We start from the raw sequence: 114,563 nt of genomic DNA, 5'->3' as shown, positions 1-114,563 counted from the left end.
TACGAGTACCAGACGTGCTCACCGACGGTCAGCATCGTGGCGGCCGCGAGTACCTCTCCCTCGTGGTGGGCGAGGTAGAGGCGCATGCGGTTGTCGTCCTCGGCCTGCAGCGCGGTCCACATGCGCTGGAAGTAGGCCAGGGGGCGCGGGATGAACTGGTCCCGTTCGGCGGTCTCGACGTAGATTGCGTGGAAGGCGGGCAGGTCGTCGTAGTCGCCCTGGACCACTTTGACACCGGCCTTCTCTGCCTTTTTGATGTTGCGTCGCCACTGCTGGTTGAGATCGCGCTGGATTTCTTCCAGCGGCCGTCCCTTGAAAGGAACTTGGAACACGTAGCGCGGCTGGCCTGCGGCGAAGCCGTCCTCACCGCCGGACTCCGTCTGCTGCCAGCCCATGCGGCGCAGCCGGTCGGCCAGCTCGAAGGCCTCCGGCTCGCGCATGGTGGCCTGCGCATCCCCCAACTTTGTGGCCTGCGGGTCAGCGATCGCAGCCTTGACCGCCTCGGCGCTCCAGCGGCGTTGCACCACGGGCGGCCCCATCTTCACGGAGAAGACGCCCTGTGCTTTCAAGTACGCGAGCATCGGCCGAAGCCACTGGTCCAGGCCCGTCGCCGTCCAGTCGATGACAGGGCCCTCAGGGAGATAGGCGAAGTACTTCTTCAACTTCGGCAACGGACGAAGCAGCGCCAGCCCGGCACCAACGAGATTGCCGCCTTCGTCGAACCAGCCCAGGCTCTCCCCCCGCCAGTCCGGCTTCACATCCGCCCAGGCCGGAACCTGCATGTGACTCACTGACGGCTGGGCTGCGACGAAAGCCAGATGTTCGTCGCGGGTGATCGACTTCAGGCGATAACTCATGCGCAGCGCTCCTCTGTTCGACGCGCCACCCTGCTGAGGCACGTTGCACGAACCCAGGCCTCACAGAATGTCACCAATCACGGGATATGGCACAGCCTCTCAACGTGCTGCCGGCGTACGGCCAAGAGGGCAGAGCGGCGTAGTCCAGGAAGTACGCAGTCGCTGTCGATATCTACGCGATCGACATCTAGAGGAGCGCAGGAGCGGCCATAAGGGTCCAGCGACTACGCGAAGTGACGGCAAGCTGCCGCGACAGCGTCCGGATTTGCCGGTGAGCGGGTATCTGATCATCCAGGGTCGGGGCCGCCCGATCCGGGGCGGCGATCTGAACAGTTGCGGGTGTCCGGAGAGGCCAGGGTTCGCGCGTTTCGGCCTCGATGGACTGCACAGGCGTTCTCAGTCTGCGGGTGCCGGTTCGGCGGGCCGGGCCGTGAAGAAGCGGGTGATGTCTTCCGCCGCGGTTGGGGACAGCATCATCGCCTGGACTCGTGCGGACATCTCGGCGATCGGGTGAATCCTGGTGAACATCACCTCCTCGTACGTCCGGATCGCCGAGTCCGGGTCGGCGGGGTCGGCGGCGAGTCGGCCGGCGAGTTCGGCGGCGTCGAGCATGGCCTGGTTGGCGCCCTCGCCGACCGGCGGCATGAGGTGCGCGGCGTCGCCGATGAGAGTGACGCCCGGCCGGCCGGACCAGCACGTACCGATGGGCATCGCTTCGATCAGGCGCGGCAGCGGCGCGCTGTCCCCGGACTCGATGAGAGCGGTGAGGCGTGGGTCCCAGCCACCGAACACGTCCAGCAGAGCGCGCTTACTGCGGTATGTGTCGATGGGGCGATCGTCTGCGCGCAGCGAGATCCCGACACGTAGGCTGCCGTCGCTGAGGCGCTGCGCTGCCAGGATCTGGTTCACGCCGACGCACCACAGGTTCCCGGGGCCGACCAGCTCGGCGAGATCCGGATGGCGCCGGTCGACGTCTTCGATGCTCAGCTCTACGAGGGTGGCCACATAGGACAATTGGACGTCGGTCAGCAGCGACCGGACGATCGAGCGCGCGCCGTCCGCGCCGATGAGGACGTCGCAGCCGGTTCGGTGGCCGCCATGGAACGTCAGTTCCCAGCCCCCGTCAGGTCGCGGGTTCGCCGCGACAAGCCGGTGCCGCCACACAACCGTGTCGGCGGGGAGGGAATCGAGCAGAAGATCACGCAGTACGCTCCGGTCGATCTCGGGACGTCCGGAGAATGAGCCAGGTTGCGGCTCATGGTGTACCAGGGTTCGTCCGGTCGGGTCGACGATGCGATGTTCCTCGCCCTCGGGCCGCGCCTCCGACCGGAACCGGCCGGCGAGACCCGCCTCGGCCAGGGCCTGTTGCCCGGACTCCGGGTGCAGGTCGAGCGAGCCGCCCTGCGGCCGCGCGGATCGGCTTGCCTCGCGCTCGTACACCACCGCATCGATGCCGTGCTGATGCAGGATCCGTGCCAGTGTCAGCCCGCCAAGGCCGCCTCCGGCGATCGCAATTCGCATGCTCACTCCATCATTACCGTACGCTGTCCGTATGGATACACCGTACGGTAGCGAAGCGTTGCCCATCTGGGAACGGCCCGAACCTCAGCCGCGGGCGGCGCCGGTGCCGTTGAGCCGCGAGAAGATCGCCACCGCGGCGATCCGGCTTGCCGACGCGCACGGCCTCGACGGCCTGTCGGTTCGCAAGATCGCCAAAGAACTCGGCGTCGGCCCGATGCGGCTCTACGACTACGTGATCAACAGATCCGAACTGCTCGATCTGATGGTCGACGTCGTCTATGCCCGGATCGCCGAGGTCATTCAGCAATCCGCGTGGCGCGCCACGGTACTGGCCGTCGCCCACGCGACCCGCGATGCCGCCCTTGATCATGAGTGGTTCTCCGACCTGCTCGGCGGAAGGCCGCACCTGGGACCTCACGCGCTCGCCGTGGGCGAAGCGACCGCGGCGGCGCTGAGCCAGGCCCCCGGCGTGCGCGGCATCGACGGGCTCCAGCGGGCTTTGGGCGCCCTCAACGCCTTCGTCATCGGAGCGGTCCGCAGAGAGGTCACCGAGCGGCGCACCGCGCGTTCCACCGGCACCGATGAAGCCACCTTTCAGGCCGGCCTCGGCCCCTACCTCACACGCATGTTGGAAACCGGCAGGTACCCCACCATCGCCCGGCTCGTCATCGACGGCGCCCACCTCAATGCCGAGGAAACCTTCCACCACAACCTGACCACCGTCTTGGACGGCATCACCGGCCGACCCCGCACGTGACCGACTGCTCTGCGGCCGACGGCCGACGGCCGACGGCCGACTGGAAGCCGATACCGCGTACTCGCGGCCCGTGGCGCCGGGTGAGATCACCGTGAGTGAGGCGGCAACGCTCGCCACAACCACGGCATGCGCGCTGTAAAGCCACACCCCGACCCCTGGGTCTCCCGATCGTACGAAGGACCGGAATCAACCCGCTGACACGGTAAGGAGCGCTGTACTTGGCCCGCATGCCCAAGTACAGCGCTCAGTTCGCGTGGCACCGAACGCGTCAGGCACCGACCAGATCGGCCTCATGGGCGAGGATTGCGGCCTGGGTCCGGTTTTCGAGGCCGAGCCGGGCGAGCATCCGGGAGACATGCGTCTTCACGCTGGCCAGGGACAGGTGAAGAGTCTCAGCGATGCTCTGGTTGGGGTGCCCTGCACCGATGAGGGCCAGGACATTGCGCTCGGAGTCGGTGAGGGTGCGGATCTTCTCCCCCAGGAAGCCGGAACCACGCGTCGGCGCCTGACTGACCAGCTTCTTCATGATCTCGGGCGAGAGAACGAGTCCGCCGGCCGCCAAGGTCCGCACCGCGGCAGCCAGCTCCCCGGCAATGTGGTCCTTCTCAAGGAAGCCCCCAGCTCCGGCGTTGAGCGCCTGGAGGACGATGTCGTCGATGCTGAAGCGGGTCAGTGCCAGTACCCGAGGAGACTCCTCCATCCGCACCAGCTGGACCGTGGCTTCCACCCCTCCGCCGTGGGGCAAGTACAGGTCCATGATGACGACATCGGGACGGTACTCCCTGGTGGCACTGACGGCCTGAAAACCGTCAGCGGCTTCACCAACGACCTCGATTCCGTCCGCAGCCTCCAGCGCCGAGCGCAGGCCGGAACGGATGAGGCTCTGGTCATCAACGATCAGAACGCGGATCACGCGCTTCCCTTTCAATCGGGGCGAGGGGCACCGCCCGCAGCTCACTGCCAGACGGCACCAAGATCACTACCCTGCTGGCCGCCTGGAGTGCTTGCCCAGGCCAAATGCAACGCTCACGGGCCAACTACAGCGCTCCTGCGGCTGAGCACCCGAGTTGGCACTGTTCGCCGACTCCGATGCTCAGCTCCGGATTGCCTTCACCGTGGTCACGTTGCGAGCCGGCCATCGGCCGAACGGGTCGGTTTCGGGTTCGGTGCGGCGGCTCCGAGCCTCCCCCGCTTCGCGTCAAGCGGATGCCAACGGGAGGGACGCGACGGCCTCGGTGGGCCGGCCTTGCCTGATCAGGCAACTCTGCCAGCGCGCGGCGCCCATCGGACGCGGCCGACGAGCCAAGTACAGCGCGCAACAGGTCCGGGTGCGCCTGGCGCCGGCCCGCACGTCTCCCTCAACGTGCGGGGCGGCGCGCGGCCAGAAGATCGGCGTGGGGGGCCTGCACGAGTTGAAGGCCCTGTGCCTCGAGTTCTGCGCCGATCTCCGCAGCGCTGGCCGGCCACACCTCGAATGTCTCCCGCTGCTGGCGCAACACCCGTCCGTCTCGTTCGACGTGATAGGTGAAGACCATCCGCACGAACCCCGCATCGGGTTCTCGGGTGATGTCCGCGCCGTAGATGTCCGGGCCTACCCGGACCGGCCCGAGCCGTCCCACCTTCTCGCGCCCGGTCGGCAGTTCGGTGGGCGGAGGGTCGAAGAGCAGTAGCCCGTCGGGCAGGAGCGCGCGGCTGACGGCCTCCCAGGTGGAGCGTCGGGTGGCGGGGTCGAGGCAGGCGATGATGTTGGAGGCGACGGCCAGGTCTGCAACATCCTCGAGTCCCGCTCTCTCGATGGACTCGGGATGAAGGGTGACGCGGGCACGCTGGTCAGCACCCAGACCAGCCAGGCGGGACAACAGGGCCGCGCGCATCGGGGCCGCCGGCTCGACAGCGTGGATCGGCGCGGCGGACGCGGTCAGCAAGGTCTCGGTGACGATCCCGGTACCCGCACCGACATCAAGGATCCCGTGCCGGGCGCGGCCGGCCGCCTGGGCGAAGCGCCGTTTTGCCAAGCGGCGGTCGGTTTCACCCTGGAGCAGATCGTAGAACTCGACAGAGACCGTGTAGCCGGCGCCGAACATCTCACCCACGGCAGTGCGGCCAAACGAATTCGGGTGCGTGGCGGGCAGGGTCCGCGAGCGCACCGCCGTAGACACAGTCGAGGTGTCCGGCAACACCGACGTGGCCTTCCAGGCGCCGGCCGCGCGCAGGGCCCGCTCGCCGAGTCCGCGGAACGGCACCACTACAAACGGCACCTTGGCCCGGGCCGCAGCCTGCACGCCCTGTGGGGTTGTAGCCGGCGGCCGGCGCTTGGGCCGGCCCCACGCCCGCCTTCTTCGGAGCAACAGGCCTGCGGTCGGGGGCGGGCTTTCCCGTGTCCACACCCTCCGCTCTGGTGCCGGCGTCGATCACGTCATCCGCGTCCAGGACACACCACCTCACCGCAAGGTCCCTCGCCGAGACCGAGAAAGCGAGGATGATCGTCCAGCCGCGCCTCTTCAGCGTCCGCAGCAGCCCGGCCGCACCGGCAAGGGCCCGCATGTGGAACCAGAGCGGGGAGAACAACGCCTGATTCGCCGTTCCGACCGCCCCGGCCCCGTCACAGTCCTCACTATGGACGGGCACGTGATCCAGCAGCTCGTCATCACACGTGCCGCTCACTCCGTCGATGCGCGCCATCGCCCGGCGGTGGCCGCGCTGGGCGAGCGCCGAGGTCCAGGCGATCGGGTGCCGGTAGCACATGACGAGCGGAGGCCCATCAGCATGGAACAGCGTCACGACCGGCATCAGCTGCCTCCCTCGCTCGAGCCTCGCCTGCCTGTTCTCGACCCTACGATCAGCTCACCCCCACGGCACGGTCCCCACGGCCGTTTGCCAGCGTTGATCAGGGAAACCCGCACCGTATGACACATCACGCAGGCGCTTGCCGCACGGTGGTGGTCACCGGCACCAGCGGTGGCATCGGGCGCGCGTGCGTTGCTGCGTTCGGCGCCCGAGGCGAGCGGCTCGCGCTGATCGCCCGCGGCCGGGTCGGCCTGGACGGAGCGTGCGCGAGGTCGCGCGAGCCGGCGCCGCGAGAGTGATCGTCATGGAAACTCGAACCCAGCCTCGGCCGGCAGGAGCCATGATCATGGGAACTGTGCCTGTACCAACCGACCCCGACGTCACCCCCGTGCCGCCGCCCGAACCCCCGCCACGCCCGAAGCCCCCAGACCCCGGCGAACCGCCCGATGGGCCGAAACCGGGCGAGCCGCCAAGTACACCGGATCCCCCGGCACCGCCCGGCTCACCCGTCCCGCCACCTGAGCCGCCCGCACCGCCCAGCCCGGATGAGCCCGGCCCTGAGGAGCCGAAGCCGGGTCAGCCTCCCCCAATGGAGCCGCCGGACTGACGGACCCTGCGGGTAACGACAAAGGGCACCAGCCAGCCGACCGCCCGGCACGTCCACCGAGCGGACACCAGCACGCGGCGCCCGGTCCACGGAGTTCCAAGCCCTGTTGGACCTCCAGGGAAGCTGTCGCACCGTGCGCGAGACCTCGATCTCGTCGCTGGGGATCACGGCGTCGACCGAGCGGAAGCCGGGCGGGATGTCACGGTCGGCGCGCTCGTCCTGCGGGAGCGCGTCGGCGTGGTGGACGGTGACGCGCAGGTCGCCTTTCGACCAGGTGGCGTCGCCCTTCTTGCGTCGGCGGCCCTGTCCGAGCCACGCGTCGATCTGCGTCAGGTGCGCCTCCGTCTCGGTGTCCGGGACGAGCACCGAGTGGTAGGCATACAGGTCCGCGAGGGTATGGCGCGGCACGGGGAACATGTAGTCCGGGCGTTGCTCGGCGAGGCCGTCAGCCGCTACGACGCGCCCGAGCTGGTCGCCGTCTCGTGCATCGCCTACTGCCCCGACACCTGGTTCACGGAAGACGTCCTCAAACGCGGCGGCCGCCTGGAAGTCGTCATCCCGGCCACCGCGTACCGGGCAGGCCCGCCCGAGAAGTGGCACCACGACGCGTACGACCGGCCGATGTCCCGCGCGGCCGAAGTCCATGAGACCGGCACGACCGAGTCGACCGGCGAACCCCACCGGGCGGGCGGCGAAATCCTTGTCGGGCTCGCTGACGAGCTGCTCGCGGTCTGGGACGGGAAGCCCGCGCGCGGGTTCGGCGGGACCGCGGATCTGATGGCGCACGCGGAGCGGACCGGAAGGCCGTTCTGGGCGCTGCGGCCCGAAGGCGCCGACCATTGACCCACACCGCGACCAGGGGCCCGCCCCAACCGGGGCGGGCCGCTCTCATGTCTGACGCGGCTACACGTGGCCGCGGCCATGCGACGCGTGCTGAGCCGCGATCCGCTGCACCGCGGGGCGACCGCACGCCGCGCTCCTCGCCGATGGGCTCGGAGCGACCCGCGTTCGGGCGACGCGGCGAGGGAGCAGGAGAAGTCCTCCCTCTTGGAGGAGTTCTCTCTCTTGGCGGCCAAGAGAGGGGTGTTGGCGTGGAGCACCTCGACCTGCCCCGGTCTGCAGAGACTCCCGCACGGTGCATCAGGCCGCCCTGGGGGTTTCAGCCGAACCGCTCCCGCAGAACCGGCACGCCCGCAAGAGGCCACGCAGGCAACGGCAAGAGCCCCTTCTCACACCCAACCAGTCGCGGGGAACGATGGATTGACGGAACGACACCGGAAAGGCAAAGATCGACAGGCACTGATTTGACAACGTTGTCGAAAGAGAGGATCACGATGCGAGCGCTGAGACGAGTGTTCACCGCCTTGTTGATCGGCACCACCATAGCCGCGGCTTCCGCCACCTCCGGCGTCGCGAACGCCGAGGAGCGGGGGCCGAAGTTCGCTGATGACCCCACCACGCTGGTCGACACGTCGATCGGCAACAACGGCGACGGGACCACCTTCCCGGGCGCGGCCGCTCCGTTCGGCATGGTGCAACTGAGTCCTGACACGCAGCTCAACAAGTACGCCTCCTACGACTACGCACAGGACACCATCCTCGGCTTCAGTCACACGCACCTCTCGGGCGTCGGCTGCCAGACGATGGGCAACTTCCGGTTCATGCCGACCACTGGTGCGGTCACCTCGTCCGACCCGGCGCAGTACGGTGCGAAGTTCAGCCATGACAACGAGACCCGCGCGCCCGGCTACTACGGCGTGAAGTTCGACAACGGCATCAAGGCCGAGCTCTCCGCCACGCAGCGGACCGGCCAGCACCGCTACACCTACCCCGCCGGATCAGGCTCCGAGAACGTACTCATCGAGGCCGGCCAGAGCAACGGCAGCACCTACGCCGGTGACGTCAAGGTGGTCGGCAACGACACCGTGGAAGGCTGGGTCCAGGGCGGCAACTTCTGTGGCGAGACCGGCAAGGAGCGCTACCGGGTCTACTTCAGCGCCAAGTTCGACCGGACGTTCTCGAAGTTCGGCACCTGGACCGACGGCACCCTCACGCCGGACCAGCGCGAGGCGTCGCGCGGCACCAAGCGCGCCGGTGCCTGGCTGTCGTTCGACCCGGCCCAGGGCCACCAGGTCGGTACGTCGGTGGGCCTGTCCTACACCTCGATCGACGGCGCGCGCCTCAACCGCACGGCCGAGCAGCCCAAGTCGTTCGACAAGGCCCGAGCCGGCGCGCACGACGCCTGGCGCGGCGAGCTGAACCGGATGCGCGTGGCCGGCGGCAGCACCGCCGACCAGCGCACGTACTACAGCGCGCTCTACCACTCGCTGCTGCACCCGTCGATCGGTTCCGACGTCGACAACCGCTACCGGGGCTTCGACGACAAGGTGCACCGAGCGGATTCCACGTACTACCAGATGTTCTCGCTCTGGGACACCTACCGCTCGCAGAACCAGCTGGTGGCCCTGCTGCATCCGGACAAGGCCGCGGACATGGCCAAGTCGGTGCTGCACATCTACCAGGACGGTGGCTGGCTGCCGCGCTGGGGGCTCGGCAACAGCGAGACCAACGTGATGAGCGGTGATCCCATCACCCCGTGGATCGTCGACATCTACAACCGCGGCCTGCTCGACAGCCGCACCTCGCACCAGCTCTTCGACGCACTCTGGAAGAACGTCAACGAGGTCCCCTCGGACCAGTCGGTCTTCCGTGGCCGTGACGGCAACCCTACGTACGTCAAGAACGGCTGGGTCGGCTATCAGAACCTGCCCGGCTACACGTACGGCGACAGCCGCCAGGCCGGCTCGGCCACACTCGAGTACGCACTCGGCGACTGCGCGCTGTCCACGATGGCGGGCGGCCTCGGCTACAAGGACAAGGCCGCGACGCTCGCCTCGCGCTGCGACAACTTCACGAACCTCTGGGACTCCGGCGTCACCTCACAGGGCTTCTCCGGCTTCCCGGTCACGAAGAACGCCGACGGCACGGTCGCCGGTGACCCCGACCCCACCCAGTCCGGGGCGTTCCACGAGGGCACCGCGTGGCAGTACCAGTGGCTCGCCCAGCAGGACCCGCAGACCCTCTTCGGTCTCATGGGCGGCCAGGCGGCTGCGGAGCAGCGGCTGGACAAGTTCTTCGACATGCCGACCGTCCTCAGTGACCCGGCCAAGGCGGCTTCGGAGTCGTGGGTGACCGGCGCGTACGACTACCACAACAACTTCGCCTTCAACCCCAACAACGAGCCCGACTTCCACACCCCGTGGATGTACGCGTGGACCGGTGCCCCGTGGAAGACCTCGGCGGTGCTGCGTGCGATGCGGACGCTCTTCACCGACGACGTGTACGGCATGCCCGGCAACGACGACCTCGGCGCCACCTCGTCGCTGCTCGTCTTCGCCATGGCCGGCGTCTTCGAGGCACAGCCGGGTTCCGCCAACTACATCGTCACCGCGCCCATGTTCGAGAAGGTCGAGATCCGGCCCGAACACGGACGCAGGATCAGCATCGAGGCGCCGGGCGCCGACGCTTCGAAGCTTCAGTACGTGTCCTCCGTGAACACGGGCAAGGGCACGTTGCACCAGAGCTGGCTTTCCCACAAGGATCTGCTCCGCTCCGGCACGATCAAGATCGACCTTTCCGACAAGCCCACGACCTGGGGTGTCAACGCCGCCCCGCCCGCCATCAGCCAGAACTGACGTTGTCGGCTGCGGCCCCTCCACACAGGGGCCGCACTGCGGCTGCCCGCGCGCCGGAGGGTGTGCGGGGCAGGAGGCGGGCGAGCGCAACGGCCCGCCGTCCATAGGCACGAGACAGATCTGCACGACTGCCTTGCCCATCAACGGACGTGCGGTGCGGCCAGGGCGGCTCACCGGTCGTGAACGAACCCGTCTCGCAGTCGGTTGACCGGCAACTACTTGCGCTCGTACCTGGCCTCAGGCTTGACGGGCACAGGACGCGAGGCGGTCGGCGAGGGCGATGACGAGGCTGCGAAGTTCATCCGGGCGCTCGATGACGAACGGCCGGTCAAGTGAGGCGAGTACCGGCGGCAACCAGTCGAGCGATTCCGCCCGGAGCTCGACTCGCAGCCAACGCTCGGTCCCCGGATCCACGCGTGCCGTGGGCGCGGTCTCCTCCACGTTCGCAACGCTGGCCGGAAGGCGGGCGCGGATCTGATCGACCGTCCCGTGGATCCGCAACGTCACCGCGTACCGGTACCCAGCCGTGGCGAACCCTGACAACACGCGCTGCGCCGGATCAAGTCCGGCGGGGGCCTCGAACAAGCCGGGAAGGGTCCTCGCGGCCGCGATGCGATCGAGCCGGAACGTCCGGTCCTCGCCGATCCCGGGGTCCGTGCCCGTGACGTACCACCGGCCCGAATGAGCGACGATCCCGTACGCGTGCAGCGGGCGTTCGCTGCGTCGGCCGTCGCGGTCCGTGTATCTGATCGAGAGCGGTCGTCGGTGGCGTACCGCATCGGCGACGGTGAGCAGGACCTCGGCGTCCGGGATTGCGCGCCGGCCGGGCGAAGCCGTGAATGCGAGGGATTCCAGGACCGTGTCGAGCCTGCGGGCCAAACGCTCGGGCAGGACCCTGCGGATCTTGGCCGCTGCCGTCTCGCTCGCCGTATCCGCCGTCAGCCCGCCTCGGCGGCCGGCGACCAGTCCGAGCAGGACGGCGAGTGCCTCGTCGTCGCTGAGCATGAGCGGAGGCAGGCGGTATCCGGGGGCGAGCCGATACCCGCCGTAGCGGCCCCGCACCGCCTCCACCGGCACGTCGAGGTCGTTCAACTGGTCCACATAGCGCCGCACGGTCCGCCCGTCGACGCCGAGCCGGTCGGCGAGTTCAGCCACCGTTCGGACGCCGCCCGACTGCAGAAGTTCCAGGAGAGTCAGCACGCGCACGGTAGGTCGGGACATGGTTCAGAACCTAGCGCGAATACCGGGCCGATTCTGTCCTCTATCAGCCCTAGCCTGCGAAGGACAGCGGCTCCGCCAACCTGGGAGAACACCATGGACTTCGTCTCGATCCGCATCATCACCGGCAACGTCGCGCGCCTCGTCGAGTTCTACGAGAAGGCCACAGGGGTGCCGGCGACCTGGGCCACCGAGGACTTCGCCGAACTCAAGACCCCCAGCGCCACCCTCGCGATCGCCGGCACCCGCACCGTCCCGCTGTTCGCTCCGGGTTCCGCCCGCCCGGCGGACAACCACAGCGTGATCATCGAGTTCCTCGTCGACGACGTGGACCGCGTGCACGGGAACCTGACCGGCCTTGTCTCCGACTTCGTCAACGAGCCCACCACGATGCCCTGGGGCAACCGCGCACTGCTCTTCCGCGACCCCGACGGCAACCTCGTCAACTTCTTCACCCCGGTCACCCCGGCCGCGATCGAGAAGTTCGCTCGTTGACGCCGGTCCCGCTCGTTCAGAAGGGAGTACAAGTCAATTCGGCCTGTGGCCCGTCACCTTGGCGATCCACGTGATGAAGTCGGCGGCGTCGATGTTCGCGCCGTGGCCCTCGTCCCAGTAGTACAGGTGGCTGACGTTGTCGCCCAGGTTGTCGAGCGCTGCGGCGAGGTTGGCGGAGATGTTGAGCGAGGTGTCGCTGTCCTTGGTGCCGAGGCGGATCCACCAGTGCTTGGCGCGGCCCGGGTTCTTCTTCGCGAGGTGGTACATCGGGTTCATCAGGTCGAGCTTCTGGGGGATGTCGCTCCCAAGTCGCTTGTTGGTGACACCTGTTGTGTCGTTCTTGAGACCGTACGCCGTGAAGTGGCGGGACTGGGTGGTGCCCGTGCCGAACTCGTTGTTCTCCCCGGCCGACAGGTCGAAGGCATCGAAGGCCGGGGCGGACTTCTTGCGTGCGCCGACGTGGGTGTTGACTATGGGCCGGATGCTAAGCAAACCCACAGCCGGCGAAGTACGGTCGGCGATGGCGACGGGCCGGACCTCTGCGAGGTCCGGCCCGTTCCTTATGCGGTTCTCAGGTCAGCTCGCCATGGACACCGGCGCGCCCGCGCCGCTCGTGTCGGCCATGGCCGGCTGCAGGCTGCGCAGTCCGGTCAGGCTGACGAAGACCAGCGCGAAGACGCCTGCGAGTGCGAACACGGTGAAGCCCGCCGTGTGCGAGCCGTTGTCGACCAGCCGGCCGCCGAGCCACGGTCCGAAGACGGCGCCGAAGCGGCCCATGCCGGAGACCCAGCCGACGGCGGTGCCACGGTTCTCGTCGGTCGAACGGTGCGCCACCGTGGCGTAGATCATTGCCTGACCGCTGAAGAGGAACAGGCCGGTCAGGAAGACCACGATGTACGTCAGCGCGAGCGGCATATGGACGCTGAGCACCCCGATGCCGACGGCGGTGCAGGCGAACCAGATGGCGGAGATGCGCGAGCCTCCGAACCTGTCGGTGAGCCGCCCGCCGACCAGCATGCCGACGATGCCACCGGCGTTGATGGCGATGACGAAACCGATCGCGGACCCGAGGTCGTAGCCGGCGGCACGCATCATCGACGGCAGCCACTGCGAGAAGCCGTACACCAGGAGGAGCCCGCCGAAGGAGGCCAGCCAGAAGAACAGGGTCTGGATCCACAGCTTGCCGCGGAACAGGGCGGCGAGCGCTCCCCAGCCCTCGCCCGCCGGACGGTTGATGCCCGGGGCGGCGAGCTCGACGCCGTAGCGGTCGGCGAGCGCCCCGGCCTCTGCCGTACGCCCCTTGGTCTGCAGGAAGTTCAGCGACTCGGGCAGGTACTTGACGGCCAGCGGGACGCCGATGAAGAGCGGGGTCACGCAGATCCAGAAACAGAGCCGCCAGTCGCTGTCGGTCCACAGCGCCACGAACCCGGCCAGGATGCCGCCGGCCTGGTGAGCGGTCATCAGGGAGCCGACGATCAAGGCGCGGCGGCCGCGCGGGGCGTACTCCGCGACCAAGGTGATCGCGCTCGGCAACAGCCCGCCGAGGCCGAGGCCCGCCACGAAGCGGCCGATGCTGAATACGCCGAGGCTGCTCGCCGTGGCGCAGAGGGCGGAGGCCAGGGAGAAGACCGCGGTGGAGGTGATGATGGTCTGCTTGCGGCCGACCCGGTCGCTGAGGGTGCCCGAGCACAGGGCGCCTATCAGCATGCCGAACGTGGCGTACGAGCCGACGTCGCCGGCCTTGCCGGGGCTGATGCCCAGCGCCTTGGTCTCGAGCATGTGCGGCAGTACGGAGCCGTAGACGAACATGTCCAGGCCGTCGAAGAAGACCAGCAGCCAGCACAGGCCGACGACCAGCAGGGCCAGCCGGTTGCCGCGCACGGCGCTGCCGGCGGCGGTTGAGGTGGAGGGCGACATCGGGGGTTCCTCTCGTTCGGGACAGCGGTGTCCCTGGAGGCGGCTTCGGGGAGGGGCGAGCCGACCGGCTCGATGGCGACGGACCCGGCGTGCGGATGACGTTAGAGACCCGGTCAATTGGCGTCAACGGTTTTGTTAACAATATTTCGAGCAATCAGGGAATGAGCAGTGGTGGGCTGCACACAGCTGTGTGCAGCCCACCACTGAGCTTGTCCTGCGGGTCGGTCAGTCCTCCGGCGGGGTGCCGTGGGTGTGGAAGGAGTCGATGGTCTTCAGGCCCCAGGCCTGCCCCTTCTTCCGCTCCGCCTCGGTCCAGGTGATGAGCGGCCAGTCGGGGGCCAGGACGAGGCGGGTGAGCGGGTTGCACAGCTCGATGCGGTTGCCGCCGGGCTCGTAGAGGTAGAGGAAGAACGTCTGTTGGATGGCGTGCTTGTGCGGGCCGGTCTCGATGAACACGCCGGTGTCGATGGCCAGATCGGCGGCTCGCAGGATGTCCTCGCGGGTGTCGGTGGCGAAGGCGATGTGGTGGAGGCGGCCGGTCGAGCCGGTCCAGTCGGAGGTGTAGACGACGTCGTACGACTTGTCGGTGAAGGTCAGCCACTTGGCGCCGATGGTGCCGTTGTCGAGCTGGATCTGCTCGGTGGGGCGGGCGCCCAGGACTTGCTGGTGGAAGTCGGCGTTGGCGGCGACGTCGGCTGCCAGGTAGTTGACGTGGTCGAGGCGGCGTACCCCGACTCCCTTGTTGGGCTTGGCCTGTGGCTGGTTCTTCAGCGCGGGCTTCAGCTCGTCGGGCGCCTCGTAGTGCTCGCTCTCCCAATAGAGGGCGATCTCGTGGCCGTCGGGGTCCTGGGCGACGTAGATCCTGCCGATGCCCGGCTCGTCCTCGGCCCACCGGCCCATGTGGCCCCCCGCCTCCAGCTCCTCGACCCGCCGCCGCAGTGCCTCCTCGCTGGAGGTGCGCAGGGCGGTGCGACGGATGCCGGGCTTGTCGTTCGCGGTGAGGACGAGGCTGTGATGCTCGTAGTCGTCGAAGGTCCGCAGACAGACGGAGCCGCCCGAGCGGCCGTTCACGGTGAGGCCCAGGTAGTCGGTGAAGAACCCGACGCTGGCGTCCAGGTCCGGAGTGAGCAGTTCGACGTGGCCGAGGTGGGCGATGTCGCCGAGAGGCGGATGCGTCATCCGTTGCCTCCTTGGGAGTCGGGGCGGGGGGAGGGATCTGGGGATCGTGGGAAGACCGTGCCGTCGAAGATCTTTCGTGCGGTACGCACCACAGCGGTGTGGCGCACCACGGCTGAGCCGGCGCCGAGCTCGACACGGGCCTCGATGTCGAGGAACCCGGTGGGGTGCTCGATGCGCAACCGGTCGCCGCGCGAGGGAAGCCGGGCGATCGGCTCGGCGACGGAACCGGGAATCCGCAGCCCGGCGGCGACGCTCGCCGCGCCCAGAACCCCGATCGAGGTGTGGGCGCGTACGGGGATGAAGGTGCGGGTCATCACCGTGCCGCCGTCCACGGGCGGGGCGAGGAGGGTGAGCTTGGGGACGGTTGTCCACGCAACATCGCCGAGCCCCATCAAGGGGCCTGCTTCCAGACGGATTTCACGCAGCCGCGCCCTGAGGGCCTGGTCCGCCTCCAGCTCCTCGGGGCTCTCGTAACCGGTGACCTCGAGGTCGCGGGCGGCGATCAGCACGGTCGGCATCCCGTTGTCCACGCAGGTCACCGGCGTACCGGCGACAATGCCCAGGGGATGGCCAGTGGGCAGCAACGAGCGGGCGCGCCGGGGGAACTCGATGACGACAGGTGCCGCGCTCCCCGGCACTCCGGAGATTGCCGCGTCGCCGGTGTAGTCGACGCGGCCGCCCGGGGTGGGGAAGGTGGCGGTGGCGAGGTCGCCGCTGTTGAGCATGCGGATCCGGACGGAGGTCTCGCCGTCCGAACCCGCCACGAGCCCGCGCTCGACGGCGAACGGCCCGACGCCGGCGAGAATGTTCCCGCAGTTCTGACGGTCACTCACCTCCGCTTTGTCGACGGCGACTTGAAGGAAGAGATAGTCGACGTCGGCGTCCGGGGATTCCGAGACGGAGACCACGCCCACTTTGCTGGTGAGTGGGTGCGCGCCGCCGAGCCCGTCGATCTGGCGGGGGTCGGGACTGCCCATGATCCGCCGGAGCAGCGCGTCGCGCTCCCCCGGATCTGCGGGCAGGTCGCGGGCCAGGAAGTAGGCGCCTTTGGAGGTGCCGCCGCGCATCAGCATGCAGTGCACCTCCTCGGGCCTGCTCACGACGCATCCCCGGTGCAGTAGTCCTCGTACGACTGGTACGTGACTCCGAGCCGCTCGAGCGTCTCCCGCAGCTCGTACCGGTCGAGTCCCAACTGCCCTTCCTGGAAGGCGGCCCGGGACCTGGCCTCCTTGGCCTCGCGGGCCATTGACGCCTCGGCGGTCTGCCGCGCCTTCCCACGCGGCACGACCACGACACCGTCGTCGTCGGCGACGATCACGTCACCGGCGCGGATCACCTGGCCGCCGATCACGACGGGTACGTTCACGGATCCGCCGGTGGCTTTGACGGTGCCCTGCGGGCTGAGCGCGGCCGCCCAGGCCGCGAACCCCATCTCGCGCAGCTCGACGGTGTCGCGGATGCCCGCGTCGGTGACGACGCCGCGCACCCCGCGCCGCTGCAGCGCGGTCGCGAACAGCTCGCCGAACATGCCGTCGGTGGACGGCGATGTGGTCGTCACGACCAGGATGTCGCCTTCGCCGCACTGCTCGACCGCCGCGTGGATCATGAGGTTGTCGCCGGGCCAGGACAGGACGGTCACCGCGGTGCCCGCGATCCGGGTGTCCTGCTGTACGGGGCTCAGGTGCGAGCCGAGAAACCCGGTGCGCCCCATCGCCTCGGAGATGGTGGCCGTGCCGTACCCGGCAAGTGCCTCGACATCCTGCGGGTCCGCCTTCGGGGGGTTGGTGACGATCACGCCGCCCATCAGCCGAGCTCCTTCGCGATCTGCGGGTAGGGACGCATGTATGCCTCGGCCATGGTCCGGTGAGCCAGACCCAGGTTCGGCCCTGCGTTACGCCTGAGCTGGACTCCTCGGCGTACGGCGAGGTCCGTGTAGTAGTCCCACAGGTGCTGCTGGGCGCCCAGGCACTCCATCGCCTGCCGCTTGGTGTCCCACACCTCTGTGATGTCGAGGAGGACCTCCGGTTTGAAGCCGCTCATCTCGGGCTGATGCGGCTCGAAGAAGAAGACCGGCGGGGCACCGATGATCTCGCCGGGGCCCGGGTAGCCGATGGCCTGGGCGAGGACGCGGGCGTCGAGGGCCATGCGGTGGGCGGCCGGGTGATCGCCGTTGTACGGGTCCTCGGCCGGGTGTGTGAGGACGACATCCGGCTGGGTCGCACGGTAGACCTCGACAAGGCGGTCGGTCAGCTCCGGGGTGGCCAGGAGCGGGTAGTCACCCGCGTCGAAGAAGCACACCTCGGCGCCGAGCACAGCGGCGGCCCGCTCTGCCTCGTCCCGGCGTATCGCCTTGATCTCCGCAAGCTTCCGGCCCTCGCGCCAGGCCTTGGCGGACTCGCCGCGCTCACCGAAGGTCAGGCACGCGATGGTGACCTTCTCATCCCGGGAGGCGGCCAGCGCGATGGCTCCGCCGGCCCGCCAGACGAAATCTCCGGCGTGTGCGGTGACGACCAGGGTGGATCGCGGGGTGGTGGGCGCCTTGCCGTGTGTCATGGGCTGAATCTCCTTGCTGGACAGGAAGGTCGGCCCACCCCCGTGGCGTCGGTCGTGCGGCGCCCGCTATTCGCGCAACGCGTCGATCACGCCCGTCAGATGGGCACGGACGGCCGCCTCTGCGGCCTTCGGATCCCTGGCCGCGATCGCCTCGATCATGGCCAGGTGTTCACCCAGGGACTGCTGGGGACGTCCCGGTCTCAGCGCGAGCTGGAACCGGTGGCGCACCAGCTGCCCGTTGAGCCGATCCAGGAGTTCCAGAGCCACCGGCTGACCGGAGAACTCCCGGATCAGGAAGTGAAGTTGCTGGTTGAGTTCGGAGTACGTCACCGGCTCGCCGTCGGCGACCGCCTTCGTCATCGCGGCGCCCACGTCGGCCAGCTGAGCCAGTTGCTCGTCGCTGGCCGCGACGGCCGCCTTGGCCGCGCACAGCCCTTCCAGGGCCATACGGCACTCAGTGATGGCCACCGCTTCCTCGACCGTCACCACCCGCACCCGCGAGCCGCGGTTTCGGATCCGCTCGACCAGCCCTTCCGCCGCCAGATCGATCAGTGCCGCTCTGACACTGGCCCGCGTCACACCGAACTCTTCGGCGAGCTCGTTCTCCACCAGCCGTTGGGCCGGTGCCATGTCGCCTTGCAGAATCGCCTGCCTGAGCTGCGTCAACGCCTGCTGCTTGGCCTGCTCTCCGGTGCCCGAACGGGGTTGGTCCGGCATCGCTTGCCCTCCCTGGGTGAGTGCTTGTCAAAGCTAAATCTAGGGCAACAGAATTGTCAACAATTTCGTTGAAGGTATTGCCGGGGTGTGGCGACGGGGTGCGTTCGTCCGCAGAGGCAGGACCCATGCCCCCTCGCAGGTATGCCGCGGCCCCAACTGTCAGCAGCCGGACGGGGATCCACATGGGGAGAATTCGCATGTCCTCCTTCCGATACCGCACCCGTGCCGCCACCACGGGGCTGCGGCGCGCCGGGCGGCCGTGAGAGTCTGCGGGCGGAACACCCGGTGCGGGCGCGCAAATGAGGACAGGACGGCATGGAACCAGTGGCAGGGCCGGACAGGCGGAGCGCGGTGCCCGAGGGGCTCGGTGCGGCGATACGGGATACGGCCGAGGAGATAGCCGGGCTCTTGCGCGCGGGCGCCGACATGGGGCTTCCGGTGCCGGGGTCGCAGTGGAGCGTCGGGGAGGCGGCCGCGCATCTGGCGCTGGCCAACGAACTGATGGCTGACATCGCGGCGGGACGTGCGCGCAGTTACGGAGACGGCACACCGCAGAGTCTTGCCGCGGCCAACGAACAGTCGCTCGCCATGTTCGGTGAGCGGGAGGCCGAGCCGCTGGCCGGGATGATCGTGGAGCAGGCCGCCGCGTGCCTGAGGGCGCTGGAGGAGCGGGGCACGGAAGGGACCGTGGTCAGTCCGCTGGGTCCGATGGGACTGGATGTGCTGGGCTCGTATCTGCTCACGCACATGCTGGGACACGGATACGATCTCGCCCGCGCGCTGGGACGTGCGCACATGATCGACCGAGAGCGGGTGCGGCTGACGCTGCCCTTCATGCTGACGGTGATGCCACGGGTGACCGACGCGTCCGGCACCGCCGGGCTGAACGTCCGCTACGCGATCCGCCTGTGGGGTGGCGGCCGGTTCGACGTGAGGGTGGACGCGGGCGCGGTGTCGGTCGGCGAGCGACTGCCGGGGCGCGCGGACTGCACCATCCTCATCGAGCCGGTCGCCTTTCTCCTGATGGCGCTCGGGCGCCGTGGCCAGTGGGGCGCCCTCGCTCAGGGCCGCATCCTGGTCGGGGGGCGCAAGCCCTGGCTCGCTCCGCGCTTCCCGGCCCTCTTCAAGGCACCCTGACCACGACGGACTGCGGGGTCGAAGCCTGGCTGCCACATGGAAGCCGCTGGTCACCGGCCACGCTGGAGGGTTTCCGACGCGGCCAGGGGCGCGGCGCAACCCGGTCACGTCGGCGCAGCAGTAGTAGGTGGTTCAAGGCGTCGCACAACGCGCTGTGCCCACGCCGGTGTTCGGCCGGCAACGCCGGAGCGACTGGCGAGTCCGGCCTCTCCTCACAGAGCATCGCTTCCGTGAGTGGGTGCGATGCGACGTTCGAGGCCAGAGGTCACAAGCCGAGCGAGTCCGCCTGGCGATCAGTCGTCGAAGTAGACCCTGGCAACGGCGTAGTTGACCTCGTCAAGGTGGTAGCGGGTGATCCGTCCGCCCCGGACCGTGGTGTGCGGGGCGAACCCGGTCAGGACGGCAGTTCGCGCATCCGGCGTAGCGGCGGCAGGGAGGCGGGCAGGACGGGGAGCGACTGGCCGACTGCCCCGGCCAGTCGCGTGCCGCGGACGCCGGTCGTCGAGCCGCGAGCAACGTCAGGCTGTCGCACGGACAACTCCGCCCTGCGGTCAACGGGCCCTGCCGGTTGAGCAACTGGCCGCCGAAGAATCCGACAGGGCGTTGCACTGCAGGCGTCCCGCGTGGCTCGGATGGCGGTCGCAGCCAAGGCTGGGCGCTCCGCCTTGGCGCCTGGTGACATGGGCATCGGGCGACAGGGCTCCCTAATGTTGCCGACGTCACACCCGATGGGCTTGAGAGAGCGAGAAGGCGGCCCACGCCGCCGAGGCAGCCGGCAATGCCTCCCGAGCTTCGAAAACAGCCACCCCGGGGCACTCGGACCCAAGGCTGTGTGCGCCTTGGTTGTCGTGCTGGCCCGACAGAGGAACCGAGGACCCGTGATGAAGGACAACACCACGTCGGCTCATGCCGAACCAGCGGACAGAGCGACTCTGACACTCGAGCGCCACGGCATCGCCTACGTCGCAGCGAGTCGCCGGTACGGTCGCCCCCGCAACCAGTTCACAGTGCGGTTCGCACCCGTCATCTACCTGGCAGGCATCTTCGTCGGCTCCAGCGGCGCGGTGCTCGGGATCGGCTTCTGGGGCAGCGTGACTGCCATCGTGATCGGGAACTTCCTGGGCTCGGTCGGTACCGGTCTGTGCGCCGCGATGGGCCCTCGCCTGGGCATGCCACAGCTGCCCATGGGACGCGCGGCGTTCGGCTACTTCGGCAACTTCCTTCCGGCACTGCTCTCCCTCCTGGTGTTCGTCGGGTACTACACCGTCGGGACCGTGCTCGGCGCGCAATCTCTGGCCGACCTGTTCAAAACGCCGTATGAGCCGACGGTCGTCGTTGTCGCAGCGCTGAACATCGTGATCGGCATCTACGGCTACCGCATCCTGCACATCCTCGGCGACTGGATCACGAAGCTCAGCTTCGTTCTGCTGTCGGTCGTCTCGATCGTGCTGATCGCGCACGGCGGCGGCCCGGGCGTCGAGCCGAGCGCCTCAGGCAGCGATTACTGGTTGGCGTGGCTCGTCATGTTCACGGTCGTGTTCGGCTACACCGCGAGCTGGGCACCGTACGCGTCGGACTACTCGCGCTACCTGCCTGAGGACAGCAAGCCGTCGTCGGTCGTCAAGGCGGCGACCGCGGGACTGTTCGCGTCGACGACCTGGATGATGGTGCTGGGTGCCGGGCTCATCACTCTCGCACCGGACGGGGACGTGCTCCGCGCTCTGGAGATCGCCCTGCCCGACTGGCTGCGCTACCTGGTGCTGCTGACGCTCGGTATCTCGGCGATCCCGCACAACGCAGTGAACCTCTACAGCGGTGCGATGGCGACGCTGACCTGCGACCTGCGTCTCCCGCAGTGGGTGACGGTGGTGATCGCCGGAGTCTTCGGTCTCTTCCTCGCCCTGGTGTTCGGAGGTGCCGAGTTCCAGGCGAACTTCCGCCTGTTCCTGCACGTCGTGTCGTACTACATCACGCCGTGGCTGGCGATCTTGTTGGTCGACTACTTCATCGTCCACCGCTCGGGGCGTGGCTATCCCGCGATCCGCAACTTCTATGAGCGTGACGGCGTGTTCGGGCGCTACGGAACCCCTGGACTCACCGCGCTGGTGGTCGGTACCGCCGTCGCGGTTCCGTTCATGGGCACCGAGTTCTACACGGGCCCGATTGCCGAGGCGCTGCACGGGGCGGACTTCAGCTACTTCGTCTCGGCCATCGTCGCCGCGGTGATCTTCGGTGTGTGGCGTCCTCGAGTTGCCTCGCCGGCCGGGATCGACGTACGCCGCGTGGCGGGCGACCGCGCCTGACCGCGCCGCCCCGCAGGCCCAACGACAGTCGAGTGTCCTGCCCGGCTCTGGCCGGGCAGGACACTCGCTGGGAAGGGGACTCGTGACCACCAACCTCGCAGCCGACGGCCCGCGAGGTTCAGCACGCGCTGGTACGAGCGGAGCGTGGCGCCGTGTTCGACCGAACCGAGTGCACGGCGCGCTCATCGCAGCACGGGGTGAGCAGCTCGACAGGCTGTGCGCCGGGGCCGCGCGGCGGATGCGCACGGCGGGCCCGGTCGACGGGCGTCGTCACATTCTCGCCGAAGGTCTTGATCCCAGTCACCCGGCTGCGCCGAGACCGATGCCACCACCGCACCTTCGTCCAGACGCCGGCCCAGGCCGCGCGGCTGGTCGCGGAGTTCGACCTGGCGCCGGCCGGCGAACACCAGGGAAGCGCCCGGGCAGAGCGATTCGTGGTGAACGGCGGCGCCGGGACGGTCGGCGTCATCGCCTCCGTGACGCGCCCGTTCTGCGGCGACTGCGACGGGGTGGGGCGACCGCGGACGGCCAGGCCCTCAACTGCCTGTTCGTAGTGGACGAGTCGGCCTCCGCAGCCTGCTCCGGTGCGGGGCATCGGACGCCGAGATCACCGACCACTGGCGGTCCTCCGGTGGGGCAAGCGCGCCGGCCGGTCCGGCCCTGCTGCCGGAGTTCCGCAGCGACCGCGCTGTCCGGCCACGGGGGCGACGACCCGGCCTTCCTGCAGCCCGACCGCCCGATGAGCCCGATCGGCGACTGATCAGTCCTCGCGATGGATCCGCCCGCCGACCGTGGCGAGCCGCCGGCCGCTGCCGCCCCAACGGCAGGCGACGATCTCGGCGGCGATGCTGACCGCGGTCTCCTCCGGCGTCCGCGCGCCGAGGTCGAGACCGAGGGGGCTCGACAGCCGCTCGATCTCCGCGGGAGTCAGGCCGGCGTCCTGCAGACGACGGAGGCGACCCTCATGAGTCCGCCGCGAACCCATCGCCCCGATGTAGGCGACCTCCGGGAGCCGCAACGCGACCTCGAGCAGCGGGATGTCGAACTTGGGGTCGTGCGTCAGCACACACATCACGGTGCGGCCGTCGATCGCCCCCGCGTCGGCCTGCGCCTGGAGATAACGGTGCGGCCAGTCGACGACGACCTCGTCGGCGTCGGGGAAGCGGACATGCGTCGCGAACACGGGCCGTGCGTCGCATACCGTCACCCGGTAGCCGAGGAAGGTCCCCACCCGGGCGACGGCAGCGGCGAAGTCGATGGCGCCGAACACCAGCATCCGCGGGCGCGGGGCGAAGCTGCGCACGAACACCCGCATCCCCTCGCCCCGGCGCTCACCGTCGGGTCCGTAGCCGAGCGTCTCGCTGGCGCCGAGCGCGAGCAGGCCCAGCGCGTCGTCGGCGACGGCGCCGTCCATCCGGTTGTTGCCGAGGCTTCCGGAGACCGCTGCGCCCGGCCGCACCAGGATCCGCCGGCCGAGGACGGCGGGATCGGGGTGGGCGACCACAGTCGCCACGGCCACGGGCCGCCCCGCCTCGACCTCGCCCGCCACGTCCTCGAGCTCGGGGAAGGTCACGCGGTCGACCTTCTCGACGTACACGTCGAGGATTCCGCCGCAGGTCAGGCCGACGGCGAAGGCGTCCTCGTCCGACACGCCGTAGCGCTCCAGCACCGGTACGCCGTCCTCAAGGACCTGATGGCCCAGCTCGACAACCGCGCCCTCGACGCAGCCGCCCGAGACCGAGCCCACGACACTCCCATCGGGGCCGACCAGCATCGATGCCCCCGGCGGCCGCGGCGCCGACCTGAAGGTCGCGACGACGGTCCCCATGGCGACCGACTCGCCGGCGCGCCACCAGGTGAGCAGCTCGCTGAGTACCTCACGCATGGGCGGCGACCTCGAGGTGGCAGATGATGTCCTCGACCCGGTCCTTCGCGTCACCGAACAGCATCCGGCTGTTCTCGCGGAAGAAGAGCGGGTTCTGGACGCCGGCGTGGCCAGCAGCCATGGACCACTTGAACACGATGATGTCCTCGGCGTTCCAGGCCTCGAGGTCTGGCATGCCGGCGATCGGCGAGGACGCGTCCCGCGACTCGGCCGGGTTGACGGCGCCGGCCAGCAGTTCGGCGGCGTGCGCGATACCCGCGAGCACCAGCGCCTTCGCACCCGGGCTCAGAGGCTTCGTCTCTTCCTCGACCGCGGCCTCCGCGACGGGGGCGGTCGGATGACCAGCCGGGGCTGCCGACACCTGCACGGTCGGTGGCGGCCAGGTCGACTCGCCGTCGCGGACGACGGTGATGCCTCTACTGCCCTCGGTGAACGCACTGTCGGGCTGGTCGCCGGCGCCCGACTCGACGATCAAGTCATGGCCGAGGTCGGCCAGTTGGACTACGGTCTTGGCGGTCGCCGCAACCAGGGATCCGCCCGGTTCCGACTCGCGCGGGATGCCGATCAGCACCGCACTCCTTCCTCCGCAGCCGCCAGGACGCGACCGCCGCGCAAGGCCGCGTGGGTACACGGACCGAGTCCAGGCCCGGACATCAGGTCCTCCTGGTAGTCGACGTCACGGCGCAGGCCGGACCGCGCCGGGAGGAGTACCTCCCGGGCGCCCGAGGCGCGGTGACGGGTCAGCGAGTCGGGACCGAAAGCCGGGAGCAGCTGCGCTCCGGCGCGTGCGGTGAGCAGCGCGGTGCCGACGCCCTCGCGGTCCGCCACCACGGCGCGCGGGTGACGGGCGACCCGGCCGAGGGCCACCGTCAGCTCGTCGCTGCGCAGGTACGGCAGGTCCGCGGGCAGCGCCGCGAGGTGCCGACGGGCGTTTTCGGCCCGCACCATGGCGGCGCCGGCACTGAGGGCGTCGTTTAGGTCGAGACCGGGCCGCACCTCGATGCGCACGCCCGGCACCATCAGGTCAGGTACGTCGTCCGGCTGATCGCAGACGAGGACGACGCCGTCGACACAGACCGCTCCGGCAGCGGCGCGGAGCGTGTCGCGCGCCATGGCGACCGCGAGCGCCCGCCGCCGGCCTGGGTCGCCGCCGAGCCGCGACTTGGCATGGCGGATGTCCTTCATCGGCACCACGACCCACCACCGCAGTTGCTCGGTCATGACCCGCTCACGCCGTGGATGGCCAGACCGGAGCGGACCTTGTACCGCTTGTTGATCGAGATGAGTACGGCGGTCAGCGGCTCGAGCTGCCGCGCCAGGCGCAGCGCTCCGGCGTCGATACCCGGCCTGCCTGTGATGGTCGCCGCGAGCCCCATCACCGTCTGCTTCGCCTCCGGGTCGTCCCCGCAGACCAGCACGTCCTCGTGGTGGAGCAGGTCGGCGTCCCCATTCAGCGAGACGGCCGAAAGGTGGTGGAAGGCGCCGACCACCACGCTGTCGGGCAGCAGGCCCTGCGCTGTCTCGGCGGCCGACGTGCCACCCAGGTCGAGACCATGGGGGCCGCGCTGGTCGAAGCCGAGCGGGTTGACGCAGCTGATGACGACCTTGCCGGCGAGCGCAGCGGCCAGCGATGTGACCAGGGCGTCGTGACCGGCGTACGGGACGGCGAGGAGGACGACTTCGGCCTTCGTCGCGGCCGCCGCGTTCTCCGCCCCGGCGACCGTGCCGCCGCGTCCCCCCAGCCGCGCGGCGAGCTCGTCGGCGGCCTGGGCGGCCCGCGCTCCGTCGCGTGACCCGAGGACGACGTCGTGCCCGCCGCGGGCGAAGCGACAGGCGAGCCCTTTCCCCTGTGGGCCGGTGCCTCCGACGACCGCGATCGTGCTCATCGTGCTACCTCCGTAGTCCCGACGACAGGGCCTCGGCGACAGGCGTCGAGCCCTCACCGGTCCACGGAGCCTATGAGTTCCCTCACCCGCAGAGAATGGCCATCATTACGAATATCTTGTGCATCTTTTGGCTCTTACCCCTAAACTCCGGCGCATGACCGGGAGCGCGCCATCGGGTGACTTCGGACAGGCCCTCACCGTGGGCGAGTTGTTGGGCCACGAGGTGATGGCAGGGGCCGAGTTGGTCGCCGGCCGTCAGGGCCTCGACCGCAGCATCTGCGCACTGAACGTCATGACCGTGCCCGACATCGGGCCGTGGGTGAAGTCCGATGAGTTTTTGCTGGCCACCGGGTATCCCCTGCCCCGCGACGACGCCGGTCAGGCGGAGCTGCTGCGCGGCCTGCATCGGCTCGGGCTCGCCGGCATCGGGGTCAAAATCGACCGATACCTGCCCGACCTCAGTACGACGGCCGTCGCCACCGCCGAGGAACTCGGGCTCCCCTTGGTCCTGATCCCGCAGCACATCAGGTTCGACGACATCCTCAGCCACGCCTTCTCAACGATCGTGAACCGACAGGCCGCGGCGCTGGAGCGCGCGCACGAACTCCACCAGTCGTTCCTCTCCGTGACGCTCTCCGGTGGCGGTCTGAACCAGCTCGCGCACAAGCTCTCCCACCTGCTCGGTGACGCGGGGGTGTTCATCAGCGACCAGCACGGCATCGTTCGGGCCCAGATCGGCGACGTCTCCCGAGCCGACGAGCTGGACCTGGTCCGCGACGGCCGCCTGATCGTCCAGCGGCTCCGCGGCGGCCCGGCCGGCGGGAACAAGGGCGAACAGGGCTGGCTGATACGGCCGATCCGCGCCGGCTCCCTCCAGCACGGCTTCGTCGTCGCCATCGAGACCAGCCGCGCCTTCGGCGAGTTCGACCAGGTGGCCGTCGACCAAGCTGCCGTCATCGCCGCGCTCGAGTTCACCCGCGACCTGGCCGTCAGCGCGATAGAGCGGCAGTTCTCCTCCAACGCGCTCTACGAGTTGATGACGGGCGCCGAGTCCGAGATCGCGGACTCGGCCGCGCGCGGCTTCGGATTCGGCTGGGACCTCGATCGCGAGGTCGTCGTCCTGGTCAGCAGCAAGGACGGCGCCGACGACCACGGCACCACCGCCCAGAAACGCCTCGCGAACGAGCGTGCCCTCGAGTTCTGGATCTCGGCCGTGCACAGCAAGGACCGCAAGGCGGCGGCCGCCGGCCTCGGCGCCGAACTCGTGGCTGTCATCGGTGCCGAGCATGGAGCTCCCACAGCGGTTCGCTCTATTCAGGCCGAGGTCGCCCAGTTCGTCCGCGGCGAATACGCCGTCGGCGTGAGCCGCGTGCACCGCGGACCGCTGGGTATTCCCGCTGCCTACCAGGAGGCGCGTTCCGCCCTACGCGTCGGTCGGAAAATCGGCGGCCCGGGCGCTGTCGCCGCGTACGACGATCTGGGGCTCTTCAAGCTGCTCGCCCAGGTCGAGGAGACCGAGTTGCAGACCTTCGTCGACGAGGTTCTGGGCCCTCTGACCAAGCTTCCTGAGCAGGAGCGAAACGAGCTCCTGAAAACCCTTGAGACGCTGGTCGAGTTCAACATGAACATGGCCGAGACCGCGCGGCACCTGCACTACCACTACAACACCCTGCGTTATCGGCTCGCCAAACTTGAGCGCCTCCTCGGCCCTTTCAGCAGCAGTACGGCGACCGCGGTGAAGGTGTTCGTCGCCCTCCAGATTCGCCAGATGCCGACGATCGCATCCACGAATCAGAGGTAGTTGGAACCGAGGATCGACGACAACTACCTTTCGGGGCAGGCCGAAGCCGGGTGGGAGCCGCTGCGGCAGCCTGCTGTGGCCCCCACCCGACGATCTGAGTCGCCTCCTTTACGGACGCAGTTTCTCGCTCCAGCGCGCGAACATGTCGGCGAGTCGCTGACGAGCCACACTCACGACCAGCTGCGTGAGCTTGATCTCGCTGGAGACCGAGGCCTGACGGTCTGCCTGCCGCGCGACCGGCGCCGTCCCACCCAGCTCGGGTCCCGAACCTGGTGAGGTAGCCGTCGCGGTGGCGGGGTGGACCGGCCCGACCTCGGCCGTTCCGGTGGCGATGCGGTCCGCGAGACGACGGGAGAAGTCGACGAACATCGTGTTGGAGACGTCCTGCACCCCGCGTCCGAGCGCGGCGATCCGTCCGGTCAGCTGCAGGTCGGTCACCGACTCCAGCCGGCTCGTCCCGTTCCCGGCGTTCGCGACCCCTACGCGCACGTCGGCCCGGACCGATCCTCCGCCGCGGCGGTCGCGTCCCGACGCCGCGAACTCCAGCTCGCGGGTCTGGGTATCGCGCCGGAGCACGTCGACCTCACCGTTGTAGTTCATCTTCAGCGGTCCGATGGCGATGCGGAGGACGCCGCCGTACCGGTCGTTCTCGAGCTCGTCGGTGAGCTCCGCGCCCGGCAGGCAGGCGACGACCGCTCGGGTGTCCTGGAGGAACTGCCAAACCTCTGTGGGGCTGGCCTGCACCGTCGTGGTGTGGTGAAGTTTCATCGTCCCAACGCCTCCTCAGCGTTCGAAGTCGATCCCTCGGCGTGCTTGTCGTCAAGCAGCGCGAGGACACGCTCGGGAGTGATCGGAAGGGTGGTCGGCCGGCGACCGATCGCGTTCTCGATCGCGCTCGCGATGGCCGCGGCCGGCGGCCCGATGGGCGGCTCGCCGATGCCCCGGGCGTTGAACGGCCCACGACCCTCACCGCTCTCGACCAGATCGACCTGCACGTCCGGCACGTCCATCGAGCAGGGGATCAGGTAGTTGGCGAACAGGTTCGAGAACGGGTTGCCGTCGACGAGCACGCACTCCTCGGTGAGTGCGTAGCCGATCCCCTGCATCGCGCCTCCTTGGATCTGCCCCGTCGCACGCACCGGATTGATCGCCCGGCCGACGTCGTGGCAGGCGGCGTACTTTGTGAGTCGCACCGCGCCGGTCTCCAGGTCGACCTCCACCTCGGCCGCGTGGGTGCCGAAGGTGTAGTCGGGGAAAGTTCCGCCTTGGCCGACCTCGGGATCGAACCGGCCAGCGGGCGCCCTCCAGGTGTAGAGCACGGAGGTGTCGACCGCGGCGTCCTGAGCGGCGCGGGCCACGTCGGCGAGAGTGACTTCGCTCGTGCCCGTAGGCGTGGTGACCTTGCCGTCCTTCCAGATCAGCATGTCCGGCTCCGCGCTGAGCAGGGTTGCCGCCACCGGCGCCAGCTGGTCGCGCAGCGCGCCACTGGCCCTCAGGATGGCGTTGCCGGACATGTACAGCTGTCGGGTCGCGAAGGTGCCGCCGGCCGGCGGGTTGAGCGCGGTGTCGCCGATGTAGACGCTGATGGCCTCCAGCGGCACGCCCAGCACTTCGGCCGCAATCTGGCACAGGCTCGCGGCCTGGCCGGCCCCGAGGTCGGTAACACCGCTGCGGATCAACAGCGTTCCGTCCGCCTGGAGCGTCACCCACGCCGAGGCGTGGTCGCGGAACCAGATGGTGCGGCCGTAAGGCTGCATGCTGTTGCCGAAGCCCTGGCCAACGACCTTGCCGGGCCCGGACGGTGGGCTCGGCGGGCCGAGTCGGGCCAGCGCCTTCTCGCGGGTCTCGGTCACCGCCACCGCCGTGGTGATCGGCTCGCCGGAGGTGATCACGTCACCCTTCTCGACATAGTTCAGGTCCCGGATCGCCGTGCGGCTCACGCCGACGGCGTCGGCCAGCTGGTCGAGCTGGGACTCGTAGCCGAGCACGACCTGCATCGCGCCGAAGCCGCGGAAGGCGCTCGTCGGCACGTTGTTGGTGAACACAGCTCGGGAGCGCGTCCGCAGCGCCGGGACCTTGTAGGGCCCGGTCGACAGCGCCGCACCGGCGAAGAGGATGCGCGCACTCAGGCAGGGGTAAGCGCCGGCGTCGCCGACGATGTCGGCCTCCATCGCCAGGATGCGGCCCTCCCGCGTCGCCGCCGTGCGGTAGTGCATCGTGAACGGGTGCCGCTTCGTGCTGGCCATCAGTGACTCCTGACGGGTCCACACCATGCGCACCGGCTTCCGCGTCTTCCATACCAGGAGGCCGAGGTAGGGCTCGACGGTCATGTCCTCCTTGCCGCCGAACCCGCCGCCCATGTACGACGCGATGACCCGCACCTTATTGTGCGGCAAACCGATGATCTGGGCGATCTCGGTGGCGTGCTCGATGACCTGCGTGGATACCCGGAGCGTGACGACGTCGTTCTCGATCCACCCGACGCCGGCCTCGGTCTCGAGGTACGCATGCTCGACGCGCTGGGTCTGGTAGGTGTTCTCGACGACGACGTCGGCGGCGGCGAAGGCCGCGGCGACGTCGCCGCGCTCCAGACGCCAGTTGACCAAGACGTTGCCGGCGTCGTGCACGAGCGGTGCGTCGTCGCGCAGCGCGTCGTGGGGCGAGAACACCCCGGGGAGCGGCTCGTACTCGATGTGGACGAGGTCGGCCGCCTCGTCGGCCGTCTCCTGGTCGACTGCGGCGATGATCACGATCGGCTCGCCGACGTAGCGCACCCGGTCGATCGCCAGCACCGGTTGGGCGACGATCAGCTCGCCGAGGCCGCCGCTGGCGTGCTCGACGATCTCGTTGTGCGGCACGTCCTCAGCGGTGAGCACGGCGACCACGCCGTCGAGCTTTCGCGCCGCGCTCACGTCGATCGCGGTGATCCGGGCCGAGGCCATCTCGGACCGTACGAGCTTCCCGTGGAGCATCCCGGGAAGCTTCCAGTCAGCCGCGTAGTGCAGCGTCCCGCGCACCTTGTCCACGAAGTCGTGGTGACCCGGCGAGGTGCCGACGATGTTGAAGGCGGGCTCCTCGGCCGCCTTCTCCTTCTCGCGGGTCGCGGTCTTGCGCCTGGTCGTCTCGGTCATTCCTGCTCCCCCGCGTCGCCGCAGTGTTCGCCGTGCATCCATGCCTCGACCGAGTCGACGATCGCCGTGTAGCCGGTGCAGCGGCACAGGTTGCCCACCAGCTCGTAGCGGATGTCGTCGCGGGAGGCGTCGGGTGTGCGCTCCTTCAGCGCCGCCGCGGTCAGCAGCATCCCGGGCGTGCAGAAGCCGCACTGGGCGCCGCCCCGCTCCAGGAAGCACTTCTGCAGGGGGTGCAGCTCGCCCGCGGGATCCGCCAGACCGTGCAGTGTGGTGATCTCGTGGCCCTCGGCCTGGACTGCGAACATCAGGCAAGCGCTCGTGGGCTGTCCGTCTACCAGCACCGTGCAGGTGCCGCAGACCCCTTCGTTGCAGCCGTAGCGGACGTCGGGCAGGCCGATGTCATCGTGCAGGGCGTTGAGCAGGGTGCGGTCACTGCGGATCCAGAGATCGTGCTCCTCACCGTTGACGAGAAGCCGGACCTGTGTGCGCATCATGCGCCTGCTCCCTTCGTGTCCTGGGGCGCGAGCGCCGTGGTGAGGGCCCGCCGGACGAGGACGCGTACAAGCCGGCGACGGTAGTCCGCACTGGCGTGGACATCGCCCTCAGGGTTCACGCTGTCGGCAACGGCGCCGGCCGCGCTGTCGAGCTCTGCCTCGTCGCGGACGTCGACGTCGCCGACGAGGTCATCGGCGACCCGGAGCGGCCGGTCAGCGACGCCCCCCAGTACGACGGTCGGCCGGCCGGCCCTGGCCTGCACCGCGACCGCGACGGTCGCGAAGTCGGAGAACCGTCGCGTCACCTCGTCGAACGCCCACGGCTCTCCCACGGAGCTCGGGATACGGATCTCGGTGACCACCTCGTCGTCCTCGGCAGCCGTCGTCAGGTAGGTGCGGAAGAACTCCGTGATCGGGACATCGCGCACGCCGCGCGGGCTCTGCATCCGCACGACGCCCCCGAGCGCCAGCACGCTGCAGGGGATCTCGCCGGTCGGGTCCGCGTGGGCCACGCTGCCGCCGATCGTGCCGCGATGGCGGACCCGCACGTTACCGACCAGGCGTACCGCGTGCTGCAGCAGGGGCGCGTGCTGCGCAACGACCGGAGAGGTCAGGACCGTGGCGTGACGGGTCAACGCGGGGATGACCAGCACCGGCGCCTCGGCCGAGTCCTCGATCCGCGGCCCTCCTTGGTCGCCGATGCCGTTGACGTCGATCAACGCGGCCGGCAGCGTCAGGCGCAGGTTCATCATCGGGACCAGGCTCTGGCCGCCGGCAATGATCTTCGCCTCGCCCTGCCAGATCTGCATCAACTCGACCGCCTCGTCCCAGGAGTCGGCGCGCTGGTACTCGAAGGACGTGGGCTGCACGCGGTCACCGTGAGCCTGCCAGAGACTGGATTGCGTGGTCACCGGAGAGCTCCGTTCTTGGTGGGCACGTCCAGCCGGGGGTCGGCCGCCAGGTCGCCGGTGAGCCGGCGCAGCACGGAGAGCTCGCCCTCGGTGACCGGCTCGAGCGTGGTGACCTCATCGGCGACGAGCAGCTCGAAACCGGTGGCTGCACGAACCTGAGCCAGCGTCACTCCGGGCTGCAGGTGGCGCACCCGCATCCGACGGCTTGCCTCGTCGAAGTCCATGCAGGCGAGGTCCGTGACGACCCAGCTCGGTCCCCCGTGCCTCAGGCCGGAAGATCGCCTGCTGTCCCCGCCGGTCAGGTGCCCGGGACTGGTGACGAAGTCGACCTTCTCCACGAAGCGCCGTAGCTCATGGTTGGTCACGATGACTGTCTGGTTGCACAGGGACGCGATGTCGTTGCCACCGCCCGGGCCGGGCAGGCGGGTGGACGGTCGGTCGTGGTCGCCGATCACGGAGGTGTTGACGTTGCCGTACATGTCGACCTGGGCGACACCCACGAAGCCGTAGTCGAAGAATCCGCGCTGAGCCAGGAGGAAGATGTCGGTCGCGGAGGTCACCATCTCGGCGCCGACCGCGGCCCGCATCTCGTTGGTCGAGTCAGGCAGTTCGCCCGGCATGAGGTGAATACCGATCATGCCGCCCTCGAGAACGACGGTCAGGTTGGGCGCGTGGCGCCGACGGGCCAGTGCCGCGGCGACCAGCGGCTGCCCGATCCCCGCGAACATCACCTTGTGGTCCTCGAGAAGCCTGCTCGCGGCGACCGTCATCACTTCGGACGGTGACGGCAGCAGCGGCTGCGCATCGTTGGCGACCTGGTCGTTCGTGGAGCTCATCGCGGCATCATTCCCTTCGCCCCCAGCACGAGGTTGTCGAGTCGCTCCGACGGCACCGAGCCGATGAAGCCGTCGTGGTGTGGGTGCTTGACGAGGCTCATGACGTACTCTCGCGCGCCCGCTGCGCCCTGTGCGCGGATCCGTTCGGCGTAGTCCCGGAATGCGTCCTCGTCTGCGAGATAGCGTCCGTAGCATTCGTGCGGGTAGGCGCCCATGGGCTGGTGCACCACGGCGTCGACGGCGAACGCCGGGATGACGGTGCGCGACGGGTCCCGCTGTATGACCTCCGTGCTGACGATCTCCTCGGTGGAGATGACGACACGTCGGGCGGCGCGTGCGATGTCGGCGTCCATGAGCTCGTAGCCGTCGATCTGCGCGTTGCCGTAGACGTCGCAGCGCTGGACGTGGATCAGCGCGACATCGGGGTTGAGGCTCGGTACCGCGTTGAGAGACTGCCCGGTGTACGGACAGGTGACCTCTTCGACATTGAGCCGGTGTCCGATGTCGGATCCCATCATCGAATACGACGGCAGGAACGGTATGCCCATGCCGCCGGCCTTGTAGCGAAGGCCGAGGCCGAGGTGGCTCCACTCCTCGTAGACGACCCGGCCGGACTCGGCGTACTCCCGGAGCACCTTGGCCAGGCCCCAGCCGTGGCCGATGCCCACCCAGCTGGTGATCAGACGGTCGGCCATCCCTGTGGCTATGAAGAGCTCCGCCTCGAAGCACGTCAGCGGCCGGGCAAGCGAGAGCCCGCGGCGCCCCTGGCGGAGCACCTCGATCAGCAGCGCCATCGGCGTGCGGGCGTGGTTGGTTCCCCCGACGGCGATCACGTCGCCGTCGGCGACGTGATCGCCGATGGCATCCCGCGCCGAAACGACCTTGTCGACCCGGGGCCGGGCGCGTCGCTCGAGCTCCTCCCGGGCCCCCACCGTGTCCGGGCCCGCGGCTGACAGCAGGGTCACGACTGCGCTCCTCGTGCCGCGGCCGCGAGCACCGGCGCTCCCGCGCCCAGCAACGGCATGACCTCGGCGGCGAACCGCTCGACCTGCTCCTGCTCGTAGCCCTGCGGGATCAGGCAGATCTCCTGCACCCCGGCTTCGATGTGCTGCTGGAGCTGCTCGGCGCACTGCTCCGGAGTGCCTACGATCGCGCTGTCGGGCGTGGCGTCGCTCCAGGCCGGGGTGTCGAAGTAGGACGCCAGCCATGGACCGGACCGCGCCAGCGCGGCCTCCTTGGACTCGCCGATGCACAGTGGCAGTTGGGAGACGTTGCGCAGCTCGTCGGGGTTGCGGCCGGCCTCCTCGGCGTACTGACGGATCTTGGCCCAGGACGCCGTGAACGCCTCCGGCGTGTAGAAGTAGGTCAGCCACCCGTCGCCCAGAGTCGCCACCCGGCGCAGCACCCGGTCGACGTAACCGCCGATGAGCAGACCGGGGCGAGGCTGCGGCTTCGGCAGCATGCGCACCCGGCGGAAGGACAGGTCGTCCCAGTCGCCGGTGACCTCGTCCTCGGTCCACAGCTGCTTGCAGATCTCCAGCGTCCGCTCGAAGATCTGGCCGCGACCCTTGAACTGCGTGCCCGTCGCGTCGAACTCCCGCTCGTACCAGCCTGCGGCGACGCCCAGGCACAGCCGCCCGTGCGAGAAGTCCTGGATGGTTGCGGCGGTCTTGGCCAGCAGCGCCGGGTCGCGGATCGGCAACACCAGGATGCCCGTGCCGAGCGTCACGGTGGTGGTGTTCGCGGCGAGAACTGCGAGGGTGGTCAGCGCCTCGAGCTGCGGGAAGGGCTGCTTACTGCCCAGGAAGAGATGGTCCCATGCCCACAGCGAGGTGTAGCCGAGCTCCTCAGCGCGTTTGCTGTACTCAACGAGGTGCTGGAGGTCGGGGGCCTTCTCCGCCGAGGTGAAGTTCTCGATCGCCAGTCCGAACCTGACGGACATGATGTGCTCCCTTGTCTTGGGCTGGTCATGAGCTGGGCATGGTGCGGCTGGGAGGCCCGCTCGGGCGACACGTTATGTGGCAGAGATCACCAGGGACATGACATCGAGTGACATGGGATCACCGCAATCCTTGTCACCGGATACGAACGCCGGGCGTCGGCCGGAACGTGCTTACGGAAGACCCACCCACTCCTCGCAGCCATCGCCGGCCATCCTCAGCCGCCCGCGAACTGGGCAAGGACCTCGACGGTCGCGCCGTTGCCGAGCACGACGCCCTCGGGATCACGCCGGCCGACGGCCCGCCGGCAGCGAGAAGGCGGCGACGGCCTCGGCGAACCCCCGGTCCTGGCCGTGCCGCGCAGCGGCCTGGCGGCGGACCACCAACCGTGTCGAGGCCTCATAGAGCACCTCGCCGATCCCGGCCGGCGCTCGTGCTCCGGCCGTAGCGGACGACGACGGCCGCGGCGGTTGCCGAACTCGCCCTCGCCCACCGGCCGGAGTCGGGCGCCGGCTCGACCGGATCGGTCACGTCAGCACGTCCTCATCCGCGTACGAACCGCACGCCCTGGCCGGGGCGCAACTGGGCGACAACGGGCATCGCCCGCTCCCGGACGACGGCGATCACGGGATAACCGCCGGTCACGGGGTGGTCGGGTCCGAAGAGAGTGAGCCGCCCACCGGGCGGCGCCTGCAGTGACCCCTCGACTACGCCCTCACTGGTGAGCTCGGAGAGGATCCGCCGCGGCAGTGCGGGCCCGGCGAGCCGGACGCCGACCCGGTCTGAATCCGGCGTGACCTCGAAGCGGGTCTTGAGCAGGGTCCCCAGTGCCTCCGGCTCGAACCAGTCCGCCCGCGGCCCCAGCCGGACCGGCAACCGGACGTCCTCGGCCGGGTCGGGAGGCGGTGGCGCGACCACGAGGTCGGCGACCGGCAGTCGGCCCCGGCCGGGCCCGATGCCGAGTGTGGCGCCGACCCGCAACCGCTCGGGCCCCAGGCCCGAGAGGCGGTCGGTCGAGCACGACCCGAGGACCGGTGGCACGCAGATGCCCCCACGCACGGCGACATAACTGCGCAGGCCGTGATGCGGCATGCCCAGCGCGACGACCTCGCCGGCGGCCACAGAGAGGACCTCGTGGGTCCACCGCCGCCGGGCGCCGACCTTGACCGGCAACGGGGCACCGGTGACAGCCACGAAGGACGGGACATCGCAGGTGAAGGCCAGCCCGCCATTGGTCACCTCGACGACGGGAGCCGACTCGTCGTTGCCGAGGACCCGGTTTGCCAGGACCATCGCCGCGAGGTCCGCGGCGCCGGCGCGCCCGACGCCGAGGTGGGCGTAGCCAGGGCGGCCGCGGTCCTGGACGAGCGACAGCATGCCGGGCTCGACCACCGTCAGCCGGCCGGGCGGGCGGAGCTGCGCGTGGCTGCTCACGGCGCGACCTCCCGGAAGACGACCTGGTCGCCGGGCAGCAGCAGTGACGGCTGTTCGGCGCTGGTGTCCCACATCTGGGCGTCGGTGTACCCCAGCAGCTGCCATCCGCCCGGAGAGCGCCGGGGGTAGACGGCCGAGAACTGGCCGCCCAACGCGACCGCGCCGGCGGGTACGGCAACCCGCGACTCCGCCCGACGCGGCACGTGCAGCCGCGGGTCCCCGCCGACGAGGTAGGCGAACCCCGGCGCGAAGCCGCAGAACCCGACCCGCCAGGGGGTCGAGGTGTGGGCCACGACTACTTCCCGCTCTTCCAGCCCGCAATGCTCGGCGACCCAGGCGAGGTCCTCGCCGTCGTACCGGACGGGCAGCTCGACCACGCGCGGCGAGTCGTCGGCGACGTCCGGGACGTCGATCTCACGCAGCCGGGCCTCGACGTCCGCCATCGAGCCCGACCGGGGGTCGATCAAGACGAGCAGGGTGTCGAGGGCCGGGACGATGTCGATCACACCCGTGACCTCCGCCGCCCGCACGGCGGCGGCATAGGCATGCACCAGGCGGTTGTCCGGCAGCTCGAGCAGAAGCCCCGTGTCTCCGCAGGGACGCAGGGTGGGCGTCATCGGCACTGCGGCAACCCGCATCAGCCGAGGCGAACCAGATCGACGCCTGCCGCCTCGAGGGCCTTGCGGGTCGCTCGGGCGATTTCGACGGAGCCGGCAGTGTCGCAGTGCACCAGGATCGCCTCGGCACGGATCGGGATCCGGCTGCCGTCGATCGCGGTGATCTCGCCCTGTGTGACCATCTCGACCGCGCGGGCCGATGCCTGGGCCGGGTCGGAAAGCATGGCGTCGGGCTCGGTGCGCGGAACCAGCAGTCCCTGCGGGGTGTAGGCGCGGTCGACAAACGCCTCCGCGACCATGTTGAGCCCGGCCTCCCGCCCCAGGCGCCAGGTCTCGGTGCCGACCTGGGCGAGCAGTGGCAGGTCCGCGTTGTACTCGCGCGTGGCGTCGACGATGGCCTGCGCGTGTTCGGTCACCGTGGCGGCCGCGTTGTAGAGGGCGCCGTGGGCGCGGACGTAGTTGATCTTGTCGCCGGCCGTGCGGGCGAAGCCCTCGAGGGCGCCTATCTGGTACAGCAGATCGTCGGTCAGCTCCTGCCGGCCGTAGGCGATGAACCGGCGCCCGAAGCCGTGGAGGTCGCGATAGCTGACCTGGGCCCCGATGGCGACGCCGTTGGCCACCGACAGCTTGCAGGTGCGGCGCATGGTGCCGGGGTCGCCGCCATGGAAACCGCACGCGATGTTGGCGGCCGTGACGACGTCGAGCAGCGCCTCGTCATCGGCCAGCTCCCATCGGCCGTAGCCTTCGCCGATGTCGGTCGTGAGCGCTACCTGAGCCATTGGTGATCTCCCATTTCGGTCCTGTGCTGCGGCCAACTGCGCTGCCTTACGAGGCCGAGTATGAACCGATGGGAGCGTCTGGGAACAGCATCAGGGAGTGCACTCAATCCAGCACTGGAACTGCCGAATGCAGCGCCCGGAAGGCCGACCGCAGCTCCCCCCGGACCAGCCGTAGCGAAGGGAGCCGCTCGGTTCCGATGCGAGTCAGAGTCAACAGGGTCCGCGCCGCACCGGTGGGCAGCCACCGCAGGTCGTCGCGGGCACGGGCGGCGACGATGGCCGGCAGCATGCCGGCGGCGAGCCCGCGTTGGATGAGCTCCAGGTGGACCAGAAGGTCGTCGCTCTCGTAACGCACGTCCGGCTCGAAGCCCATCCGGCGGCAGGTGAGCTCCGCCCACTCCCGCGACGCGCTCCCCCGTGCCTCCATCACCCACGGGATCCGTCCCCCCTCGACACTGAGCGCGCGACCTTCGAGGAGCGATTCGGCCACGACGGCGGACAGGGGATCGTGACCGAGCTCGTGCCGGTGGGTCTCGGCCGGGATCCACGGCTGCACTCCGGGGTACTCCTCGGCCACGACAAGGTCGAAGTCGCCGGCGAGCAGGGCGGGCACTGCACGCTCCGGCTCAGCCTGGACGAGTTCGATCCGCAGCCCCGCGTGGGACTCCTGGTTCGCCAGCACCTGCGGCAGCAGAAGCAGGGCTGCGCTCTGGAAGGAGGCCAGCCGCAGTGTGCCGGCGACCTGGCCGGAGAGCTCGCGCAGGTCGGCTTCCGCCTGCTCCATGTCCGCGAGGAGTCGTCGGCCGTGCTCGGCCAGCCGTGTGCCCGCCTCGGTCAGCCGCAGACCACGCCCCACCTGGGCGACCAGGGGCGTGCCGACCTCGCGCTCGAGCCGGCTGACATGCGCCGAGACCCCCGACGCACTCAGGTGCAGCGCCTCGCCCACCGCGGCGAGGCTGCCCCGCCGCTCCAGCTCCACCAACAGGCGGACCCGCCGCATCTCCAGCATCCGCCCACCCTAATCTCAATCGGCACCAATCATGCCGGGTCGACTCCACAATCCGATGCTTATCGTTTGGCTCCGGACTGCCTAACTTCGTTCCCGTGACCGATTCATCTGCATCCCTGTCATCCACTCCCGGCGCGGCATCCGGCGCCGTGCCCCCGGCCCCGGCCCCGGCCCGGTGGACACCGAACCGGCTTCGCAGCGACGGCGCTCCCCACCGGCCGGCCCCCGACCCATCCGGGCCTGCCCGGATGTCGTTCCACCGGCACCTGCCGTCCTACGCCGTCACGCCGCTCCATGACCTGCCGTCGGTGGCCGCCGACCTCGGCGTCGCCCGGGTCGCGGTCAAGGACGAGTCGTCGCGGCTGGGCCTGCCCGCCTTCAAGATGCTCGGCGCGTCCTGGGCGGCCTACCGCGCGCTGGCCGCGCGCTTCGGCGAGCCCGAGGAACCGACGCTCCAGGCGCTCCGCGCGCGGATCGAGGGCAACGCGCCAGTAACGCTGGTCACCGCCACCGACGGCAACCACGGTCGCGCCGTGGCACGAATGGCGTCGTACCTGGGGCTCGACGCGATTGTGCTGATCCCTGACGTCGTCTCGGAAGCCGCGATCCAGGCCATCCGCGACGAGGACGCCGACGTCCGCGTGCTCGCCGACGACTACGACGCCACGGTGCAGGCGGCCGCCGACCTCTGCGAGGACGCCACCGGCGACCTCCTCCTGGTGCAAGACACTTCCTGGCCCGGCTACGAGACGGTGCCTCAGTGGATCGTCGACGGCTACGCGACGCTCTTCGAGGAGGCCCTGGCGCAGCTCGGCGGCACCTCGGCGCTGCTGGTGGTCCCGGCCGGGGTGGGCTCGCTCGCCCACGCGGCGGCCCTGCACTGCCAGCGCAATCCCGGTTGGCGGGTGGTCACCGTCGAGCCGGAGGCGGCGCCCTGCATCGCGGCCAGCCTCGCCGCCGGCCGCTCGGTCACCCTCCGGACGAGCACAACGACGATGGCCGGCCTCAACTGCGGCACCCCCTCGTCGCTCGCGTTCCCCGATCTGCTCGCAACCCTGGACGGCGGCATCTGGGTGACCGACGCCGAGGCGGCCAAGGCCAGCGCGCGCCTGGCCGAGGCCGGCATCGACTCCGGCTCGTGCGGTGCGGCCTCGCTGGCCGCCTTGCAGCACCTGAAGGACGCCGAGGGCACCGAGCACCTGCTCACCCCCGACCGCACCGTCGTCCTGCTCAACACCGAAGCCACGCGCTGAGACAGCACGGAAAACCGAAGGCACCCGCGACAAGTTCGAGGAATACCCATGGTCAGGGCCGAGATCGATGCCGGATGCCACGTACTGGCCAAGGAGTTTCCCGACCTCGTCGAGCGGCATGGCCTCTGCGCACTGGGCGCGGTTGCGGGAACCGTGACCGTGAGTGGAGGCTGTCAGGGTGGAGCACCATGCGGCGCACCTCCCGGACCGGTTCGCCGGCACGGCGGCCATGAACCGCTGCGGCGTGATCACGGCCTGGGGCGGCTCGGCACCGGAACTGCTCGGGTACGACGCGGACGCGGTGATCGGGCTGCCTGCGGTCGAGCTGCTGGCGGCCGGCGCGGACCGCCCCAGGGCAGCCGCTGCAGTACGCAGCTGCAGGACCGGCGAGAGCGTACGCGGTGAGCTGACCGCCCGGCACCGCGACGGGCGCGACGTGGATCTTTTGGTACGGGCCTGGCCGATCGTCACCGAAAGCGGCGGCGACTGGTTCGCGATCTTCGTCCGGGCGGCAGAGATGCGTCGCTGGGACACCGACCGGGCCGTAGTGGGCGGGCTGTTCGAGCAGACACCGGTCGGCCTCGCGGTTTACGACCCCCAGTTGCGCTTCCTCCGGATCAACGACGCGCTCCAGGAGATCCATGGCATCCCGCGGGAGGATGCACTCGGGCGGCGCCTGAGTGAACTCTTCCCAGGGCCCGAGGCCGACCGCATGGAGGCGAGACTTCGCAGGGTGCTGGAGACCGGGGAGCCGGTCACCCAGGAGCACCGCGCTCCCATGCCCGCGCTACAGGGGTGGAAGAGGGAGTGGAGCAGCACCTCCTTCCGCCTGGTGAACCCAGGCGACACGGTTCTGGGCGTGGCCTCCGCCATCGTGGAGGTCACCGAGCGCAACCGGGCCCGCGACCGGCTGGTGCTGCTCAACGACGCCAGTACGGAAATCGGCACCACCCTCGACGTCACCCGTACCGCTGTCGAACTCGCCGCCGTGGCCGTCCCCCGGCTCGCCGACTTCATCGCCGTCGACCTGCTGCAGGGCATCGCACTCGGTGAGGAGTACGTCCCCGGCCCCGTCGGCGGCGGGGCCGTACTGCACCGCGCAGCCATCCGCTCGGTCCATGAGAATGCCCCGGAGGCGAGCTATCTGCCCGGCGCGCTGATCACCTTCCATCCGGCCACACCCCAGGCCCACGCCATGGCCACGGGCGAGGCCGTGCTCCTGCCGACCCTGGAAGGCTCGGAGGACTGGGTGGCCCACGACCGGCACCGTGCCGGGAAAATGGCCACCGCCGGAGTCCACTCGGTGATGGTCGTCCCGCTGCGCGCCCGGGATGTCACCCTCGGCGTCGCCCACTTCTACCGGTGGCAGCGCCCCGACCCCTTCGACGCCGACGATCTGACCGTGGCCGGGGAGGTCGTGGCCCGCGCGGCGGTGTGCGTGGACAACGCCCGCCGCTACACCCGCGAACGCGACGCCGCGCTTACCCTCCAGCGCCGCCTGCTCCAGGTCACCACGCCCCAGCTCAGCGCCGCGACCACCGCCCATCGCAACCTGCCCGCCGGCGGCCGCACCGGCGTCGCGGGCGACTGGTTCGACATCATCCCGCTCTCCGGGGCCCGTGTAGGCCTCATCGTCGGCGACGTGCCTGGCCGCGGCATCCACGCCGTGGCCGAGGCGGGGCGACTGCGCACCGCGGTCCGCGCCCTCGCCCAGCAGGACCTCTCACCCGATGAACTGCTCATCCAGCTCGACGGCATCGTCAGCCAGGCCGCCGAAGGCGAGGACACCCCCGGAGCCCCCACCGCGGGCATCGGCGGCAGCTGTCTGTACGCCGTCTACGATCCGGTCTCCCAGCGCTGCACCCTCGCCTGCGCCGCCCACCTTCCCCCGCTGATCGTCGAGCCGTCCGGCAGGGGACGCCTGCTCGACCTGCCGTCCGGCCCGCCCCTCGGCCTCGGCGGCATGCCCTTCCAGACCACGGATGTCGAACTGGCCGAGGGAAGCATTCTGGCCCTGTACACCGACGGGCTGCTGCGCGGCACGAGCGGCCGCGGCGACATCGACGCCGGACTGGACAGACTCCGCCGGGCCCTCACCCGCCCCGACAGCGACCTGTCGCACACGTGCGACACCGTCCTCCACACCATGTTGCCCGCCCACGGCGGCGCGGACGACGCCGTGCTCCTCCTCGCCCGCACCCACACCCTCGGGCCCGACCGCGTCGCCACCTGGGACCTGCCCCTCGACCCCGCCATCGTCGGCCAGGCACGCAGCCTGACCACCGGCCAGCTCACCGCCTGGGAGCTGGACGAACTCGCCTTCACCGCCGAACTCGTCGTCAGCGAACTGGTCACCAACGCCATCCGATACGCCCGCGCCCCCATCCAGCTCCGCCTCATCCGGTCGACCTCGCTCATCTGCGAGGTCTCGGACGCCAGCAGCACCTCACCCCACATGCGCCAGGCAGCCGACACCGACGAGAGTGGCCGCGGACTGTTCATGATCGCCCAGATGGCCGAACGGTGGGGCACGCGTCACACCTTCGCCGGCAAGACCATCTGGGCGGAGTGCGCCGCCCCGTGATCCTCGACTTGGCACGATGCACGATGCAGCGAAAAAGTGAATCACGGATATCCGACGAGGTGGCAGGACTACCGGCGGACCGACGGCACGGCCCGGGCCACACCGTGCCGCCCCCAGGGCTGGGCCGCGGTGTTCGTGCTCGATGAGCCGGACCGCCTTGGCCGGCTGCACCCGTGGCAGCCTCCGGATGCCGCCGTACCGCTCTCGCCACTGCCGGATGAAATCGAGGCGGGGCAGGTCGAGTCGGTACTGCCGTACCTCCGCTCGGTGCGCCGCCATACCGTCGGCTCGTACGCTGTCCCTCCCGCCGTGGCGGTTACCGCGTTGTCGGGTGCCGTACCGATGCATCCGGCCACGAAGGTTGCGTCGGCGGCAGGCGCTTGATCGAGGGCGGCCTCCGGGAGGCCGCCCCTGGCAAGCCAACAGCCCGAGGTCGATGCAGCCGCCGCGGCATCGACCCGAGGGCCGACACCGAAGCACCGCCCCTGGCGTGCTAACCCGCGCTACCGCGCGTCACGTGCACACCTGCGCCGACCGTGGTCACTTGGGTGCTGCCGTAGCCGGCGCACTCTCCGTACTCCTTGACCCATGTGGTTGAACCGGACAGGGATCCGGAGGACGGCGCGCCGAACGTGACGTCGTACCGCTGCTGCTGGTCGCAGCTGGGCACGTTGTAGTACTCGATGAAACCCGCCTGGGTGGCCTTCAGGTTGCCGGAGCCGGCGGGCAACTTGTAGGTGCCGACGGGGATCCGCTGTCCGTTGTTGGTGTCGACGACGGTGCCTGACCAGGTGTCCGTGCCGACCTGGGCGATCTCGACGCGGAAGGTATGGCCGTACACGGCGTCGAAGTCCACTCCGCAGCTGACGCCGGCGCCGCCGTCAGCCCCGTCCGAACAGTTGGCGTGGGTGCTTGTCGTGCCGCTGATGAAGGAGGAGAACACCCCACGCAGGCGCTGGTGCCCGTTCGCATCCGGCCGCGGCTGCAGTCCTGCGTACCCGATGTCGCTCTGCCCGGTGAACCCGTACTGCATCGCGAAGTAGGTCCCGGCCACATGGGCGGTGCCGGTGTTCACGGTGATCGGGAAGTTGAGGGATGTCAGCCCCTCACTGGGTGCCCCGCTGACCGTCCACGACAGCAGTTCGTTCCCGCCGAAGGTCTGTGCCTGTGCGCCAGGTGCCGCGACGAAAGGGACGAGTGCGGCGAGGGCTGCTACCGCAATGCGTGTCAACGCTCGTTTCATCTGATGCTCCTCAAGGGGGTGTTGAAGGTGAGCAGGGCCGTGAACGTCTGGGCACCGCCTTCTCGCATGAGTGCTGCAGGCGGTAACAACTGCGCCGCGGTGTCCGCGATACGACCGAGGTGGCTCTGTCGCCCCGACTCCTGGGCCGACGCCCGCCTCTCATCCCGCTTCTGCGCGCATTCCGGGCACAGGTACCTCAGTGCCGACTTCTCTCCAATCGACGTGGAGCGAGGGGAAGGCCACCGCCGCGCAGACATCAGCATGGACCTGACAACTGAACCCCCGCGCAGCGTGCTGTTACTTGCCCCGAAGGGGCACTGGTGCGGCAGCTGCCGCACCAGTAGTCACACTCGTCGTTCGTCAAAACTCTGCGGCCCAATTGCCTGCGGAAGACTATGGCGCCCCGCTCGAGGGGTGTCAATACATGCTTGCAAACGTGCGACTCCAAGCAGAATCAATCATCTAGGCCGCTGGCAGTCCACCGCCGGCCAGGCTGTCTAGGCTGTCCAGGCCGACGTAAGATCCGACCGCCTCGATCTGCAGGTCCGGGATGCGCCGCAGGCCCTCCGCCCAGTAGGCGCGCAGCGCGTCCTTACCGCGAATGACCCCGTCGTTGCCGAGCAGTTGAGCGGCCACCGGCGACCGGAACGTCACGTCGCCAGCGAAGTGCGACAGGCAACGATCACCTGACCCCAGTCCCGCGCAGCACAAGCAACGCCACACCCACCGCCGCCACGACCACGGCTGCACCGAACGCCGTCCGCTCCCGGCGGCGCCCCATTACCGTCCCTGTCGCCGCGACCAGGACGGCCAGCGCGAGGGCCGTCGCTCCCCATCTGTCGGGTGGTCCCGCGGGGCCCAGTGCCAGAACCGCCGTCGCGGTCACCAGCGGGACCGGGAGCAGCAGGCGCGCGCCGTCAGGGCCGAATCTGTGCGGCCATCCCCTTACGCCCAGCGCCAGATCCGAGCGGATGTCCGGCAGCACATCGCCCAGATGGGCTCCGACTCCCAGGAGCGCACCGGCGGTGACGACCCACCAGGGCGGCCAGGGTTGTCCCGGCAGTCCCAGCGCCACGAACGACGGGAGCGTGGCGAAACCCACCGCGTACGGCACCCAGGACCATGCTGTCGCCTTGAGCCGTAGGTCGTACGCCCACGCCGCCGCCACGCCCACGAGGTGAACCGTGCCCGCCCGCACACCACAGGCCAACGACAGCGGTACGCACAGCGCCAGCGCGACGTATGCGGCCACCCACACATGCCTCACCTCGATGGCGCCGTCGACGACGGGTTTGTCATGTCGGCCGGCGGCGATGTCCCGGCGTGCGTCGAAGGCGTCGTTGCACCATCCGATGGACAACTGACCTGCCAGAACGGCGGCCGTGGTGAGGACGCCACGTGCGGTGCTCTGGCCGGAGGTCACAACCATCACGGCCGTCATTGCGGTGACCACCACTACGGGTGCGGGGTGGCACGAACCGGCGAGGCCGACCGCCCGGCCCGCCCAAGTCGCGGTCGCGCCGTCGGCCGCCGCATGCTCGGGAGTGCCCACCCGGCCGATCGTAGACGCCCCGGCCCCGTCCGGCCTGAGCACGCGCCCGGGGCCGAACGGCCGGACGGGCGATCCCTGGTGGCGAGCTCTCGGCATGGGGAACACGTGGAGAGCAAGCCAGCCCAGTCGGTCATCGGACGGGAACCTATGACGCGGATCGCTGCCGTTCACGGCGCCCTCGCACCGCACCGTCACGCCCAATCCGAGATCACGGACATGGTGGCCCGCACGTGCCTGCCCGAGGGCACCGACCGCAGGGTTCTGGACCGGCTGCACCGCAGCGCCAGAGTCGACTCGCGCCACATGACACTGCCCCTCGACCAGTACGGGGAACTGGACGGGTTCGGCGCCGCCAACGATGTCTTCATCGCTTCCGCCACCGACCTGGGCGGCCGGGCTGTCCGGGACGCACTGCGCATGGCCGGGCTGTCGGCTGGGGACGTGGACCTGCTGATCTTCACCTCTGTCAGCGGCATCTCCACCCCGTCGATCGATGCCCGGCTCGCCGCGCGCCTCGGACTGCGGCGGGACGTCAAAAGACTGCCCATGTTCGGACTCGGCTGTGCCGGCGGAGCCGCCGGTCTGGCACGCATGCACGACTACCTCGTCGGCCGGCCCGACCACGTGGCGGTGCTCCTGTCGGTCGAACTGTGCTCGCTCACGTTCCAGCGCAATGACGCCACCACGGCCAACCTGGTCGCCACCGGGCTGTTCGGCGACGGGGCCGCCGCAGTCGTCGGGTTCGGGGCACACCGCCCGGCCGAGACCGCCGGCCCGACGATCGTGGACACCCGCAGCCACCTCTATCCGGACACCGGGCGCCTCCTGGGCTGGGACGTGGGGGACTCCGGCTTCCGGGTCGTCCTGGATCCTCGGGTCCCCGACGTCATACGCCGTCACCTCGCCGACGACGTCGAAGGGTTCCTCGCAGACCACGGACTGAAGACGAAGGACGTGGCTGCGTGGGTGTGCCACCCCGGCGGCCCCAAGGTGCTGGAGGCTGTCGCCGAGGCCCTCGACCTGCCCTGCGACGCACTCGATGTGACCTGGCGTCACTTGGCCGAGGTGGGCAACCTGTCCTCGTCGTCGGTACTCCACGTGCTGCGCGACACCCTGGCCGACCACCGTCCGCCGCCGGGCACGCCGGGTGTGCTGCTTGCGATGGGGCCCGGCTTCGCTTGCGAACTCGTACTGCTGCGCTGGTAGTTCGGATCCCGGAGGACAGAGGACACATGATCTGGTACGGACTGCTGGTGGCCGCCGTCGCAGGCGAGCGCGTCGCTGAACTCGTCGTCGCCCGTCGCAACGAACGGTGGAGCGCAGCCCGCGGGGCAACCGTCTCCGGGCAGGGCCACTACCCGGCGATGGTCGCCCTCCACACCGGGCTGCTGGGTGGCTGCCTCTGCGAGGTATGGCTGGCGGACCGTCCTTTCCTGCCCGCACTGGCCTGGCCGATGCTCGCCCTGTTCGCGGCTGCCCAGGCCCTGCGGTGGTGGTGTGTCAGCACGCTCGGGCCCCGCTGGAACACCCGGGTGATCGTCGTACCCGGACTGCCTCTGGTGACGGAAGGACCGTACCGCTGGCTGCGGCACCCCAACTATGTGGCCGTCGTCGCCGAGGGCGTCGCCCTTCCGCTGATCCACACCGCCTGGGTCACGGCGACCTTGTTCACCCTGCTCAACGCCGCTCTGCTCACCGTCCGCATTCGCTGCGAGAACCGGGCCCTGGCCGCCTCGACCACGCCCGCTGCGGCGTGATCGACGTACTGGTGGCGGGCGGCGGGCCGGCCGGTCTGGCCGCCGCCATCCACGCCGCGCTCGCCGGCCTGGACACAGTCGTCTTCGAACCCCGCACCGCGCCCGTGGACAAGGCCTGCGGAGAGGGCGTCATGCCGAGCGGTGTCGCCGCACTGCGAGGACTGGGCATCCAGGTCACCGGCCACGAACTGCGTGGCATCCGCTACGTGGACGGCACGGCACGCGCCGAAGCGTGCTTCCGCGACCGTAGCGGGCTGGGAATCCGCCGTACGACGCTGCATGCCGCGCTTCACCGGCGCGCTCTTGATCTCGGCGTGCGGATGGTGGCAGGCAAGGTCGGTGAAGTGCACCAGAGGTCTGGCTCTGTCACCGCGGCGGGCACGACAGCCCGCTGGCTGATCGCCGCTGACGGCCTGCACTCCCCCGTGCGGCGGACGATGGGACTGGAGATGCCCGGCGCCAAAGACGGCCGCTATGGACTTCGCCGGCACTTCCGCATCGAGCCATGGACCGACTTCGTGGAGGTCCACTGGTCCGGCGAGGGCGAGGCCTACGTGACACCGGTCGGCGAGGACCTGGTGGGCGTCGCGATCCTCAGCCGCTGCCGCCGCAGCTACGACCAGCACCTCGCCGGCTTCCCCACTCTCACGGCGTCGCTCCGCGGTGCGGCCGCGACCGACGTACGTGGCGCGGGACCGCTGCGGCAGCGCGCTCGACGCAGAGTCGCCGGCCGTGTCCTGCTCGTCGGCGACGCCGCGGGCTACCTGGATGCCCTCACCGGCGAGGGCATCGCTCTCGGCCTTGCGACGGCACGGGCAGCCGTCCGCTGCCTGGCCGCCGGACGACCGCAGGAGTACGAGCGCGCATGGTCGCGGCTGACCCGTCGCCACCGGCTGCTGACCGGCGCCCTCCTTGCCGCGGGCCGCCGTCCTGGCACCGCTCGCCTCATCGTCCCGGCGGCATCCCGGATGTCACCGGTATTCTCCGCGGCGGTTCACGCGTTGGAGTAGGAGAGCACCTGATCAATGCTCAGGTGGCTCCTCCCGTGTCATCCGTTTTGATTCGCCAGGATGGTGTGGATTCTCTGGTGAGTTCGCATCGCCACCTGGCCGGCGGAGGCGGGGAACTCCATGGGGTGGTGCGGGATCGCCACAGAGCCTGTCAAAGGCGCTCTCCGGAATCTTGAGATCGGGGCGAGCGTGCCATTCATCCGGGCATGGTTGAGAACCTCGCCGTCGGCACCCGTGATCTGTACCAGCAGGCCGCACAGCTCCTGCTCGGGATCAGCCGACCGCACGTGCAGACCACCAGGGCCATTCGGAGGCTCCGCTGTGGCGGCTGCCGCCGGCCGGGCCCCACGCCGGGCAAAGTGGACAAGTCGCCGCGCACCAGATGGCGACAGAGCTCCGGGAGGACCGTATGACCGCCTCGTCACCCGCCACCGACGCGCCTCCGGCCCGGTACGACGACCTGCGGGCGCTGGTCATCAACTGCACCCTCAAACGCTCGCCGGAGACGAGCAACACCCAGGGTCTGATCGACCGCAGCACCGCCATCATGGAAGCCCAAGGGGTGCACGTCGATGTCATCCGGGCCGTCGACCACGACATCGCCACGGGCGTGTGGCCCGACATGACGGAGCACGGCTGGGAGACGGACGCCTGGCCGGACCTCTACCGTCAGGTCATGGCCGCCGACATCCTCGTACTGGCCGGCCCGATCTGGCTGGGCGACAACAGCTCCGTGACGAAACAGGTGATCGAACGCCTCTATGCCTGTTCCAGTCTTCTCAACGACGCAGGACAGTACGCCTATTACGGCCGCGTCGGCGGCTGCCTGATCACCGGCAACGAGGACGGCGTCAAACACTGCGCAATGAATGTCCTCTACAGCCTGCAACACCTGGGGTACACCATCCCTCCCCAGGCCGACGCCGGATGGATCGGTGAGGCCGGCCCCGGCCCCTCCTACCTCGACCCGAGCTCCGGCGGCCCCGAGAACGACTTCACCAACCGCAACACCGCGTTCATGACCTGGAACCTGCTGCACCTGGCCCGGGCATTGAAAGATCTCGGTGGCATCCCCGCCTACGGCAACCAGCGCACCGCCTGGGACGCCGGCTGCCGCCACGACTACGAAAACCCGGAACACCGGTAGCGGTACCCGCAGGAAAGCGGGCCGCCTCGCCCCGGCGTCGGTCAGATGCCGTGCACGCCGCGAACGCCCGCCCACTCCGGCACCAGCCGCCCGCGTCCCGTCAGCTCCCCGCACAACCGGACCCGAGGCAGCGGCCCGGCCCACGACTCACCACAACGCGGCGGTGCCTGCCTCAAATCAGGAACACGCCGCTCCCATAAGCCCGTTCGCGCTCGCGTCCAGCACGCCTTCGCTCGAATTCAGGTCTCAAATATCCCGCGTGACTGGTGAATCGCCGTCATGTTTCATGCGCCCGAGTAACTTCCTCTATTACTGCGCTTCTTCGCGGCACACCTTCACTCGTCAGTCGGCAGAGATTTTCAGCAGGCTCCTCCGGATCCGAGCAGAGGCTTTCACTGACATACCGGTGACGATCCGCAACTGACTTCCCATCACATTCAGGCCTCTTCTGAACTCGCGCACATCCTGAGCCCCGCAAGATTTCCAGGTGCACCATCGGAGCCCTCGCCCACCCGGCCCTCGGGTATCCCGCGACCCCAACAGGTCGGCAGGAAGTGCACTCCGATGACGGAGCCCGTCGGCCTCACCTCGGTCGACCCTCAGCCGAACCGCACAAGGTCACGTTCAGGCACCATCCCGATCGAGGCTTGCTCATGAACCGTGCGGCGGGGACGCCCATCGGGCCGCGTGATCGGGTCGACATTGACGCCAATATGCCCCTTTAGGTAGCAAACTCAACGCGGCGCTATGTCCGTTTTCATAGTAAAAACCATCTTTTAAACATTATTGGCGCCGTAAGAGGAGTTACACCTATCTTGCAGGGGATTCAGGCGAAATACCGCACCCTCATACGTGATGGGGTGGCATTCCAACCTGCATCCCATTCAGTGAACCGCGTCACACGAACAGACGCGGGCCCCGAGCTCTGCTGATGCCCTGCTTCCCTTCTGCGCGAAGAAGATTGGGCTTTTCGATCAAAGATGGCGGCGTGTCCTGGTCGCCGCACACAGGGCTCTCACATTTCGCGATCACAATTCCGGTCTTGTTCCGTCCGCGCTTTCTCGCCTAATGTCACCGTCAATCCGGATGGAACGCCGAATCCTGCCGCTGTCCGGAATCCCTCCCACCCACTCGGTTACGTACGGCAGGAGCGGGGGACCCAGGTAAGCCGCCGATCCGGTTTGCGGAACGGCTCGGGGTGAAGTCGCACTCATAGTGCGACCGGACATCTCCTGTCCGAACCCGACAGCTCACCTCGCAGGCGACGGAGAGGAATTCGTCATGCCCTCAAAGGGAAAGCACCGCCGCCTCAAGTCCATCTCGCTCACCCGGGGACTCGCCGCCGCAGGCACGGGCGCGGCTGTGCTCGCTCTCCCGGTGCTCGGCGCGACCAACGCCAGCGCGGAGCAGGCCGCCCCGGCCGCAAAGAGCGCCGCGGCCCCCACGACGTATGTCGTCGCCGCGGGCGACACCCTCAGCAAGATCGCCCGAGAGCACTCTCTGAGCGGCGGCTGGAAGAAGCTGTACCAGGACAACCGAGCCGCCGTCGGTGACAACCCGGGGCTGATACACCCCGGCATCAAGCTCACGCTCGGCGAGAAGAGCCCCACCAAGCCCGTAGCCACCAGGGCATCCGCCGAGCGGGCCGACCGCTCCGAGGTCCGGACCACGCTCGCCGCTGCCCCGGCGAAGAAGTCCTACACCAACGACCTCGACGGCTGGATCAAGGAGTCGCTCGACATCATGGCCCAGCACAACATTCCCGGCTCCTACGAGGGCATCCACCGCAACATCATGCGTGAGTCCTCCGGCAACCCCCTGGCCATCAACAACTGGGACTCCAACGCTGTCGCAGGAACCCCGTCCAAGGGGCTCCTGCAGGTCATCGACCCCACGTTCAAGGCTTACCACGTGCCCGGCACCTCGATGAACAGCTACGACCCGGTCGCCAACATCACTGCCGCCTGCAACTACGCGGCCGACAAGTACGGCTCGATCGACAACGTGAACGGCGCGTACTGACAGTCGCTTTGGGTTCCGCACCGGCTCAGCGCGGAGGACACCGCAGTCCACTCGGCCTGAACGGAAGCCCAGCAACCGCCAGTTGAAGCGCATCGATGATGTGTGGCCCTGAAGTCCCGCGTGTACGAAGGGACTTCAGGGCCCAGTTGCGTCCTGCTCAACCCCTTGCGCGCCGTCACCCCCGTGCATATCCTCCCCGCGAATCGAAGCGCTTCGACACCGTGGAGAAACAGCATGGCAGACCCACACCCGGTCATCCCCGGGTTCCACCCGGACCCCAGCGTCTGCCGCGTCGGCGACGACTACTACCTCGCGTGCTCGAGCTTCGAGTACGTGCCCGGGGTGCCGCTCTTCCACAGTCGCGACCTGGTGCACTGGCGGCAGATCGGCAACGTCCTCGACCGGCCCGGCCAGCTGCGGCTGCCCTGGGACACACCCTCCTCGGCCGGGATCTACGCGCCGACGCTGCGCCACCACGACGGCCGCTTCTGGCTCATCACCACCAATGTGAGCGAGGGCGGCGGCAACCTGCTCGTCTCCGCCACTGACCCGGCGGGCCCCTGGTCCGACCCGGTCCCACTGCCCGGCGTCCCCGGCATCGACCCGGATCTCGCCTGGGACGAGGACGGCGCGTGCTGGGTCACGGTCGCCGGCATCTCCCAGGTCCGTATCGACCCGTACACCGGCGAGACGTTCGGCGAGCCGCGCCCGCTGTGGTCCGGAACACCGGGCGCCAAGGCCCCGGAGGCGCCGCACCTGTACCACGTGGGCGACCACTGGTACCTGCTGATCGCCGAGGGCGGCACCGAGCGCGGGCATGCCGTGTCCGTGGCCCGCGGCCCCGCGCCCACCGGCCCCTTCGAACCTTGTCCGGCCAATCCGGTCCTGACCCACCGCAGCACCGACGAACCCGTCCAGAACACCGGGCACGCCGATCTGGTGCAGGCACCCGACGGCACGTGGTGGATGGTGTTCCTCGGGGTGCGGCCGCGCGGCGGCACCCCAGGCTGGCACGTGCTCGGCCGCGAGACCTTCCTCGCGCCGGTCACCTGGGAGGACGGCTGGCCGGTCGTCGGCCCGCCGACGACGGACGACCCCGCGCCCGACTCCGCCGAATGCTTCACGGACGACTTCGACGACGCCGATCTGCGGCCCTCCTGGATCTCGCTCCGCCACCGCTCCCCGCGGCACTGCACCACGAAGGAACAGCCGGGCCGACTGACGCTGCACGCCCTCGGCGACGGCCCCGACGCCGCCGACGTCACCTTCGTCGGCCACCGGCAGCAGCACCATTCCTGCCGCGTCCGCGCCCACCTCGACCCGTCGGACGGCACCGGAGGCCTAGTGGTCCGGCTCGACGAGCAGCACCACTACGAGATCGAGGCCGACGCCGCCGAAGTACGAGTGATCGCCCGCGTCGGACCGCTGCGCACCGTGGTGGCCTCCACGTCCCGGGCGACGGACGGCGGACCGATCGTGCTCGGCGTCGACGTGACCCCCACGGACACCCCGCGCGACGCGCGCACCGGTCCCGACACGCTCGCGTTCGGGGTCGAGGAGCAGGACGGCACGTTCACCGCCCTCGCGACCCTCGACGGCCGCTATCTGTCGACCGAGGTGGCCGGCGGGTTCACCGGCCGCGTTATCGGCCTGTACGCAGGCTCCGGCACCGCACACTTCGACTGGTTCCGCTACGAGCCGCTCGAACAGTGAAAGGGACCTCGCAGGAGACAAGCACGGGCCGCAGACGCCGCGCCGGATGGGTGGCGGGCCTGATCCTGGCGTTAGCCACCGCTGTCGGCACCTCCCGGACCGAGGCCGTGGCGGCGCCCGCCGACACCGGCGCGCGCCGACAGCTTGGCTACTCCCGCCGTGAGTTGGGGGCGGGACCCTGCGTGCATGACCAGCGACAGCGCCGTCCGCCAGCTACTACAGGCGCCCGACCCCACCACGCTGTCCGAGCCGCATGTGCGGGCCCAGACGTGCGTGTGGTGCACCGTTGCCCTCTGCCGCGGAACATCCGTGGTCCTCGGCGAGCGCGCCGAGATCGAACGCCACTGGTTTCCGCGCGGCTGCCGCCCCTGCACCATCCACCACGCCCATCCCCCGCAACTCGACCACACAGAACTGCGAGCAGTGCACCGACGACCCGACGGTCTGCGCTCCGGGCACGCGGCTTCGGCTCGTGATGCGGCAGGCGCGGCGATGAGCGCCAAGCGGAAGACGCTGCAGGAGCTCTGCTTCGTCGAGCACATCCTCGGTGATCAGGGCGCCCAGCCCCGAAAACACCATACTCACGAGCTCGTTGACATTTCGCACGCGAGTGTCAACGACATCGACGACGCTCCGTCATCACCGAATGTGAGACAGGGCCGTTAAAATTGACGTACCCGGACCGCGGTGCCCCGCTTCTCCTACACGCTCTCCACCGCCCAGTGCGATACGCGGAGTTCGGAACGCTGGAACACCCCTGACTATCGACGCGGCGGAGTCCGCAATACCGCTCTCGAGAGCCGGGCCGCTGCACATCCGGTGACGGCAGCGACTGCAGCGAGACCGACGCCGGCCCAGCCAAGGGGCTCGGTTTCCAGCACCGATCGCAGGAACGGTATGTAGAGCGCGGCCCCGGCGAGCAGGACCGAAGCAAGTACCGACAGCGGCAGGAAGAGGTTCTGGCGAGTCAGCAGGCGCGTACGCAGACCCAGCACGACACCGAGCTGGGTCGCCAGGAGAGCGAGGAAGAGCACGCTCTGCCAGGGCAGGCCCCAGTGCCGGGCCACGACGCCGGCCCAGAGGCTCGACGCGGCGACCACTGTCGCGAGGAAGAGCATCCGATGCCAGGCTCCGCCGCCGAGGATCTGCTGACCGGGCGGCCGTGGGGGCCTGTGCATGGCACCGGGCACCACCGGTTCGGCTCCCATGGCCACACCGGTCAGTCCGTGGGTGAGGAGGTTGATCCACAAGATCTGCCCTGCCCGCAGTGGCAGGGTGAGTCCCAGCAGAGGGCCGGCCAGCATCACGAGAATTTCCGCTGTGCCGCCCGCCAGCCCGTAGACGAGGAATCGGCGGATGTTGTCGTAGACGCGCCTGCCTTCCTCCACAGCCGCGACGACGGTGGCGAGTTCGTCATCGGTGAGCACGAGGTCGGCGGCCTGTCGCGCGACCTCGGTACCGCGCCGGCCCATGGCAACGCCGATATCGGCCTGCCTGAGGGCTGGGCCGTCGTTGACTCCGTCACCGGTCATCGCGGTGATCTCGCCGCGCGATCGCCAGGCCTCGACGATGGCGAGCTTCTGCCGTGGGGTCGTACGCGCGAACACCCTGACCGCGGTGAGGTCGGCGACCCGGCCGGCGGCTACGTCCGGGCCGGTGACGACGTGCTCTTGCGCGTGGTCGCTGTGGAGCAGTCCGACACGCTTCGCGATCGCCCGGGCCGTGGCGGGGTGGTCTCCTGTGATGAGCACAGGTGTGACGCCTGCCGCACGGCAGGCGGCGAGGGTGGCGGTCGCGTGCGGCTTGGGCGGGTCGCTGATCGCTACGAGGCCGAGCAGACGCAGGCCTGATTCCGCTTCGGCCGGGTGTCGCGGTAGGTCGTCCCGTGTTCCCGAGGCTACCGCCAGCACTCTGTACCCCTGGGCGGCGAGCAATGTCGCTTCCTGCCGGGCGCCGCGGAGCAGATCTGTGGTGTCTGCGAGAACAGTCGTTTGCAGCACCGCTTCCGGCGCGCCTTTCAGGCACACGAGTACCTGGCCCGACGGTGTCGTGTGCAGGGTGCTCATCCGCTGACGCATGCTGTCGAAGGGCGATTCGTCCGTTCGCGGGCGCTCACGCACAAGACGGGCTCGGTCCGCACACCCCGCTTTGGCCGCCGCAGCCAGGAGCGCGGCTTCCATGGGGTCACCGACCGCGGTCCAGAGGTTCTTGTCCGCGGAATCCTGAGGTGGGCGCAGCCCGGCGTCATTACAGAGGGAAGTCACGGTCAACAGCTCACGCGCAAAGTCGAGTTCGTCGGAAGTCGGGCGCTTGCCTTCAATCCGGATGTCGCCTTCCGGCTCGTAGCCGACACCGTAGAAGTCGAACGTGCAGCGTGGCGTCCATACGTGCTGGACCACCATGCGCCCCTCGGTGAGGGTGCCGGTCTTGTCGGTGGCCAGCACCGTCACCGAACCCAATGTCTCCACGGCCGGAAGCCGTCTCACCAGGGCGTGCCGGTCCGCCATCCGCCGCGCTCCCAACGCGAGGGCCAGGGTGACCACCGCCGGAAGTGATTCCGGTACGGCCGCCACGGCGAGGCTGATCGCCGTTACCGCCATCGTGGCGACCGGCACTCCACGGACAAGGCCGAGCCCGAACACGACCAGGCAGAGACCCAGGGTGACGGCGGCGAGGACACGGCCGAGGGCACCGAGACGGCGCTGCAAGGGAGTCGGCTCCCGCTTGGCGTCGAGCTGCGCGGCGATGCGGCCAAGGGCGCTGGCCGCTCCCGTGGCCGTCACGGTGGCCACGCCTCGCCCCCGTGCGACGACGGTCCCGGCGCTGAGCCGGGCCCCGGGGACCTTGTCCACGGGCACCGACTCACCAGTCAGCATGGACTCGTCGACCAACAGGGCAGCGGCTTCGCCGAGTTCGGCGTCGGCGGCGACGATGTCACCTTCACCGAGGATCAATACGTCGCCGGGCACAACTTCTGCGGCGGGAACTTCCCCCGGGGCGAAGTCGCGAAGCACCCGGGCGTTGGGGGCGGACAGGGCCGACAGTGCGGCCACCGCGTTGTCGGCCCGGACCTCCTGCGCGACACCGACCGCGGTGTTCACGACAATCACCAGCGCGATGACCACCGCATCGGCGTGGTCGCCGATCGCGAGGGTCAGCACGACGGCGCCCAGCAGCACAAGGATCAGCGCATCCCGCAATTGCGTGAGCACTCTGGCATACAGCGGGACGGTCCTCGCGGCCGCCACCTCGTTGCGGCCGTACTCAGCCAGCTGGCGCACTGCCTCCGCGGCCGTCAGCCCCCTGCGAGATCTCGCGGGAGCGGGTGCCTGCTGAGTGGCGGGCGTCGTCACGGCGGTCCTCACACGACGGGAACCGTGATCACCGGACAGTGGGCCCGGTGCAGCAACCCGTGAACCACCGATCCGAGACGCATACCGGTGTAGCCACCCCTACCGCGTCGCCCCAGGACCAGGGCGAGTGCGTGCTCGGCGGCACCGGCGAGCACCTCGACCGGATGCCCGGCCAGCACCTCGTGCCGCAGCACGACGTCCGGGTACTTCTGCGACCATCCGGCTGTCGCCTCCGACAGCATCCGCCGTTGGGCCTGCTGGGCCGACTCCTCGTCGTGGGGAAGCAACACCGGCGGCTGCCACACGGATATGGCATGCAGCTCAGCTCCTCGGAGGGCTGCCTCTTCGAGCGCCAAACCCAGGGCCGCCTTCGACGATTCGCTCCCGTCGATACCTACCACCAGGTAGGGCGGCTGCTGTGTCACGTGCTCGGCGTCCCCCACGACGACGACGGGACAGTGCGCCTGCGCCGTGACGGGGACAACGAGAGAACCCGCACTGAAGAACTCCGCCGTACGGCCCAGGTGCCGCGAACCAAGGACGATCATGCGGGCCTGCCTGGACATCCGCCCCATCGCCGGAGCAGGAAACCCCTCGACCAGTTCCACGGCGGATTCGACCTCCGTGTGGCGCTCCCTGCTCCAGGCGACAGCAGCCCTGAGGGCATCCGAAGCGGCTTGGTTCAGGGCCATGCTGCCCGGAGTGTCGTCGACGTGGTGCGTGCTGTGCTGCGGGAGTACGGCAGCGACGAGTCGCAGCCCGTACCGGCGCCGTCGGGCCTCGTCCACCGCCCAGGACAGAGGCAGACGCCAGTCCCGGGCGGGGTCGATGCCGACGACGATCTCATCGCGTGCGCCCGTGTCCATCACGACCCGCTCCCGTGCTCGTGTTGGTGGCGTGCAATGAGCTGCACGGGGCAGTGCGCGTGGTGGAGCAGGCTGTGTGTCGCATGCCCGAGGGTGCGTCCGAGGTAGCTGGGTGACCGCCGACCACCCATGACCAGCAGGTCCGTCTGGTGCGAGGCCTCAACCAGGACCCCAGCGACGGACGTACTCTTCTCAGCCTGCACCTGGACGGTGAGGTCCGGGAACTCCTCGCGGATCTGGTCCGCCACCGCGTTCAGATGATGGACGTGCTCGCCCGCGATCTCCTTCACGTCGTCGAGAAAGCTCACGACACTCCCGGCGGACTGCAGGATGCTCCACACGTGCAACAGCCGCAGCGAGCCCTTGCGAAGCTCGGCCTCACGGGCGGCGTAGCGCGTGGTGTCCAGGTCGTGTTCATCGCGGACGGCAGCGAGCACCACCCCCGATTCGGCACCGTTGTCGATGCCTCTGACGACGATGACGGGCGTCTTCGCGCCCGCCGCAACCTTCAACCCGACCGAGCCGAGCATGAGGGTGCTGAATCCGCCGGCGCCACGGCTGCCCACCACGATCGTGCCGTGCAGTCCCGCGGACCGGTGGAGACTCGGGACCGGAGCGCTGCGGCTGAACTCTGTATTGACCGGCAGGCCGGGAAACTGTTCCGTTACCGCGGCAGCCGTGGAATCCAGCAGTTCACGGCCCGCCTGGCGGACGCGCTCAAGACTCTCCACCGAGAAGAAAAGGGCCCGGGTGTCCGTGTCAGCCCCGTACACGATGTGGAGCGGGCGTTTGCGGCGCGCAGCCTCGGCCGCTGCCCACAGCGTTGCCTGGCGGGCCGGCTTGGATCCGTCGACCCCGACTATGACAGAGCCGAGTTCCGGGTTGCTCGTGGCGCCATCCATGCTTCCTCCTAAGAGAACCGCCAAGCGGACCCCGACTCTCAGGCTGGCACTGCGGGCCTCCGCGACGAGAGGGCCGCTCTGGGGCCTGCTGGGGCCAAAGGTCCCGGGTTCTTGCCAGGCTGTGCCCCCACGCCTGGCGAAAGGTCCGACCGAGGACGCTTCCGGACAATCATCCTTCTCGCAAGCGATGACGGTCGTCGATCGCAAGTAGCTCGGTGCAGCGACGAGAGGTGCCCTGGTGAAGGACATCAAGCTGGGAGAACGCTGACCGGCCAAGTTGTCCCCTATCGCCACCTCCACCTATTCCAAGGATGGCGCGAAGCCGTTCACACGGCATGACATGCGACAGCCCCAGTGGTTGCTCGCAGCTGACGCACGACGAAAGGGGCCGCCACGCCGGCTTCATCCCCCACTGTGACCGCCGGGGCTCTGTCCACTCGGGACCGGTCAGCCCCCGGTGGACCCCGGACGGCCCTACCTCAGGAAGCCCTACGACACCCAGGCTCGACGTAGGGCCGATGTTCCAGGAGGAGCCATGGACCAGGTGCACGTCCACGCTTCGGAAGGGATCGTCCACCTGAAGGAGTCCGTTCCCGACGCGGCCCTGCCTGACGCGTGTCACACGCACGGTTCAGGGGACTTCGACGTCACCACACAGTCCGACGTCGAAGTCCCCTAGGAGGACGACGATGAGGCACCGCACCGTCGCCGACCTGATGGCCCCGACGGCTGTCAGTGTCCAGCGCGGCACCGCGTTCAAGGAGATCGCCCGGCTCCTCGACGAGTTCGAGATCACCGCCGTGCCCGTCGTGGACGAGTCCGAACGGCCCGTGGGTGTCGTCTCGGAGGCCGACCTGCTCCACCGATGTGTGGCCGGGAGCGGCGCGACCACCGCAGCAGACATCATGACCAGTCCGGCCATCACAGCCGCACCCGAATGGAGCGTCGTCCGTGCGGCACGTGTCATGCGCAGACACGCAGTCAAACGACTGCCCGTGGTGGACGCCGCCGGCCGGCTCATCGGGGTCCTGAGCCGTAGCGACCTGGTGCAACTCTTCCTGCGCCGTGACCAGTCGATCCGAGAAGAGATCGTCGAAGACGTACTGACCCGCACGCTCCAGCTCAGCCCTTCGGCGCTGTCCGTGGAGGTCAACGATGGCGTGGTGACCCTCAGTGGCACGGTGGAACGGCGCATGCTCATCCCTGTCGTCGTGCGGCTGTGCCACAGCGTCGACGGAGTGGTGGAAGTGATCAATCGGCTCGACTACGAGCGGGACGACATGCCGGTCGGCTCGCCGAAGGCCACCGAACGGTAGGAGAAGACCGTGAGGCATCGAAAAGTGAGCGAGCTGATGACCCGGGAGGTCATCACTGTCCTCCAGAACACCGCCTTCAAGGACACCGTGCGGACACTCACCGAACACCAGGTGTCAGCAGTCCCGGTCGTCGATTCCGCGGGGCATCCCCTCGGCCTGATCTCGGAAGGGGACCTCCTCCAGAAGTCCGCAGGGCAAGGCGACTACTTCCGGTCGCTGCCCGAACGGGAAGCATGGCGAGAGGACAAGGCAGCAGCGCAGCGTGCCGAGGAACTGATGTCTGCTCCCCCGGTATGCGCCGGACCGGACTGGACCGTCGCCGAAGCCGCCAGGCTGATGGAGGCGCAGGGCGTGAAACGCCTCCTCGTCGTCGACGAGATGGACACGCTGATCGGCATCGTCAGCCGACGCGACCTGTTGCGTATCTTCCTTCGTGACGACGACGCGATCCGCCACGAGATCACGGTGGACATCCTCGACCGCACCCTGCGCCAGGGCCCTGCCGCCATCGCCGTCGAGGTGGCCGACGGTCGCGTCGAACTCCGCGGGACAGTGCAGTTCAAGAGCCTCATCCCGGTCATCGAAAGGCTCTGCCGCACCGTGGACGGCGTGGTCTCGGTGGAGCAGCTGCTCGGCTACGCCGTAGACGACACCGTAGAGACCTGAGTAGCTGACCACCATGCTGCCGAGCCCTTCCCATCCCGTCATCGCCTCGGCCCGACTGGACGCTCCCCTCTCCCGGTGGCTGTGGCTGGTCAAATGGGTCCTCGCCGTCCCGCACTACATCGTGCTGTTCTTCCTTTGGACAGCCTTCGCCGTCGTACCGCGCGGGTCGTAGCGCCGGTAAGACCAGAACCCGTTCTGGCACAGCGCGAAGAGACAGGAAGCCACGGAATCCCCGCAGGAAGCCGTGCCGCGTAGCGGCACAGCAACCAGCGGGACGGCCAGAATCCCCCGGTTTCAGCCCGAGGATTCTGTCAACAGCATCCGCCGATGCCGGTGCAGCAGCGGCCACCGGGACTTCACGGCCCCGCCCCCGTGGTCCTGTCCCGGCACAGATACGGAAATGCGTATGGAAATGCCTCAACCGGCCCGGCCTCGTCGAGGATGATGTCGGCCCCTGCCCGCTTCAGCAACCCTCTCGTCGTGCCGACCACTCCGATCGACGGTACGAGCAGCGCATCCCGGCCACCTGCCCGCTGCGACAACCCCGCGCCGACCACAACCCCGTACCACCCGGTCAGCCCGCTCGGCTCGACGGCATGCGCGGCACCCGTGCAACCAGTCTGGCCCCACCCTCCTGTGTGTGCCGGATGGCCCAACTCATCGCGTCTCTCGTCGGTGGGTCGTGGATGTGCACCGGGGCCGAAAGACCCACCGTGGGACCCGTGCGGCCCGTGGTGCCGGGTGCCTGGCACGCCCACGCTGGGAGCAGGAGCGATGAAGGGAACCGGTGCGATGACTACCGCCACCACGACGACCGCGGCGTTGCCCGCCGGGCACCGCGAAAGGCTGATGCAATTCGCCCATGAGGCCTCCTTCGAGGCCGGGGCCCGCCTGTTCGAGGAGGGTCGGCGCGCCGACCGCTTCTGGATCGTGCGGACCGGCACCGTAGCCTTGGACCTGCGCGTACCCGATCGCCGGCCCGCCGTCATCGAGACGCTCGGGCACGGCGAACTGGTCGGCTGGTCCTGGCACTTCCCGCCGTACATCTGGCACTTGGGCGCCGAGGCGATGAGCCCGGTGCGGACCTGGGAGTTCGACGCCGAGGCCGTGCGGGCGGCGTGCTCCGAGGACCCCGAGTTCGGCCGGGTGATCGCCGTGTGGGTCGGGCTCGTTGTCGCCGACAGGCTGCACGCCTCCCGAATCCGGCTGCTCGACCTCTACGCCCCTCACGGCAGTGGCGTTCTGGAATGACTGCCGTGACCCGGCATCGCCGCCGTTCCGAGGAGGAGAACATGGACAGCAGCCCCCACCATGTGAGTGACGTGATGACACGCGCCGTCATCGCCGTGGGCCGCAAGGCCCAGTTCAAGGACCTCGTCGAACGCATGGAGCAGTGGAAGGTCAGTGCCGTTCCCGTGCTGGAGGGCGACGGCCGGGTGATCGGAGTGGTGTCCGAGGCCGATCTGCTGCCGAAGGAGGAGTTCCGGGACAGCGATCCGGACCGGGTCACCCAGCTGCACCGCTTGGCCGACATGGCCAAGGCCGGGGCGGTGTCCGCCGAGGAGCTGATGAGCACTCCGGCCGTCACCGTCCACGCCGACGCCACACTCGCCGAGGCGGCACGCATCATGGCGCTCCGGCACGTCAAGCGGTTGCCCGTCGTGAACGCCGAGGGTGTGCTCGAAGGCGTCGTCAGCCGAGGCGACCTGCTGAAGGTGTTCCTGCGCCCGGACAACGACCTTGCCGACGAGATACGGCGCGACGTCCTCGACGTCCTGTTCCCGGCCCCCGTCGAGCCCGTGCACATCACAGTGGTCGGCGGCGTCGCGACCCTGACCGGCAGGGTGCAGGACTCGACCCGCATTGCGCTCGCCGCACGACTGGTGCGAGGCGTCGAAGGCATCGTCGGCCTGGACTGCCGGCTCACCGCCGACGACGGGACATGAAGCTGCGCGGGGACCTGAAGCTGCTCGTGAGCGCTCGGAATGATCAGCGCGGAATGATCAGCGACTCACGTCACGCCTGCGGCCCGGACGGCGGAGCCGACCGCGGGGCGAGACATCTTGTCGTGTGCTGACGTTGTCGTGTGCTGACGGTCATGTGGTGACGGCCTCCCTCAGGGCGTGACGGCCCGGCCCGCGCCCGGTAGGTCGGTGTCCGGCAGGTCGGGGTCGAGGTCCGGGTGGCGGGGCAGACCGACGAGCGCGCAACGCACGTCCACCACACCCGGCACGGCCCGTGCGAGGCGGACAGCGAGCGGGATGAGGGCGGTCTCGTGGACCCGGCCGGCAAGCGTGACGACACCGTCGTGGACGTCGGACCGGATCGCTTCGGTATGCGTGCCGAAGAGCCGTACGACGACATCCCGCCGGACCTCCTCGCCGATGGCCTCGTCGTCCCGCAGGAAAATCTTCAGCAGGTCGGAGCGGCTGACGATGCCGTTCAGTGTCCCGTCGCGGCCGACGACCGGCAGCCGTTTAACCCTGTTGCGCGCCATGACACGGGCGGCATGGGCGAGGGTGGCGTCCGGCGCCACCATGACGGCAGGCGTGGTCATCAACTCGCCCGCAGTCACCGCGCCCGCCTTGCGGACCTCCGCGAAATCCTGCACCTGCCCGTATCGGCCGACATCTCCCCCGCTGTACTCCTCCTTGGGCAGCAGGTCGGCCTCGGAGACGACGCCGACCACGTGTCCGGCGTCGTCCAGCACCGGGAGGGCGCTGACCCGCCACTCGCGCATGGCCTTCACGATGTCCTTGAAGGCCGCGCCCGTCCGAAGTGCGACGACCCGGGCCGTCATCACGTCGTTCACGAGGATCGGAGTGCCGTTCATGGCATCCTCCCGGGCTCGGTGCCGTCTCGGACACTTTCAGGCTGCGGCCTCGAGCCCGTCCGGGCCATGGGCCGAGTGGGCCCGACACGCTGAACCGCCGGCCCTGCGCCAAGCGTGGACACCCACTGGCCGTCCAGGCCGTACGGCCCGCTCGAGGGGCCAGGTGGCCCCTGGCCGGCCCTCCCCCCACCGGCACAGGCTGGAATCGGCAGGACCGACGCAGACCTTTCGGAGTCATCATGGATGGCACCCCGCACATCGTCAGCGATGTCATGACGCAAACGGTCGCCGCGGTCGGGCGGCGGGCCCCGTTCAAGGAGATCGTGCAGCTGATGCAGGACTGGCAGATCAGTGCCCTCCCTGTGATCGAGGGTGAGGGACGAGTGGTCGGCGTGGTCTCCGAGGCCGACCTGCTGCCCAAGGAGGAACTCAGGGACAACCCCGACACGGCCTACCTCCAGCTGCGTCAGCCGGTCGACGTGGCCAAGGCCGACGCCCTCGCCGCAGGAGACCTCATGTCCTCCCCCGCCGTCACGATCCGAGCCGACGCCACGCTCGCCCAGGCCTCGCGCACCATGGCGCAGGAGGGGGTCAAGAGGCTGCCCGTGGTGGACGAGGCAGGTCTGCTGGCGGGTGTCGTCAGCCGTGCCGACCTGCTCAAGGTCTTCCTGCGCGGGGACGACAAGATCGCCGATGAGATCCGGCACGACATCGTGTCCCACCTCTTCCCGCCCCCGGCCTCGACCCTTCAGGTGGAGGTCCATGACGGAGTGGCCACCCTGACGGGCCGCCTTCACGACACCGCCATGGTCCCCCTGGCCGCGCGCCTGGTGCGGTCCGTCGAAGGAGTCGTCGATGTGCGGTTCGACCTCGCGCGCGACACCGCGGAGTAGGTGGGGCTCCCCGCGCCCGGCCCCGGGAGACGGCGCCCGGCCCGCGACACATTGGCCCCGGGACATATTGCTGGCTCCTCTGACGGTGGCAGTGGGGCACACGAAGCAGCAACGAGCCCTTCAGGACCCGCTGCCGCTTCGTTGACACGTCACGTCAGGTGCCATGCCGGATCTCGACATGCCGGGCCTCTGGCTTCTCGGCACCCAGGCCCACGCTGACGGTCAGCAGACCGTTGGTGTAGTCGGCCTTGACGTCGTCCTCATCAGCGCCGGACGGCAGAGTCAGGCTGCGGCTCAACTCGCCGTACCGGATCTCGCTGTGGTTCTTGTCCACGTCTCGTTCGATGCGTTCCGCCCGGACCGTCAGCAACCCGTCACTGATCACAACATCGATGTCTTCGGTGGACATGCCTGGCAGTTCGGCACGCATGACGTAGCGGTCGTCCTCCATGTAGTCCTCGATACGGACCGCGGGCATCGTGAACTTGCCGGGAATGGTCTCGAACCAGTCCGGCATTTCCGGGAACTGGAACTTCTGCTTGCGTGTCAGTGTGGCCATCGCTCTACCTCCTCGGCGCTCGTCGCGTCGGCCGACACCTCCAGTGCACCGCGACCGGTCCCCCCGCGCTGAGGCCGAACAGCCCAAGCCCGGGGCCCGGAAGTCCCTTCTCTCCTGCGCTCCCGCGACCAGACTGATGGGGAGGGAACCACGACATCTCGGCGGCGATCACCATGTCCGGCGTCACCACCACCGATCTCTACGAAGTGACCATGGCCCTGTCCTACCTACGCGAGGACATGCGGGCCCCGGCCACCTTCAGCCTCTTCGTCCGGGACCTCCCACCTGGCCGGGGCTTCCTGGTCGCGGCGGGCCTGGAGCCCGCCCTGGACTTCCTCTCCGAATACCGTGTCGAGCGCGAAGACGTCGACGAGTTCGCCGCCGCGCTGCACCGCCCGGTACGGGACCTCGAACCCCTCCTCGGTCTCGTCTTCGAGGGTGAGGTGCGCGCGGTTCCGGAGGGGAATGTGGTGTTCGCCGGTGAGCCTTTGCTGGAGGTGACCGCGCCACTTCCTCAGGCCCAGCTCGTCGAGACGTACCTGCTCAACCAGTTCTGCCATCAGACGGTGGTGGCGTCCAAAGCGGCCCGCTGCGTCCTGGCGGCGGCCGGACGGCCTGTGGTGGACTTCTCTCTGCGCCGGACGCACGGTCCGTGGGCGGGCACTCAGGCAGCCCGTCTCGGAGCCATGGTCGGCTTCGCGGGAACCAGCAACGTGGCCGCGGCCACGGCCCTCGGTATCCCGGCTTCAGGGACCATGGCGCACTCCTACATCGAGACTTTCACCGGTGAAGAAGAGGCGTTCCGTGCCTTCGCGCGCTGCCACCCCGGCCCCCTCACCTTTCTCGTGGACACCTACGACACCGAGGTGGGCGTGGGAGTCGCGGCCCGTGTCCTGCGCGACCTGCGGCGCGGCCCCGGCTGCGCGATCCGCCTGGACAGCGGCGACATGGACGCCCTCTCGCGCCGGTCACGAGCCATCCTGGACGATGCCGGACTGCTCGACGTGCGCATCGTGGCCAGTGGCGGACTCGACGAGTACGGCGTGGCCCGACTCGTGGACGCCGGTGCCCCGATCGACGTGTTCGCCGTGGGCACCCGCGTCGGCGTCGCCGCGGACGCCCCGTACCTGGACGCCGCGTACAAGCTCGTCGAGTACGACGGCCGCCCCGTGATGAAGCTGTCCTCGGCGAAGGTCACGGCCCCGGGCCGTAAACAGGTGTACCGGCGCGCCGGGCACCCGGACGTCGTCGCTCTGTCCTGGGAGGAAGCACCGGACTCGGCACGGCCACTACTGCACACGGTGATGCGTGACGGTAGGCGAACAGGGCCACCGGACCGCTGGCAGGACGCGCGCGAAAGGTTCCGCGAGGACACCGACGCGCTGCCGCCGTCGGCGCGGCGGATCCACGACCCCGAACCGGGGCGCGCGGACCGTTCCCCAGCGCTGGAGGAACTGACCACGAGGGTCCGCTCGGACATCGAGGCCAGGATGATCTCGACAGGCGTTGCCGCGCCGTCGCATCGAGGAGTCGAAGAGGCAATGACGACACCCGCCTCCACGCGGGAAAGCCACCGCGCGACGCCAAGGACCGAACCGACGCCGAGTCGCACCACCGTGTACGCCCGTGCTGGGGACGAGATCGTCGTGCGCGGCACCACGGCCGGTGTTGTCACGCGGGACGGCGAAGTCGTCGGCGTTCACCACCGCGACGGCAGCCCGCCCTACGACGTGCGCTGGGCAGAGGATGGACGCGTGACCCTCTACTTTCCCGGACCGGATGCCTATGTCCGGCACCTGGCGAGTGAGCCGGTCGCCATGGACAGGGTCACCGACATACCGTCGGCGCCCGTCACACCTCAGGCCGCCCACGACCATGTCCGGAGCGAGTGAACGCAGGCCGTTCCTGGTCATGTTGCCTCGGATGAGCCCGCCGGACCGTCATGAAAGCCGCTCACTCAAGTGAGCGGGAAGGCCACTTGGACCCGAGTCCGGCCCATACGGCCCTGCCACGCTGCTGCACGCGGGGCACAAACTGGAAGCGGAATGCGGACCGAGGTGCTCGGCCGGTGATCAGGTGCAGAGACGGCTGCCTCCCGGCCGAGGTCGGCACACCGGGCATGGAAGGGAAGCCACCGTGACTGCGCAAACCATCGATACGGACACTGTCACGACGCTCGTAGAGAGCGCATGTGCGGCGCCCTCGTTGCACAACGCACAGCCCTGGGAGTTCCGTTACGTTCGCAACACCGGCGTCCTGCACCTGTACGCCGACCTGGCGCGCACATTGCCACGGACCGACCCGGAGAAGCGAGGCCTTCATCTCGGGTGCGGCGCAGCACTGTTCAATCTGCGCGTGGCCGCCGCTTCGGCGGGGCTTGAGCCAGTCGTCCGGTTGCTCCCCGACCCGAACGACATGAACCTTCTCGCCGAGGTACAGCTGAGCGGTACCGCACACCCTGACACGGCACTCGCCCGCCTGCGCCCGGTGATCCCCTGCCGGCACTCCAGCCGCTTTCCCTACCGTGACGTTGAAATCCCGGTCGCCGTGAGGGAACGAATATTCGGCGCGGCCCGCACCGAGGGCGCGCAGTTGCTGTTCCCCAGCGCCTGGCACGTTCAGGAGATCGTGGAGTTGGTGCGTGACGCCGAGGGTCGGGAAGCACATGACCCAGAATTGCGCAGTGAAACAGTGCAGTGGACTCGCACAGAAGCGGTCGATCCCGCCGAGGCGGCCGACGGCGTCCCCGCCGAGGCTTTCGGCCCCAGACAGCTCGGGACCACAGCGCCGGTGCGGGACTTCACCGCCGGCCGTCCGATGCCACAACGTGGCTGGGCATCCTTCGAGAAGAACCCGCACATCGCCCTGCTGGGTACGGAACATGACAGACCTGCGGACTGGCTGCGCGCGGGGCAGGCACTGCAGCGCGTCCTGCTGCAGGCGACCATGGACGGCCTCGTCGCCTCGATGACCTCTCAGCCCTTGGAATGGCCGGAAACCCGATGGGCGGCCCGTGACCCCCTTTCCGCCATGGCCCATGTGCAGATGGTGCTCCGACTCGGCTACGGCCCCGAGGGCCACCCGAGCCCACGGCGACCGGTGGCCGAAGTGCTCGACATCGTCTGAGAAGGACGGTCCTGCACACCTCTGCGTCACGGCGCACGGAGAACGGCTGCAACTCGATGGCAAGGAGGAGGCGCATGAAGGTCTCGGATGTCATGGCCACTCCGCCCGTGTGTGTCGCGCCCCACGACCCTTTGGTCGAAGCGACCCGGCTGATGGCCCAGTCAGGCGTCGGCTCCCTCCTCGTCGTCGAGGACGGAGCGCTCCGCGGCATCGTCACCGACCGCGACATCGCCGTGCGTGGCATGGGCGGTGGCCTGACCCCAGAGACCCCGGTCGACGCGGTGATATCGGCGCCGGTGACAGTCGTCGACGTCAATGACGACCTTCAGGTGGCCTACCAGACGTTCCGCCGCACCGGCGTGCGCCGCCTACCTGTGCTGAACGCAGGCGAGGCGGTGGGCGTGCTCACGATCGACGATCTCTTCCTCGACGTCTTGCGGCGGCTGGCAGACTTGCTGGGACCGATCGCCTGGAGCGTACTGCGGGAGCCGCCCGGACCTCCGCCTCAAGGTGGGGCTTCGGTTGAACCGTGAATCGGCCCCTCGGGAAACAGCCGCTCCGCACCGGGGCTGCCCACCGACGGGTGTCACGCCCTCGTATGCGAGCCAGCCCAAGTCCGGCCAGGCGTCGCCGTATCGGACGCCCTCATTCTGCCGAGACGTGGCTCATCTGGTGCACGGCAAGGTGAGTGTGGCCCCGCTCCTGCTCAACCACATCGGCCAGGAACGGGACTAAACAGCGGCTATCCCGCTCGGGGAGGCCGTCTGGTGAACGGGGCGGACCGTCCGTGACGTGGCCCGCCGGTCCCGATGCAGCCGACGGGAGGCTCGACTTGCCTGTGGAGGAGTCGGGAAACCCCGTCCGTGGGCCCGGGCCCACTGCATACATCTCATGCCGGCTGTCGCCTTCGCCCGGACCGAAGTCAACGCGAAGGCATCGAACCAGCAGGCGGGTCAAGCACAGCCCAGCAGGCCGAACCGCTCCTGCACGGATGGGTCCTTCGGACCCGATCAAGCCCTCTCAGCCCTGCCCCATCGAAGGCAGAGCGAGGAGTATGGCTGTGTGGGTTCCGGTTCCCGGAACCCGACGCACCACAAGGAGGCCCGCCATGACTCCCCACGTCACTGCCGGTGTGGACGCCTCCCCCGAAAGCCTCGCGGCCGCACAATGGGCGGCGCGCGAGGCTGTTCTGCGTGACGTACCGCTGCACCTTGTCCACGTGGAGGCGTGGCCCGTCGCCCCGGTTCCACTGGCCTTCACCCCGTCGACGGACGTCTGGTCCGAGAACTTGCTGCGTGACTCGGCGGACCGGGCGCGCAAAGACCACCCCGGCCTGGAGGTCGTCACCGAGCATGCGCGCGGCCGTGCGGGGGACGAACTCACCGTCGCCGCGGACCAGGCCGATCTGACCGTGCTGGGTTCGCGAGGGGTCGGTGGCGTTGTCGGCTTCCTCATCGGTTCGGTGTCCCTTGCGGTGGTCGCAGCGGCAACACAACCTGTGGTCCTGGTTCGGAGTGAGAATGGCACGCAGGCACCATCGGCACCAGCCACCCCCGAGCAAGGCTCCGGAGGCATCGTCCTGGGTCTCGACATCTATCATCCGTGCGACCCGCTCGTCGCCTTCGCCTTCGGTGAGGCCGCCCGCAGGGGCGAGACCCTGCACGTCCTGCACAGCTGGGCCCTGCCCGCCTCGTACGGATACGCGGCCATCACCGACCCGGACATCGGCGTCGAGCTCGGCCGACACGCCTCCGAGGGTCTGGCGGAACTACTGCGGCCCTGGCGGCCCAGGTTCCCGGGGGTCCAAGTCACGGAAAGGGCTGTGGCCGGCGTGGCAGCCGGCGAACTTCTCCAAGCAGCGCGGGGGGCGAACCTGGTCATCGTGGGGCGTCAGCGGCGCCGCCCCCTGCTGGCACCTCATCTCGGCCATGTCGCCCACGCGGTGATCCACCACAGCGCAGCACCGGTGGCCGTCGTCCCCTTCGAGTGACCGCGCAACAGCGGGTTCCCGGTTGCGCTGTCTCCCGGCAGCCCGAAGACACACGCCTCTCAGCTGGCGCGGCCTGCCCTCGCTCGGCCGTCCACACGGACGACAGCCGACCATGTCCCCACACCCTCTGTCCGAGAGGGGCTGTCCGGCCTTGTAGCGGGCCGACACACCCTGCCCGTCTCCGCTCGCACTCGCCCGGGCGCCCACCCTCTATCCCGTCGGCACGTTCGGTGGCCCCGTCGTGGCGGGTGCCACGCCGCAGCTCCTTGGTGATCTCGTCCGCCCAAGCGTCGACGGCCTGCCAGTCGCTGTAGCGGCAGCCCATCAGCCAGAACATCACGCGGCCACCGCGCGGCAGGTGGTCGGGGCGGATGACGCCCGACAGCAGACGGGGGAACCGACGAAATGCGGCTTCGGAGGTGATGAAATGCGCCGATCCGGGGCAGCGGGCCGGGTGGCCGCCGCGTGTTGTGACACGCTAGTCGGCCACTCGGAGCCTCAGTTGGCTGGCCCGACGAACCCGCTGCTGATCAGCAGTTGATGGGGGGATTACCGGAAGCGACTCGGCAGAAGTCCGACCCGAGTCCACCATCGACGGTGCCGGCGTTCGGGCCGACGAAGATGAAGTCGCCGTCGGAGCCGCCGAGGATCCTGCCGTTCGCCGTGGTACCGGCGTTGGCCGTGATGGAGTCGCCGCCGGCACCGCCGGAGACAGTGCCGGCAACGATGCCGTTGATGACGATGTAGTCGCTCCCGCCCAAGCCGTCGACGCTATCGCCCAAGGCAAGCGCGCCGCAGCTGATGTAGTCGGGACCGGCAGTACCACTGACGGCCGTCCCGGACACGGGACGGCCGTTGACCGTACAGGAAGCCAGGGCTTGTGCAGGCGTCGCGGTCAGGGCGAGGGGAGCGGCCACGAGGGCGGCGGCGCAGAGCGCACGCATCGCATATCTGATCATGCAATGAGTGCTTCATGATGACTTCATGATCGCAACTCTGCTCCATCGATGACTCCACCGTCCGGGGCGGTCCGCCACCCGGTCGGGCCACCGAGGCTGACGATCGGATGACCGGCTTTACAGCTGGTGTCCGAGGCAGGAGTCCGGGGCTGCCAGGCGTTGTGCGAATTCGCGCGGGTCGAAATGTGTGCGATGGCGTATCCGACCAGAACATTCATGTCCCGTCTCCCAGTGTCAGTCCGATCTCTCGGCTCGACGGCAACGGGTGATGCTCCGTCACACGCTTTGCGGCACTATCGCCACCGGGCAGTCCGCGTGGTGCAGCAGGGTGTGGCCCACGCGGCTGAGTTGGAGGCCGAAGTGTCCGTGCCGGCGGCGGGCTCCGACAATCACAAGGTCCGCTGCGGCAGAGCGGTGCACAAGCACCTTCCGTGCTGTTCCCTCGACGGTCGTCCGGCACACCTTGACGTCCGGGTGGTCCGCCATGGCGTCGTGGAGCACGGCGTCGAGCCGGGCCGATGCCTGCTCCTCGTGGTAGCGCTCCGGTTCGTCGGCAAGCCCGGGGTAGTCCGTGGTCTCGTGCGCGGGGCAGCGCCAAGCGCGTACGGCATCGAGAGTGCACCCGCGCGACTCGGCCTCACGGAAGGCGAAGCGCACCGCCTCCTCGCCTGTGGCGGGGTCGCCCACACCGAGCAGGATCCGCTCATGCTGTCCATGGAGCCCGGCCGTGTCACCGCGGACCACGATCGCCGGGCATTCGGCGCGAGCCGCCACGCCAAGACCGACCGAGCCGAGGAGCAGGCCCACCAGTTCGCCCCGGCCGCGTGATCCCGTCACCACCGCCGTCGCGTTTCGGCCTTCGCGCAACAGCGCGTACACCGCGTCGTCCGGCAGCGATTCGGCCGAGACCTTCACGCCTGGGTTGCGTCGCCGGGCCTGCTCCGTGGCGGATTCGACGATGTTCTGCCCCATCATTTGTTCCGAGGGCCGATCCCGGTTGCCCGGCAGGGTGGCGCCCTCGTAGCGCTCCCATCTGGAAGCGTGGACGAGCCGGAGTGGCACCCCGAGCCTGGCCGCTTCGTCGACGGCCCAGTCGATGGCCAGAAGGCTCGAATCCGATCCGTCAACACCCACGATCAGGGGCAATTCCATGCTCCTCACCGCCTTTCACTTCCCTTTCACGACGTGCGACGCGCCTCGTGGAGCAGACGCCGTGCGCCGAGTTCGCTGCCGGTGACCAGCTCTGGCTCGATACGGAGGAAGATGTCGTGGCGAGAGGCCCTCCAGGAGTGTGGGCCGGTCCGGCGCAGCCTCCCGTATTCGGCGGGGTCGGTCACCACTGTGGCGCGTCCGGTGACCACCACACTCCATCCGGCGTGCGCCGACGGATCGACTTCGTCCGCCTGGAACGCGACCACCACACGGTCGATCGCGCCGGCAAGCTGTGACTCTGCCGAAGTCCGCACGACCACGGCGAAGTCGGCGTCGAGACAGAAGGGGACAGGCAGCACGGCGGGAAGGGCGTGGTGCGTGTGGACGACCCGGCCGACGTGTGCCGTGGCCAGGAGCCGCAGGCATTCCTGTCGGTCGAGTTCTCGGACGCCGTCCTCGGAATACATCACCGGGTTCAACTCTCCCGCGATACAGCGATACAACAGCCGCGCGCTTCGCTCTGTCGGAGTGAGAGCGCCGCATTCGCGGTCATCGGTCCGGGTCCACTTGCGAGCGGACCTTTGTCGATACCGACGGCTTCAGCCTTCGCGTCGCACCACGATCCGGCGCCCGCTGACGCTGTCCGGATCGATGCATACCCACATGTCGCGCTCGCCGCCGGCCCAAGGTTCGCTGTAGGCGAGGGCGTTCAGACGTCGCACGGTGTCGGCATCCGACACGGCCCGGGCGGGCCCCTGCAGCAGCACGCTCCAGCCCTGGCTCAGAGCCTCGTCGATCTGGTCGACCTCGAAGGCCACGTGCGTGCCGACGGCGGTCGCGGGCGTCGCGTCAGGTGCCGTCCTGTAAGCGATCATGCCATCGACGACGCTGTAGTTCAGGGGGACGACGAACGGCCCGGCCGGGCCGTCGACAGCGACCCTGCCGACACCATGCGTTGACAATCGCGCCCAGCACTCCTCCACACTAAGTTCGATCAACTCGGGGTGTCGGGCTGCCCTGCCCATGCCGGGTGTCAGTTCCGCGTCGCCGCCGCGCAAGGCGGACAAACGCATGTCCAGGGCGTCGGCGAGCCGGATCAGGACGCCCATGCCCGGCATGGCGGTGGACTTCTCCTCCAGGTACTGGATATACCCAGGGGCGGTGCCCGCCCTGGCAGCCGTCTCCTCACGGGTAAGACCGAGTTCCTCACGTCGTTGAGCGATGCGACGCCCGATGTCACTCTGTGCGCGGCCCGTCGGTACGGCCTCCGCATGCGGCGTTGCCCTTTCGGACATGGCGCTTCACCTCTTCCTGTCAGGACGTCTTGAGCGTCACTTCGTCGTGCTGCGGCTCGCCGAGGACAACCTTGAGCGCGCCGGTGCCCGCAGCCCGCGAGAAGACGTCGTACGCCTGCTCCATGTCGCCCAGCGAGAAGGTATGCGTGACCATGGACGACGCGGGCAATCGGCCGGCGGCCATCATGCGCAGCAGAGTGGGAGTGGAGTGCGTGTCGACCAGGCCGGTCGTGATCGTCACGTCCTTGATCCACAGGTCTTCGAGGTGGAGAGTCGCCGGCTTCCCGTGCACACCGACGTTGGCAACATGCCCGCCGGGTCGCACCATGCGCGTGCACAGTTCAAAGCTCTCCGGCACGCCCACCGCTTCGATCACCACATCGGCCCCCAGGCCCAGGGTGAGGTCCTCGACCAACTGCTCGGCCTCGTCGCCCGGGAGGGCCACGGCGTCGGCACCCAGATTCTTCGCGGCGTCGAGCCGGAACTGGTCGAGGTCCACGGCAATGATCTTCTCGGGGGTGAAGAACCCTGCCGTGGCGATCGTGGCCAGCCCGATGGGACCCGTCCCGACCACGACGACGGTGTCTCCGGGAGTCACATGCCCGTTGAGGACACCCACCTCGTATGCGGTGGGGAAGATGTCGGCGAGCAGAACGGCGTCCTTGCTGTCCACCGCACCCGGCAGGAGGTGTGTGGACAGGTCCGCATGGGGGACGCGGACGTATTCGGCCTGAGTGCCGTTGATCAGATGTCCGAGAATCCATCCGCCGCCACCCCGGCACTGCCCGTACGCCCCCTCGCGGCAGAAGCGGCATCGGCCGCAAGCCGTGATGCAGGAGACCAGGACACGGTCACCCGGGCGGACACCGCGCACGTCGCTGCCCACCTCGACGATCTCACCGACGGCTTCGTGTCCGAGCACCGTGCCGGGACTCACCTCCGGCACGTCGCCGTTGAGAATGTGCAGATCCGTCCCGCAGATGGTGACGGCGTCGACGCGGACGACGGCATCGGTGGAGTCCTCAATGCCTGGGTCCGGTACGTCCTCCCATGCGGACATGCCGGAGCCGTGGAATACGAGTGCCTTCATGACGATTCCTCCCGGTGCCTTCCGGCTGTCAGTCCTGCCGATGACAGCGAGGGGTGGCTCTCCTTTGCGCTGCCCCTCCGTCCTGCCGCCCGTTCCGACGGCGGCTCCAGACTCCTGGCGGTTGTCTTGCTCGCAGAGCCTCCTCGTGTTTCCAGCGTGCCGTTGCCCGGCGCTCCCCCACATGGGCCGGGCGGTCCCCATCAGCGGGCCACGCGGGGCCGTTCGGGCCAACCGCGAAGTCGGAGCAGGCACGGAATCGGCTTCGCCCCTGCGCCGGCGCCACGACCGCCGTGCGCGGCGCGGCGCGGCCGGCATGTGGCCGACGCGATGGAGCGCCACATGGCCCGCAATCCGGTCCGTTCGGCCTCTGCCGCCCCTGCCCTGCCGGGTGTCCCCTTCGTGTGAGGGGGAGGTGACGAGGAGGTGCAACGCCATGCGCAGGCTCACGTCACGCAGGCGGAGGCGCTGGCTGTGGCGGTGGCGGAGCAATCCGTTACGCCGACGCGACGACGTCGTCGAGACCTGGATCGTCCTCGCCATGTGGGTGGTCATCGGCCTGGGCGGAACTCTCGTCGGTGTGGTCACCGCCCAGGCCGCCGAAGCGTCCTTCGCACAGCTGCGGCACGATCGGCACTCGGCCCGGGTCGTCCTCGTCGAGAACACCACCCGCGCGGTGCAGACGGGGGAAGGCTCCACCTACCGCCATGTTCGGGCGAAGGTCCGGTGGACGGCGCCGGACGGTTCCGTTCGGACCGGCCGAGCCCCGGTGGACTCCGGCCGCAACGCCGGTTCACGCGTCACAGTGTGGCTGGACAGCAACGGACAGTTCACCGAGAAGCCGCCGGCCGCGAAGGCGGCCGCCGTCGAGGCGGGCACGCTCGGCACGGGAGCGGCACTCGCCTTCGGCGGTCTTGTCTTCGCCGCGGGGCGCCTCGCACAGTGGCGACTCGACCAGCGGCGCTACGACCGGTGGGGTCGCGAGTGGGAGCAGGTCGGGCCTCGATGGGGACGCAGGACGACATGACACAGGCCTCGTTGACCGACGGGTGCAGCCGACGCCCGGGGCCTGAGGACGGGGTGCGGGAGAACTGTGGCAGGCCGCACATCCGAACGAGGCGAGCCCAGCCGGGCTCCATGGTCGGTGCCATGCGGACCGGCCATAGGGCCGGGTGGCCCATGGCAAGAGAGCCTTGCTCAGGGAGACCTTGGAGGTGGGAGAGCACCGCTCAAGGAAGAGGCAGGGCCATGAACGCTTCCCCCACCGACACGATGGTGCGGGCACTGCCCGCCGAATACAGGGAACGGCTGATGAGCGTCGCCCGCGAGGTGTCATTCCCTCAGGGCAGCCGTCTGTTCAAGGAGGGCGGCCACGCCGACCGGTTCTGGATCATCCGCACCGGCAACGTCGCTCTCGACCTCCATGTGCCGGGCCGCCGCGACGTCGTCGTGGAGACCCTCACCCACAGTCAACTCGTCGGCTGGTCCTGGCTGTTCCCACCGCACACCTGGCACCTGGGCGCCGAGGCGACAAGCCCGGTGCGGGCCTACGAATTCGATGCCGCCGCGGTGCGTGCGCTGTGCCAGGAAGATCCCGCGCTCGCCGCTGCGGTGACCCAATGGGTAGGCAGCATCGTCGCCCACAGGCTGCAGTCCACGCGGAAGCGGCTGCTGGACCTGTACGCCCCTTACGGCAGCGGGAGCGCTCTTTGACCACCGAGCTCTCACTGCGCGCATCGTCATGCAGGATCGCGTATAGGTGCGCCCCCACTCGCAGGTGGGGCCCGGCCGCGCGGACCGTTCACCGTGCCGCCCATCCGAGCTGGGCCGGTCGGCCCTAGTGCATCCGGCCGCCGAGGGATAATGATCGTCGTCAGAGACAACCTGTGGTCCGCCCGGGGAACGAGGGGTCGTCATGGCCGAGGCACGTACCTTCACGGCGCAGAATCCGATCCGTGTCTTCCTGTTGGACGACCATGAGGTCGTCCGGCGCGGCCTGTCCGACCTCCTGAACGCGGAGCCGGACATCTCGGTGGTCGGGGACGCGGAGAACGTGGAGCATGCGCTGGCCCGCGGACCGGCCGTCCGGCCGGACGTGGCCGTCCTCGACGTCCGGCTCCCCGACGGAGACGGGATCAGCGTCTGCCGGGAACTGCGCAGCCAGATGCCGGAGTTGGCCTGTCTGATGCTGACGTCGTTCGACGACGAGGAAGCCCTGCTCGACGCGATCATGGCCGGGGCATCGGGCTACGTGCTCAAGCAGATCAAGGGTTCCGACCTGGTCTCGGCGGTACGTACGGTCGCCTCGGGACAGTCGATGCTCGATCCCGCGACCACCGCACGTCTGATGCGGTCCCTGCGGGCCGACCCTGACGCCACACCGGAACTCGCCCCCGAGCTGGCAGGTCTGTCACCGCGCGAGCGGGACATCCTCGCGCTCATCGGGGACGGTCTGACCAACCGCGAGATCGGCAAGCGTCTCTACCTGTCGGAGAAGACGGTCAAGAACCACATCTCACGGCTGCTGGCCAAGCTGGGTGTTCACCGCCGAGTCCAGGCCGCGGTTCTCGCCACCCAGCTGGAACAGCACGACACCACCGATCACCCCATGTAGTGGGCCATGCAGAGGTGAGTCCCAGCGGCGTCGAGCCCGCCGGGGGCCGGAACCGCCGCCACACATAAGCCCGCCGTGCCTCCCAGATGCAGACCCGGCGACGAATCAGCCAGGCTTGACGGGTACCCGCCACGCCAACCGCGTACCCCCGCCCTCCTCACGCGCGCCGAGCGTGAAGCTGCCGCCGAGCGCGATCGCCCGCTCTTCCATGTTCCTCAGGCCGCTGCGTACGACGCTGCCGGGCACGCCGCAGCCGTCGTCCGTCACCACCAGCGTCAGTTCGCCCCCGCCACAGCGCAGCCGTACGTCCACGACCTGCGCTCCGGCGTGCCGTGCCGCGTTGCTGAGCGCCTCCCCGAGCACCGCGACCACCTGATCCGCGATGTCAGCCGGGACATCCGTCTCGACGAGCCCCTCGATCCGCAGCGCGGGCAGAAACCCCAAAGAGGCGGCCGACGTCTTCACCAGGTCCGAGACCCTGCCGCGCAGACCCGCGGCGTTCGGCGCTGCCCCGCCGTGCGTCCGCAGGCCGAAAATCGTGGACCGAATGATCTTGATGGTGTCGTCCAGGTCGTCGACGGTCCGCGCCAGCCGCTCGCTGCCCTCGGGGTGCTCCATGAAGCGCTGGGCGCTCTGCAGCGTCATCCCTGCCGCGAAAAGGCGCTGAATGGCCAGGTCGTGCAAATCGCGCGCGATGCGGTCACGGTCCTGGAGAAGCAGGATCTGTTCCGCGTCACGCCGTCGTTCGGCCAGCTCGAGTGCCAACGCCGCCTGATCGGCGAATCCGAGCAGTGGTCCGGTGTCCACGTCTCCGAACGGCGGCCTGCCCGGCACGCGCCCCAGGATCAGCACACCGCGCGCCTTCCCGCTGGTGCCGAGCGGCACGGCGGCCACCGGACCGAGCCCGGCCCACTGCGGCTCTCCCCCGCCGATGCGTGAATCGTGCTCGATGTCGGCGACCACGGGTCCGGCCGAACTCAGCGCGGCGCCGACGAATCCGTCCGCGGAAGACATCACCAGACCGCTGCGCCGCTCTGCGTCCAGACCGACCGCGATCACCGGCCGCAGGGCTTCGTCACCCTGCGACCCCTCCGCGATCATCCCGACGTCCGCGGAGACGATCTTCCGGGCCTGTTCGGCGATCAGTTCCAGCACCTCGTCACTCGGGGCCCCCGTGAGGAGCATGCTCGTGACCTTGCCGCTGGCACGCTGTGAGCGCTCACGAAGTCTGGTCTCCTCGTACAGCCGTGCGTTCTCGATCGCCACGCCCGCCGCCACCGCGAGCGTGGAGAGCACCGCCTCGTCCTCGGCGTCGAATCCCTTGCCGCTGCGCTTCTCGGTGAGGTAAAGGTTCCCGAACACGTCGTCGCGCACCCGGATCGGGACGCCGAGGAAGGAGTGCATCGGCGGGTGATTGGCCGGAAAGCCGTACGAGGTCGGATGCTCCGAGATTTCCGGAAGTCTGAGTGGTTCCGGGTGCCGGATCAGCTCCCCGAGGATCCCGTGTCCGCAGGGCAGCGCCCCGATGGCCGCGCGCTGCTCGTCGTCGATGCCCACCGTGAGGAACTGGGACAGCTTGCGATCGTCACCGATCACACCCAGCGCCCCGTACTCGGCGTCCACCAGCACCACGGCGGCCTCGACGATGCTCCTCAGCACATGGGGCAGGTCCAGCTCCCTCCCCACCGAGAGAACGGCCTCCAACAAGCCGTGCAACCGGTTCTGGGTGCCGCGCGCCGCGGCGATGCGCACCTGCAGCTCGCCCAGCAGGTCATCGAGCCGCAGCTTGGGCAGATACTGCGCGGCACCCCCTGGCCCTTCTCCGCTCATCGCTTCCTCCGACCGACTCACGCAGACAGGCAGACATACAGAGAGCAGGACAAATCTCCCTGTCTTCACCGTACTGTCCAGGAGCGCTCGGCATCACGCTTCAATGCGCCGAAGCCGCTCGTTGCCGGTCAAACGGGCGCAGCGTTCCGGGACGCGCACCATCCTCTGCCGTCACTCATCACATGGGCCCTCCGCGCAAGGTGACGACAAATGACGGCGGGTGACGGCACAGGACGGGCGTCCTTGTGCCGGCGCCCCGCGTACAGCCCACCTCCGACCACCACCGCGTCGTACGGCTCCACACGCGTCATCGACCGTGCGGACACAGCGTCGGCCCGCATTCCGTTCTTGAGCAGGACCTCGGCAATGCTTTCGGCAATCTGCGCGGTCGTTCCGTTCTTCGTCCCGCAGGCGACCAGCACACTCTTCTGCAGGACGGGTGGCTCGTCCCAACTCCGTGCATCCAGCGGTACGCAGTCCCTTCCAGAGGCTGACCCGGTGCGTCGCACGGGCCGGTCGGCCCCTGCTGCGGTGCCGCCCCGTCATCACCCCGGCAGGGTGAGCGTGCAGGACTCTCCGGGCGCCACCGAGACGGTGCGGTCCGTGAGAGCGATGCCGATCGGATCGTGGTCGGACGCCGGAACGGAAACCCGCATCTGGCCCGCGCTCAGCCTCAGTCGCACACCCCGGTGTCCCCGGTAGCGGAGCGCGAACCCGTACTCGGACAGCTCGGGCAAGGGCACAGGGTCGAACCACAGGGCGCCATCGCGGGTCTCGAGGCCGGTCAGCCCGCGCTGTACGAGGTCGAGGGTGCCGGCCATGGCACCGAGGTGAACACCCTCACCCGTGGTGCCGCCCTGCAGATCCGCGATGTCACCCGCAAGTGCCTCATGGACGTAGGTCCACGCCTCGGCCCGTCGAGCCCTCGCCAGCACCCACCCGTGGACAAGACTGCTCAGGGTCGAACCATGGCTCGTCCGACGGAGATAGTGATCGACGGTGCGACGCCAGACGGTGTCGTCCAGCTCGTGGCCCAACCTGCGGAACAGGCCCGTCAGTTCGGCGGGCGAGAAGAGATAGCCCAGCATCAGGACATCGGCCTGCTTCGACGCCTGATACCGATTGACAGTGTCGCCTTCGGCCTCAAGAATCCGGTCGAGGCGCCGGATGTCACCGTAGCGGTCCCGGTAGGCCCGCCAGTCGAGCTCAGCCAGATCGCCGTACCCCTCGAACTGGCTGATGACTCCGGCATGGAACGGCACGTGCAGCCTGCGGGAGACGTCCTCCCACCGGTCGAGTTCGGCGGGCTCGAGCCGGGTGGTCTCGCACAGGTCCCGGCGCACCGGTTCGGGCAGGCCGCGCAGGACGTCGAGGGTGCGGGTCAGCACCCAGGCGGCGGTGACATTGGTGTACGCATTGTCGTCCAGCCCGGGATCGCGGGCGCCGGGATACGCGTCGTGATACTCGTCGGGGCCGACCACTCCCCGAATCCGGTATCGGCCGAGCGTCTGGTCGAACTCCGCGATGCCGGCCCAGAACCTGGCGACCTGAAGCAGCATCTCGATGCCCTTGGTATGCAGGAACTCCGTGTCGCCGCTCGCCTCGCAGTACTGCAACACGTTGTAGGCGATCGCCGATCCGACGTGGTGCTGGAGCCGTGAGTGATCGGGCAGCCAGCGTCCGGAGCGCGGATTGAGGTGGAGCCGCTGGGTCTCCTCACGTCCGTCGCTGCCGCTCTGCCAGGGATACATGGCGCCGGTGTGCCCGGCGTCACGCGCAGCAGAACAAGCCTGTTCCAAACGGCGGTGGCGGTACGTGAGCAGGGCCCGGGAGACCTCGGGGAAGTGCAGGTTCAGATACGGCAGGACGAACAGTTCGTCCCAGAAGACATGCCCGCGATAGGCCTCGCCGTGCAGCCCTCGGGCCGGGACGCCGACGTCGAGGTCGGCGGTGTGCGGGGACAAGGTCTGCAGCACGTGGAAGAGATGCAGGCGCAGCACCGGACCCGCGCTGGTCGGCACCTCCAACTCCGCGTTGCGCCATAGCCTTTGCCACGCCGAGCGGTGCGATTCCAGCAGCGTCTCGAAGCCCGCGGCACGACGGACCCGGTCGACCGCCGCGTGCAACGGGTCGCTGATGGCCGGGTCACGCGAGGTGTGCAGGGCAACGGTTTTGTCGACCGTCACCGTGCACCCGTCGGCCAGGGAGAACCTGAGCACCTGGACGGCGCACGCGTTCTCGTGCGACAGCACCGTCTCCGCTTGCGCGTCCGCGACGGTCCGGGCCGCCAGACCGATCCTGATGTCCGAGGTGCTGGTGCGGCAGCGCATCCACACCGTGTCGGGCGCCGGCGATCCGGTCCGGACGTGCGTGAGATGGCGATGGGTGAGGGCGTGATAGCGCTCGACTCCCGTGTTGGTGACGGTCCCGTCCAGAGCCGACTCGACCTCCAAGCGTCCCGACCAGCCCTCGGCGGTCACCTGGGTCCGGAGCAGGGCCAGATGCGGGTCGGCCATGTGGACCACGCGCAGCTGTCGTACGGCGAGGCGCCGGCCGTCGTCGTCCTCGTATCGCACGACGCGTTCCAGCGTGCCCGTACGGAGGTCAAGACTCTGGCGGTGGTCGAGGAGTTTGTGCGTGTCCGGGGAGAGCCAGGTCCCGGTGTCCGTACGGAAGCGGAGTCGCAGCCAGTTGGGGAGGTTGACCATGTCTTCGTTCTCGACCCTGCGGCCGGCCACGTCCGAGGTGAGCCGGTTGTAGCAGCCTGCCGCATACGTGCCCGGGTAGTGGACGGCGTCGGCGGCGCACTCCGGTGCTGCTCCGCGGGTCGCGAAATAGCCGTTGCCGAGGGTGCACAGCGATTCACGCAGCCGCTCCTCGGCGGGATCGTAGCCCTCGTACTCCAGTGTCCACTCCCGCATCGTCAGCCCTCCCCCATCAGTTCCGCCAGGTCGTCGACCACCAGATCCGCGCCGTGCTTCAGCAGCGCGCCCCGTGTGTCGGGCGTGTGAGCGCGGTCCACCCCCACGACCAGGCCGAAGCCGTCGCGCCGTCCGGCCTCGACTCCGGCCAGAGCGTCCTCGACGACGGCGGCCTGCCGGGCGGGGACGCCCAGGCGGCGGGCGGCCTCCAGGAAGAGCGCGGGATCAGGCTTCCCCGGAAGGGCCAGGCGTCCTGCCTCCGCGCCGTCCACCAGGACGTCGAAGAAGTCGCGCACGCCCGCGCGCTCGAGGAGTTCACCGGCGTGCCGGGAGGCTGAGGCGGCGGCCAGCGGCATCCCGGCGGACCGCAGGGTGCGCACCAGCCGGACGGTGCCCGGATAGGCGTCGACGCCCTCGGCGCGCAGCCGCTCGGTGAAGAGCGCTTCCTTGTGGGCGGCGACGGCCTGGATCTCCGTGCCGGACGGCCGAAGTCCCCGGGCACGCAAGAACGCGGCGGCCCCGTCGAGGCGTGATTTGCCGTCGACGTAGCGCAGATAGTCGCCGCACACGTCGAAGGGCGGTTGTCCCTCCGGGCCCCGGGCGCGCAGGAAGCTGTCGAAGGCCGTCTTCCACGCGGCGGCGTGCACCCGCGCGGAGTCCGTGACGACACCGTCGGTGTCGAAGACCACGGCTGACGTCCCTCGCAACGCACGGGGCACGGCAGTCGTGCCGCTCCGTTCACCACTCATCGTTCGCCGGCTCTCGAATTGGCTTCGTGCCGCGCGTCGAGTCCGTCATAACGGTGAACTCCTTTGCAGGAAAGAGGGCCTTACCCGCTCCAGGCCCAGTCGGCGACCTCGGGCAGGTCGGTTCCGTGCTCGCGGATCCACGCGTGGTGCCGGGTTCGGGCGTCGGCCATGCACTGGCGTACGGCGGCAGCCCGCACAGCGAGGCCGGGAACGCGGTCGATGACGTCCATCACCAGGCGGTAGCGGTCCATGTCGTTGCGGACGACCATGTCGAACGGCGTCGTGGTCGTGCCCATTTCCTTGTAGCCGCGGACATGGAGGTTGGCGTGTCCGGTGCGACGGTAGGCGAGACGGTGGATCAGCCAGGGGTAGCCGTGGTAGGCGAAGATCACGGGTTTGTCGGTCGTGAACAGCCCGTCGTACTCGAAGTCGCTCATCCCGTGCGGATGCTCCTCGCGGGTCAGGAGCCGGGTCATGTCGACCACGTTGACGACCCGGACGGCAAGTTCCGGCAGGTGGCGCCGCAGCAGGTCGGACGCCGCCAGGATCTCCTGGGTGGGGACGTCACCCGCGCAGGCAAGGACGACATCGGGCTCGCGGTCCCCGCCGGCGGACCCTGCCCAGTCCCAGATTCCGGCGCCGCGCGCGCAGTGGGCGCGGGCCTGGTCCATGGAGAGCCAGTCGAAGCAGGGCTGTTTGCCCGCGACGACGACGTTGACGTAGTCACGGCTGCGGAGGACGTGGTCCGCGACGGACAGCAGCGTGTTGGCGTCGGGCGGCAGATACACCCGTACGACCTCCGGACTCTTGTTGAGGACGTGATCCACGAAGCCGGGGTCCTGGTGCGAGAACCCGTTGTGGTCCTGCCGCCAGACGTGCGACGTCAGCAGGTAGTTGAGGGAGGCGATCGGAGCGCGCCACTCCAGTGCCCGCGACGTCCTCAGCCACTTGATGTGCTGGTTCACCATCGAGTCGACGATGTGGACGAACGCCTCGTAGCACGAGAACAGTCCGTGCCGGCCGGTGAGGAGGTAGCCCTCCAGCCAGCCTTGACAGAGGTGTTCGGAGAGGATCTCCATGACGCGGCCGTGTCGTTCCAGGTGCTCGTCCACCTGAAGGATCTGTGCCTGCCAGGCTTTGCCACTGGCCCGGTAGACGGCCTCCAGTCGGTTGGAGGCCGTCTCGTCGGGCCCCACCAAGCGGAAGTCACGGCGGCCGGAAGTCTCCTCCATGATCCGTTCGAGGAGGCTGCCCAGGACGCGGGTGGGTTCGTGCAGGGTGGCACCCGGCTTGTCCACGGGGACGGCGAAGGCGTCGAGGGGCGGGATCGGCAGATCGCGCACGAGACGGCCGCCATTGGCGTGCAAGGTGGCGCCGAGGCGGCGGTCACCCTCGGGGACACAGGCAAGGACGTCCGCGCCGGGCCGCCCGGCGGAGTCGAAGAGTTCCTCGGGACCGTACGAGCGCAGCCAGGCCTCCAACTGCCGCAGATGATCCGGGTTTTCGCGTACGCCGGCCAAGGGGACCTGGTGGGCCCGCCAGGTCCCCTCGACCGGCTCGCCGTCGACCTCGGCCGGTCCCGTCCAGCCCTTCGGCGTACGCAGCACGATCACGGGCCAGCGCACCCGCTCGGCCACGCCGCCCTCACGGGCCGTGCGCTGCATCAGCTCGATGCGATCCAGCGCCCGGTCGAGGGCGCCGGCCATGGCGCGGTGGACCTGGAGCGGGTCGTCGCCGGTGACATGGATCGGCTCGTGCCCATATCCCCGCAGCAGCTCGTCGAGTTCGGGCTCGGGGATGCGCGACAGCACGGTCGGGTTGGCGATCTTGTAGCCGTTGAGATGGAGGATCGGCAGGACGGCGCCGTCGTGGACCGGGTCGAGGAACTTGTTCGAGTGCCAGGACGCGGCGAGCGGACCGGTCTCCGCCTCCCCGTCACCGATCACACAGGCGACCAGCAGGTTCGGATTGTCGAAGGCGGCGCCGTAGGCGTGAGCGAGTGAGTAGCCGAGTTCACCGCCCTCATGGATCGATCCGGGCGTCTCGGGCGCCACGTGGCTGGGCACTCCGCCCGGGAACGAGAACTGCCTGAAGAGGCGCTCCATGCCCTTCGCGTCACGCGTGACGTCCGCATAGGTCTCGCTGTAGCTGCCTTCCAGCCAGGAGTTCGCGAGAACCGCGGGCCCGCCGTGGCCCGTGCCCCACACGCACAGCGCTTCGAGGTCACGGGCTTTGATGACGCGGTTGAGGTGGGTGTGGACCAGGTTGAGCCCGGGCGACGTTCCCCAGTGGCCGAGCAGGCGCGGCTTGATGTGCGCGGGTGTCAGAGGCTCCGCGAGCAGCGGATTGGCCATGAGGTAGATCTGGCCCACGGCAAGGTAGTTCGCGGCCCGCCAGTGGGCATCCAGCGTGCGCAGTTCGTCGTCGGTCAGTAACGTGCTGTTCTGGTGTTCGACCTTGGGCATGGTGACTCCGTAAGTCATCGAGGCAGGTCATCGGGCGGAGGAGACGGCATGGCCGGCGAGAAGTCCGCGAAGGTGCCGCGCGCGGCGTACGAGCGGGAGCTGTTGCGTCTGCAGACGGAGCTGGTGAAGCTTCAGGAGTGGGTGCGCACCGAGGGCGCCCGGCTGGTGGTCGTCTTCGAAGGACGGGACGCGGCAGGCAAGGGCGGCACCATCAAGCGGGTCTCCGAACACCTCAACCCGCGCGTCGCCCGGACCGTGGCCCTCCCCACGCCGACCGAACGCCAACGCGGCCAGTGGTACTTCCAGCGTTACGTCGAGCATCTGCCGGCTGCTGGGGAGATCGTGCTTTTCGACCGGAGCTGGTACAACCGCGCCGGTGTCGAGCATGTGATGGGCTTCTGCACCCAGGAGGAGTACCAACTCTTCCTGCGCCAATGCCCCGTCTTCGAGCGCATGCTCATCGAGGACGGAATCCTGCTGCGCAAGTACTGGTTCTCGGTGAGCGACGCCGTTCAGCAGGAGCGGTTCAGCCGCCGGCTGGAGGATCCGACGCGGCGGTGGAAACTTTCCCCGATGGATCTTGAGTCGATCACCCGTTGGGAGGCCTACTCCCGGGCCAAGGACCAGATGCTGGTGCACACCGACACCTCGGACGCGCCGTGGTTCGTCGTGGAGAGCGACGACAAGCGCAGGGCGCGTCTGAACACGATCGCCCACCTGTTGGACTCCGTCCCCTACCACGACGTGCCCCCTCCAGTGCTCGATCTGCCGCCCCGGCCCCCGTCGACCGGCTACGTACGCCCACCTCGTGACCTGCAGACATACGTCCCCGACCACGCGGCCGGGCTCTGAGCGGGCCATGTGCTCAGCCCCGCTGCGGAACGACGACGACGGGACAGCGTGAATGGTGCAGCGCCGTGTGCGCCACCTGGCCGAGCTGAAGACCAGGGTGGCCCTGGCGCCGCCGGGCACCGACAACCAGCAGGTCGGCCCGTGTCGAGGCATCCAGCAGGACCCTGCGGGCGGGCCCCTCGGCCGTCCGTCGACGCAGTTCCACCGACGGGTACTCCGCAGCGAACTGGTTCAGCGCCGACTCCAGGATCTCCACCGCCCGCTCCTCGTGCAAACGGGCGGGTTCTCCCGCAAGCAGCAGATGGTCGACCGACTCGTGTGCTGGGCAGCGCCAGGCCCGCACGGCGTCCAGGGCGGCGCCGCGGCGTTGTGCCTCCTGGAAGGCGAAGCGCAGGGCCTCCGAGTTCTGCCGCTCCTCGCCGACTCCGAGAGCGATCCGCCGGAGCATCCCGTTACCGGCCTGGTTGTCGTGACCGCCGCGCAGCACGATCACGGGGCAGTTTGCGCGGGCGGCCACCTCGAGGCAGACCGAGCCGAGCAGCAGCTCGGCGACACGACTGCGGCCGCGCGATCCCAGAACCAGGGCACAGGCGTTCCGCCCTTCGTTCAGGAGAGCACTGACCGCGTCTTCGGGGAGCACCTCGGTGGTCACCTTCAGATCGGCGCCACGGCGCTGGGCGCGCCGTGCCGCAGTATCAAGAATGTTGTCCTCCAGCGCCTGTTCCGAAGTCGTGCCGAGGGTCTCGGCGAGTGCGGCTCCCTCATAGCGTTCCCACAACGACGCGTACACCAGCCGTAGCGGCACCTTGCGCAGTACGGCCTCATCCGCCGCCCAGTCCACCGCACGCATGCTCGACTCGGAGCCGTCGACGCCCACGACCAGGGGGAGTTCCACGGCCTTCACCTTCCTTTACCGGCGTTAGCGGAGATGCTCAGTGCCACGACACATGCCCACATCAGTGCTGTTTTCACGAGAGTCGCTTCTTCCAGGTGATCACTCATGGGGAGCCGCGGCGACAGGGGGCGGTGGCGCGGTGGGTACGGGGTGGGTGACCGGCCGGGTGTCGGCGCCGAGCGGCGGCCGCGACGGTCCACCATCAGGGAGGCGTTGCTGGCGGCTCGACAAGCAGTCGGCCGGCTTTCCCGACCGGGAGTCGTCGGTGACCTCCACTGTCGCGAAATTCTGCCGCCAGGGGCGCAGCACCTCTGTCACGGCGGCAGCCTCGTCGTCCACGAGTCGGGCGGTGACGGTGGGGACCATGGTTCCGACCTCCCGAAGGGACGAGCAGGCGCGACCGGATCTGCTACCAGCTTTGTGCCACGAGCAGCCGTGCTGCAGGGGCCGCAGGGCCCCGGCGTGGGCCGAACGGCCCTCCTGCGGGGCCCTGCCAGACCTGCATCTGCCCTTGCCGAATACCTCATCCCTGCACCTGGCTCGGTGACCAGCGCGATCGGTACAGCAAAGCGCACCGGGAAGGATCTCGGACTCTGTCGCTGCGTCTGCACTGCCTGGTCTTCACCGGCTGCTCGGCCGGCTGGCGCTTCTCTGCCGCTCCTCAGCGTCCAAGGACATCGAGCTGCTGATGCTGCGGCACGAGGTCGCGGTGCTACGCCACACGAATCCCGAACCACGCTTCGACCGGGCCGACCGCGCCTACCGCGCCGCCCCGGTCCGACAGCTACCCGGGCAACTGCGACGGCACCGTCTCATCACGCCCGACACGATCCGCGCGCGGTTCGGCTGCTGTCGGCAGGTCAGCCCTGACTGTGCCTCACCTCGCGGCGGATCCGGCCGCCAACTCAGTACCTGCTGGAGCGCCGCTGGTTCACGCAGATCAGAGGGTGGGATCGTCGAACTGGTCGAGAAGAGCTTCGGTGAGTGTGTCGCTCATTGTGGCAACGGCAGCGTTGTGCAGTGCCAGTTCAGCCCAAATGACTTTGCCACCCGGTGTGTACCGCGTGCCCCACCGCTGGGCGAACTGCGCAACCAAGAACAGCCCACGTCCACCCTCATCCGTTGTCGCTGCCCTCCGCACACGTGGCGAGGTGCTGGACCCGTCCGACACCTCGCAGATCAGGCTGCGGTGGTGCAGCAGCCGCACGCTGATCGGTGGCGACCCATATCGGATCGCATTGGTGATCAGCTCGCTGAGGATGAGTTCCGCGGTGAACCCGATGTCCTCCAGCCCCCACGCCTGCAGTTGCGCCCCACACTTCGCACGTACCGGGGCCACCGCCGCCGGATCCGGCAGCACCTCCCAGTGCGCCACCCGCGACGGCTCGAGCAACCTGGTGCGCGCCACCAGCAGCGCGATGTCATCGGCCGGGTGCGCCGGCAGCATCGCATCGATCGCCGCCTGACACGTCTCCTCCGGAGTGCGCCCCGCCCCCTCCAGCGCCCCGTGCAGCAGGTCCAACCCGGTATCGATGTCCAGATCGCGGTTCTCGATCAGCCCGTCGGTATACAACACAAGTCGTGAGTCCTCGGGCAGCCGCAGCTCGACGGCCTCGAAGGGGTGGCTGCCCAGGCCGAGAGGTGGCGAAGCAGGCACTACCGGATAGGCGACGGTCCCGTCCGGATGCACCACCGCCGGGCCCGGGTGTCCGGCTCGCGCCATCGTGCACACTCCCGTGACCGAGTCGTAGATCGCGTACAGGCAGGTCGCCCCCGTGACCGCTTCGGCGTGGCTCTGCGGGCCGTCGCCGTTGCTCTCGTCGCTGTCGATGCGGCTGACCAAGTCGTCCAGGTGTCCGAGCAGTTCGTCCGGCGGCAGGTCCAGGGCGGAGAAATTGTGTACCGCAGTGCGCAGGCGCCCCATCGTCGCCGCCGCGTGCAAGCCGTGGCCGACCACGTCGCCGACCACCAGCGCCACCCGGGCGCCCGGCAGCGGGATGACGTCGAACCAGTCCCCGCCCACCCCGGCTTCGGCGGGCAGGTACCGCCAGGCCACATCCAATTCGTCCTGTTCCGGTACCCCCTGCGGCAGCAGACTTCGCTGCAGGGTCACCGCCATCGCGTGCTCACGGGTGAAGCGGCGGGCGTTGTCGATGGCCACGGCCGCCCTCGCCGCCAGTTCCTCCGCGAAGGAGAGGTCCTCCTCCTTGAACGGCGGCGAATCCCCCATGCGCCAGAAGTTCGTCATCCCCAGCACCACACCACGCGCCTGGAGCGGCACCGTCACCAGCGAATGCACCCCGCGCTCCAGGGCCCTGCCGGCCCCGTCAGGGTCCTGTTCCCGCCACCCCCAGGTCTGTCGCAGGTCGCCCTCCAGCACTGCGCGCCCTGTCTCCAGGGCCTCCGCCTGCGGAGCCGCCGGCGCGTAGGTGATCAGCTCGCCGACCGGGTAGAGCCCCTCCCGTTCCTTGTACCCCCCACTGATTGCCGTACGGCGCATACCCGCCGTCCTGGTCGGCTCCTCGCCCCGCTCCACCGACTCCAGCAGATCGACGGTGACGATGTCGGCGAACCGCGGGGCCGCCACATCCGCCAGCTCCTGCGCGGTGCGCACCACGTCCAGCGTGGTACCGATCCGCACCCCCGCGTCGTACAGGAGCGACAACCGTTCCCGCGCCACCGCCGCCCGTCCGGTGACCGCCGCCAGCTCTGTGGTGTCCCGCAACGTCACCGCCCAGCCCGCCGGACCGCCGTACAGCGCAGTGGGTCGCATGTTGAACGCCAGCAAGCGGTCCCCCGCGCGATGCACCTCATCTGTGGTCGGCTCACCCGACGCCAGCAGCCGCGCCGTATCCTCATCCAGATTCAGCTCTGCCACCTGCCGCTGTTCCGCATCCGCCGGTAGCTCCAGCAGCCGCCGCGCCTCGTCGTTGGCCAGCATCAGCCGCCCGTCGGCACCGATGATCAGTACCCCCTCCCGGACCGCGTGCAGCACCGCGTCATGGTGCTCGTACATCCGCGTCATCTGCGCCGGCCCCAGACCGTGCGTCTGCCCACTCAACCGCCTGGCCACCAATGCCGTTCCGAGAGTGGACAAGGCGAGCGCGGCCGCCCCTGCTCCGAAAATGATCGGCATTTGCCGTGCCGACAGAGTGGTCACCCTGTCGACCTTGATCCCGGCGGACACCAGGCCGACGACCGAGCCGCGGCCATCGATCACCGGTACCACCGCCTGGATGACCGGCCCGCTCCCCTCGGGCTGGGGCAGCCCGCGGGCCCTCTCGATGGTGGTGCGTCCTTCCAAGGACGGTTTGATGGTGCCGATGAACTTCTTCCCGATCCATTTCGGGTCGGGGTGCGTATAGCGAATTCCATTGGTGTTCATGACAACGATGAAGGACACGCCTGCCCTCTTACGGGCTGCTTCGGCACGCGGCTGCAGCACGGCCGTCGGATCCCCGCTCTTCAATGCCTGGACTGTGCCCGGGGCGTTCGCGAACGTCTCCGCCGCGGTCAGCGCCTGGCGCCCCGCCTCCCGCGTACTGTCGCGCCCCGCCTGGAGCACCAGGGCCGTCACCGCGGCCGCCACCAGCACCACCACGATCACGATCTGCAAGACGAACACTTGCCCGGCGGCGGTGCGCAGACTCAGCAAAGAGCGCAGCCCCGAGCCCGCGGACTCACCTCGATCACGCGCGAGGTCAGCGAAGAGACGACGCGACTCATGACGCTTGAGGCCAAGAAATCCCTTCATAACTCCGTCTTAGCACCGTTTGAGTTCCTGAGGGTGAGCGCCCCTGGACGGTCCTGCGACACGGGACGCGAAATCGGGTGACTTGCTGATACAGGTTCTCAGTTCTTACATCACCGCAGGTCAGGTACCTACATGGACGAATCGGGGCGGCAATCTCATGGAGACGACATAGGCGCGCTGGAGGAGACCGCCTACACACTGGGCACCCTGGGCGGCGATGGCGTGGTGCTCATGCCCAACGGACGCCACGTCGCCAGGATCAGCAAATGTGCAGGCCACAGGTGCGCATCATATTTTCGAGCGGTACGGGTGCCGCCGGGCTGGTCCTGGCGGGCATCCGCAGGTCAGGCGAGGGCCGGCCCTTGGCCCGCCACGACCTCGGGTCGCAGCAGGTCGGCGAGCTTCTCGGGTGGCAACATGCCCTTCTCCAGAACGAGTTCGGCCACGCCCCGGCCGGTGGCGAGGGCCTCCTTGGCGATGCTGGTGGCCGCGGTGTAGCCGATGTGCGGGTTGAGGGCGGTCACGAGCCCTATGGAGTTCTCCACGGTCGCGCGGAGCGTCTCGGTGTTGGCGGTGATGCCGGACACGCACCGCTGGGCGAGCGTGAGGCAGGCGGCCCGCAGGTGGGTGATGCTCTCGGAGAGGGAGTGCAGGATGATCGGCTCGAAGGCGTTGAGCTGGAGCTGTCCGGCCTCGGCTGCCATGGTGATGGTGACATCGTTGCCGATCACCTCGAAGGCGACCTGGTTGACGACCTCGGGGATCACCGGGTTGACCTTGCCGGGCATGATGCTCGAACCGGCCTGCACCGGCGGCAGGTTGATCTCGCCGAGGCCGGCTCGTGGCCCGGACGACAGCAAGCGCAGGTCGTTGCAGCTCTTGGAGAGCTTGACGGCAATGCGCTTGAGCACGCCGGACATTTGGACGAACGCGCCGCAGTCCTGGGTGGCTTCCACGAGGTTCGCGGCCGTCACGAGCGGCAGCCCCGTGACCTCAGCGAGGTGCCGGCGGGCCGACTCCGCGTAGCCGGTCGGGGCGTTGAGGCCGGTGCCGATTGCGGTGGCGCCCAGATTGATCTCGTGGATCAGCTCGACGGCCTCAGCGAGGCGGCTGCGGTCCTCGTCGAGCATGACGGCGTATGCCGAGAACTCCTGCCCGAGCGTCATCGGCACCGCGTCCTGGAGCTGCGTACGGCCCATCTTCAGGACGTCCCGGAACTCGACGGCCTTGCAAGCGAAGGCGTCCTGCAGCACGGCCATGACCTCGAGCAGGCCGTGCACCGCGAACACCGTCGCGATCTTGACGGCGGTCGGGTAGACGTCGTTGGTCGACTGGCCGAGGTTGACGTTCTCGTTGGGGTGCAGGTGCTCGTATTGGCCCTTCTCGTGCCCCAGCAGCTCCAACGCCCGGTTGGCGACGACCTCGTTGGCGTTCATGTTGGTCGAGGTGCCTGCGCCGCCCTGGATGACGTCGACGACGAACTGGTCGTGCAACTTGCCCTCGCGGATCTCGCGGCACGCCTCGACGATCGCGGCCGCCTTCCTGGGCTCCAGCAGGCCGAGTTCCTCGTTGGCGAGGGCGGCGGCCTCCTTGACCGCAGCGAGGGCGTCAATCAGGTGCGGGTAGGCGGAGATCGGCGTTCCGGTGATGGGGAAGTTCTCCGTGGCGCGCAGGGTGTGGATGCCCCAGTACGCGTCGGCGGGGACGTTGCGGTCGCCGAGCAGGTCGTGCTCGCTGCGGGTGGCTGCGGCGGTCATGGCTGTGCGGATCCTCTTTCAGATGAGGGTGTACGTGCGGTTACGGGATGAGCAGGTCGAGCGCGCGGACAGGCCGGATGCCGCCGACCGCCTTGGCACCACCGAGCACTGGCTCCCCCGCGAACTCTGCGAGCGCCGCTGGGTCGACCCCGGCCCGGGCGAGGGCGGCCGCGGCCACGGGTATCCGCGCACGGTCGGCGCCGTCAGCGATCTTCACGGCGGTGGCCCGGCCGTCCGGCAGCGCGGCGAGCTGTACGCCCTCGAAGCCGTCCTTGGTGAGCAGCCCGGGCACGGCCCGCATCAGCGCGGCTACGTCCCGGCCGGAACCTGAGGCCATCTCGGCGTGCTCGCGCATCGCGTCCGCCACGCGTGCCTCGGGGGTGCCGGGCGCGGCGGTGGTGATGCGGGCGGCGGCACGGGCGAGGCCATGCAGGGAGACGGAGAACAGAGGTGCGCCGCAGCCGTCGACAGTCACCTGGGAGATGCGCTGCCCGGTGAGGTCCTCGACGCTCTCCGCGATCGCCTGCTGGAGCGGGTGCCCGGGGTCGAGGTAGTCGTCGAGGGACCAGCCGTTGAGCTTGGCTGTGTAGAGCATGGCCGCGTGCTTGCCGGAGCAGTTCTGGGCCGGCCGGGAGGGCAGGCGCCCCTCGCGCACCCAGGCATCGCGGACGACCGGGTCGAACGGCAGGTCGGGCACATTGCGCAGGTGGTCCTCGGTGACGCCGGCCAGTTCGAGGATGCGGCGAGTGCCGGCGAGGTGCCGTTCCTCGCCGGAGTGGCTGGCAGCGGCGAGCGAGAGCAGCTCGCCGTCGAGAGGAAGCCCGGCCCGCAGCATCGCCACGGCCTGTACGGGCTTGAGCGCCGAGCGCGGATAGAAGGCGGCCTCGATGTCACCGATCTGCAGTGCCACGCTTCCGTCAGCGGTCAGGACGACCACCGACCCGTAGTGGATGCCTTCGATGACATCGCCGCGTACGAGATGGGCTACCGGGGCGTGGAGGGGCTCGCGGACCACGGGGGCCGAGGCAGGCGCACTGCCGCACATCACTGCCTCGTTCACGCGTCCGCCCCGTCGCGTATCCCTGCAACCCGGCGACGCACTCCGTACCATCCCGCCACGAGCGCTGCCACGATCACCGGCAGACACAGCACGGTCGTCCGGCTCGCTCCCCCGTCGGCGTACATCAGCACGAGCACGGAGACGAGGAAGCCGATCGTCACGATCTCGGTCCACGGCGAGCCGGGCAGACGGTAACTCGGCCTGGACAGCTCGCCGTTCTGGGTCTTCCGCCAGAACATCACGTGACAGAGCATGATCATGCCCCATGTGGCGAGGATGCCGATCGCGGCAAAGTTCAACACGATCTCGAACGCGTCAGCGGGGACGACGTAGTTGAGGCCGACACCGAGGACGCAGATGCCGCTGGTGAGGAGGATGCCGCCGTACGGGACCTGGCTGCGGCTCATCACGCCCGTGAACCTCGGTGCCGAGCCGGACACCGCCATGGACCGCAGGATCCGGCCTGTGGAGTACAGACCGGAGTTGAGCGACGACATGGCCGCGGTGAGGACGACGAGGTTCATGACGCCGCCCGCCGCCGGGATGCCGATATTCGACAACACGGTGACGAATGGGCTCTGGTCCGCGCTGTACTTGCTCCACGGCAGCAGCATCGACAGGAGGACGACCGAGCCGACGTAGAAGAGACCGACGCGCCACATGATCGAGTTGATGGCCTTCGGCATGATCTTCTCGGGGTTCTCGGTCTCGCCGGCGGCGACGCCCACCAACTCGACGGAGGCGTAGGCGAAGACGACGCCCTGGATGATCAGCAGCATCGGCAGCAGACCGTTGGGGAAGATGCCGCCGTTGTCGGTGATCAGGGCCGGACCGGGGGCGTGACCGCTGACCGGGTGCTGGGTCACCAGCAGGAAGATTCCGATGAGCATGAAGACGACGAGCGCGCTCACCTTGATGATCGCGAACCAGAACTCCAGCTCGCCGAACATCTTCACCGATATGAGGTTCACGGTGAGGACGACGGCGAGCGCGATGAGCGCGATCACCCACTGCGGGATGTCGGAGAACATGCCCCAGTAGTGGGTGTAGACGGCCACAGCTGTGATGTCGGCGATGCCGGTGGTGGCCCAGTTGAGGAAGTACATCCAGCCCGCGATGTACGCGCCCTTCTCGCCGAGGAACTCACGGGCGTACGAAACGAAGGCGCCGGACGACGGCCGGTACAGGACGAGTTCGCCCAGCGCGCGGACGACCAGGAAGGCGAAGAGGCCGCAGACCGCGTAGGCGACGAACAGCGAGGGGCCGGCGTCGGCGAGGCGGCCGCCGGCACCGAGGAAGAGGCCGGTGCCGATGGCCCCGCCGATGGCGATCATGTTGACGTGCCGGGACTTCAGCGACTTGCTGTAGCCGGCGTCTCCGGCATCGACGTGCGCGTCCGATTTCCGGGTGGATACGGCCTCTTGTTGGAGGGACTGCTCGCTCACGCCTCGGGTCCGCCTTCCGTGGGGGTGTCCGTGCGCGCGGAGCGCACGATGTCGGTGAGTGTGGTCTCCACGCGGTCGAGGTGATGGGACATCGCCTCGACCGCGTCGTGTTCGCTGCCGTCGACCAGCGCCTCGACGATCGCCCGGTGCTCGCGGTTGGACTGCTCGCGCCTGCCGCCGAGTTCGTTCAGGAAGGCCGACTGGCGGGCCAGCGCGTCCCGGATCTCCTCGATGACCCGGCGGAAGACCGGGTTCTGGGACGCCTCGGCGACCGCGATGTGGAAGATCGTGTCCATCGCGACCCACGCGGTGGTGTCGGTCTCCCGCTCCATCCGGTCCAGGAGGTGGGCGAGGTGGTCGAGGTTCTCGGGCGTACGGCGCGCCGCTGCGTACCCGGCGACGGGGATCTCGATATGGCGGCGCACTTCGAGAAGGTCGCTGGCCGCGTAGTCGCCGAACGTGGGGTCCCCGACGGTGTTGGCGACGACGAAGGTGCCCTTACCGGTCTTGGAGACAGTCAGGCCCATGGTCTGCAGGGCCCGCAGGGCCTCCCGCAGCACAGGCCGGCTGATCTCCAGGCTGCGGCACAGCTCCGCCTCGGAAGGGAGCTTGTCGCCGATGGCGTACTCGCCGCGCTCGATGGCGCCGCGGAGGTGGGTCAGCACCGCTTCCATGGCGCTGACGCGCCGCAGTGCCGGTCCACCTGTCTGGCTGTCTGACAGGTTCACGGGAGTGATCCTGCGGGTAGCGAGAGGGCGCTGTCAAGAAGTGCGAAAAGAAAGCCATGGGGCCACAAAACCGGCCCCATCCCGCGCGATCAGCTGTTGAGCAGGCCCGCGGCGAGTAGACCCCGACCAGCAGCGACGAGTTTTCGAGCCCCACAGTGTGGGGTCGACCGGCGCCACCTTCCGGGCCCGGACGAAGCGGAGGAACTGTCTCAGCACGGTCAGCCGCCGCTTGCGTCCCCCGGGCAGGATGACCCAAAAGGCTTCGGTGTCGTGCACGTCGACGAGGGCCCGGTCCCTCTTGTCACGCTCGTTGACCAGAAAGCGGGCCAGGTCACGCATGGTGGCCAGGGCCGTCTCCAGAGTGCGACGGCTGCGAGGGCAAGTGCCGGTCCGGCGGGCTCGTTCCTGAGCACGCATCCGGGAGGAGTCGAAGGCTGCGACGGCTTGCCGCAGCGGTTCGGGGACGGCCCCGACGCGTCGCCCCCGTCGGCCGGCGGCGAGCGGTTCGGCCTGGTCGGAGGGGCGCCACCCTCACGTACCAGGTGACGCGGTCGGGAGACACGGTGACGGGCACCGTCGTCTCCCGACCGAGCACGCCGGACGGGCTACAACTCCCTTACCTCGCAAGGGAGTTCCGTTCCCTCCACCTCCACCGTGACCGCCCCGTCGACGGCGTCCCGGCGCACCCGGTACGCGGCGGCGGGGCTCCCGTCGTGGTCCGGCACCGTCACGGTCACGTCCCGCGCGCCCGGCGCGACGAGCAGGGTGACGCCGTCGGTCCAGTCGCCGTCGGGGCGCCCGTCGTCCGCGCCGAGCGGGACGACCGCACCGGGACGGACGAACAGCGGCAGGCTGTCGAAGCCGTGGGTCTCGCGCAGCCAGCGTCCGCCCTCGACCCGCTCCCCCGTCAGCAGCCGCGTCCACGTGCCCTCGGGCAGATAGAACTCGACGTCGCCGTCCGCCGAGAACACCGGCGCGACGAGCAGGTCGGGGCCGAGCATGTACTGGCGGTCCAGGACCCGGCACGTGGGGTCGTCCGGGAAGTCGAGGAGCATCGGGCGCATCACGGGGACGCCGGTGCGGTGCGCCTCGACCGCCGCCCCGTACAGGTACGGCATGAGGCGGTGCTTGAGGCGCGTGAACTTCCGTGCCACGTCCACCGCTTCCTCGCCGAACGCCCACGGCACGCGGTACGAGACATTGCCGTGCAGGCGGCTGTGCGAGGAGAGCAGGCCGAAGGCGAGCCAGCGCTTGAAGACGGCCGGGTCGGGGGTTCCCTCGAAGCCGCCGATGTCGTGCGACCAGAAGCCGAAGCCCGACAGGGACAGAGAGAGGCCGCCGCGCAGCGATTCCGCCATCGCCGTGAACGAGGCGAAGCAGTCACCGCCCCAGTGCACCGGGAACTGCTGGCCGCCGGCCGTCGCCGAGCGGGCGAAGACGACCGCCTCTCCGCTGCCGCGCTCCCTCTCCAGCAGCTCGAAGACGGTGCGGTTGTAGAGGTGCGCGTAGTAGTTGTGCATGCGCTCGGGGTCGGAGCCGTCGTGCCAGACTACGTCGGTCGGAACGCGCTCGCCGAAGTCCGTCTTGAAGCTGTCGACGCCCATGTCGAGCAGGCCGCGCAGCTTGCCCGCGTACCAGTCGCGCGCGCCCGGGTCGGTGAAGTCGACGAGCGCCATGCCGGGCTGCCACAGGTCCCACTGCCAGACGTCGCCGTTCGGCTTGCGGACCAGATGGCCCAATGCCAGTCCCTCGTCGAAGAGTGGGGACTTCTGGGCGATGTATGGGTTGATCCACATGCTGATGCGCAGCCCGCGCGCCTTGAGGCGGCGCAGCATGCCGACCGGGTCGGGGAAGACGTCCGGGTCCCAGGTGAAGTCGGACCATTGGTACTCGCGCATCCAGAAGCAGTCGAAGTGGAAGACGGTGAGCGGGATGTCGCGCTCGGCCATGCCATCGACGAACGACGTGACCGTCTCCTCGTCGTACTCGGTGCAGAAGGAGGTGGTGAGCCACAGGCCGAACGACCAGGCGGGCGGGAGGGCGGGGCGGCCGGTGAGCGCGGTGTAGCGGCGCAGCACGTCTTTCGGGGTCGGGCCGGCGACGACGTAGAACTCGATCGACTGGTCCTCGACGCTGAACTGGAGCTGGCCGACGGACTCCGTGCCGATCTCGTAGCCGACCTTCCCGGGGTGGTTGACGAGGACGCCGTAGCCGTGGGAGGAGAGGTGGAACGGGACGTTCTTGTAGGCCTGTTCGCTGCTGGTGCCGCCGTCGGCCTGCCAGATGTCCACCGTCTGGCCGTTCTTGACGAACGGAGTGAAGCGTTCACCCAGGCCGTAGATGTGCTCGCCGACGCCGAGCGCGAGCTGGGCGACCATGTGGTGGGCGCCGTCGGGCGTGGTGGCGAAGGCGGTGCCCTTGCCTTCAACGGCAGTCAGTCGGCGCCCTGTTGAGGAGTCTAGGAATTCCAGTCCCCACTCCCCTGCCGTGTCCAGGCGGACGGTGAGCGGGCCCGTCGTCAGCTCGGTGACCGTGCCCTCGCGGGTCACCTGTGCGCCGGCGCCGTCTTCGGCGGGCAGCAGCTCGAAGTCGGGGCCCCGGTGCCGCGTGCCCGCGTGGTGGGTGAAGCGGACGCCGATGACGCCCTCGGCCGGGGCGAAGCAGTCGACCGTGATCAGTGGCTGGTTGAGGGTGTCGCCGCGGTCGCGGACGTGCCGGACGGCGGCGTAGGCGGTGAACCGGTCGTCGGCGGCCAGGATCTGGCGGACCTCGGTGGCGTATGCGGCGTGGACCCCTTCGCGCATCAGCCAGAAACCGTCGGTGAACTTCATACGGTGGTCCCCCGTGGGATGAAGGTGAGCCGGGCCAGACGGACCTCGCCGCCGAGGCGCACGCGCAGGTCACGTACTCCGCGCGCGGTGAAGTCGGCGTCCAGTGTGACGTAGTTGTACGGGCCACCGGTTGCCGGGACGGTGACCGTGCCGCCGTCCACGATCGCGACGGTGCCCGCGCCCGCGACCGTCACGCGCACTGCGCTGACTCCCTTGGTGCCGAGGTCGCAGGCGTTGTAGAGCAGTTCGGCGTCGGGTCCGGTCGCGGTGACGGCGTCGCCGGACGTCTTCGTGCGGTCGACGATCGCCGTGCCGCGCTGTTCGTCGTACGCCGCCGCGTCCAGGCCGTCGACGAGCACAGGCCGGAGCGCGGGCTTGTCGCCGTCGAAGGTCAGGCGCGTGGTGAGGCGGATGTCCTGGCTGGAGGCTCCGACGAGGAGTTCGTACGTGCCCGACGTGACGCTCCAGCGGCCGCGGGTGACGTCCCAGTGGCCGAGGTCGGCGACGGGCACGGAGAACGTGACGCGCTGCGCCGCCCCCGGCGCGAGGGCGATGCGGCGGTGCGCGAGGAGCTGGCGGCGCGGGCGCGGCACGGGCATGTCGAGTGGGCGGACGTACAGCTGCGGGACCTCGTCGGCCGGGGTGGTGCCGGTGTTGGTGACGGTGAAGGTGCACTCAAGTGTGTCCGCGTCGCGGTGCACGAAGAGTCCGTCGTAGTCGAACGAGGCGTAGGACAGGCCGTGTCCGAAGGCGTACAGCGGTGCGCCCTCGAAGTACAGGTAGGTCTGGCGGGAGCCGATGACGTCGTAGTCGAGCAGGTCGGGCAGGTCGCTGTCGGCGGCGTACCAGGTCTGGGGGAGGCGTCCGGCGGGGCTGACGTCGCCCGCGAGGACCCGGGCGAGGGCACGGCCGGCGACCTGTCCGCCGTGGGCGGTCCACAGCAGGGCGGGGAGTTCGGTGTCCGCGTCGGGCACGGCGTAGGGGTAGGCGCCGATCAGGGCCAGGGCGGTGTTCGGGTTGGCGGCGCGGGCCGCTCGCCACAGCCGGTCCTGGTAGTCGGGGAGGGCGAGGGTCGTGCGGTCCTCGGTCTCTCGGCCGTTGATGTGCGGGTCGTTGCCCGCGACGACGATCACCACGTCGGCGTCGGCGGCTGCCCGCGCCACGGCGTCGGCGCCGCGCTCCACGTACTCGACCTGGAAAGCGGTGCCCTGCTCGGCAACCTTCACGCCGTCGGCGGCGACAGCGACGTACCGGCCGGTGCCCGTGTGCCTCAGGAGGTGAGCGTTTCCGTGCTGTTCCAGGGTGTACGTCTCCTGGACGACCCAGCCGCCGGGCTGCTCGGCGGACGCCCGCACGAAGCCGTCCTCGGCGACGGACAGGTAGCGGCCGTCGGGTGCGCGCAGGGTGAGGAGGTCGTTCCCCCAGTCGACGAGGGCGAGTTCGGTGCCCGATTCGGTGACGGTGGTGAGCGGCGGGAGGTCGGTGCGCCCGGCGAGGAGGGCGGGGTCGAGGGCGCCCTCGGCACCGCGCACGCTCGCGTCGGCGTCGCTGTCGGGCACGTACAGCCATCCGGCGTCGCAGCGCAGCCGCACCCGGTCCACGCCCTCCGCGAAGGTGACGTGCTCGGTGCCGAACCGCTCGCAGAGGCCGTCGAGCGGGGTGGAGCGGTGGATGAGGGTGCCGCTGTACCAGTCCGTCTTGCACTCGTCGGCGAGCAGGCCGACCAGGGCGATGTGGGCGGTGTCGGGCAGCGGCAGCAGGTCGTCGTTCTTGAGCAGCACGACCGCCTGCTCGGCGGCCTCCTGCGCGAGGGCGCGGTGTTCCTCCGTGTCGAAGGCCCCGGCGCCTTCGAAGGGGTCGCGGTCCTCGAACTCGCCGAGGCGCAGTCTCACATCGAGCTGCCGGCGCACGGCGGTGTCGATGTCGGACTCGGAGATCAGTCCCTGGTCGAGGGCGCGGCGGATCCGTCCGGTGATGGTCGAGGAGTCGGTGCCGTGGTCGGTGAAGCTGTCGACGCCCGCGACGAGGGCGGCGGCGGTGGCCTCCTCGTGGGTGTCGAAGTAGTGCTCGGAGTCGACGAGGTTGCTGGGCGCGCCCGCGTCCGAGCACACGAGGAGTTCCTGGCCGGTCCAGGTCCGCAACTGCTCGCGCAGATAGGGCGATACGTGGTTGGGCCGGCCGTTTACCAGGTTGTAGGCGGGCATGACGCCGGCGACGGCGCCCGCCTCGACGGGGGCGCGGAATGCCTTGAGGTCGTACTCGTGCAGGACGCGGGGGCGTACGGAGGAGTTCGACGTGTCCCTGAGCGTCTCGTTGTTGTGGGCGAGCCAGTGCTTGAGGACGGGGGCGGTGCGCCAGTACGTGGGGTGGGTGCCGCGCAGGCCGCGCGTGTAGGCGGTGGCGATGGCGGCGGTGAGGTGCGGGTCCTCGGAGTATCCCTCCTCGTTCCGGCCCCACAGCGGGTGGCGGAGCAGATTGACCGTGGGCGCCCAGACGTTGAGGCCGATCCGGTCGTCGTGCTCGCGCATCGCACGGACCTCGGCGGAGACGGCGTCGCCGATCCGCCGCACCAGGTCCTCGTTCCAGGTCGCGCCGAGCCCGACGGACTGCGGGAACACGGTGGCCGGGCCCATCCACGCAACGCCGTGCAGTGCCTCCTGGCCGGTGCGGAACGCGGCGAGGCCGACCCGCTCCACACCCGGCGTGAACTGGTGCAGCAGCGCGATGCGTTCGTCGAGCGTGAGCCGGGACAGCAGGTCGTCGACGCGCTTGTCCGTCGGCGGTGCCGCGTCCGGGTGGAGCGGGAGTCTTTCGGTCACGTGCGGGTCCCTTGGCGAAAGAGGTCAGAAAATCTTCGAAGCGCTTCGATGCTCCGTAGTCAGGTTGGCAGGTGTCAAGTGGCTGACAGGGAATGTGCGTTCAGGAATTCCGTGCACCGGTCTTGTGACCGTGGAAGCGCTCCCTTAGCCTCGCTGCAACATCGAAGCGCTTCGACAAATGCGCGACGCGTTCCCCGAAGGGTTACCGCAATGACGCCGAACTCGCCCTCCGCCTCCGCTCCCAGCCGGAGAAGTTTCCTCGCCTCCACCGCCGTGGCCGCCGCAGCGGTGGCCGGCGGGATGCCGTTGCTCGCCGCGTGCGGCGGGTCGGGGAACAAGGACCAGGAAGGCACCACCTCCGGGAAGGCCGCCGACAAGTTGCTGCCGACCTTTGTCGCCAGCAAGTTCGCCAACCCCGACGTGCCGTCGAAGAACGGCTCGGCCTCCGGTTACACCGGGAAGGTGGCCCTGTCGGCCCTGGTCGCCTCGGCGCCGGACAAGCTCGGCACCGGCGCGCCCATCAAGATCATGTCCCCGCTCTGGGGCACGGCCCCGAAGGGCGACTGCGCCTACTACAAGGCGGTCGACAAGGCGGCGGGCACCAAGGTCACCTGGCAGAACCAGGACGGCAACACCTACGGCGAGAAGCTCGGCGCCGTCCTCGCGAGCAGCTCCATACCCGACATGGTGGTGGTGCCGGGCTGGGAACTGACCGGCAAGATCCCGAACGCGGTCGCGGCGAAGTTCATGGACCTCGGCCCCTACCTGGCGGGCGACAAGGTCAAGAAGTACCCGAACCTCGCCGCGATCCCCTCGGACTCCTGGCGCATGAGCATCTTCGGCGGTGACCTGCGCGGCATCCCGATGCCGAGCGCCAGGGCGACCTTCATCGTGCCGTACTACCGCAAGGACATCTTCGACAAGAAGGGCTACGACGTCCCCAAGTCGCCTGATGAGTTCAGCAGTTGGGCCAAGGACGCCACGAGCGCCAAGGCCAAGGTGTACGCCTGCGGCGACATGTCCTGGACGGCCTTCAACATCTTCGGCGTCCGCGCCTCGGGCACGCTCGGCTGGCACATCGGGGACGACGGCAAGCTGACGTACCGCATCGAGCAGCCCGAATACCTGGAAGCGCTGGAGTGGACCCGCAAGCTGTTCGACGCGGGCGTCGTGCACCCGGACGACAAGGCCCGCACGGGCGACGCCGGCCAGCGCTTCACCGCGGGCCAGATCCTCGTCTACAACAACGACATCTCCAACTGGTACGTGAAGAGCGCCGAACAGGCCAAGGCCAACCCGGACTTCGTCTGCGGGGCCATCGACATCTTCGGTGCCGACGGCGGAGACCCGACGCTGTACGCGAGCCAGCCCGCCACGATCTGGTCGTTCATCCGTAAGGGCGCCTCCAAGACGACGGTGGAGAACGCGCTGGCCGCCGCCAACTTCGCGGCGGCGCCCTACGGCACGAAGGAGCGGATGCTCGTCGACTACGGCGTCGAGGGCACCCACTACACGGTCAAGGACGGCCTGCCCGTCAAGACGGACCAGGGCAACCAGGAGGCCATCAACGCCTGGGTGATGCTCGCCGCCCCCGCCCCCTACCTGGCCCACCCCGACCTCCCCGACATCACCCGCAAGCAGGTGGAGTGGGAGCAGCGGATGGGCGCGTTCACGAAGAAGACCTCCACGTACGGCATGAACATCGTCGAACCGTCCCGCTACGCGAACCTGGCCTCGCCGTTCGAGCAGCTGGAGATCGACTACGTGCGCGGCAACAAGAAGCTGTCCGACCTGCAGCAGGCCATCTCCACCTGGAAGTCCGGCGGCGGCGAGAAGCTGCGCGACTGGTACAAGAAGCTCATCGAAAAGAACGGCAGCGGCAACTGATGTCTCTCACGGCCGGGAGCAGGCCCGACGGGACGCGTCCCGCGGCGGCCGTCGAGGAACCGGCGGCCGCCCTCGCCCCGAGGGCGGTTCCCGTCAAGCGCGCGGCCGGCAGGGTCCCCTGGCGGGTCCGGCTGCGCCGCGACCGCGCGCTCATCCTGATGACGCTGCCCGCCCTCGGGCTGCTCCTGCTCTTCAACTACGTACCGCTGCTCGGCAACGTGGTCGCCTTCCAGGACTACGACCCGTACTCCTCCAGCAACGGCATCACCGCGATCTTCCACAGCCCCTGGGTCGGCATCGAGCAGTTCTCCCGCATGCTCGACGACCCGGAGTTCTGGACCGCGGTGAAGAACACCATCGTGCTGTTCCTGCTCCAACTGGTGCTGTTCTTCCCGATCCCCATCGCCCTCGCGCTGCTGATCAACAGCGTGATCCGGCCCCGGGTGCGGGCCGTGGCGCAGGCGATCATGTATCTGCCGCACTTCTTCTCGTGGGTCCTCGTCGTCACCGTCTTCCAGCAGATCTTCGGTGGCGCGGGCATCATCGCGCAGACCATGGAGCAGCACGGCTGGGGCGGCTTCGACCTGATGACGAACGCTTCCCTGTTCAAGTTCCTGGTGACCGCGCAGTCCGTGTGGAAGGACGCGGGCTGGGGGATCATCGTGTTCCTCGCCGCGCTCGCCGCCGTCTCCACCGACCTGTACGAGGCCGCCGCCATGGACGGCGCGGGGCGCTGGCGCCGCATGTGGCACGTGACACTGCCTGCGCTGCGCCCGGTGATCGCGCTTCTCCTGGTCCTGCGGGTGGGCGACGCGCTCTCCGTCGGCTTCGAGCAGTTCCTGCTCCAGCGCGACGCCGTCGGCCGCGGGGCCAGCGAGGTCCTCGACACCTATGTGTGGAACGTCGGTATCCAGTTCGGCGACTTCAGTTACGCGGCCGCGGTCGGGCTGATCAAGGGGATCATCGGCATCTGTCTGGTGCTCGGTGCGAACAAGTTCGCTCATCTGCTCGGTGAGCAGGGGGTGTACAGGAAATGAGCCTCAACACGCAGCTGATCCGCAGCTTGCAGGCGCCGCCTCGCCCCGCGTGGGAAGAGGCGCCGAGCAGGACCGGACTCACCGTGAAGGGCGGCTTCCTCGTCCTGTGCTGCCTCGGGGTGCTCGCCCCTCTGTGGATCGTGATCGTCACCAGCCTCTCCCCGAAGCCCGTGATCGACCGCGCCGGCGGACTCGTCGTCGTCCCCGAGGGCATCACCCTCGTCAACTACACCGAGCTGCTCGGCGGCGGGCAGGTGAGCCGGGCCCTCATGGTGTCGTTCGGCGTCACCCTCGTCGGCACCCTGTTCTCGATGGCGGTCTCGGTCCTCGCGGCCTACGGTCTGTCGCGGCCGGGGAGCCTCGGGCACCGGGTCATCCTGATGGTCCTGATGGCGACCATGTTCTTCGGGGCGGGGCTCATCCCGACGTATCTGCTGGTGCAGTCGCTCGGCCTGACGGACACCTATCTGTCGCTGATCCTGCCGAGTGCCGTCAGCGTCTTCAACATCCTGGTGCTGCGCGGGTTCTTCATGGGGATCTCCCCCGAACTCACCGAGTCCGCCCGCATCGACGGAGCGAGCGACCTGCGCATCCTGCTCACCATCATCATGCCGCTGTCGCGGGCCGTGCTCGCCGTGATCTCCCTGTTCTACGCAGTGGGGTACTGGAGCGCCTGGTTCAACGCCACCATCTACCTCACCGACCAGCAGATGATGCCGCTGCAGAACGTCCTCATCCAGCTGGTCCAGAAACACACCGAGGCACCGACTGGGCTGCAGCAAGCGGTCCGCACGGGTGAACTCTCCCCGCTCGGGCTGCAGATGGCCGTCATGGTGCTCGCCCTCGTCCCGGTCGCCATCGCCTCCCCGTTCGTCCAGCGACACTTCAAGAAGGGCATGCTCACGGGGGCGGTGAAGGGGTGACCATCGCACACGACGGCCGCCTGCTGTACGGCGGCGACTACAACCCCGAGCAGTGGCCCGAGGAGTTGTGGGCCGACGACGTCCGGCTGATGAAGGAGGCCGGCGTCACCTCGGTGACACTCGGCGTCTTCTCCTGGGCGAAGCTCGAACCGACGCCAGGGGCAAGGGAGTTCGGCTGGCTGGACCGGCTGATGGACTTGATGCACTCGCACGGCATCGGTGTCGTCCTGGCGACGCCGACCGCGTCACCGCCGCCGTGGCTGGGGCGGCTGCACCCAAAGACGCTGCCGCGCGACGAGAACGGGCAGACCGTCTGGTGGGGCTCACGCCAGCAGTTCGCGCACTCCTCCAGCGCGTACCGCCGCCATGCCGCCGCGATCACCGAGGACCTCGCGATCCGCTACGGGCACCACCCCGCCCTGCGGATGTGGCACATCAACAACGAGTACTGCACGTTCGACTACGGCGACGAGGCGGCGCGCGCCTTCCGCGACTGGCTGCGCACGAAGTACGGAACGCTCGACGCACTCAACGACGCATGGGGCACTGCCTTTTGGAGCCAGCACGTGGAGACGTGGGCTGATGTGATCCCGCCGCGCCGCGCCCAGTACCTCCACAATCCGGCGCTGGTCCTCGACTTCCGCCGCTTCACCTCGGACGCGCTGCTGGAGTGCTACACGGCCGAGCGGGACATCGTCCGACGGCACTCCCCCGACCGCATCCCGGTCACCACCAACTTCATGCCGTTCTGGATCGGGCAGGACGCGTGGGCGTGGGCGGAGCGGGAGGACGTGGTGTCGGTCGACGTGTACCCGGATCCGCGGGACCCGCTGGGCGGGCAGTACAACGCGATGATCGCCGATATGACGCGCAGCCAGGCACGCGGCCCCTGGATGCTGATGGAGCAGGCGGCTGGGCCGGTCAACTGGCGCGGCGTGAACCACCCCAAGCCGCGCGGCCTCAACCGGCTCTGGTCGCTGCAGACGGTGGCGCACGGCGCCGACGCCGTCTGCTACTTCCAGTGGCGGCAGTCCCGGCAAGGCGCCGAGAAGTTCCACTCGGGGATGGTCGGCCACGCGGGCGAAGAGGGCCGCGCGTTCGCCGAAGTGAAGCAGATCGGTACGGAACTGGCGGAGCTGGGATCGCAGGTCGCGGGTACTCATATCGCCGCCGATGTCGCCGTGCTGCACGACTGGCACTCCTGGTGGGCCGGCTGCCAGGACGGCAGGCCGTCTACGCACCTCGCGTACGAGGACGTGGTCCGCGCCTGGCACCGGGCCCTGTGGGAGGCACATCTCACCACCGACTTCGCACACCCCGAACACGACCTGTCCGCCTACAAGTTGGTGGTCGTGCCGCACCTGTACCTGCTCACGGACGCGGCGATCGAGAATCTCCTGGCGTATGTGCGCGGCGGTGGCACGCTCGTCTCCGGGTTCTTCACCGGGGTCGCCGACGCGGACGACCGGGTGCGGCCCGGCGGCATGGACGCGCGCCTGCGCGCGCTGTTCGGGATCCGTACGGTGCACGAGTGGTGGCCGCTGGACCCCGACGAGACCGTGGACTGCGGGGAGTTCACCGGCACCCTGTGGTCGGAGGAGCTGACGGCCGAACCCGGCACCGAGGTCAGCGCCGTGTACCGCGGTGGCGAGCTCGACGGCCTGCCGGCCGTGCTGCGGCGCGACCGGGCCCGGTACCTGTCGACGCTTCCCGAACCCCCGGCGCTGCGCTCACTGCTCGAGGACGTGGCGGCCGAGGCGGGCGTACGGCCTCCACTGTCCGGCCTCCCCGCAGGCGTGGAGGCCGTACGCCGCGGCGAGCTGCTGTTCCTCCTGCACCATGGCCGGGACGCGGTGACCGTCGCACTGCCGGACGACACGACCTACCGGGATCTGCTGACGGGGGCCGTGCACTCCGGCTCGGTGACTCTCGGACGGTTCGGTGTCGCGATTCTCGCTCTCGGGACGACGACGCGGGGGCACAGTGCCGGCTGACCATCCGCACGGCACCTGGGAACCGGCGCCGGCCACGCGCTGGGAGGACGCCTTCCTCAGCGGCAACGGCACCCACGGCGCTCTTGTGTTCGGCGACCCGCACGACGACCGGGTGATCGTCACGCATCACGCTCTGGTCCGCCCGGACGGCGGCCCACGCCCACGGCCGCCCGCACTCGCCGCCCAACTCCCGCACATCCAGGAACAGCTCCTTGCCGGCGACGTCACGGCGGCCGAGCAGTTCACGGACGGCCGGGAGCTGCGCTGGGTGCAGGCATTCCATCCGGCGTTCCAAGTACGGTTCGTGCGGGACAGCGTGGTGTGGCGCACCTACCGGCGCGCGATCGCCTTCGCCACGGGGGTGGCCGAGGCGCAGTGCAGCGGCTGGCGCGAGCGGGTGTTCGTATCGCGGGCCGACGACGTCGTCGTGCAGTACGTCACCGGGCCCGGGCTCGACGGCGACGTGTCCCTGGACCACCGTCTCGCCGGCGTGCCGGACGGACTCGGGGTCGGCCGCAGCGTCGTCCTGACTCCCCAGGGTGCCTGGTTGACACTGCGCTGCCGCTACCCAAACAGCGATCTGGCGTACACCGGGGTGACGGTCGCGCTGGTGCAGGGCGGGCGACGCTCGGTGGGCACCACGGGGCTACGAATCGACGGCGCGGACGGACTGCTGCTGCTCACACGAGTGCGGCGGCATCCCGGGGAGCTCGACGCAGGCGCCGAGGCGGCAGCCCTCGCCTCACTCGCGGGCCCGGACCTGGAGGAGACCTACGAGACCCTGCTCGCCCGACACGAGGCCCCCCACCGCACCGCCTACGAACGGGTCACATTCACCCTCGACGCCCCACGCTCCGAACGCGGCCTGCCCGGCACGGAGCTGCTCCAACGGACCGACAGCCCGGCCCTGCTGGAGCGGCTGTTCGCGGCGGGCCGCTACCACCTGCTGAGCGCATCCGGCGCACTGCCGCCGCGGCTCACCGGGCTGTGGACCGGCGAGTGGGGCACGGCCTGGTCGGGGGCGTTCACCACGGACGCCAACCTCAATCTCCAGACGGCGTCCGCGGCGGCCTGCGACCTTCCCGAGGTGGCCCAGGCGCAAGGTGCCCTGATCCAGGGGCAGTTGGCTGACTGGCGGGACAACGCACGGGAGATCTTCGGGGCGCGGGGCATCGTCGCGCCCGCACACACCGACGGCGAGTCGGGACACACCTACCACTTCCAAAGGGAGTGGCCGATGCACCTGTGGACGGCAGGCGCCGACTGGCTGCTCACCCCACTCGTCGAGCAGGCCGAGACGACCGGGGTGCGGCCCGCATGGCTGGCCACCTCCCTCACCGAACTCGCCCTGTTCTACGAAGACTTCCTCACCCGCACAGGACCCGACGGCCGCCTGGTGGTCGTGCCGTCCTACTCGCCGGAGAACCGGCCCGCGAACGCGAGCTGGGGCACGCTCAACGCCACCATGGACATCGCGGCCGCCCGACACGCCCTGCGCACCGCCGCCACCTGGCACCCAGGACCGAACGGCGACCGCTGGAACGCGCTCGCGGACCGGCTGCCCGACTACCGGGTCAACTCCGACGGCGCCCTTGCCGAATGGGCCTGGCCCGGCCTGGACGACACCTACGACCACCGGCACCTCAGCCACCTCTACCCGGCATGGCCGCACCACGACATCACCCCCTACGACACCCCGGAGCTCGCGAAGGCGGCACACCGCGCCCTCGAACTGCGCGGCGCCGAGAACCACTCCGCACACGGCCACCTGCACCACGCCCTGATCGCGGCCCGACTCCGCGACCCCCACCGGGTGGCCGCGGCCCTGCGCCAGGTCCTGACCGGCGACTACTTCCACCACTCCCTCATGAGCTCGCACTACCCGGACCGCGACGTCTACAACGCCGACGCCGCACACACCCTGCCCGCCCTGCTCACCGAGGCGCTGATGCAGTCCACGCCCGACCGCCTTGTACTGCTGCCCGCACTGCCCCCGGCCTGGCGGCACGGCGCCGTGCGCGGCCTGCGTACCCGGTTCGGCGCCCGCGTCGACCTGACGTGGGCGGGCGGCAGCTGCACAGCCGTCGTACGCCCGGAGCGCGACGCGCACATCGACCTCAGAACCCCGGCCGGCGGCGACGGGCCGCTACGCCTGACCGCCGGCGAGGACCGCGAGCTCACCATGAGAACGCACTAGTTCCCCCCACCGGGGCCCACCGGGCTCCTCCAACCATGGAAGGGACACCATGGCACCCACCGCAAGACACTCCCTGCGCCGCCGCACGCTCCTCGGCTCCGTCCTCGCGGGCGGCGCACTGCTCGCCCTCGCCACCTCCCCCGCACAGGCGGCGATCTGGTCCTCCTCCGACCAGTGGGGCAACTACACCACCTCGGACGGCTACACCCTCTACAACAACATCTGGGGCTCGGGCGCGGGTGCACAGACGATCTGGGCCAACTCCTCGTCGAACTGGGGTGTTTGGGCCGACCACCCGAACACGGGCGGCATCAAGTCCTACCCGAACGCGAAGAAGGTCGTGAACAAATCGATCAGTTCGCTGTCCTCCCTCACCAGCAGCTACAACGTGACGGTGCCGTCGTCGGGCGCGTACAACACGTCGTACGACATCTGGGACAGCGACTACGACTACGAGGTCATGCTCTGGGTCAACTACAACGGAGCCGTCGGCCCGCTCGGCACCTCGCAGGGCAACGTCACCCTGGGCGGGCACACCTGGACCGTCTACAAGGGCAACAACGGGGCCAACGAGGTCTTCTCGTTCCTGCGCACCTCGGACTCGACGTCCGGCACGGTGAACGTCCTGCCGATCCTCAAGTGGATCAAGGACACCAAGGGCTGGTGGGGCGACGAGACCATCGGTGACGTGCAGTTCGGCTACGAGATCACGTCGTCGGCCGGCGGTCTGGACTTCACCACCAACAGCTTCAAGGTCTCCAGCAGCTGACCCCGCACACCGAGGGACGCGCGGCTCAGGTTCCGGCGGGCGCCTGGGCCGCGCTCTCGCGCACCGTCAACTCCGGTGCCAGCAGCATGACTTCCTCGTCCGAGCCGCGCCCCTCGATCTTCGCGATGACCTGCTCCACGGCGCGCCGCCCCATCTCCTGCGCGGGCACCGCGACCGAGGTGAGGGGCACGGACGCGTGCGCGGCGACCTGCTCGGGGCAGACAGCGACGACGGAGACGTCCTCGGGGACGGCGCGGCCCGACTGGCGCAGCAGGGCGAGCAGCGGGTCGGTGGCCGCCTCGTTCTGCACGACGAACGCGGTCGTGCCGGGGCGCTCGTCGAAGACCCGCGACAACGTTGCTGCGACCGAGGCGTAGCTGCCTTCGCAAGGTCGGTGGAGCAGTCGCAGACCCAACTCGGCGCTGCGCTCCCGCAGGCCCGTCAGGGTCCGTTCGGCAAATCCGGTGTGCCGCTCGTACACGGCGGCGGCCTCGCCGATGACGGCGATCTCACGGTGCCCGAGGTCGGCGAGGTGCTCGGCGCACACTGCTCCGGCGGCGGCGAAGTCGAGGTCCACACAGTTCAGTCCGGTGGTGTCGGACGGCAGGCCGATGAGGACGGCGGGCCGGTTCGCGGCACGCAGCAGCGGCAGCCTCTCGTCGTCCAGTTCGACATCCATCACGATCATGGCGTCGGCGAGCGCGCTGCCCTCTATGCGGCGCACCGCCTCGGCGCCCTCCTCGCCGGTGAGCAACAGGATGTCGTAGCCGTGGGTGCGGGCGGCGGTGGCGACGGCCATCGCGATCTCCATCATCACCGGCACGTACATGTCGGTGCGCAGAGGCACCATCAGGGCGATGATGTTCGACCTGCTGCTGGCCAGCGCCCGGGCGCCCGCGTTCGGGTGGTACCCCAGCTTGCGGACGCTGTTCTCGACGCGCTCGCGGGTGGCCGCGGAGATAGAACGCTTGCCGCTGAGGGCGTAGCTCACGGTGCTGGCGGAGACTCCGGCGTGCCGGGCGACCTCTGCGAGCGTGACCATGTCGTTCTCCTGAGCTGTGACGAGGGGACGCCGACGCGAGGCGCTGCGACGGGCGCGGGTTGCCCGTGCCCGTTCGACCTGTCGACCCTATGGGGATCGACGGTCGCCTGTCCATAAGTCCGTCGAAGCGCTTCGACGCGCGGAGCTGCCGGAGGAAGTCTTCGCAAGGGATGGGCGCCTTGGCGCGGACCTGCCGAAATCGCGTATCAGCTAGTCAATCACCCGGGACTCAAAGTCCCGGGCTTGCACAACGGGCGCCACTGGCTGTGGCGCTGCGTTTGCGTCCTGTCCCACGCCCGGTGTTCGGGGGTGGGTCTGGGGCGGTTGACTGCGCCCCGCGTCGCCACAACTCTTCCGCACGGTGGCGGATGTTGCGGGAGCCGTTGCGGTCTGCGTGATCAACGAATCCGCAGGACCGGCATGCAAATCGGGCCTGGGAGGCCCGGTTCGCTTTGTCGATGTGCCCGCATTGGGCGCAGGTGCGGGAGGTGTACGCCGGATTGACGTGCACCACCGGTACCCCTGCCTTGCGGGCCTTGTACGTAATGAAATCTCCGAGCTGAGCAAAGGCCCAGGAGTGGAGGGTGGCCCGTTGGGGCTTGCGAAGCCGTACCCGTGCGCGGATGCCCGTGAGGTCTTCCAGGGCGATTCCGCGACCGGTGCGTTCTGCCTCGGCCACCACATGCTTCGCGATCTTGTGGTTGATGTCCCGTCCCCGCCGCGCCTCCTTACGACGCCGCCTCTTCAGGCGCCGCTTGGCGGACGGGGTGTTCTTGCGCTGGAGTTTTTGACGCAGGGTGCGCTCGCGCAGGCGCCCGCGGTTCAGGCGGCGTCCGGCCATGATCTGACCGTCCGAGGTGGTCGCGATGTTCACGATCCCCAGATCGATCCCGAGGAACTCCACCACGTTGGTGTTGAGTTCGGCCTCGGGGACCTCGCAGGTCGCGATCAGGAACCACATGCCGTCACGGAACAACAGGTCCGACTCACCCTTGCGGCACAGAGCCAGGCGGGCCAAATGTTCGGGAGCGGCGGTGAACGCCACTTGCTTCATCCGGCCCGACAGGGTCCAGATCGACACCGTGCGCTGCGTGTACTGCCAGGACAGCATCCGGTCGTCATACGGCTGCGCGCCCTCCGGGCGGAAGGCGATCGGTTTCTCGACGGCCCGCCGGTAGCGCTTGGAGGAGGGCTTGCCGAGGTTTCCGGCCTTGAGGTTCGCCTTGAGCGTGGTGTAGGCGTCGCAGGTCTTCTTGATGACGTGCTGGGCGGCCTGGGCTCCGAGCCCCCACCGGTCCTTGACCGCCGTATAGGTGTGCTCACGCAGGGCGAAGTTGCGCTTGACGTCCTTCTCGAACGCCACGGACGACACCCAGGTCGCGGCCTGATTGCAGGCGTGCAGGGTTTCCTCAAGTGCCGCCGCCTGCAAGGGCATCGGCAGGAGTTTCACCTGCACGGTTAACTTCACGACCGTGACGCTACCCGCCGCCTGACGTACCGGCATTCGAACAGCGCACATTCCTCGCCGGGCGCTGCGGCCCGGTTTCTTGCGTGCGCTCCGCGCCCGTTGCCGCGGCGATGCTGCGCATCGCCACCACAGGATGCGATTCCTCCCGGGGGTGAACCCCCGGGGTTCCTCGCAAGAGCACGCTGAAGAGGAACGCATGCACCCTCACGCAGCCACGCCGTGCGGGCAAGCGCCTGCGACAGCACGTCCGCGAGCTGCACCGGCCCGCACTCCCACCGGTGGCCTTGTTGTGCAGGTACATGGCCTTGGACTTGGCCACACATTCGTTCCAGAGCCACCGGCACCGGTCCCACTCGGCTTGGAGCGCACCCCGGGCCGCCTTCGACACGCGCACACGGAAGGTGTACCAGGCATGCCCGGCACTCTCCGCCCTCGCTGATGTCCTCATGCACCCGAACCTACTCGGGAGGACTGACAGTTGAGAGCACTTGATCACTGTGGGGCTACCTCGCCCCGTCGCCGGGAGGACGCCGATCCGCCTTGCCGACCAATCCGCTTTCCCTGCCCCGCCCACGCAGAAGCTTCGTTTCCTCACCCAGCTCATACGCGTCGAGGCACAGGGCACGGGCCAGGGCGTCGTGATCGGGGTTTCCGGAGCGGCGCCGTGCAGGCGCCGAGGCCCTGGGCCTGATCGTGTTCGAGGGTGAAACGCAGGTGCCGCCCGGACAGATCCGCAGGTGTATCGGAAGGGCGCGGTGCAGGAGCCTCGCCGTCCGCCGCGATCGCGGAAACCGGTGGCTGGGGGGAGGGACGGCTGCGCGGACTGCAGGCCGCTCGGCCAACCGTGGGGGGCCCTGTCATCCCCCTGAACAGCTCGGCCCCTCAGCGAGGGCGCGCAAACACGAATACGGAGGCAACCTGGCCGTACGCTTCCGGCGAGACGTACGGCCACACGGCCCGCCCCTGCGACACGGGTGACGGGCCGCGCGCGCCGCCGTGCAGCGTCCGGTCTCGGCACCCGCGCCCGCAAGCCCGCGAGCGGCGACCACCGGCAGACCGGACCGGAGCGGAACCAGCCCGAAGACAACGGAGCGGAGAGCACTGATGCACCACATCCACCTGCGTGACCTGGACGTTTCCCGGATCGGTCTCGGGGCGATGGGCATGTCCCAGGCCTACACCGGCGCGGGGACCGACGAGGCGGAGTCCATCCGTACCGTCCACCGCGCCCTGGAGCTCGGCGTCAGCTTCATCGACACCGCCGAGATCTACGGTCCGTACACCAACGAGGAACTGCTCGGACGTGCCCTGAAGGGGCGCCGCGACCAGGTGGTGCTGGCGACGAAGTTCGGCCTGGTGTCACACGAGGGCGACGGGCCGGGGAATCAGGATTCCAGCCCGGCCAACATCCGCACCGCCGTGCAAGGATCGCTCGCCCGTCTCGGCACGGACCACATCGACCTTTACTACCAGCACCGGGTCGACCCGAACGTCCCCATCGAGGAGACGGCGGGCGCCGTGGGCGAGCTGATCGCCGAGGGCAAGGTCCGCGCGTTCGGCCTGTCCGAGGCCGGGCCCGACACCATCCGGCGTGCGAACGCCGTCACGCCGGTCAGCGCCGTCCAGTCCGAGTACTCCCTCTTCACCCGCGACCCCGAAGCCCGCGTCCTTCCGGCGCTGCGCGAACTCGGTATCGGCTTCGTCCCGTTCTCGCCGCTGGGACGCGGCTTCCTCACCGGAACGATCCGCTCCACCGAGGGCTTCGACAAGGACGATTTCCGGCGGGACAACCCGCGCTTCACCGGTGACAACTTCCAGCACAACCTGCGTCTGGCAGACGAGGTCAAGGAGGTCGCCGCCGAGGCCGGTGCCACCCCCGCCCAGGTCGCCATCGCCTGGCTGCTGGCCCAGGGCGACAACATCGCTCCCATCCCCGGCACCAAGCGCGTGACCCGCCTCGAGGAGAACGCCGCAGCCGACGCCCTCCGGCTCACCCCCACCCAGCTCGACCGACTGACGAACCTCCCGCCCGCGGCCGGCGCCACGCACAACGAAGCCCAGCTGAAGATGCTCGAGCGCTGACCCACCCGCGCCCATAAGGAAGAGACATCGTCCCGAGCGCATGGCGGAGAACCTCGACTTCTTCGACTTCGAGCTCACCGACGACGAGATGGCGTCCATCGCCCTCCTGGACACCGGGGCCACGCTCTTCTTCGACCACCACGACCCTGAGATCGTCAACTGGCTCAGCGCCCGGCGACTGGACAGCTGAACGTCGCGGGCCTGAGCCTTGACGTGGCGCCCCTGGCCCAGGGCTTCGGCTGCGGCGTGGGGGCCGATACCCCCTTTGCCGCAGCCCCGCCGTGAAGCGGGCGCCCGCGGTCCGGGCGCAGGTGCCGAGGACGTACCGAACACGATGCGCCGTACGAGCCAAAAGCGCGTCCGGTCGGCGCGGCGCGCGCCGACCTCGCCGTTGTGACCGCTGCACTCACCGGGGCAGCAGTCACAACGAGACGCGGCCGGCCGGATCGGTCGAGGCACGCGGTCACCTTCGGAGGCGAAATTGTCGGTGCGCCGAGTCGGCCTCGTCGTTCACGGCGGGCGCGCTGAGGCCGTAGAAGCAGGTCGGGTCGTCCGTGCATGGTGCGATGAGAACGCCGTGCGGTCCACGGACATCGATGTGTGGCACAACGGTGGGCCTCGTGACGACCGTGCGGAGCTCGATGCCGCCGACCATCCCGATCTCATCGTCACGCTGGGCGGGGACGGCACCTTCCTACGC

Annotated in this window: 97 protein-coding genes, 5 pseudogenes and 1 riboswitch (2 of these 103 running past the window's edge); of the genes and pseudogenes, 42 read left to right on the top strand and 60 right to left on the bottom strand. The window is 69.2% G+C overall.

The genetic code is table 11. The features are described 5' to 3' along the window. Positions 1 to 857 carry the 5' portion of a lipid II:glycine glycyltransferase FemX gene (locus OG758_RS44845; RefSeq protein WP_326715181.1) on the bottom strand. Its footprint begins 265 nt before the window's first position, so the window shows 857 of its 1,122 coding nt (coding positions 1-857); its start codon is at positions 855 to 857; its stop codon lies beyond the left edge, outside the window. A gap of 396 nt (positions 858 to 1,253) precedes the next feature. Next, entirely contained in the window at positions 1,254 to 2,444 is a 1,191-nt protein-coding gene (locus tag OG758_RS44840; RefSeq protein WP_326715180.1) for an FAD-dependent oxidoreductase, read from the bottom strand. Between OG758_RS44840 and OG758_RS44835 the strand changes: the two genes are divergently transcribed. Continuing rightward, positions 2,410 to 3,135 carry a TetR/AcrR family transcriptional regulator gene (locus OG758_RS44835; protein WP_326715179.1) on the top strand — a complete coding sequence of 242 codons (726 nt, stop codon included), beginning with the start codon at positions 2,410 to 2,412 and terminating at the stop codon, positions 3,133 to 3,135. The genes OG758_RS44840 and OG758_RS44835 overlap by 35 nt on opposite strands. Before the next feature lie 268 nt (positions 3,136 to 3,403). On the opposite strand, the gene OG758_RS44830 is transcribed toward OG758_RS44835, so the two are convergent. Together OG758_RS44830 and OG758_RS44825 are read right to left on the bottom strand one after the other, a co-directional pair. Further along, on the bottom strand, positions 3,404 to 4,048 hold the full coding sequence (locus tag OG758_RS44830; RefSeq protein WP_326715178.1) for a response regulator transcription factor: 645 nt from the start codon (positions 4,046 to 4,048) through the stop codon (positions 3,404 to 3,406). A 445-nt stretch (positions 4,049 to 4,493) separates the two neighbouring features. Next, positions 4,494 to 5,417, bottom strand: coding sequence for a class I SAM-dependent methyltransferase (locus OG758_RS44825; protein WP_326715177.1), 924 nt, complete (start codon positions 5,415 to 5,417; stop codon positions 4,494 to 4,496). A 624-nt stretch (positions 5,418 to 6,041) separates the two neighbouring features. On the opposite strand from OG758_RS44825, the gene OG758_RS44820 reads away from it, so the two are divergent. Next, positions 6,042 to 6,221 carry a hypothetical protein gene (locus OG758_RS44820; RefSeq protein WP_326715176.1) on the top strand — a complete coding sequence of 60 codons (180 nt, stop codon included), beginning with the start codon at positions 6,042 to 6,044 and terminating at the stop codon, positions 6,219 to 6,221. Positions 6,222 to 6,424: 203 nt separating this feature from the next. On the opposite strand, the gene OG758_RS44815 is transcribed toward OG758_RS44820, so the two are convergent. Then, positions 6,425 to 6,937: a hypothetical protein gene (locus tag OG758_RS44815; protein ID WP_326715175.1), complete on the bottom strand. Its 513-nt coding sequence runs from the start codon at positions 6,935 to 6,937 to the stop codon at positions 6,425 to 6,427. Between OG758_RS44815 and OG758_RS44810 the strand changes: the two genes are divergently transcribed. Beyond that, positions 6,926 to 7,372, top strand: a complete 447-nt coding sequence (locus OG758_RS44810) for a hypothetical protein (protein ID WP_326715174.1) — start codon at positions 6,926 to 6,928, stop codon at positions 7,370 to 7,372. The two genes, OG758_RS44815 and OG758_RS44810, sit on opposite strands and share 12 nt — an antisense overlap. Before the next feature lie 491 nt (positions 7,373 to 7,863). Further along, on the top strand, positions 7,864 to 10,224 hold the full coding sequence (locus OG758_RS44805; RefSeq protein ID WP_326715173.1) for a GH92 family glycosyl hydrolase: 2,361 nt from the start codon (positions 7,864 to 7,866) through the stop codon (positions 10,222 to 10,224). A gap of 237 nt (positions 10,225 to 10,461) precedes the next feature. Here the strand turns inward: OG758_RS44805 and OG758_RS44800 are convergent, their stop codons facing one another. Then, positions 10,462 to 11,445, bottom strand: coding sequence for a helix-turn-helix transcriptional regulator (locus OG758_RS44800; protein WP_326715172.1), 984 nt, complete (start codon positions 11,443 to 11,445; stop codon positions 10,462 to 10,464). A gap of 93 nt (positions 11,446 to 11,538) precedes the next feature. On the opposite strand from OG758_RS44800, the gene OG758_RS44795 reads away from it, so the two are divergent. Then, positions 11,539 to 11,937 carry a VOC family protein gene (locus OG758_RS44795; protein WP_326715171.1) on the top strand — a complete coding sequence of 133 codons (399 nt, stop codon included), beginning with the start codon at positions 11,539 to 11,541 and terminating at the stop codon, positions 11,935 to 11,937. Between the two features lie 33 nt (positions 11,938 to 11,970). Here OG758_RS44795 and OG758_RS44790 read toward each other — a convergent pair. The 7 genes and pseudogenes from OG758_RS44790 to OG758_RS44760 form a co-directional block, all read right to left on the bottom strand. Continuing rightward, a pseudogene (locus OG758_RS44790) lies at positions 11,971 to 12,402 on the bottom strand (prolyl oligopeptidase family serine peptidase); the annotation flags it as partial. A gap of 111 nt (positions 12,403 to 12,513) precedes the next feature. After that, a complete protein-coding gene (locus tag OG758_RS44785; RefSeq protein ID WP_326715170.1) occupies positions 12,514 to 13,854 on the bottom strand; it encodes an MFS transporter in 1,341 nt (446 codons plus the stop codon). A 225-nt stretch (positions 13,855 to 14,079) separates the two neighbouring features. Continuing rightward, a complete protein-coding gene (locus tag OG758_RS44780) occupies positions 14,080 to 15,033 on the bottom strand; it encodes a VOC family protein (protein WP_326715169.1) in 954 nt (317 codons plus the stop codon). After that, positions 15,030 to 16,133 (bottom strand): 4-oxalomesaconate tautomerase, encoded by a 1,104-nt coding sequence (locus OG758_RS44775; RefSeq protein WP_326715168.1) that lies wholly within the window; start codon positions 16,131 to 16,133, stop codon positions 15,030 to 15,032. Before OG758_RS44775 ends, OG758_RS44780 begins: the two co-directional genes overlap by 4 nt. Continuing rightward, a complete protein-coding gene (locus OG758_RS44770; RefSeq protein ID WP_326715167.1) occupies positions 16,130 to 16,837 on the bottom strand; it encodes a 4-carboxy-4-hydroxy-2-oxoadipate aldolase/oxaloacetate decarboxylase in 708 nt (235 codons plus the stop codon). Before OG758_RS44770 ends, OG758_RS44775 begins: the two co-directional genes overlap by 4 nt. Next, complete coding sequence (locus tag OG758_RS44765; protein ID WP_326715166.1) at positions 16,837 to 17,586, bottom strand: PIG-L deacetylase family protein; 750 nt, start codon at positions 17,584 to 17,586, stop codon at positions 16,837 to 16,839. Before OG758_RS44765 ends, OG758_RS44770 begins: the two co-directional genes overlap by 1 nt. Before the next feature lie 66 nt (positions 17,587 to 17,652). Beyond that, the gene (locus OG758_RS44760) at positions 17,653 to 18,303 is read right to left on the bottom strand and encodes a GntR family transcriptional regulator (RefSeq protein ID WP_326715165.1); all 651 of its coding nucleotides are present in this window, start codon (positions 18,301 to 18,303) and stop codon (positions 17,653 to 17,655) included. Positions 18,304 to 18,618: 315 nt separating this feature from the next. On the opposite strand from OG758_RS44760, the gene OG758_RS44755 reads away from it, so the two are divergent. Continuing rightward, positions 18,619 to 19,440 carry a maleylpyruvate isomerase family mycothiol-dependent enzyme gene (locus OG758_RS44755; RefSeq protein WP_326715164.1) on the top strand — a complete coding sequence of 274 codons (822 nt, stop codon included), beginning with the start codon at positions 18,619 to 18,621 and terminating at the stop codon, positions 19,438 to 19,440. Positions 19,441 to 19,834: 394 nt separating this feature from the next. Here OG758_RS44755 and OG758_RS44750 read toward each other — a convergent pair whose 3' ends face one another. After that, positions 19,835 to 19,972, bottom strand: coding sequence for a hypothetical protein (locus OG758_RS44750; RefSeq protein ID WP_326715163.1), 138 nt, complete (start codon positions 19,970 to 19,972; stop codon positions 19,835 to 19,837). A 349-nt stretch (positions 19,973 to 20,321) separates the two neighbouring features. Here OG758_RS44750 and OG758_RS44745 point away from each other — a divergent pair, with 349 nt between their 5' ends. Beyond that, complete coding sequence (locus tag OG758_RS44745) at positions 20,322 to 21,743, top strand: purine-cytosine permease family protein (RefSeq protein WP_326715162.1); 1,422 nt, start codon at positions 20,322 to 20,324, stop codon at positions 21,741 to 21,743. 760 nt (positions 21,744 to 22,503) lie between these two features. On the opposite strand, the gene OG758_RS44735 is transcribed toward OG758_RS44745, so the two are convergent. From OG758_RS44735 to npdG, 4 genes and pseudogenes are all read right to left on the bottom strand, one after another. Beyond that, entirely contained in the window at positions 22,504 to 23,628 is a 1,125-nt protein-coding gene (locus tag OG758_RS44735) for an XdhC/CoxI family protein (RefSeq protein ID WP_326715161.1), read from the bottom strand. Then, positions 23,621 to 23,848, bottom strand: a pseudogene (locus OG758_RS44730) (NAD(P)(+) transhydrogenase (Re/Si-specific) subunit beta); the annotation flags it as partial. The gene OG758_RS44735 and the pseudogene OG758_RS44730, both read right to left, overlap by 8 nt. Positions 23,849 to 24,192: 344 nt before the next feature. Further along, complete coding sequence (cofC, locus tag OG758_RS44725; RefSeq protein ID WP_326715160.1) at positions 24,193 to 24,849, bottom strand: 2-phospho-L-lactate guanylyltransferase; 657 nt, start codon at positions 24,847 to 24,849, stop codon at positions 24,193 to 24,195. Then, positions 24,846 to 25,514, bottom strand: coding sequence for an NADPH-dependent F420 reductase (gene npdG, locus OG758_RS44720; protein ID WP_326715159.1), 669 nt, complete (start codon positions 25,512 to 25,514; stop codon positions 24,846 to 24,848). Before npdG ends, cofC begins: the two co-directional genes overlap by 4 nt. A 154-nt stretch (positions 25,515 to 25,668) precedes the next feature. Between npdG and OG758_RS44715 the strand changes: the two genes are divergently transcribed. After that, complete coding sequence (locus OG758_RS44715; protein ID WP_326715158.1) at positions 25,669 to 27,315, top strand: PucR family transcriptional regulator; 1,647 nt, start codon at positions 25,669 to 25,671, stop codon at positions 27,313 to 27,315. 108 nt (positions 27,316 to 27,423) lie between these two features. Here OG758_RS44715 and OG758_RS44710 read toward each other — a convergent pair whose 3' ends face one another. The 12 genes from OG758_RS44710 to OG758_RS44655 all read right to left on the bottom strand — a co-directional run bounded on the left by OG758_RS44710 (position 27,424) and on the right by OG758_RS44655 (position 38,466). Beyond that, complete coding sequence (locus OG758_RS44710; protein ID WP_326715157.1) at positions 27,424 to 28,083, bottom strand: SRPBCC family protein; 660 nt, start codon at positions 28,081 to 28,083, stop codon at positions 27,424 to 27,426. Then, positions 28,080 to 30,446 carry a xanthine dehydrogenase family protein molybdopterin-binding subunit gene (locus tag OG758_RS44705; protein ID WP_326715156.1) on the bottom strand — a complete coding sequence of 789 codons (2,367 nt, stop codon included), beginning with the start codon at positions 30,444 to 30,446 and terminating at the stop codon, positions 28,080 to 28,082. The genes OG758_RS44710 and OG758_RS44705 overlap by 4 nt, the downstream gene beginning before the upstream one ends. Next, entirely contained in the window at positions 30,443 to 30,940 is a 498-nt protein-coding gene (locus OG758_RS44700) for a (2Fe-2S)-binding protein (RefSeq protein ID WP_326715155.1), read from the bottom strand. Before OG758_RS44700 ends, OG758_RS44705 begins: the two co-directional genes overlap by 4 nt. Next, the gene (locus tag OG758_RS44695; protein ID WP_326715154.1) at positions 30,937 to 31,809 is read right to left on the bottom strand and encodes an FAD binding domain-containing protein; all 873 of its coding nucleotides are present in this window, start codon (positions 31,807 to 31,809) and stop codon (positions 30,937 to 30,939) included. Before OG758_RS44695 ends, OG758_RS44700 begins: the two co-directional genes overlap by 4 nt. A gap of 38 nt (positions 31,810 to 31,847) precedes the next feature. Then, the gene (locus OG758_RS44690) at positions 31,848 to 32,687 is read right to left on the bottom strand and encodes a CoA-transferase subunit beta (protein ID WP_326715153.1); all 840 of its coding nucleotides are present in this window, start codon (positions 32,685 to 32,687) and stop codon (positions 31,848 to 31,850) included. Beyond that, positions 32,684 to 33,652 (bottom strand): CoA transferase subunit A, encoded by a 969-nt coding sequence (locus tag OG758_RS44685; RefSeq protein ID WP_326715152.1) that lies wholly within the window; start codon positions 33,650 to 33,652, stop codon positions 32,684 to 32,686. Before OG758_RS44685 ends, OG758_RS44690 begins: the two co-directional genes overlap by 4 nt. Then, on the bottom strand, positions 33,649 to 34,629 hold the full coding sequence (locus OG758_RS44680; RefSeq protein WP_326715151.1) for an LLM class flavin-dependent oxidoreductase: 981 nt from the start codon (positions 34,627 to 34,629) through the stop codon (positions 33,649 to 33,651). The genes OG758_RS44685 and OG758_RS44680 overlap by 4 nt, the downstream gene beginning before the upstream one ends. Before the next feature lie 215 nt (positions 34,630 to 34,844). Next, complete coding sequence (locus tag OG758_RS44675; protein WP_326715150.1) at positions 34,845 to 35,030, bottom strand: hypothetical protein; 186 nt, start codon at positions 35,028 to 35,030, stop codon at positions 34,845 to 34,847. 140 nt (positions 35,031 to 35,170) lie between these two features. Further along, the gene (locus OG758_RS44670; protein WP_326715149.1) at positions 35,171 to 36,061 is read right to left on the bottom strand and encodes a biotin-dependent carboxyltransferase family protein; all 891 of its coding nucleotides are present in this window, start codon (positions 36,059 to 36,061) and stop codon (positions 35,171 to 35,173) included. Next, positions 36,058 to 36,699 carry a 5-oxoprolinase subunit B family protein gene (locus OG758_RS44665; RefSeq protein ID WP_326715148.1) on the bottom strand — a complete coding sequence of 214 codons (642 nt, stop codon included), beginning with the start codon at positions 36,697 to 36,699 and terminating at the stop codon, positions 36,058 to 36,060. Before OG758_RS44665 ends, OG758_RS44670 begins: the two co-directional genes overlap by 4 nt. Continuing rightward, the gene (locus OG758_RS44660; protein WP_326715147.1) at positions 36,699 to 37,457 is read right to left on the bottom strand and encodes a LamB/YcsF family protein; all 759 of its coding nucleotides are present in this window, start codon (positions 37,455 to 37,457) and stop codon (positions 36,699 to 36,701) included. Before OG758_RS44660 ends, OG758_RS44665 begins: the two co-directional genes overlap by 1 nt. Before the next feature lie 103 nt (positions 37,458 to 37,560). Next, on the bottom strand, positions 37,561 to 38,466 hold the full coding sequence (locus OG758_RS44655; protein ID WP_326715146.1) for a LysR family transcriptional regulator: 906 nt from the start codon (positions 38,464 to 38,466) through the stop codon (positions 37,561 to 37,563). A gap of 248 nt (positions 38,467 to 38,714) precedes the next feature. On the opposite strand from OG758_RS44655, the gene OG758_RS44650 reads away from it, so the two are divergent. Then, positions 38,715 to 39,719 (top strand): pyridoxal-phosphate dependent enzyme, encoded by a 1,005-nt coding sequence (locus OG758_RS44650; RefSeq protein ID WP_326715145.1) that lies wholly within the window; start codon positions 38,715 to 38,717, stop codon positions 39,717 to 39,719. A gap of 178 nt (positions 39,720 to 39,897) precedes the next feature. Beyond that, positions 39,898 to 42,303, top strand: a complete 2,406-nt coding sequence (locus tag OG758_RS44645; RefSeq protein ID WP_326715144.1) for a SpoIIE family protein phosphatase — start codon at positions 39,898 to 39,900, stop codon at positions 42,301 to 42,303. A gap of 493 nt (positions 42,304 to 42,796) precedes the next feature. Here the strand turns inward: OG758_RS44645 and OG758_RS44640 are convergent, their stop codons facing one another. The 3 genes from OG758_RS44640 to OG758_RS44630 all read right to left on the bottom strand — a co-directional run bounded on the left by OG758_RS44640 (position 42,797) and on the right by OG758_RS44630 (position 45,098). Then, the gene (locus OG758_RS44640) at positions 42,797 to 43,546 is read right to left on the bottom strand and encodes a hypothetical protein (RefSeq protein WP_326715143.1); all 750 of its coding nucleotides are present in this window, start codon (positions 43,544 to 43,546) and stop codon (positions 42,797 to 42,799) included. Positions 43,547 to 44,008: 462 nt separating this feature from the next. Further along, entirely contained in the window at positions 44,009 to 44,200 is a 192-nt protein-coding gene (locus OG758_RS44635) for a hypothetical protein (protein ID WP_405650418.1), read from the bottom strand. A 28-nt stretch (positions 44,201 to 44,228) separates the two neighbouring features. Further along, a complete protein-coding gene (locus OG758_RS44630) occupies positions 44,229 to 45,098 on the bottom strand; it encodes a UbiA family prenyltransferase (RefSeq protein ID WP_326715141.1) in 870 nt (289 codons plus the stop codon). 147 nt (positions 45,099 to 45,245) lie between these two features. Between OG758_RS44630 and OG758_RS44625 the strand changes: the two genes are divergently transcribed. The 7 genes from OG758_RS44625 (at position 45,246) to OG758_RS44595 (ending at position 53,413) form a co-directional block, all read left to right on the top strand. Further along, positions 45,246 to 46,304: a type III polyketide synthase gene (locus OG758_RS44625; protein ID WP_326715140.1), complete on the top strand. Its 1,059-nt coding sequence runs from the start codon at positions 45,246 to 45,248 to the stop codon at positions 46,302 to 46,304. 26 nt (positions 46,305 to 46,330) lie between these two features. Then, on the top strand, positions 46,331 to 46,855 hold the full coding sequence (locus tag OG758_RS44620) for an isoprenylcysteine carboxyl methyltransferase family protein (RefSeq protein ID WP_326715139.1): 525 nt from the start codon (positions 46,331 to 46,333) through the stop codon (positions 46,853 to 46,855). Continuing rightward, positions 46,852 to 47,865: an NAD(P)/FAD-dependent oxidoreductase gene (locus OG758_RS44615; protein WP_326715138.1), complete on the top strand. Its 1,014-nt coding sequence runs from the start codon at positions 46,852 to 46,854 to the stop codon at positions 47,863 to 47,865. Before OG758_RS44620 ends, OG758_RS44615 begins: the two co-directional genes overlap by 4 nt. 409 nt (positions 47,866 to 48,274) lie before the next feature. Next, positions 48,275 to 49,012: a flavodoxin family protein gene (locus tag OG758_RS44610; RefSeq protein ID WP_326715137.1), complete on the top strand. Its 738-nt coding sequence runs from the start codon at positions 48,275 to 48,277 to the stop codon at positions 49,010 to 49,012. A 1,114-nt stretch (positions 49,013 to 50,126) separates the two neighbouring features. After that, positions 50,127 to 50,291: riboswitch (cyclic di-AMP (ydaO/yuaA leader) on the top strand. Between the two features lie 2 nt (positions 50,292 to 50,293). Then, positions 50,294 to 51,034 carry a transglycosylase SLT domain-containing protein gene (locus OG758_RS44605; RefSeq protein ID WP_326715136.1) on the top strand — a complete coding sequence of 247 codons (741 nt, stop codon included), beginning with the start codon at positions 50,294 to 50,296 and terminating at the stop codon, positions 51,032 to 51,034. A 234-nt stretch (positions 51,035 to 51,268) separates the two neighbouring features. Then, positions 51,269 to 52,747 carry a glycoside hydrolase family 43 protein gene (locus tag OG758_RS44600; protein WP_326715135.1) on the top strand — a complete coding sequence of 493 codons (1,479 nt, stop codon included), beginning with the start codon at positions 51,269 to 51,271 and terminating at the stop codon, positions 52,745 to 52,747. A 186-nt stretch (positions 52,748 to 52,933) separates the two neighbouring features. After that, a complete protein-coding gene (locus OG758_RS44595) occupies positions 52,934 to 53,413 on the top strand; it encodes a hypothetical protein (protein ID WP_326715134.1) in 480 nt (159 codons plus the stop codon). A 95-nt stretch (positions 53,414 to 53,508) separates the two neighbouring features. Here the strand turns inward: OG758_RS44595 and OG758_RS44590 are convergent, their stop codons facing one another. The 3 genes from OG758_RS44590 to OG758_RS44580 are packed head-to-tail and all read right to left on the bottom strand — an operon-like array spanning position 53,509 to position 57,868. Then, positions 53,509 to 56,100 (bottom strand): cation-translocating P-type ATPase, encoded by a 2,592-nt coding sequence (locus OG758_RS44590; protein WP_442810392.1) that lies wholly within the window; start codon positions 56,098 to 56,100, stop codon positions 53,509 to 53,511. 8 nt (positions 56,101 to 56,108) lie between these two features. Next, positions 56,109 to 56,966: a universal stress protein gene (locus OG758_RS44585; protein ID WP_326715132.1), complete on the bottom strand. Its 858-nt coding sequence runs from the start codon at positions 56,964 to 56,966 to the stop codon at positions 56,109 to 56,111. After that, positions 56,966 to 57,868: a universal stress protein gene (locus tag OG758_RS44580; protein WP_326715131.1), complete on the bottom strand. Its 903-nt coding sequence runs from the start codon at positions 57,866 to 57,868 to the stop codon at positions 56,966 to 56,968. Before OG758_RS44580 ends, OG758_RS44585 begins: the two co-directional genes overlap by 1 nt. Before the next feature lie 535 nt (positions 57,869 to 58,403). On the opposite strand from OG758_RS44580, the gene OG758_RS44575 reads away from it, so the two are divergent. From OG758_RS44575 to OG758_RS44550, 6 genes and pseudogenes are all read left to right on the top strand, one after another. Further along, positions 58,404 to 58,547 (top strand): hypothetical protein, encoded by a 144-nt coding sequence (locus OG758_RS44575; protein WP_326715130.1) that lies wholly within the window; start codon positions 58,404 to 58,406, stop codon positions 58,545 to 58,547. Positions 58,548 to 58,557: 10 nt separating this feature from the next. Continuing rightward, positions 58,558 to 59,184: a CBS domain-containing protein gene (locus OG758_RS44570; RefSeq protein ID WP_326715129.1), complete on the top strand. Its 627-nt coding sequence runs from the start codon at positions 58,558 to 58,560 to the stop codon at positions 59,182 to 59,184. Positions 59,185 to 59,193: 9 nt separating this feature from the next. Further along, positions 59,194 to 59,850 (top strand): CBS domain-containing protein, encoded by a 657-nt coding sequence (locus tag OG758_RS44565; RefSeq protein ID WP_326715128.1) that lies wholly within the window; start codon positions 59,194 to 59,196, stop codon positions 59,848 to 59,850. Between the two features lie 13 nt (positions 59,851 to 59,863). After that, a pseudogene (locus OG758_RS44560) lies at positions 59,864 to 60,007 on the top strand (DUF4389 domain-containing protein); the annotation flags it as partial. Positions 60,008 to 60,642: 635 nt separating this feature from the next. Next, a complete protein-coding gene (locus OG758_RS44555; RefSeq protein ID WP_326715127.1) occupies positions 60,643 to 61,101 on the top strand; it encodes a cyclic nucleotide-binding domain-containing protein in 459 nt (152 codons plus the stop codon). Between the two features lie 41 nt (positions 61,102 to 61,142). Continuing rightward, positions 61,143 to 61,796, top strand: a complete 654-nt coding sequence (locus tag OG758_RS44550; RefSeq protein WP_326715126.1) for a CBS domain-containing protein — start codon at positions 61,143 to 61,145, stop codon at positions 61,794 to 61,796. A 170-nt stretch (positions 61,797 to 61,966) separates the two neighbouring features. Here the strand turns inward: OG758_RS44550 and OG758_RS44545 are convergent, their stop codons facing one another. Then, positions 61,967 to 62,683: a CBS domain-containing protein gene (locus OG758_RS44545; RefSeq protein ID WP_326715125.1), complete on the bottom strand. Its 717-nt coding sequence runs from the start codon at positions 62,681 to 62,683 to the stop codon at positions 61,967 to 61,969. A 239-nt stretch (positions 62,684 to 62,922) separates the two neighbouring features. Between OG758_RS44545 and OG758_RS44540 the strand changes: the two genes are divergently transcribed. After that, on the top strand, positions 62,923 to 63,576 hold the full coding sequence (locus OG758_RS44540) for a CBS domain-containing protein (RefSeq protein WP_326715124.1): 654 nt from the start codon (positions 62,923 to 62,925) through the stop codon (positions 63,574 to 63,576). A gap of 154 nt (positions 63,577 to 63,730) precedes the next feature. On the opposite strand, the gene OG758_RS44535 is transcribed toward OG758_RS44540, so the two are convergent. Beyond that, complete coding sequence (locus OG758_RS44535; protein WP_326715123.1) at positions 63,731 to 64,135, bottom strand: Hsp20/alpha crystallin family protein; 405 nt, start codon at positions 64,133 to 64,135, stop codon at positions 63,731 to 63,733. A gap of 173 nt (positions 64,136 to 64,308) precedes the next feature. Here OG758_RS44535 and OG758_RS44530 point away from each other — a divergent pair. The 5 genes and pseudogenes from OG758_RS44530 to OG758_RS44510 form a co-directional block, all read left to right on the top strand. Next, positions 64,309 to 65,632 (top strand): annotated as a pseudogene (locus OG758_RS44530) (nicotinate phosphoribosyltransferase); the annotation flags it as partial. Further along, on the top strand, positions 65,626 to 66,027 hold the full coding sequence (locus OG758_RS44525) for a DUF1918 domain-containing protein (protein ID WP_326716243.1): 402 nt from the start codon (positions 65,626 to 65,628) through the stop codon (positions 66,025 to 66,027). The pseudogene OG758_RS44530 and the gene OG758_RS44525, both read left to right, overlap by 7 nt. Before the next feature lie 244 nt (positions 66,028 to 66,271). After that, on the top strand, positions 66,272 to 67,261 hold the full coding sequence (locus tag OG758_RS44520; protein ID WP_326715122.1) for an Acg family FMN-binding oxidoreductase: 990 nt from the start codon (positions 66,272 to 66,274) through the stop codon (positions 67,259 to 67,261). 92 nt (positions 67,262 to 67,353) lie between these two features. Continuing rightward, on the top strand, positions 67,354 to 67,794 hold the full coding sequence (locus OG758_RS44515) for a CBS domain-containing protein (protein WP_326715121.1): 441 nt from the start codon (positions 67,354 to 67,356) through the stop codon (positions 67,792 to 67,794). Between the two features lie 575 nt (positions 67,795 to 68,369). Beyond that, complete coding sequence (locus tag OG758_RS44510) at positions 68,370 to 69,251, top strand: universal stress protein (protein ID WP_326715120.1); 882 nt, start codon at positions 68,370 to 68,372, stop codon at positions 69,249 to 69,251. A gap of 530 nt (positions 69,252 to 69,781) precedes the next feature. Here OG758_RS44510 and OG758_RS44505 read toward each other — a convergent pair. The 5 genes from OG758_RS44505 to OG758_RS44485 form a co-directional block, all read right to left on the bottom strand. Then, complete coding sequence (locus OG758_RS44505) at positions 69,782 to 70,195, bottom strand: hypothetical protein (protein WP_326715119.1); 414 nt, start codon at positions 70,193 to 70,195, stop codon at positions 69,782 to 69,784. Between the two features lie 291 nt (positions 70,196 to 70,486). Further along, positions 70,487 to 71,362 carry a universal stress protein gene (locus OG758_RS44500; RefSeq protein WP_326715118.1) on the bottom strand — a complete coding sequence of 292 codons (876 nt, stop codon included), beginning with the start codon at positions 71,360 to 71,362 and terminating at the stop codon, positions 70,487 to 70,489. A gap of 26 nt (positions 71,363 to 71,388) precedes the next feature. Beyond that, complete coding sequence (locus OG758_RS44495; protein WP_326716242.1) at positions 71,389 to 71,829, bottom strand: pyridoxamine 5'-phosphate oxidase family protein; 441 nt, start codon at positions 71,827 to 71,829, stop codon at positions 71,389 to 71,391. 132 nt (positions 71,830 to 71,961) lie between these two features. Continuing rightward, positions 71,962 to 72,585, bottom strand: coding sequence for a helix-turn-helix domain-containing protein (locus tag OG758_RS44490; protein WP_442810438.1), 624 nt, complete (start codon positions 72,583 to 72,585; stop codon positions 71,962 to 71,964). Between the two features lie 91 nt (positions 72,586 to 72,676). Continuing rightward, positions 72,677 to 73,747, bottom strand: a complete 1,071-nt coding sequence (locus OG758_RS44485) for a zinc-dependent alcohol dehydrogenase family protein (RefSeq protein WP_326715116.1) — start codon at positions 73,745 to 73,747, stop codon at positions 72,677 to 72,679. 433 nt (positions 73,748 to 74,180) lie between these two features. On the opposite strand from OG758_RS44485, the gene OG758_RS44480 reads away from it, so the two are divergent. From OG758_RS44480 to OG758_RS44470, 3 genes are all read left to right on the top strand, one after another. Beyond that, a complete protein-coding gene (locus OG758_RS44480; protein WP_326715115.1) occupies positions 74,181 to 74,771 on the top strand; it encodes an Rv1733c family protein in 591 nt (196 codons plus the stop codon). 221 nt (positions 74,772 to 74,992) lie between these two features. After that, positions 74,993 to 75,457, top strand: a complete 465-nt coding sequence (locus tag OG758_RS44475) for a cyclic nucleotide-binding domain-containing protein (protein ID WP_326715114.1) — start codon at positions 74,993 to 74,995, stop codon at positions 75,455 to 75,457. A gap of 202 nt (positions 75,458 to 75,659) precedes the next feature. Next, positions 75,660 to 76,358, top strand: coding sequence for a response regulator transcription factor (locus OG758_RS44470; protein WP_326715113.1), 699 nt, complete (start codon positions 75,660 to 75,662; stop codon positions 76,356 to 76,358). A gap of 105 nt (positions 76,359 to 76,463) precedes the next feature. Here the strand turns inward: OG758_RS44470 and OG758_RS44465 are convergent, their stop codons facing one another. The 5 genes from OG758_RS44465 to OG758_RS44445 form a co-directional block, all read right to left on the bottom strand. Beyond that, a complete protein-coding gene (locus OG758_RS44465; protein ID WP_326715112.1) occupies positions 76,464 to 78,188 on the bottom strand; it encodes a sensor histidine kinase in 1,725 nt (574 codons plus the stop codon). Between the two features lie 128 nt (positions 78,189 to 78,316). Then, complete coding sequence (locus OG758_RS44460; protein WP_326715111.1) at positions 78,317 to 78,610, bottom strand: flavodoxin domain-containing protein; 294 nt, start codon at positions 78,608 to 78,610, stop codon at positions 78,317 to 78,319. A 123-nt stretch (positions 78,611 to 78,733) separates the two neighbouring features. Beyond that, positions 78,734 to 81,109, bottom strand: a complete 2,376-nt coding sequence (locus tag OG758_RS44455; RefSeq protein WP_326715110.1) for a glycoside hydrolase family 65 protein — start codon at positions 81,107 to 81,109, stop codon at positions 78,734 to 78,736. A gap of 2 nt (positions 81,110 to 81,111) precedes the next feature. Beyond that, a complete protein-coding gene (locus OG758_RS44450) occupies positions 81,112 to 81,858 on the bottom strand; it encodes an HAD family hydrolase (protein ID WP_326715109.1) in 747 nt (248 codons plus the stop codon). 80 nt (positions 81,859 to 81,938) lie between these two features. Continuing rightward, the gene (locus tag OG758_RS44445) at positions 81,939 to 84,323 is read right to left on the bottom strand and encodes a phosphoketolase family protein (protein ID WP_326715108.1); all 2,385 of its coding nucleotides are present in this window, start codon (positions 84,321 to 84,323) and stop codon (positions 81,939 to 81,941) included. Between the two features lie 48 nt (positions 84,324 to 84,371). Between OG758_RS44445 and ppk2 the strand changes: the two genes are divergently transcribed. Further along, the gene (ppk2, locus tag OG758_RS44440; RefSeq protein WP_326715107.1) at positions 84,372 to 85,175 is read left to right on the top strand and encodes a polyphosphate kinase 2; all 804 of its coding nucleotides are present in this window, start codon (positions 84,372 to 84,374) and stop codon (positions 85,173 to 85,175) included. 13 nt (positions 85,176 to 85,188) lie between these two features. Here the strand turns inward: ppk2 and OG758_RS44435 are convergent, their stop codons facing one another. From OG758_RS44435 to OG758_RS44390, 10 genes are all read right to left on the bottom strand, one after another. Then, positions 85,189 to 86,070, bottom strand: a complete 882-nt coding sequence (locus tag OG758_RS44435; RefSeq protein ID WP_326715106.1) for a universal stress protein — start codon at positions 86,068 to 86,070, stop codon at positions 85,189 to 85,191. Positions 86,071 to 86,169: 99 nt separating this feature from the next. Continuing rightward, positions 86,170 to 86,436 carry a stress-inducible protein gene (locus tag OG758_RS44430; RefSeq protein ID WP_326715105.1) on the bottom strand — a complete coding sequence of 89 codons (267 nt, stop codon included), beginning with the start codon at positions 86,434 to 86,436 and terminating at the stop codon, positions 86,170 to 86,172. A 574-nt stretch (positions 86,437 to 87,010) separates the two neighbouring features. After that, positions 87,011 to 89,824, bottom strand: a complete 2,814-nt coding sequence (locus OG758_RS44425) for a SpoIIE family protein phosphatase (protein ID WP_326715104.1) — start codon at positions 89,822 to 89,824, stop codon at positions 87,011 to 87,013. 344 nt (positions 89,825 to 90,168) lie between these two features. Continuing rightward, positions 90,169 to 91,581 (bottom strand): aspartate ammonia-lyase, encoded by a 1,413-nt coding sequence (gene aspA / locus OG758_RS44420; protein WP_326715103.1) that lies wholly within the window; start codon positions 91,579 to 91,581, stop codon positions 90,169 to 90,171. A gap of 40 nt (positions 91,582 to 91,621) precedes the next feature. Continuing rightward, a complete protein-coding gene (locus OG758_RS44415; RefSeq protein ID WP_326716241.1) occupies positions 91,622 to 92,626 on the bottom strand; it encodes an asparaginase in 1,005 nt (334 codons plus the stop codon). Between the two features lie 11 nt (positions 92,627 to 92,637). Continuing rightward, positions 92,638 to 94,086: an amino acid permease gene (locus OG758_RS44410; RefSeq protein ID WP_326715102.1), complete on the bottom strand. Its 1,449-nt coding sequence runs from the start codon at positions 94,084 to 94,086 to the stop codon at positions 92,638 to 92,640. Beyond that, positions 94,083 to 94,760, bottom strand: coding sequence for a FadR/GntR family transcriptional regulator (locus tag OG758_RS44405; protein WP_326716240.1), 678 nt, complete (start codon positions 94,758 to 94,760; stop codon positions 94,083 to 94,085). Before OG758_RS44405 ends, OG758_RS44410 begins: the two co-directional genes overlap by 4 nt. 87 nt (positions 94,761 to 94,847) lie before the next feature. Next, complete coding sequence (locus OG758_RS44400; protein WP_326715101.1) at positions 94,848 to 95,153, bottom strand: hypothetical protein; 306 nt, start codon at positions 95,151 to 95,153, stop codon at positions 94,848 to 94,850. A gap of 266 nt (positions 95,154 to 95,419) precedes the next feature. After that, positions 95,420 to 97,645, bottom strand: a complete 2,226-nt coding sequence (gene yicI / locus OG758_RS44395; RefSeq protein WP_326715100.1) for an alpha-xylosidase — start codon at positions 97,643 to 97,645, stop codon at positions 95,420 to 95,422. After that, a complete protein-coding gene (locus OG758_RS44390; protein WP_326715099.1) occupies positions 97,642 to 100,464 on the bottom strand; it encodes a glycoside hydrolase family 3 C-terminal domain-containing protein in 2,823 nt (940 codons plus the stop codon). Before OG758_RS44390 ends, yicI begins: the two co-directional genes overlap by 4 nt. Positions 100,465 to 100,674: 210 nt before the next feature. Here OG758_RS44390 and OG758_RS44385 point away from each other — a divergent pair, with 210 nt between their 5' ends. The 6 genes from OG758_RS44385 to OG758_RS44360 are packed head-to-tail and all read left to right on the top strand — an operon-like array spanning position 100,675 to position 109,271. Continuing rightward, positions 100,675 to 102,351: an extracellular solute-binding protein gene (locus tag OG758_RS44385; RefSeq protein ID WP_326715098.1), complete on the top strand. Its 1,677-nt coding sequence runs from the start codon at positions 100,675 to 100,677 to the stop codon at positions 102,349 to 102,351. After that, entirely contained in the window at positions 102,351 to 103,388 is a 1,038-nt protein-coding gene (locus tag OG758_RS44380; RefSeq protein ID WP_326715097.1) for an ABC transporter permease, read from the top strand. The genes OG758_RS44385 and OG758_RS44380 overlap by 1 nt, the downstream gene beginning before the upstream one ends. Beyond that, complete coding sequence (locus OG758_RS44375) at positions 103,385 to 104,311, top strand: carbohydrate ABC transporter permease (protein WP_326715096.1); 927 nt, start codon at positions 103,385 to 103,387, stop codon at positions 104,309 to 104,311. Before OG758_RS44380 ends, OG758_RS44375 begins: the two co-directional genes overlap by 4 nt. Continuing rightward, positions 104,308 to 106,305 (top strand): beta-galactosidase, encoded by a 1,998-nt coding sequence (locus OG758_RS44370; protein WP_326715095.1) that lies wholly within the window; start codon positions 104,308 to 104,310, stop codon positions 106,303 to 106,305. The genes OG758_RS44375 and OG758_RS44370 overlap by 4 nt, the downstream gene beginning before the upstream one ends. Next, a complete protein-coding gene (locus OG758_RS44365; RefSeq protein ID WP_326715094.1) occupies positions 106,295 to 108,502 on the top strand; it encodes a glycosyl hydrolase family 95 catalytic domain-containing protein in 2,208 nt (735 codons plus the stop codon). The genes OG758_RS44370 and OG758_RS44365 overlap by 11 nt, the downstream gene beginning before the upstream one ends. A 49-nt stretch (positions 108,503 to 108,551) precedes the next feature. Then, on the top strand, positions 108,552 to 109,271 hold the full coding sequence (locus OG758_RS44360; protein WP_326715093.1) for a GH12 family glycosyl hydrolase domain-containing protein: 720 nt from the start codon (positions 108,552 to 108,554) through the stop codon (positions 109,269 to 109,271). Between the two features lie 25 nt (positions 109,272 to 109,296). Here OG758_RS44360 and OG758_RS44355 read toward each other — a convergent pair whose 3' ends face one another. Further along, positions 109,297 to 110,313 carry a LacI family DNA-binding transcriptional regulator gene (locus tag OG758_RS44355; RefSeq protein ID WP_326715092.1) on the bottom strand — a complete coding sequence of 339 codons (1,017 nt, stop codon included), beginning with the start codon at positions 110,311 to 110,313 and terminating at the stop codon, positions 109,297 to 109,299. Between the two features lie 229 nt (positions 110,314 to 110,542). Next, a complete protein-coding gene (locus OG758_RS44350; protein WP_326715091.1) occupies positions 110,543 to 111,817 on the bottom strand; it encodes an RNA-guided endonuclease InsQ/TnpB family protein in 1,275 nt (424 codons plus the stop codon). A 1,068-nt stretch (positions 111,818 to 112,885) separates the two neighbouring features. On the opposite strand from OG758_RS44350, the gene OG758_RS44345 reads away from it, so the two are divergent. The 3 genes and pseudogenes from OG758_RS44345 to OG758_RS44335 form a co-directional block, all read left to right on the top strand. Continuing rightward, positions 112,886 to 113,863: an aldo/keto reductase gene (locus tag OG758_RS44345; protein WP_326715090.1), complete on the top strand. Its 978-nt coding sequence runs from the start codon at positions 112,886 to 112,888 to the stop codon at positions 113,861 to 113,863. 13 nt (positions 113,864 to 113,876) lie between these two features. Next, positions 113,877 to 114,053, top strand: a pseudogene (locus tag OG758_RS44340) (aldo/keto reductase); the annotation flags it as partial. Between the two features lie 291 nt (positions 114,054 to 114,344). Continuing rightward, positions 114,345 to 114,563, top strand: partial view of an NAD(+)/NADH kinase gene (locus OG758_RS44335; RefSeq protein WP_326715089.1) — the beginning only. The gene runs 852 nt beyond the window's last position; only the first 219 of its 1,071 coding nucleotides appear in the window; its start codon is at positions 114,345 to 114,347; the stop codon falls past the right edge of the window.

The sequence above is a fragment of the Streptomyces sp. NBC_01474 genome (assembly GCF_035918215.1).
Classification (GTDB): Bacteria; Actinomycetota; Actinomycetes; order Streptomycetales; family Streptomycetaceae; genus Streptomyces; species Streptomyces aureus.
This window is presented reverse-complemented; position numbering and strand designations above follow the sequence as displayed.

What these genes read in the sequence shown, in the direction of transcription:
- OG758_RS44405 (WP_326716240.1), bottom strand. Translation starts at nt 94,760, where the DNA reads ATGGAAGCGGTGCTGACCCACCTCCGCGGCGCCATCGAGCGCGGCGAG.
- OG758_RS44580 (WP_326715131.1), bottom strand. Translation starts at nt 57,868, where the DNA reads ATGGATGGCGCCACGAGCAACCCGGAACTCGGCTCTGTCATAGTCGGG.
- OG758_RS44625 (WP_326715140.1), top strand. Translation starts at nt 45,246, where the DNA reads ATGACGCGGATCGCTGCCGTTCACGGCGCCCTCGCACCGCACCGTCAC.
- OG758_RS44350 (WP_326715091.1), bottom strand. Translation starts at nt 111,817, where the DNA reads ATGCCGGTACGTCAGGCGGCGGGTAGCGTCACGGTCGTGAAGTTAACC.
- OG758_RS44675 (WP_326715150.1), bottom strand. Translation starts at nt 35,030, where the DNA reads ATGAGGCCTCGACACGGTTGGTGGTCCGCCGCCAGGCCGCTGCGCGGC.
- OG758_RS44355 (WP_326715092.1), bottom strand. Translation starts at nt 110,313, where the DNA reads ATGGTCACGCTCGCAGAGGTCGCCCGGCACGCCGGAGTCTCCGCCAGC.
- OG758_RS44680 (WP_326715151.1), bottom strand. Translation starts at nt 34,629, where the DNA reads ATGTCCGTCAGGTTCGGACTGGCGATCGAGAACTTCACCTCGGCGGAG.
- OG758_RS44450 (WP_326715109.1), bottom strand. Translation starts at nt 81,858, where the DNA reads ATGAGTGGTGAACGGAGCGGCACGACTGCCGTGCCCCGTGCGTTGCGA.
- OG758_RS44640 (WP_326715143.1), bottom strand. Translation starts at nt 43,546, where the DNA reads ATGAAACGAGCGTTGACACGCATTGCGGTAGCAGCCCTCGCCGCACTC.
- OG758_RS44515 (WP_326715121.1), top strand. Translation starts at nt 67,354, where the DNA reads ATGGCCACTCCGCCCGTGTGTGTCGCGCCCCACGACCCTTTGGTCGAA.
- OG758_RS44505 (WP_326715119.1), bottom strand. Translation starts at nt 70,195, where the DNA reads ATGCGTGCGCTCTGCGCCGCCGCCCTCGTGGCCGCTCCCCTCGCCCTG.
- OG758_RS44620 (WP_326715139.1), top strand. Translation starts at nt 46,331, where the DNA reads ATGATCTGGTACGGACTGCTGGTGGCCGCCGTCGCAGGCGAGCGCGTC.
- OG758_RS44835 (WP_326715179.1), top strand. Translation starts at nt 2,410, where the DNA reads ATGGATACACCGTACGGTAGCGAAGCGTTGCCCATCTGGGAACGGCCC.
- OG758_RS44710 (WP_326715157.1), bottom strand. Translation starts at nt 28,083, where the DNA reads ATGAAACTTCACCACACCACGACGGTGCAGGCCAGCCCCACAGAGGTT.
- yicI (WP_326715100.1), bottom strand. Translation starts at nt 97,645, where the DNA reads ATGAAGTTCACCGACGGTTTCTGGCTGATGCGCGAAGGGGTCCACGCC.
- OG758_RS44770 (WP_326715167.1), bottom strand. Translation starts at nt 16,837, where the DNA reads ATGGGCGGCGTGATCGTCACCAACCCCCCGAAGGCGGACCCGCAGGAT.
- OG758_RS44485 (WP_326715116.1), bottom strand. Translation starts at nt 73,747, where the DNA reads ATGAAGGCACTCGTATTCCACGGCTCCGGCATGTCCGCATGGGAGGAC.
- OG758_RS44500 (WP_326715118.1), bottom strand. Translation starts at nt 71,362, where the DNA reads ATGGAATTGCCCCTGATCGTGGGTGTTGACGGATCGGATTCGAGCCTT.
- OG758_RS44715 (WP_326715158.1), top strand. Translation starts at nt 25,669, where the DNA reads ATGACCGGGAGCGCGCCATCGGGTGACTTCGGACAGGCCCTCACCGTG.
- OG758_RS44535 (WP_326715123.1), bottom strand. Translation starts at nt 64,135, where the DNA reads ATGGCCACACTGACACGCAAGCAGAAGTTCCAGTTCCCGGAAATGCCG.
- OG758_RS44735 (WP_326715161.1), bottom strand. Translation starts at nt 23,628, where the DNA reads ATGCGTGAGGTACTCAGCGAGCTGCTCACCTGGTGGCGCGCCGGCGAG.
- OG758_RS44575 (WP_326715130.1), top strand. Translation starts at nt 58,404, where the DNA reads ATGGACCAGGTGCACGTCCACGCTTCGGAAGGGATCGTCCACCTGAAG.
- OG758_RS44690 (WP_326715153.1), bottom strand. Translation starts at nt 32,687, where the DNA reads ATGAGCTCCACGAACGACCAGGTCGCCAACGATGCGCAGCCGCTGCTG.
- OG758_RS44540 (WP_326715124.1), top strand. Translation starts at nt 62,923, where the DNA reads ATGGATGGCACCCCGCACATCGTCAGCGATGTCATGACGCAAACGGTC.
- OG758_RS44385 (WP_326715098.1), top strand. Translation starts at nt 100,675, where the DNA reads ATGACGCCGAACTCGCCCTCCGCCTCCGCTCCCAGCCGGAGAAGTTTC.
- cofC (WP_326715160.1), bottom strand. Translation starts at nt 24,849, where the DNA reads ATGACCGAGCAACTGCGGTGGTGGGTCGTGGTGCCGATGAAGGACATC.
- OG758_RS44545 (WP_326715125.1), bottom strand. Translation starts at nt 62,683, where the DNA reads ATGAACGGCACTCCGATCCTCGTGAACGACGTGATGACGGCCCGGGTC.
- OG758_RS44570 (WP_326715129.1), top strand. Translation starts at nt 58,558, where the DNA reads ATGAGGCACCGCACCGTCGCCGACCTGATGGCCCCGACGGCTGTCAGT.
- OG758_RS44360 (WP_326715093.1), top strand. Translation starts at nt 108,552, where the DNA reads ATGGCACCCACCGCAAGACACTCCCTGCGCCGCCGCACGCTCCTCGGC.
- OG758_RS44455 (WP_326715110.1), bottom strand. Translation starts at nt 81,109, where the DNA reads ATGCGGGAGTGGACACTGGAGTACGAGGGCTACGATCCCGCCGAGGAG.
- OG758_RS44785 (WP_326715170.1), bottom strand. Translation starts at nt 13,854, where the DNA reads ATGTCGCCCTCCACCTCAACCGCCGCCGGCAGCGCCGTGCGCGGCAAC.
- OG758_RS44425 (WP_326715104.1), bottom strand. Translation starts at nt 89,824, where the DNA reads ATGAAGGGATTTCTTGGCCTCAAGCGTCATGAGTCGCGTCGTCTCTTC.
- OG758_RS44810 (WP_326715174.1), top strand. Translation starts at nt 6,926, where the DNA reads ATGGCGCGGCACGGGGAACATGTAGTCCGGGCGTTGCTCGGCGAGGCC.
- OG758_RS44415 (WP_326716241.1), bottom strand. Translation starts at nt 92,626, where the DNA reads ATGTGCGGCAGTGCGCCTGCCTCGGCCCCCGTGGTCCGCGAGCCCCTC.
- OG758_RS44655 (WP_326715146.1), bottom strand. Translation starts at nt 38,466, where the DNA reads ATGCTGGAGATGCGGCGGGTCCGCCTGTTGGTGGAGCTGGAGCGGCGG.
- OG758_RS44430 (WP_326715105.1), bottom strand. Translation starts at nt 86,436, where the DNA reads ATGGTCCCCACCGTCACCGCCCGACTCGTGGACGACGAGGCTGCCGCC.
- OG758_RS44755 (WP_326715164.1), top strand. Translation starts at nt 18,619, where the DNA reads ATGGAACCAGTGGCAGGGCCGGACAGGCGGAGCGCGGTGCCCGAGGGG.
- OG758_RS44400 (WP_326715101.1), bottom strand. Translation starts at nt 95,153, where the DNA reads ATGCGTGACCTGGCCCGCTTTCTGGTCAACGAGCGTGACAAGAGGGAC.
- OG758_RS44650 (WP_326715145.1), top strand. Translation starts at nt 38,715, where the DNA reads ATGTCGTTCCACCGGCACCTGCCGTCCTACGCCGTCACGCCGCTCCAT.
- OG758_RS44765 (WP_326715166.1), bottom strand. Translation starts at nt 17,586, where the DNA reads ATGACACACGGCAAGGCGCCCACCACCCCGCGATCCACCCTGGTCGTC.
- OG758_RS44820 (WP_326715176.1), top strand. Translation starts at nt 6,042, where the DNA reads ATGACACATCACGCAGGCGCTTGCCGCACGGTGGTGGTCACCGGCACC.
- OG758_RS44465 (WP_326715112.1), bottom strand. Translation starts at nt 78,188, where the DNA reads ATGAGCGGAGAAGGGCCAGGGGGTGCCGCGCAGTATCTGCCCAAGCTG.
- OG758_RS44380 (WP_326715097.1), top strand. Translation starts at nt 102,351, where the DNA reads ATGTCTCTCACGGCCGGGAGCAGGCCCGACGGGACGCGTCCCGCGGCG.
- npdG (WP_326715159.1), bottom strand. Translation starts at nt 25,514, where the DNA reads ATGAGCACGATCGCGGTCGTCGGAGGCACCGGCCCACAGGGGAAAGGG.
- OG758_RS44840 (WP_326715180.1), bottom strand. Translation starts at nt 2,444, where the DNA reads ATGGGCAACGCTTCGCTACCGTACGGTGTATCCATACGGACAGCGTAC.
- OG758_RS44595 (WP_326715134.1), top strand. Translation starts at nt 52,934, where the DNA reads ATGACCAGCGACAGCGCCGTCCGCCAGCTACTACAGGCGCCCGACCCC.
- OG758_RS44805 (WP_326715173.1), top strand. Translation starts at nt 7,864, where the DNA reads ATGCGAGCGCTGAGACGAGTGTTCACCGCCTTGTTGATCGGCACCACC.
- aspA (WP_326715103.1), bottom strand. Translation starts at nt 91,581, where the DNA reads ATGACCGCCGCAGCCACCCGCAGCGAGCACGACCTGCTCGGCGACCGC.
- OG758_RS44605 (WP_326715136.1), top strand. Translation starts at nt 50,294, where the DNA reads ATGCCCTCAAAGGGAAAGCACCGCCGCCTCAAGTCCATCTCGCTCACC.
- OG758_RS44705 (WP_326715156.1), bottom strand. Translation starts at nt 30,446, where the DNA reads ATGACCGAGACGACCAGGCGCAAGACCGCGACCCGCGAGAAGGAGAAG.
- OG758_RS44780 (WP_326715169.1), bottom strand. Translation starts at nt 15,033, where the DNA reads ATGACGCATCCGCCTCTCGGCGACATCGCCCACCTCGGCCACGTCGAA.
- OG758_RS44660 (WP_326715147.1), bottom strand. Translation starts at nt 37,457, where the DNA reads ATGGCTCAGGTAGCGCTCACGACCGACATCGGCGAAGGCTACGGCCGA.
- OG758_RS44800 (WP_326715172.1), bottom strand. Translation starts at nt 11,445, where the DNA reads ATGTCCCGACCTACCGTGCGCGTGCTGACTCTCCTGGAACTTCTGCAG.
- OG758_RS44700 (WP_326715155.1), bottom strand. Translation starts at nt 30,940, where the DNA reads ATGATGCGCACACAGGTCCGGCTTCTCGTCAACGGTGAGGAGCACGAT.
- OG758_RS44480 (WP_326715115.1), top strand. Translation starts at nt 74,181, where the DNA reads ATGCGCAGGCTCACGTCACGCAGGCGGAGGCGCTGGCTGTGGCGGTGG.
- OG758_RS44470 (WP_326715113.1), top strand. Translation starts at nt 75,660, where the DNA reads ATGGCCGAGGCACGTACCTTCACGGCGCAGAATCCGATCCGTGTCTTC.
- OG758_RS44665 (WP_326715148.1), bottom strand. Translation starts at nt 36,699, where the DNA reads ATGCGGGTTGCCGCAGTGCCGATGACGCCCACCCTGCGTCCCTGCGGA.
- OG758_RS44745 (WP_326715162.1), top strand. Translation starts at nt 20,322, where the DNA reads ATGAAGGACAACACCACGTCGGCTCATGCCGAACCAGCGGACAGAGCG.
- OG758_RS44585 (WP_326715132.1), bottom strand. Translation starts at nt 56,966, where the DNA reads ATGGACACGGGCGCACGCGATGAGATCGTCGTCGGCATCGACCCCGCC.
- OG758_RS44345 (WP_326715090.1), top strand. Translation starts at nt 112,886, where the DNA reads ATGCACCACATCCACCTGCGTGACCTGGACGTTTCCCGGATCGGTCTC.
- OG758_RS44550 (WP_326715126.1), top strand. Translation starts at nt 61,143, where the DNA reads ATGGACAGCAGCCCCCACCATGTGAGTGACGTGATGACACGCGCCGTC.
- OG758_RS44445 (WP_326715108.1), bottom strand. Translation starts at nt 84,323, where the DNA reads ATGCCCAAGGTCGAACACCAGAACAGCACGTTACTGACCGACGACGAA.
- OG758_RS44600 (WP_326715135.1), top strand. Translation starts at nt 51,269, where the DNA reads ATGGCAGACCCACACCCGGTCATCCCCGGGTTCCACCCGGACCCCAGC.
- OG758_RS44555 (WP_326715127.1), top strand. Translation starts at nt 60,643, where the DNA reads ATGACTACCGCCACCACGACGACCGCGGCGTTGCCCGCCGGGCACCGC.
- ppk2 (WP_326715107.1), top strand. Translation starts at nt 84,372, where the DNA reads ATGGCCGGCGAGAAGTCCGCGAAGGTGCCGCGCGCGGCGTACGAGCGG.
- OG758_RS44525 (WP_326716243.1), top strand. Translation starts at nt 65,626, where the DNA reads ATGATCTCGACAGGCGTTGCCGCGCCGTCGCATCGAGGAGTCGAAGAG.
- OG758_RS44760 (WP_326715165.1), bottom strand. Translation starts at nt 18,303, where the DNA reads ATGCCGGACCAACCCCGTTCGGGCACCGGAGAGCAGGCCAAGCAGCAG.
- OG758_RS44795 (WP_326715171.1), top strand. Translation starts at nt 11,539, where the DNA reads ATGGACTTCGTCTCGATCCGCATCATCACCGGCAACGTCGCGCGCCTC.
- OG758_RS44495 (WP_326716242.1), bottom strand. Translation starts at nt 71,829, where the DNA reads ATGTATTCCGAGGACGGCGTCCGAGAACTCGACCGACAGGAATGCCTG.
- OG758_RS44375 (WP_326715096.1), top strand. Translation starts at nt 103,385, where the DNA reads ATGAGCCTCAACACGCAGCTGATCCGCAGCTTGCAGGCGCCGCCTCGC.
- OG758_RS44475 (WP_326715114.1), top strand. Translation starts at nt 74,993, where the DNA reads ATGAACGCTTCCCCCACCGACACGATGGTGCGGGCACTGCCCGCCGAA.
- OG758_RS44610 (WP_326715137.1), top strand. Translation starts at nt 48,275, where the DNA reads ATGACCGCCTCGTCACCCGCCACCGACGCGCCTCCGGCCCGGTACGAC.
- OG758_RS44510 (WP_326715120.1), top strand. Translation starts at nt 68,370, where the DNA reads ATGACTCCCCACGTCACTGCCGGTGTGGACGCCTCCCCCGAAAGCCTC.